This is a genomic window from Pseudomonas sp. BN102, from assembly GCF_029871245.1.
Lineage (GTDB): Bacteria > Pseudomonadota > Gammaproteobacteria > Pseudomonadales > Pseudomonadaceae > Metapseudomonas.
The window spans coordinates 1-102,648 of record NZ_SSON01000036.1 but is presented as its reverse complement, the minus strand read 5'-3'; the positions used below and the strand labels follow the sequence as shown (position 1 = coordinate 102,648).

Genomic DNA, 102,648 nt, shown 5'->3' with positions numbered 1-102,648 from the left:
CAAAGCAAGCTTCAACTGGATCGACCCGCTGCTGCTGGACCAGCAACTCACCGAAGAAGAGCGCATGGTGCGTGACAGCGCCGAGCAGTTCGCCGCCGACAAGCTGGCCCCGCGCGTCCTCGAAGCCTTCCGCCATGAACAGACCGACCCGGCAATCTTCCGCGAGATGGGCGAGACCGGCCTGCTCGGCGCCACCATCCCCGCCGAGTACGGCGGCAGCGGCCTGAACTACGTGTGCTACGGTCTGATCGCCCGTGAAGTCGAGCGGGTGGACTCCGGCTACCGCTCGATGATGAGCGTGCAGTCCTCTCTGGTGATGGTGCCGATCTACGAGTTCGGCAACGAAGCCACCAAGCAGAAGTACCTGCCCAAGCTGGCCAGCGGCGAATACATCGGCTGCTTTGGCCTGACCGAGCCGAACCACGGTTCCGACCCGGGCTCGATGATCACCCGCGCGAAGAAGGTCGACGGCGGCTACCGCCTGACCGGCAACAAGATGTGGATCACCAACAGCCCGATCGCCGATGTGTTCGTGGTCTGGGCCAAGGATGACGCCGGCGAGATCCGTGGCTTCGTCCTCGAGAAGGGCTGGCAGGGCCTCTCCGCCCCGGCGATCCACGGCAAGGTCGGCCTGCGCGCCTCCATCACCGGCGAGATCGTGATGGACAACGTCTTCGTCCCGGAAGAGAACGCCTTCCCTGAGGTGCGCGGCCTGCGTGGCCCCTTCACCTGCCTGAACTCCGCCCGCTATGGCATCTCCTGGGGCGCCCTGGGTGCCGCCGAAGCCTGCTGGCACACCGCGCGCCAGTACGTGCTGGACCGCAACCAGTTCGGTCGTCCGCTGGCCGCCAACCAGCTGATCCAGAAGAAGCTGGCCGACATGCAGACCGAGATCACCCTGGCCCTGCAAGGCTGCCTGCGCCTGGGCCGGATGAAGGACGAAGGCACTGCCGCGGTGGAGATCACCTCGATCATGAAGCGCAACTCCTGCGGCAAGGCCCTGGATATCGCGCGCATGGCCCGCGACATGCTGGGCGGCAACGGCATCTCCGACGAGTTCGGCGTGGCCCGTCACCTGGTCAACCTGGAAGTGGTCAACACCTACGAGGGGACCCACGACGTCCACGCGCTGATCCTCGGCCGCGCGCAGACCGGCATCCAGGCGTTCTTTTGAGTGTGAAAGTGGGGTGGCAGGCTCGCCGCCCCACCTTGCGGGTGTTGCTTTCGGTTACGCGTCGCACGCATCGCTTACCAGTGTGCTGCGGTGCTGCATGGAGACAGGCATGCAAGTCGGCTTTGGGGCAACGCTGGGGCAAAAACGGCACCGCCGAGAACCGCTTTAGGCCGACCATCAAGGCGGGGACGCTGATCTAAAGCGGCTTGGCGCGGCATAGGAGTCTGACTTCAAGGGTTCGAATCCCTCCCTCACCGCCACGTTCCGATTCAAGCAAACCCCTGATATTCCTAGAGAAGTCGGGGGTTTTTGCTTTCTGGGATTTCGATTTAGGACCAAATTAGGACCAAATCGACCCCTCATAATCCGCCGGTAGGACGCTCTAGGACGATTCGGGGCGGAACCCCATCATCTGGGATACGATGCCGGCCATGCTCCGGGTATCAGAGGGAATCCATCGCCCGTAGTGCTTCTTCACCATGGTGGTGTCGGTGTGCCCCAGCTGGCGCGCGACCCATTCGACCGGGACATAGCACGACAGCGCCTGGCTGGCGAACGTGCGGCGGCATTGGTTAGGCCCGCGGTGTCGGACCCGGGCGCGCTTCAGATGCCCGATGAACCAGCGCCCGACGCTGGAAGCATGCTCTGCGACTACAGGAACGGCCGTAGCGGCGGACGTCGCCGCTACGGAAAGCTCGCGATCAATTGCCATACCTTCACGCTCCACTGTCCAGGTGCGGCGATGGGCGACCTTGGTCTCGGCAGTGCCATCGGCATGCTGGTTAACCACGTTCACCGCCTGGGTGCCGTGATCCAGCAGGCGGATCCGTTCTCCAGGCTGGAACTGCTCCATCAGCTGTTTGAAGTCCTTGCCCCACATCGTCCGTTCGCCCAGCTCAGTCCGAAGATTCACGAAGTAGCTAGCCTCCTTGCTCGGGTCGTGCTGGTACGTCCCTGCCTCCAGATCCACATCATCCCCCCCAAGCCAATCAGCTCAGACACCGAAAGCCCCGCCCAGCAGTCGAACAGGATCATGGTGATGTCCTGCTGCCGGGTAGTCTCCACCTTGGCGATCAGTTCCAATTCCTCGCGGGTGAACGGATCGGCGGAATCGTCATCGTGGTCGCGCTCGACGTTCTTCACCCGGTCCAAGGGGTTGCTCTTGAGGATGCCGTCGCCATAGGCATCGGCCCAGACGCCGCGCACCACGGTGAAGATTTCGTTGACCGACTTCGGGGACAGGCCGGACTTGAGCAGCTGCACCTGGCGGGCGAGCTTGGTCATGTCGCCTAGGTTGGGCACCTCCGGCCAGCGGTGAGCGAGGACGGCGGAGGGAAACGGCTCGATCTCGGCGAACCAGGAAGCACGCCATCCCAGCGGATGCCAGGCCACATTGGCGGCCTCGATGCCGCTGCACACGGATCCTTATGTGGTCATGGCTTTCTCCAGGTCGAGCGATGCCGTGCCGCTGGTGCTGTTCCAGCGGCAGGCGGCGTGTGTGATGGTTGAGGTCTCCCGCCAGGTCAGGTCGCGACCAATGCCAAAAGCTGGCATGGCGGGTTCCGTACCTGTAGTCGATCCACTACAAGGACTTGGCCGTAATCGCTACGACAGGTTGCTGCGTACGGCGATATTTGGGCTTGCCCAGATTCAATATATTGGTCCTTCTACGACTCCCACCTCTCGCAAAGCCAAGCCTCTTGAGGGGCATGAGCCGTTCAATCGAACAAGAGGGCACTGTATGAATCTCTCGAATCAACGAATTCAATCGGTCTACCAGACCTGGGATCTCTTGATGGGGCTATCCCGTAACGCCGATCTGCCGAAAGAGGTCCGGCAAGAGGCGGATCGGATGCTGAGGAACTATCTGTACTCCCAGAAGGACCACCCAATCGTTCCCGGCAAACCTGACACGGAGAAGCGAGAGGAAGGTAAAACGTTGTGACCAGCCACGCGATGCCGTGCCGCTGGTGCGGCTGGCGGGTGGGGTGAGGCAGTGCGGTCTTACGACAAGCCGCGTAGCCGACGGTGAGCAAAAGCGCTTGCGCCAGTGTCTTAGGGATATCTGGCGCCCTCAGCTCATGCGGGGGCTCTTATCGAGGCTCGCTGTTGAGGTTGAGTGATGGGCATAAAGCCTTTCGTTGGCGCGTTTCTGATGTTCTCCTGCGTTGCTGGCTTGGCTGTCGCGGGTGATCGCGATGACAAGTGGGAAGACGAGTACCGGGACGGCCCGTGTCGCGTCAAAGAGGTCTCTGACAAGGGCGACTACAAGCTGGAGGTCAAATGCCCGGATGGACGTGGCCGGACGTGGGCCCGAGGCGAGTGGAAGGACGAGTACTGGGACGGTCCGTGCCGAGTGAAGATCGAAGCCAAACGTGACGAGTACAAGAAAGAGGTGAAATGCGAGGGTCGTGATGACGGTTGAGTGATGGCAATGCGTGACCGGGCGCTGTGACGTCACAGCCCTATGTCACAGCGTGGTGATTTCCTTCAGCGACTCATCGTCGAGGCGGTGCGCGCCATGGATCAGGCGCTGAATCACGTCCTGCGGTTCCTCGATCTCCAGGCGCTGCATGATCTCGATGAGCTTGGCGTCGGTGGCCTTGAACAGGTCCACCTTGATGCTGCGGGAGAGGAGGCGCGCCAGGCGCAGTTCTTCGGTCTGCTTGTCGCGTTCGCGCTGTTCTTGCTTTCGTTCCTTGGCGGTCTTGGCCATCACGCCACCCTCTACCCGGCCATATCCGCTACATGGAAGTCCTTGAGCGCAAGTCTCGCCGTTGGTACTACCACGCCGAACGCCAAGGCCGTGCGCTCGACAGCATCCTGATCCACCCGGACGACTACTGGAGCAACCGCGATCTGTTGCGGTTCCTGCCGGTGCGGGTGATCGGGCTTTCATTCCAGCAGGCGAAAGACTGATAGGCCCTCTTCCTCGGCGCTAAATGGGCGAGTCCGGCAGTGAAGCCAGGCCACTGGCTGCAGCTATGCTGGAGTGGTCAACTCGGTTTGGGGCTACGCGCCATGTTGGATCTTCTCCTGCTGACGGTTCTCGCCGCAGCGCTAATTGTTCCGCCGGTCATGCTTTACCGGCGGGCGGAGCAGATGAGTTGGACGACCCGATACACCCTGTCAGCACTGCCTGCCGCCTACACATGGGCTGGATGGAAACTTAGCGAGCTCGGCTACGTTCAGCTTGGTTGCCAAGGAGGGTTGAAATACCTTCATGCGTGTTTTGCAGATGGACTTGATCTCACCCCATTGGTTGGCCATGGGTTCTTAATGATGATCCCGTTTGTCTTCGTCGCTGCCCCGCTATCTGCTTGGTTTCTGCTGGACACAGCACTTAAGCAGATAGGTGATTGGAACCGCAGAGGCTGAAAGTAGGGCGGGCCTATTACCTAGAAATCACCCCACTGAATGACACCCAGCCCGGCCAAGTGCCGGTCTACTTGTTTCTGCCGCTGACCTGTCACCCTCCCCACGGGAAGGCGGCGCCCATTGCGAGTAGTCCCTATGCCAGAGAAAGACCCGAGCATCTGGGCCGCTGTCTGGCTCACCACCCACCTTCCAATGCCCCAGCTGCCGCGAGGCGCGCTTAGCTCTGGAGGTTCGGGTGGCGGCTGCGCAGCAGGCGTGGTTGCCTATTTGAGCCGTGTCTCTTTTGCCATTTCAAGGGGCTGACGTTGAACCAGCGGTTGAATGCCCGGCTGAATCCGCTGGCGTCCGAGTAGCCGAGCAGCCCTGCCATCTGCGCCATGCTGATGGACGGATCGTCGAGGTAGTGGCGAGCCATTCCCTGACGGGTTTCATCCAGCAAGCGCTGGAAGGATGTGCCTTCCTGTTCCAGCCGGCGTTGCAGCGTGCGCGGATTGACGGCCATGCAGTCGGCGACCTTCTCGAGGGTGGCGCGGCCGCTGGGCAGCAGGTTGCGCAGCAACTGCCGGACGTAGCTGGGCAGCTCGTCGGCCGACAGCCGCTCCATCCTCGCAATGTGTTCGGCGATGAGCTGGTGCAGCCGTGCATCGGCCGCGCCCAGGGGCAGTGAAAGCACCGATGCGTCGAACTCCAGTTCGGTGCAACGGGCGGCGAAGACCGGTCGCACGCCGAATGCCCGGCGATAGGTCGCCTCATCGCCCAGCGGCTGGTGCCGGAGCCGGACCGTTGCCGGCCGCCAGCCAGCACCGGCGAGGGAGCGCAGCAACTGCACGCCGACGCCGCAAGCCAGTTCTTCCGCCTGGCGTAATCCGGGAATATCGCACTCGTTGACGCGGTAGCCGAGGCGAGCGACGCCTCCTTCAAGGTCGAAACCGACCTCGGCGGCGCCGTTATACAGGGAGTAGTTCGCGCTCAACTCGGCCAGCGCATCACCGACGGTGCCGGCATTGCGAATCAGATAGAACAGCTCGCCAAAGACATCGATGCCCTGGAACAGTCCGTACTGCAGGCCGAACGAGGCATTGCCCGATTGCGCCGCGCAGAGTTCCAGCAGCTCACAGTAGCGGCGATAGGAGAGGATGCCGTCCTGCCGGCTCAGGCTGTCCTGTGGCAGCGACGCGCGCCGAAGCATGTCCGCCGGATTGAGGCCCTGGCCGCTGGCGAATGCATCGAAGCCGACAAGACTGAGGGCGCGAACGAACGGATTGAGCGCCATGTTCCGCTACTGCCCGCTCGCGCGCGGCTGACGAGGGGGAGCCGGGGCGGCGACGGACTCGGCCAGCCGCTCGGTCTGCTGATAGTGCTGTTTCCATTTCTGCGGACTGACGCCGTTCCAGCGGGTGAAGGCCCGGGAGAATGCGCTGAGGTCAGCGTAGCCCAGCAGCTCGGCAAGCTGTGTCAGTCTGATGGACGAGTCGCATATGTAGCGCGTGGCCATCGCCTGGCGCGTCTGGTCCAGCAGCTCCTGAAAGCCGGTGCCTTCGGCCTGGAGGTAGCGCTGCAGGGTGCGCGGGCTGAGCTGCATGTGCCCGGCGACCTGCTCGATGGTGACCTGGCCATTGGCGAGCCGGTCGCGTAGCAGCTTCTGCACGTACGACGGCAGCTCCTGCAAGGTAATCCGGGCCAGTTCGTCGATATGGCGCTGGGCCAACCGCTGGAATCTTTCATCGGTAGCGCTGAGGGGCGTTTCCAGCAATGCCGCATCGAAGACCCAGGCGTTAACGGGGCCATCAAAGCGCGGCGTGACGCCCAGCAGGCGTCTGTAAATGGCGGGTGCCGCTCCCGCTGGGTGTCGTACCAGCAATCCGCTCGGCTTCCAGGGGTGGCCCAGCAAGCTTTGCATGAGTTGAGCGCCTATGCCCAAGGCCAACTCCACCGTCTGTCGTACCGAGGCGGCATCTCCATCGGTCACGTCGTAAAAGAGCCGGGCGTTCCCGCCCTGTCGTTCGAGACGGAGCTCCGCCCCGCTGCTGTGGACATGGAAGTACTGTGTCAGCGCCTTCAGCGCATCGCCCACGGTACGGGCGCTCTGGATCACGTACAACAGGCTGCCCAGGGCTTGCGAGCCTTGGTGCAGGCCCAATTGCAGCCCGAATAACGGATTCTCCGAACGCTCCGCACACAGCTCCAGCAAGGCATTGAACGTCGCACCGGGAATCAGGCCTTCCAGGGCGTCGCCCGCGAGCCCGACTTCAGCCAGAAGACGGTGCGGATCGAGCCCTTGGCTGGTTGCGAACTCATCGAATCCCAGCAGGGCGATGCCACGGACGAAAGAAGTCATCGGATGCCCGAAAGAACCATGCGGCGCGGCCAGGAGTTACGGCCCTCGTGGAAGGAAAGGGGCGATGAAGGCCCAATAGCTTATTGAAAGATCCTACACCAAGGCCTGGCGCCATTGGCACCTGCACCGCCAGCGAGCGCAACGACCAGGCGCCATTGCCGCCTTGAGGTAGCGGGCTGGCGCCTGCTGCTGCATGGCAGGTATCGGGAGTCATGATTTGCATATTTTGTGGCGCGATCTGCAAAGCTTTCGCGCCTGGCGGCGACCAGACTCAGTGCCACCAATAACAAAAGGCACTGCATTCGGCCCCAGGCCGAGTGGCGGAGGTTTTCGATGCGCCGTTTCCTGTTCGCTTGCCTGGTCGTGGTCCTGGCCGCCTGTGCCATCCATTCAATCGATAGCCCCATTCTGCTCGCCATTGCCAGCCCCCGTTCGGCCTTGCCGATCGCCAGCATCGGCGACGTATTCAGGCATTTCTGAGTAGCTGGAACTCGCCAGTGCACTTCCGCTCGCCTGGTGCCGGCGCATCCCTGCGCTGAACGCCGGAGCTCAACTTCGAAGCCGACTTCCTCCAGGACAGCCTGCATGTCGCTTGCGAGTCATGGAACTGGGGTTGATCGGCCTGGAAAGCCAAGTCCGCCGGCTCGATACCGGCAATCGGCCGTGTTTCGGCCGGGTGTCGAAACCTGGCAACGCAATTCAAGGACCACCCAATGAGCGATCTGATCAACTACCGCCTCGAAGACGGTCTGGCCCTGATCGGCCTGGCCCGTCCTCCGGTCAACGCACTCAGTCAGCCGCTGCGCGCCGCCATCATCGATGCTTGCGCGCGCGCGGCCGCTGACGCCAGGGTGCAGGCCATCATCCTCTACGGCGAACATGGGCTGTTCAGCGCCGGTGCTGACATTTCGGAGTTCGGCACCGACGCGTCCTTCGCCGAGCCAGACCTGCCCAGCATGCTGGTGCGCCTGACCGGGATCCATAAACCGCTGGTCGCCGCCATCGGCAAACTGGCCCTGGGTGGTGGCCTGGAACTGGCCCTGGCCTGCGGATACCGGGTGGGTGAGCCAAGCGCGCGAGTCGGTTTGTCGGAAATCAACCTGGGCCTCTTGCCCGGCGCCGGTGGTACCCAGCGCCTGCCGCGGCTGATTGGCGCGGAATCGGCATTGAACCTGATTCTTTCGGGTGCGCAGATAGATGCCGAACGCGCTCGCATGCTGGGCATCCTCGACCGCATAGCCTCAAGCGCCGACCAGCTTCTGGATGAGGCGCGTGCGTACGCCCACGAACTCATCAGTTGTTCAGCTCCGGCACGACCGGCGGAGGCCTGGCCGGAGCCGGCCGAGGGGCTTCCGGACGATTTCCTCGTCCGTTATCGCGCCGAGCACGAGCCGCGTTGGAAAAGCCGTCTGGCGCCACGGCTGGTGCTCTCTGCGCTGGAAGCCGCCTGCCTGCTGCCGCTGGAGGAAGGCCTCGCCCGCGAACTGGCGCTGTTCAAACAGGCGGAGGCCTCCCGCCAGTCGAAGGCGCTGCGCCACGTGTTCTTCGCCGAACGCGAGGCAGGGCGAATTCCAGGCATCGAGGCGGACATTCCGCTGCGCAAGGTCGCCAAGGTTGCGGTAATCGGAGCCGGCACCATGGGCGGCGGCATCGCCATGAGCTTCGCCAATGCCGGCATCCCCGTGGCGCTGCTCGAGCTCGAGGGGGCAGCACTGGACCGCGGCCTGATGCAGATCCGCAAGCACTACGAGCTCAGCGTCAAGCGCGGAAAGATGACCGTCGAACAATTGGAGCAGCGCATGGATCTGCTGTTCGGCACCCTCGACTACGCCGACCTGTCCGACGCCGACCTGGTAATCGAGGCGGTGTTCGAGAAGCTGGAGATCAAGCAGCAGGTATTTCGCACCCTGGACGAGGTGTGCAAGCCGGGCGCCATCCTTGCCACCAACACCTCGTCGCTCGACGTCGACGTCATCGCGGCGACCGTCTCCCGCCCGCAGGACGTGATCGGCCTGCACTTCTTCAGCCCGGCCAATGTCATGCGCCTGCTGGAAGTCGTGCGGGGCAAGGCCACTGCGCCGGACGTGCTGGCCACCACCATGAAGATCGCCAGGCGTATCGGCAAGCTGCCGGTGATGTCCGGCGTCTGCTTCGGTTTCATCGGCAATCGCATGCTCGAGCCTTACGCCCGCGAAGCCCATCGCCTGGTACTGGAGGGCGCCACGCCCGCGCAGGTAGATGGCGTGCTGACCGGCCTGGACCTGAACATGGGGGTTTTCAGCATGCTGGATCTGGCCGGCATCGATGTGAACTTCCTGATCCGCGACGGGAATCGTGCTGCCATTGCCCATGACGACAGCTACTGCCGTCTCGGCGAGGAGCTGTATGCCATGGGGCGATACGGCCAGAAGACCGGGCGTGGTTTCTACCTCTACGAGGGCCGCAACCGCAAGGACGACCCTGAGGTCGTTGCCATCGCCGAGCGCCTGGCCACCGAGCTGCAGTTGCCACGACGCCCCATGGATGACCAGGAAATCCTCGACCGCTGCCTGTTCATGCTGATCAACGAGGGTATCCAGCTGCTGGATGAAGGCATCGCCCTGCGCTCCGGCGACATCGATCTGGTCTGGATCAACGGCTACGGCTTCCCCGCCCATCTCGGCGGCCCCATGCACTACGCAGAGCAGTTGGGGCTGGACAAGGTCCTGGCCGGCATCCAGCACTACCGCCAGGTTCTCGGCGAGTACGGCGAGATGTGGTTCCAGCCGGCACCGCTGCTTGAGCGCCTGGTCGCTGCTGGCAAGACTCGCATCGAAAGAATCTGATATTTCCCTCTCGCTCTGGGAGCAGGGCTAGCCATGGGGGCGACCACGCATCCTCTCATCCTGGCCCTGCTCTCGGAGGGAGAGGGAACCCAATGCGCATACAAGACGTGCTGCCACGCTGTTCGAGGTGTACTGATGAGTCACGATTTTGCCCAGAACTTCTCCCTTGCTGACCGAACCGTGCTGATCACCGGCGCCTCTAGCGGCATCGGCGCGCACTTGGCGCGGCTGGCTGCCCGCGCCGGCGCTCGCGTGGTACTGGCCGCGCGGCGTGTCGAGCGGCTCGAGCAAGTCGCCAAGGACGTCGAGTGGGAGAGTGCCCAGGCGCTGTCGGTTGCCCTTGACGTCACCGATCGGGCCAGCGTCGAGGCGGCCTTCGACGCTGCCGAGGCGTACTTCGGCGTGGTCGACGTGGTTCTCAACAATGCCGGCATCGGTAACGGCCAGCGCCCGCTGGAGATCAGCGAGGAAGATTGGCGCGCCATGTTGTCGACCAACCTCGACGGCGTCTGGCGCGTCGCCCAGGTCGCCGCGCAGCGGCTGGCCAAGGCCGGGCGTGGCGGTAGCATCATCAATGTCGCGTCGATCCTGGGCCTGCGTGTCGCCACGGGCTACAGCCATTACAGCGCCGCCAAGGCCGGTGTGGTGCAGCTGACCAGGTCGCTGGCGCTGGAGCTCGCGCGCTACAAGATCCGTGTCAACGCCATAGCCCCGGGCTACTTCAAGACGGAAATGAATGAAGCCTTTTTCGAAAGCGAAATGGGCAACAGCTACATCCGCGAGCGGGTGCCCATGCGTCGATTGGGTGAGCTCCACGAACTGGAGGGGCCGTTCCTGCTGCTCGCCAGCGATGCCGGTGCGTTCATGACCGGCAGCGTACTGGCGGTGGATGGGGGGCATCTGGTCAGCAGCATGTGAGCACGCCTGATGACGGGATAGCGACGTTTGCCGCCAACGACCCACAATCGTGCGTTGGCAGCCGCTCCGCCAGCAATGCCAATTGGCCGTCACTCAAACAGCGGCGCCATGCAGAAACATCTGCTCCAGCACACTGGCCGAGTTGGAACTGGCCACGCGCCCGCGGCGCTCGGCATCGACTATGCCGTAAATCATCGTGGTGAACAGCTCGGTGAACACCGCCGCGGTGATGTCGATGCGAAACACGCCTTGTTGCTGGCCGCGCAGAAAGAAGGCGTCCAGGGCATGGATGTAGGACTGCCAGCGCGCGCCATCTCCCTCCGCGCTGAGGAAGTCGGGACTGTACTGGAACATCAGGAATACCAGCACCTCGCGGTGTTTCAAGTGTTCACCGATCAGCCGGCGCAGCGCATCGAGCGGTTCGGCACGTTCTAGGTCAGCGGCTTCGATGATCTGGTTGAGCACCGTCTCGCCATGCCTTTCCAGCATCTCCACGAGGTTGTCGCGGGTACCGCAGAAGCGGTGCAGCGTCGCCTTGCTCACTCCCGCTGATTCCGCCAGCTCCTTGAGCGTCGCCCGTGGGCGATCGACGATGGCCACGGCCAGTGCCTTCAGGAGTCGTTCGTCATTGGCGGTCAGGGGCATCTGTGGGCCTCGGTTCGGTTTTCGGTTGCGCGCATTGTGCAGAAAAGCCCTTAGCACCAAAAGGGAGTGATGCATTCAATCACAAATGTCCAAAATGAGACACATTTGACTCATTTGATTTTAACTGGGATCATTTGGCCAGTTTTTAATCAAGCCTTGGGTGAATCATGGGCAATTTACGAGTAACGGGAATGGTCGGTGCCTTGGTGGCGTCGGTGGCACTGGTGGGTTGTGGGCCCGCGGAAGAACAGGTGGCTCCGGTCGAGGCGCCGCGTCCGGTCTCCGTGTCGACGGTGGTCACCGAGCCGCTGGTGCTGACCTCCGAACTGCCGGGCAGGATCGAGCCCGTGCGTGTCGCGGAGGTGCGGGCGCGGGTGGCCGGCATCGTCGTGCAGAAGCGGTTCGAGGAGGGGGCCGACGTCAAGGCGGGCGACCTGCTGTTCCAGATCGATCCGGCTCCCCTCAAGGCGGCCGTGTCTCGCGCCGAAGGCGAGCTGGCGCGTGCCAAGGCCGTACTGACCGAGGCTCAGGCTCGAGTGAAACGGTACGAGCGGCTGGTGAAGGTAGAGGCCGTAAGCCAGCAGGTCTTCGATAGCGCCGTTGCAGACTTGCGCAGTGCCCAGGCGGCAACCCGCACGGCCCAGGCTGATCTGGAAAGCGCGCGTCTGAACCTGGGCTACGCCTCGGTCACCGCGCCGATTTCCGGACGAATCGGGCGTGCGCTGGTGACCGAGGGGGCGCTGGTGGGGCAGGGCGACGCCACGCTGATGGCGCGCATCCAGCAGTTGGACCCCGTCTATGCGGATTTCACCCAGCCGGCGGCGGATGTGCTGCGCCTGCGTGAAGCGCTCAAGGTCGGAAACCTCGCCACCAGCGGCGGAAATGCGCTGTCGATTCGCGTCGAAGGCACCGAGTACGAGCGCGAGGGCTCCCTGCTGTTCACCGACGTGGCGGTGGACCCCGGTACCGGCCAGGTCTCCCTGCGCGGCAAGTTCGCGAACCCCGACGGGGTCCTGCTGCCGGGCATGTACGTGCGCGTGCGTGCGCCCCAGGGGATGGACGACCAGGCCATCCTGGTGCCGCAGCGTGCCGTGCAGCGCACCAGCGATGGTGGTGCCCAGGTACTGGTGGTGGGCGAGGGCGGCCGAGCCGAGCTGCGCAGTGTGAAGACCGGCGTCATGCAGGGGTCGCGCTGGCAGATCAGCGAAGGGCTGGCACAGGGCGACCAGGTCATTGTCGGTGGCCTCAGCGGCTTGCAGCCGGGTACCAGGGTCGCGCCGCATCAGGCGCAGGAGCAACAGGCAGCGCGCCAGTAAGGCCGTGTTCGCCGCGAGGATTCCCTAATGTCTCTGTTCTTCATCAAACGCCCGAACTTTGCCTGGGTGGTGGCGCTGTTCATTTCCCTGGCCGGCCTGCTGGTCATCCCGTTGCTGCCGGTGGCGCAGTATCCCAACGTGGCACCGCCGCAGATCACGATCACCGCCACCTACCCGGGCGCCTCGGCGAAGGTGCTGGTGGACTCGGTCACCAGCGTGATCGAAGAGTCGCTCAACGGTGCCAAGGACCTGCTCTACTTCGAATCGACCAACAACTCCAACGGCATCGCCGAGGTGGTGGTGACGTTCCAGCCGGGCACCGACCCGCAACTGGCCCAGGTGGATGTGCAGAACCGCCTGAAGAAAGCCGAGGCGCGCATGCCGCAGTCCGTGCTCACCCAGGGTATCCAGGTGGAGCAGACCAGCGCCGGTTTCCTGCTGATCTACGCGCTCAGCTACAAGGAAGGCGCCGAGCGCGCCGACACCACGGCGTTGGGCGACTACGCCGCGCGCCATATCAACAACGAACTGCGCCGCGTGCCCGGCGTCGGCAAGCTGCAGTTCTTTTCCTCCGAAGCCGCCATGCGTGTGTGGATCGACCCGCAGAAGCTGGTGGGCTATGGGTTGTCCATAGATGATGTGAGCGGCGCCATCGCCGGGCAGAACGTGCAGGTGCCCGCCGGCAGCTTCGGCAGCTCCCCGGGCAGCGCGCAGCAGGAGCTGACCGCGACCCTGGCGGTGAAAGGGACCCTGGACAGCCCGGAGGAGTTCGGCCGCATAGTCCTGCGTGCCAACGCCGATGGTTCCACGGTGAAACTCGCGGACGTCGCGCGCCTGGAAATCGGCAGCGAGAGCTACAACTTCGATTCGCGCCTGGATGGCAAGCCGGCCGTCGCCGGCGCCATCCAGCTGTCCCCCGGGGCCAACGCCATCCAGACCGCCGAGGCGGTGAAGCAGCGCCTGGCCGAGCTCTCGGCGAACTTCCCGAGCGATGTGGAGTACTCCGTTCCCTACGACACCTCGCGTTTCGTCGAAGTGGCCATCGAGAAGGTCATCTACACCTTGTTCGAGGCGATGGTGCTGGTGTTCCTGGTGATGTTCCTGTTCCTGCAGAACGTGCGCTATACGCTGATCCCGGCCATCGTGGTGCCGGTGTGCCTGTTGGGCACCCTGGCGGTGATGCACCTGCTGGGCTTCTCGGTGAACATGATGACCATGTTCGGCATGGTGCTGGCCATCGGCATCCTGGTGGACGACGCCATAGTCGTGGTGGAGAACGTCGAGCGGATCATGGCCGAGGAAGGGCTTTCGCCGGCGGCGGCCACGGTCAAGGCGATGGGACAGGTCTCCGGCGCCATAGTCGGTATTACCCTGGTGCTGTCGGCGGTGTTCCTGCCGCTGGCCTTCATGGCCGGCTCCGTTGGCGTCATCTACCAGCAGTTCTCCCTGTCGCTGGCGGTGTCGATCCTGTTCTCCGGCTTCCTCGCGCTGACCTTCACCCCGGCGCTGTGCGCCACGCTGCTCAAGCCGATCCCCCTGGGCCACCATGAGAAGCGCGGTTTCTTCGGTGCGTTCAACCGCGCCTTCGACCGCCTTACCGAGCGCTACACATTGCTGAACTCAGGGCTGGTGCAGCGGGCCGGACGCTTCATGCTGGTGTACCTGGGCATGGTCGCATTGCTGGGCTTCTTTTACCTTCGCCTGCCGGAGTCCTTCCTGCCGGTGGAGGACCAGGGCTACACCATCGTCGACATCCAGCTGCCGCCGGGCGCCACGCGCGCGCGTACCGATGCGGCTGTCCGGGAGCTGGAGGGCTTCCTGCAACCGCGCGAGGCAGTCGCTTCGTCCTTCCTGGTGATGGGCTTCAGCTTCTCCGGCATGGGCGAGAACGCTGCGCTGGCTTTTCCCACATTCAAGGACTGGTCCCTGCGCGGCGAAGAGCAATCGGCCGAGGCGGAAGCGGCCGCGGTGAACGAGCGCTTCGCCTCCCCCGACGACGGCGCCATCATGGCGGTGACCCCGCCGCCCATCGATGGCCTTGGCAACTCCGGCGGCTTCGCCCTGCGCCTGCAGGACCGTGGCGGCCTGGGCCGCGAAGCCCTGCTGGCCGCCCGTGACCAGTTGCTCGGCCAGGCCAACGGCAACCCGAAGATCCTCTACGCGATGATGGAGGGCCTGGCGGAAGCCCCGCAATTGCGCCTGGAGATCGATCGCGAGAAGGCGCGCGCCCTCGGTGTGAGCTTCGAGTCGATCAGCAGCGCGCTGTCCACCGCCTTCGGTTCGGCGGTGATCAACGACTTCGCCAACTCCGGCCGCCAGCAGCGCGTGGTGGTGCAGGCCGAACAGGGCGCACGGATGACACCGGAAAGCGTGTTCAGGCTCCACGTGCCCAATGCCGCTGGCCAATTGGTGCCGCTGAGCGCCTTCGTCAGCACTCACTGGGAGGAGGGGCCGGTACAGATCGTGCGCTACAACGGCTATCCGTCGATCCGCATCGCCGGAGACGCCATGTACGGCGTCAGCACCGGCGAGGCCATGGCCGAGCTGGAGCGCCTGGTAGCCCAGCTGCCGGCAGGTATCAGTTACGAATGGACGGGCCTTTCCTACCAGGAGAAGGTCGCCAGCGGTCAGGCGTCGCAACTGTTCGCCCTCGCCATCCTGGTGGTGTTCCTGGTGCTGGTGGCGCTCTACGAGAGTTGGTCGATTCCGTTGACGGTGATGCTGATCGTGCCGATCGGCGCGCTCGGCGCGGTGCTGGCGGTGATAGTCGCCGGCCTGCCTAACGATGTGTACTTCAAGGTGGGCCTGATCACCGTCATCGGTCTCGCGGCGAAGAACGCGATCCTCATCGTCGAGTTCGCCAAGGAGCTCCGGGAGCAGGGGCGCAGCCTGTGCGAAGCCGCCATCGAGGCCGCGCGCCTGCGTTTCCGCCCCATCGTGATGACTTCCCTGGCCTTCATCCTCGGCGTGGTGCCGCTGGTCCTGGCCACGGGTGCCGGCGCGGCGAGCCAGCGCGCCATCGGTACCGGCGTGATCGGCGGCATGCTCGGCGCCACCCTGCTGGGGGTGATCTTCGTGCCTGTCTGTTTTGTCTGGGTGCTGTCGCTGCTGCGCCGTAAACCCGCCCCCGTCGAACAACCGGCCCAGGCTCTGGAGTGATCGCCATGCGCAAATCCTTCTTTACCGTTTCGGCGCTGGTGTTCGCCCTGTCCCTCGGCGGCTGTTCCCTGGCACCGACCTACGAGCGCCCCGAAGCGCCGGTGGCCCAGGCCTGGAACACCGCCAGCCATCAGTTCGGCGCCGAGGTCGACGGCCTCGACTGGCAGGCCTTCATCATCGACGCCGAGCTGCGCCGCCTGGTGGGCATCGCCCTGGACAACAACCGTTCCCTGCGCCAGACGCTGCTGGACATCGAGCAGGCTCGCGCGCAGTACCGTATCCAGCGCGCCGACCGGGTGCCGGGCCTTGCCGCCGGCGCCTCGGGGAATCGCCAGCACCAGCCGGCTGATCTGTCCAGCACGGGTGCGAGGGATGTCGCCAGCAGCTACCAGGTCGGTCTGGCGTTGCCCGAGTACGAGCTGGACCTGTTCGGCCGGGTGAAGAGCCTCACCGACGCGGCGCTGGAACAGTATCTGGCGACCGAAGAGGCGGGGCGCAGTGCACGGATCGCGCTGGTGGCCGAGGTCTGCCAGGCCTACCTCACCCATGTCGGCGCGCAGCAGCGCCTGGAACTGACCCATCGCACCCTGGCCAGCCGCGAGGATTCCTTCGTACTGATCGAGCAGCGCCGTGGCGCCGGTGCCGCCACCGCGCTGGACTATCAGGAGGCGCTGGGGCTGGTGGAACAGTCCCGCGCCGAACTGGAGCGCAACCAGCGGCAGAAGCAGCAGGCCTTCAATGCCCTGGTGCTGCTGCTGGGCACACCGGATGCGGCTGCCACGATTCCGGCGGTGTCGGCGGAGAGGCTGCGGGTATTGCAGGACATCGCCTCCGGCACCGCCTCGGAACTGATAGTACGACGCCCCGACATCCTCGCCGCCGAGCACCGCCTGAAGGCACGCAATGCCGATATTGGCGCGGCGCGCGCGGCGTTCTTCCCGCGCATCACCCTGACTGGCAGCCTGGGTACTTCCAGCGCGGAAATGTCCGGGCTGTTCGAGGGCGGCTCGCGCGGCTGGAGTTTCGTGCCCAACCTGACGCTGCCGCTATTCGATGCCGGCCGCAACCGCGCCAACCTGAGCCTGGCAGAGGTACGCAAGGACTCCGCCGTGGCCGTCTACGAGGGCAGCATCCAGACCGCCTTCCGCGAGGTGGCCGATGCCCTGGCGGCCACCGATACCTTGCGCCGCGAGGAAACCGCCCGACGCTCGCTGGCGGATACCAGCAGCGAGACCCTGAAGCTCGCCAGGGCACGTTACGAGGGGGGAGTGGACAGCCACCTGCGTTACCTGGATGCCCAACGCAGCAGCTTCATCAATGAGCTGGCGTTGATCGAGACCAGTACCGAACGGCAGATCGCCCTGGTCGACCTGTTCCGCGCCCTCGGTGGCGGCTGGGACGGGGAGGCGCGTGCGGGGGGCTGATCCTGCGGTAACGGGGCCGCCGCTTGCGCGGCGGCTGGCTCAGTGCTCTTCCACCAGTAGGGCTAGTGCCCGGCAAGCTGTTTCGGTTTCCGCCCGCAAGCGCTCGAGGTCGCTGTGGGCGGTCCAGGCTACGAGCAGGCCGTCGAACAGCAGGATGAGTGTGCGGCTGGTGGCCTTGAGCGCCGCTTGGTCGAGACGGTTGCCGATGGTGCGCTCAAGGGCCAGTTCAGTTGCCTCGACACCCACCGAGTAGATCTTGCTGGCCATCTCCGGCTGGTTGCGCATGGTCCAGAAGAACAGTTCGGATTGCGCGCGGGCCAGTTCCGGATTGGTTGAGAACCAGTTGACCAATTGGCGCAGCATCTCCGCTGCCGTCTCAGACGGGGTCGTTCCGGCAGGTACCTGGTCGAGGGTCTGCTGGGGCAGGGTGAAGAGCGATTCGTAGACGGCGTAGAAGAGCTCGTCCTTGGTCCGGAATACATAGTGCAACGAGGCGAGGGGGCAACCGGCTTCAGCGGCGATTCGCCGTGTGGTGGCATTGGCCACGCCATGTTCGGCGATCACCTTGACCGTCGCCTTCACGAAATCCTGCCTGCGCAGTTCAGCGCCCACTCTGGCCATGAACGTTTCTCCGTTGCTGTCGCTATGCCGCCAATGCCCGGGTTGGGGCAGCGCCGCGGATGCTACCCCATGCCACTTCGCGGCGTCATGGAGCGATATGTATCTGTTAACGGCGCCTATGCTTTGGAAGCGCCATTCGGCGTCGAACTCGTACCCGGTGTCTCTCTTCTTCTGTTTGGAGAAATAAGGTAACAATCGTTTCGTAAATTCACATGTTGGTGCGCGCGCCTGAGGCAAGTTGGTGCATAGTTGGGTGTCCAGGTATCACATTACAATTGTTATAAAAATAATAAGTAGCTGATATATAAGGAAAATATAACCATTACGTTGGTTGGCACATGGTTTGCTGTTGGTCGAATGACTTGGTCACTTGATCAAGTCGAATGACCAGAAGTCTGGCACAGCCCGATTCTTCCTTCCAGGAAGCTCCGGTCGCCGGTTAAAGCCCCATGAGGACCTCCCAATGAAAGACGTGATTCAGCGCCCCGATGTCGGCAACTCCATCGCAGGTGGAGTCAGGCAACTGCTGGTAGCGCTGGCGGCATCGGCCGCCTTCTGTTCGGTTCAGGCTGCGGAGAGCGATGCATCCCTGCTGGGCACCACGCTAACGCCGTTGGGAGGGGAGGTTGCCGCGAGCGCCGATGGGGTGATTCCAGCCTGGACGCCGCCAGGTCAGCAGGATCTGGGGTGGAGCTACGGCCAGGTGCGCGGCCAGCACTGGAAGTTCAAGGATGACAAGCCGCTCTTCAGCATCGACTCAAATAACGTCGCGCAATACGCGAGCAAGCTTTCGCCCGGGCAATTGGAGCTGTTCAAGAAGATCCCAGGCTATCGCATGGACGTGTACCCGACCCGCCGCAGCTGTGGCGTGCCGGACTTCGTCGCCGAGAACACCAGGAAGAACGTCGGCTTCGCCAAGCTCGACGCAAGCGGTCTTGCCCTGGAAGAAGCCCACGTTCCCGGCATCCCGTTCCCGCAGCCCACTACCGGTGCGCAGGTGATGTGGAACATGAAGATGCACTACCGCGGCGTCGGCTTTCACATGACCAAGACCATCTCCGGTATTTCCCCGCGCAAGGCCGGAGGCGACTGGCTGAACACCTCACTGGACTGGACAATGTTCACGCCCTGGGGAGAGAAGGGCAGCAAGCTGTTTTCCTCGACTGACGGCATGGAGACAGCGACCTATTTCTCCTATTTCGATCCGGTTTCCCTGGCCGGTCAGGCCGGTGTGCTCACCACCAAGGCGGGTGAGCAGACCACCACCTTCTATTACTTCCCGGGTCAGCGTCGTGTGCGCCGCATGCCGGCCTATTCCTACGACGCACCGCAAATCGGCTTGGACAATCAGTACACCATTGATGAGTCCAACATCTTCTACGGCCCGATGGATCGCTTCGACTGGAAACTGGTCGGCAAGCAGGAGCTGATCGTGCCCTACAACTCCTTCGGCGCCTATGACACCTCTGCCAAGGTCGCGAGCTTCGCCAAGGACGACGCCATCGCCCCCGAGTTCCGCCGCTACGAGCAGCACCGCGTCTGGGTGGTCGAGGCCACCGTGCGCCAGGGTATGCGTCACCAGGCGCCGAAGCGCGTGTTCTACATCGACGAGGACAGCTGGAACGGCCTGATGGCGGTCGACTATGACAAGCAGGGGCAGGTCTGGAAGGTGCGCGAGGGCTTCACCATTCCGGTGTACGAGACCGGCAGCTGCGATATGGAGGCCCAGGTTCAGTACAACCTGGTCGATGGCCGTTACCTGTATGACATGACCTCGGTTGGCGTAGGCAAGGATGACCACCGCTGGATCACCGAGGGCGGCAACAACCCGCGCATGGAGCGCGACTTCTACACGTCCGACAACCTGCGTTCCATCAGCGAGCGCTAACCGCGAATTAGGGTGCCGACATGAAAAGAATAATTTCGCAAGCATCGGGCCTGGCCATTGCGTGTGCCGCACCGCTGGCCGTGGGGTTTACCTTCGAGACGGACAATATCCGTGGCTCTTTTGACTCAACTATCTCGGCGGGTATGGGGGTGCGTACCCAGTCCCCGGGGTGTGATCTGATCAATGCTGGTGCGGGTGGCCACAATCCGCCCAGCGGCTGCCTGGACCCGACCGTTTCCGGTATCGGCGATCAGGGCAACTTGAACTATGGCAAGGGCGATCTGTTCACCAACTACATCAAAGGTGTCCACGAGTTGGTGTTGAAGTTCCCCGAGGACTTCACCTTCATGGCGCGCGGTAGCTGGAAGCGTGACTTCGCCGCTACCGATACCACGGGGTCGTTGGGAGCCGAAACTCAGTTCCGGCAGGCCTTGGGTTCGGATATTGGCAGCGACGGGTTGACCGATGATGCGCGTGACGAACTGAAGTTCAAGGCGCGCCTGCTCGACCTGTGGGTAAGCAAGAGCTTCGATGTGGCCGACCATCGGGTTCGCGCGCGCCTGGGCAACCAGGTTATCAACTGGGGTGAGAGCCTGTTCGCGATTGGTGGCATCAATGCCACCAACTCCTATGACTTCCAGGCGCTCTCGAGTCCAGGCGTTCAGCTCAAGGAAGCCGTGCTGCCGGCCCCTATGCTCAGCGTCGCCACGGGGCTGGGCTACGGCGTGAACGTCGAGGCGTATTACCAGTTCGGCTGGAACAAGAGCGAATTGCCTCCAGTGGGCAGCTATTGGTCGACTTACAACGTGATCGGCGAAGGCATGGAAGCCTATGGATACGACGACAAGGATGCCCGCGACAGTGGTCAATGGGGGCTCTCCGTGCGCTGGCAGCCTGAGGATAGCGACGTTAACTACGGCTTCTACGTGATGCGCTATCACGACAAGCTGCCGCAGGTGAACTACAACCAGGCGACTTTCGCTCCCACATGGGTCTACCCGGAAGACCGCATGCTTTACGGCATCAGCGCCAACGGGCCGATCGGCGACTGGGCTGTGGGCACCGAGCTGTCCTATCGCCCCAAGGAGGCAGTACCGCTCAATCCCTTGCCCGGTCTTGCATTTGGTCCTGCTCCTTGCTCGGGACGGGGAGGGGAATGCTGGAAGGACACCAAGAAATTCCAGTGGCACCTGACGGGCATCTACAGCCTGACCAACGCCAACTCCCCGGACTTCCTCGAGTTCACCGGGGCCAGCACGGGTACCTTCCTGTCGGAACTGGTGCTGGTGAAATACCCGGGGCTGCATGACAGCTACGACGGTGAACTGGTTGCGGCGGGGGGCAACACTTGGGTGGAGGACCTGTCGCAGTTTCCGCCTAAAGCCCATGGCGACAAGAGCTCCTCGGGGCTGCATGTCGACTTCAGCCTGACCTATGACGGCACCGTCATCCCAGGCTGGACGGTGACGCCGGGAGTCTATTACCAGCGCTCCCTGGGCAATGGCCGCACGCCATCGATCTATTCGACCTATACCCGAGACGCCAGCGCGATGAATTTGTATGTGAACTTCGTGCGCAATCCGGGTAACTGGCAAGTCAGCCTGAACTACGCGAAGTTCAACGATGGCGATACCTCTTACGACCAGCTGCTGCGTGATCGGGATTACGTTGGCCTGTCGGTTTCGCACTCTCTGTGAGGCATGCTGTGAACACTCCTGTTTTAGAAATAACCGAAGTGAAGAGGCGTGGCGTGCTGCCACGCCTGGAGGATTGGCTATTCAAGCAGCGCTGGGCAGTACTGGCGCTGCTGGCCGTCTTCACCTTGGGCATGGCCTGGTTCGCCGTGCAACTGCGTATGGAGGCTGGCTTCGAAAAGCAGTTGCCGATTGGCCATGAGTACGTCGAGACCTTCCATGCCTACCGCAACGACCTGATCGGGGCGAATCGCCTGACCATAGTGGTCAAGGCGCGCGAGGGTGATATCTGGAGCGTGGCGGGGCTCAAGCGCCTGTATGACGTAACCCAGGCGGTGACCTTCCTGCCCAGCGTTTCGCGCAGTAGCGTGCAGTCGTTGTGGACGCCCAACTCCTTCGTCAACGAGATCACCGAGGAGGGCTTTCGCGCCGACCCGTTGATTCCCGGCACGGTGACGCCGGAGCGCCTCGACGAGGAGATCATCGGCAAGATTGCCAGCTCCACGGCCCAGGGAGGCTTCATTGGCACCCTGGTTTCGCGTGACCAGAGCAGTGCGATGATCACCGCCGAGCTCAACGAGGTCGATGCTTCTGGCGCCCACCTGGACTACGTGGCCTACAACCAGATCCTGGAACAGCAGATTCGCGCGCAGTTCGAGGACGCCAAGTTCGAGATCCAGATAATCGGCTTCGCCAAGCAGATCGGCGACATCGCCGATGGTGCTTCCGCGGTACTGGAGTTCTGCCTGCTGGCGCTGTTTCTGACCGCCGCTGCGGTGTACTGGTACTGCCACTCCGTGCGCTTCACCCTGCTTGCCCTGGCCTGTTCGCTGACCTCGCTGGTCTGGCAGTTCGGCAGCCTGCGTCTGCTTGGCTACGGCCTCGATCCGCTCGCCGTGCTGGTGCCGTTCCTGGTGTTCGCCATCGGTGTGTCCCATGGCGTGCAGCAGATCAATTACATAGTGCGCGAAATCGCCTGCGGCAAGAGTGCCGAGCAGGCCGCCCGCTCCAGCTTCAGCGGCCTGCTGATTCCCGGTACCCTGGCGTTGGTGACGGCCTTCGTGTCTTTTGTGACGCTGTTGCTGATCCCGATTCCGATGGTGCGCGAGCTGGCCATCACCGCCTCCCTTGGCGTCGCCTACAAGATCATCACCAACCTGGTGATGCTGCCGTTGGTGGCCTCGATGCTGAAGGTCGACGGCCGCTACGCCGCCGCGGAGGAGCTTTCCCGTGAGCGCCGCAGCCGCTGGTTGCATGGCCTGTCCCGCCTCGCCGAATGGCGCAATGCCCGGTTGGTGCTGGTTGCGGCTGGGCTGGTGTTCGCCGTGGCGGTCTGGCAGAGCCATGATCGGGTGGTTGGTACGCTGCAGGCCGGTGCACCGGAGCTGCGCGAGGATTCCCGCTTCAACCGCGATGCGGTGTCCATCGCCAGCAACTACGACATCGGTCTGGACTGGCTGAGCGTGGTCTTCGAGGTCCAGCCGGATGAGTCCGGCGAGGTCGTCGGCGCCTGCGAGAACGTGGCCTTGGGGCAATACCAGGACCGCTTCGTGTGGGCAATGCAAGGCGTTCCCGGGGTCCTGTCGGTCGCCTCGTTCTCAACCGGCATGCGCCAGTTCAACGAGGGCTACAACGAGGGGAATCCGAAGATGAGTGCGGTCCCCATTGACTCGATGAACTACTCCTCGCTGGCCACCGAGGTCGCTCGTATCTCAGGAATCATGCGCGCTGATTGCAGCATGACCGCCGTACATCTGTACCTGGCAGACCATAAGGCCACCACCATCAAGCGGGTGATCGAAGCCGCCAAGGCCTTCCGTGCCGAGTTCCCCATGCAGGGCGTTTCGGTGCGCCTGGCCTCGGGCAATGCCGGGGTGCTCGCGGCCATCAACGAGGAGGTGGAGAAGAGCGAGACGCCGATGCTGCTGTACGTCTACGCGGCCATCGCCTTGCTGGTGTTCGTGGTCTACCGCGACCTGCGTGCCGTGCTGGTGTGCTGCCTGCCGCTGACCATCGGCACTTTCATCGGCTACTGGTTCATGAAGGAGCTGCAGATCGGCCTGACCATCGCCACGCTTCCGGTGATGGTGCTGGCGGTGGGTATTGGTGTCGATTACGCCTTCTACATCTACAACCGCCTGCAACTGCACCAGGCCAACGGCCAGCCGATCACCAAGGCCGTCGAGCATGCGCTGCTCGAGGTCGGCGTGGCGACCATCTTCACCGCCATCACCCTGGCCATTGGTGTCGCCACCTGGTCGTTCTCCGAGCTCAAGTTCCAGGCCGACATGGGCAAGCTGCTGGCCTTCATGTTCATGATCAACATGGTCATGGCCATGACTGTGCTGCCGGCATTCGCCGTCTGGCTGGAGCGGGTGTTCCCGCGCAAGCGCCCCGTGCGCATGATCGGCGCGCTGGCGCATTGAGGAGAGCAACATGGGATACCTGAATACACTCCTGGGGGCCGCGCTGGCTGCCGTGCTACCGCTGGCGTCGCTGCAGGCCGCTGCGCTGGAGGCCGTGCCGGCAGCCCCGTCGAGCAACGCCGCCCAGGCCACTGTGCTGGGTGCTACGTGGGCCAACGGACGTGTGGTCGCCGTGGGCGATCACGGCATGGTGCTGCTGTCCGACGATCGCGGGAAGAGTTTCCGTCAGGCCGGCTCTGTACCGCTGTCCTCACCCCTCACCGGGGTGAGCTTCGTCGACGCCAAGCAAGGCTGGGCAGTCGGCCATTGGGGGGCGATCCTGAACAGCAGCGATGGCGGCGACTCCTGGCAGCTCCAGCGCCTGTCCAGCGAAGAAGATCGCCCGCTGTTCGCGGTGCATTTCTTCAATGCCCGGCAGGGCGTGGCCGTCGGTCTCTGGTCGCTGGTTCTGACCACCGACGATGGTGGCAAGACCTGGACCGAGCAGACGCTGCAAGCGCCGGAGGGATATAGCCGCGCCGACCTCAATCTGATGGGACTTTTCGCGGACGACCACGGCAACCTGTATGCCACTGCCGAACGTGGCCAGGTGTTGCGCTCCGATGACCAGGGGAAAAGCTGGCGCTATCTGGACACCGGCTACGAAGGCACCCTGTGGTCGGGTGCTGTGCTGGCCGATGGGAGCCTTCTGGTCGGTGGTCAGCGCGGCACGCTGCTTCATGGGTCGGCGGATGGGCAGCAATGGCAGCGAGTTTCCCTTGAAAGCAAGAGCTCCATCACCGACGTGGCGGTATCAGGCCGGCAAGTGGTGGTGGTCGGCCTGGATGGGCTGATGGTGCGCAGCAGCGACGGCGGGCTGAGCTTCAACGAGCAGCGTACGGCCGATGGGGTTTCGCTGACGGCTGCGCTGCTTGACGCCAATGACAGTCCCGTCCTGTTCTCGCGGCGCGGAGTGGTCCCCGTGCAGGCCCAGTGATGTAGAAATTGCCTGCCTTGCCAGTGGCACGTGCCGCTGCGCGAGGCGGCAGCAAGGTGTGAGCGTGACCCTTTGGGGCCCCGTCGTGACCCGGCGCTCGGCCCCTTCTTTTTTTTGCGCGCGAGCCAATGATGGAATCCACTGTTTTCGCGGAGGGTCCATGTTTTCCGGAAGAAAGCTGAAGCGTCTGGCTGAAGAGGTCAGCTCGCGAATTACGTCTTTGTTGAACGGTTCGCCCGTACCCGACTACCAGGGTGGGCTGATCGAGAAATATCCATGGTTGAGTGACAGCTTCGACGTGCTGGCGCGACGGCTCAGTCTCCAGGAACTTCCCGGCTGTGAGCAGGCGCGGGAAGAGCTTGAAAGCACCCTGGTTCATGACCTGAGGGCGTGTCTGCAAACAGCCCGGGACGAAATGCAGGAGCTGCAGCGCGAGATCGAGGCGCGCAACCTGACGCTGTCCCGCCTGAATGAACAGTTGGCTTTGTACAGGGAAAAGGAGCAGGTCTGGGAGGTGACCCGGAATGCACTGACGGAGGTCTGCTGGGAGCTGTTCATCGTCGACGGCGACCCGGAACATCCAGGAAACCAGCTGCGCTGGTCGAAGCAGTTCCGCGAGCTAGTGGGCTATTCGGAACGGGATTTCAACGACGATTGGGAGGGGTACTTCTCCATCGTGAATCAGGATGACCTGAAGCAGGTCGTGAAGGTGGTCACCGAATACCTGCGCGTGGGAGACCTATCCGTCCCCTATACGGTCGAGTACCGAATGAGGCACAAATCCAGGGGTGAGGTCTGGTACCGGGAAAGGGGGCAGGGTGTCGTGGACTGCAATGGCACGCTCTGTCGCATCATCGGGGCCGTACGGGACATCTCGGACGAGAAGTTGGCCGAAACCATCCATGCGCGGGAGGTGTCTGGCATGCAAGCCACCTACGATCAGATTTCGCAAGTCGTGGGCGTGATCAAGGGTATCGCCGACCAGACCAACATGCTTGCCCTCAATGCCGCCATCGAAGCGGCACGAGCCGGTGATGTGGGGCGTGGCTTCTCCGTGGTAGCTGACGAGGTGAAGAAGCTCGCGGCACGGACCCGGGAGGCCACCCAGAAGATCCAGGAAATGCTGACTTCAAGGTCGATCTAGCAGCTCGGCAAGGTCGTTGTTCACCGCTTTTCATACAAATGCCTTGCTCCATGACTGGAAGTCATTTCCGGATATCGGCTTGCTGATGCAGTAGCCTTGAGCTTCCTCGCAACCCCAACTCGATAGCATCTCCATGGTCGAATCCGACTCGACGCCTTCTGCGACCACTTCGATGCCCAGGCTGTGGGCAAGCTTGATGATGGTTTCCACGATGGCCGCTGACTCGCTGTCGCTGTCGAGGTCCTTCACGAATGACTGGTCGATCTTTATGTAGTCGACCGGAAGATTCCGGAGGTAGGCGAGGGAGGAGTATCCGGTTCCGAAGTCATCGATGAACAGCTTGAAGCCCGCTTCGCGTAGCTGCGTGAGGACCTGCCGGGCGATTGACAGGTCTTCCATGATGCAGCTTTCAGTCAGCTCGAATTGGATCCAGTCCGGTGTGCCGCCCCAGGTCTCCAGGGCTCTTGAGATCTGCTCGAACAGCTGCCGGTCTCGAATGTCATGGGGCGACAGATTGATTGCAATTGGCACGGCGTGGCCAGAGCCATGCCAGGCATGACTTTCGCGAACGGCAGCCGCCAGTACCCAATGTGTGAGCCGCGTGATCAGGCCTGCGCTCTCGGCGAAACCGATGAATTGTCCTGGGCCCATCAGGCCCCGCTCAGGGTGCTTCCAGCGCACCAGCGCTTCCACGCCGCTCACCCGCCGTGAATGCATCCGCAGCTTGGGTTGGAACATCAGGAGTAACTCGTCGCCGTCGATAGCTCGACGCAGGTCGGTCATCAGGGTCAGCCGCTGAGCGTTGTCACTGTCGAGCGCGCCTGCATATACGGCAACTTTTTCCGCACTGCGTCTGGCGCCATAACGGGCAACATTCGCGCGATGCAACAGCGAATCAGGGTCAATCCCATGTCCCGGAAACAGGGTGATTCCGATGCTGCAGTCAGCGGGCACCAGCAGGGCGTCCAGCCCGAATGGCGTGCTCAAGGCTTCCAGTACCTTGCGGCCGGCTTGCACCGCGTGGCTGGCATCCATCCCTGGAAGCAATACCGAGAAAGAGGATTCGGCAATACGGGCGACGACTTCGCTGGCGTCCACCGTCTCCCGCAGCCTTGTCGCAACCTCCTGCAGCAGCCGGTCACCTTCGCAGTAGCCCAACGTCTCGTTGATTTCACGGAAGTTGTCGACCTCGACATGCAGCAGGGCAACAGGGGCGTGCGAGTCGCCTGAGGTGGAGATGGCCGTACTCAGGGCATCCCTCATGGACAGGCGATTGGGCAGGCCTGTCAGCTCATCGAAATAGGCCATTCTCCGGATGCATTCTTCGGCTTGCTTCTGCTCGGTGATGTCGGTGATGAAGCCTTCCAGCGCGAGCACCGTTCCGTCCGCGGAGTAGACGCCGCAGCCTTTGTCCCAGACCCACTTGGTCTGCCCCGTTGCGGTCCTGATTCTGTAGGTGGATTGGTAGGGCGTCCTGGTCTTCAAGGCTCTGGAAACCTTGCGCCTGAGCGAGGCAATGTCGTCAGGGTGAATGATGTCCACCATCCTGACGGTCCCCTCGATGAGCTCGGCGGCGGAATAGCCGATGAGCTTCAGGCAGCCCTCGCTGACGACCTCAAGACGCCAGGAAACATCATTCAGGCTCCGATACGCCACGCCGGGGAGGTTGCTGACCAGGGTCTGCAACGTGCGTTGGCTCTCTCTCAGGCCATCGAGTGCATCAGCCTCCTTGCTGGCTGCCTCCAGTCGGATTCGCAGCGAGGCTCTATGCTGGAGCAGGTTCGAGATCTGGCCGGCCAGCAAGCGGAGGGCTTCGACCTGCAAGGTATCGAGACTGCGCTTCACGGTATCCGCTACCGAAAGCACTCCTATCACGTCTGGCTCCGCCACGGTGAGCGGGACGCCGGCGTAGAGTCTGATACAAGGTGACCCCGCTACCAGGGCGCAGTGCTGGAGAAGTCCGTTCGTGGAGGCATCCTCCACATGGACCAGTTCGTTGGACTCTGCCACTACGGCGCTCAACGAGCGCGCCCGGGGCACCTCCTCGGATGCCACCCCCAGATTCGCGCCAAACCACTCCCGCTCCTTGTCGAGGAACGTCAGCATGGCAATAGGCACCTGGCACGCGATTGCGGCCAGCCTGATGTATCCGTCGAGCTCGGGATCGGGTAACGGGTCGCGGATATCGCGAAGCTGAAGCGCTGTCATCTCCAGGATCCTCTGCCGGAAAAATCGGCGCGATGGCGAGGGCGCCAGTCGTACGGCTGCCAGGCGTCCATTCATGAGGGAGGAGAGCGGGTGGGGCTCCGCAGTAATTGTAGCTGTGCTGGGCTGCGTGGCAGCTCATCAAGGTGCAGCGCCGACAAGAGGGAAGGGCGTCGGCACACACGGGGAATGCCGAGACCTGAATCTGCAGCGGTACGTGCTGTCGGGCAGGTTTCGTTTGCGCTGCGCCATCCGCTCCACCCATGGCCTCCATGCCGCCCATCCACTGAACGGGCAGGGCGCCACTCAATTCCTTTCCTGCAGCAGACGGCGATTGTTCGCCCCGGGGCTGTCGTCCGGCTTGTAACGTAACAGGTGTTTTGCATAACAAGTGTTGCGTAAAAGTTGGCACAGGATTACAGTTCTGCAAAACAACAAGAGACCCCCCAGGAGGTCGTGTATGAAAAGCTTCAAGACAGGTTTCCGTCCTAACGACGGCTTCGCCGTCTGCTGCGGTTTTCCCGGCGGATCGATCGTTGAGTCGCCCGTTATTCAATCCAACTGCCAGGGCGCGCAGCGCCCACTGAGTCGCACACCGGCATCGGCGGAGGCGCTCTGATGATTAATCTCAAGCCCACCCTGACCCTGCCGGCCGCCGGACTGTCCGGTTTCGAAACCCCTCTCTCCGAGGAAGAAGCAGCGATCCAGGCTTCGGTGCATCGCTTCGCCAAGGAAGTGCTGCGGCCGCTGGGTCGCGAGCTGGACCGGATGACCGCCGAAGAAGTGGCTGCGCCGGGTTCTCCCTACTACTCGGTGTTCAGCGAGTTCGCCAAGCTGGGGCTGGACCCCGCGCTGTTGGCGGAGCTACCGCCGGAAATGGCGGTGCGGATCGAATCCATGATCGGCGAAGAGCTGGGGTGGGGCGACGCCGGTCTGGGCGTCTCTCTGGGTTGCGCCGGCTTCCCGCTGCAGATGGCCGTCGCGGCGGGCAATGCCGAGCTGATCGAGCTATGCCAGGGGCGGATCGGTTGCTGGATGGCCACCCAGCCGGATCGCGGCAGCGACAACCAGTTGCTCGATATCAAACGCGACTGGCCCGTGGGCACGCCGGCCAATATCGGCAACCTGACTGCGAAGGTGGTGGGCGACGAGATCATCATCAACGGCCAGAGCTCGGCCTGGGTGTCCAACGGTGCTGTGGCGCAGGTGGCATTCGGACTGATGTGCGCCGACTACGGTGACGGTTTCTACGGCGAGGATGGTTTGCCCAATGGCATTGCTGTGATCGTCCCGCTGGATATCAAGGGTGTCTCCAAGGGCAAGCCCCTGGAGAAGATCGGTCAGCGTTCCTTGCCCCAGGGTGAGATCTACTTCGATGACGTGCGCGTCCCGCGTCGCTTCGCCATCGCCGAGAAAGACGGCTACTACGGTGCGGTCAGCTCCTCCTGGTCCTATGCCGGCACCCACATGAGTCAAGTGTTCACGGGCGTCGCCCGTGCAGCCTTCGAGCTCGCACTGCAGTACTGCCATGAGCGCCGCCAGGGCGGCCGCATGCTGATCGACCACCAGATGACCCGCCTGCGCTTGGGCGAAATGCTCCGCCGTGTCGAAACCGCCCGAGCGGTTGCCCGTCGCTCACTGAGCTTCGCGCGCCTGTCGCCGCAGACCCATCCGTACGCGACGGCCTCTGCCAAGGTCACCGTGACCGAGGAAGCGCTGGCGGTGGTCGAGGAGGCCTTCCGCCTGTTCGGTGGCAACGGCACCACCCTCGAATATCCCATCGAGAAACTCCTGCGCGACACCCAGTCCTCCCTGATCGAGGACGGCGAGAACCGCATCCTGACCATGCGTCTGGGGCTGCTTGCGCAGCAGCTCTACGCCGAAGGCTGGGCCCAGAACTGATTCAACCACCCGACTCTATTCATCCAAGAACAATAGCGAGGAACCCCAAATGGCCAAATATCCTGTCGTTGTCTATGGCGCCAGTGGTTACACCGGCATGCTCACCATGGACTGGCTGATTGACCAGAAGATTCCCTTCACTGCCGTGGCCCGGAATGCCAAGCGTGCCCAGGAGATGATGGCGCAACGCGTCGTCGGCCTGGAGTCGGCCACCTACGAGATCGTCGAGTGCCCGCACGAGGTCGAGGCCCTGGCTGCCGTCTTCAAGGGCGCAAAAGTGGTCTGCAACACGGTCGGTCCGTTCGTCAATTTCGGTCTGACCACCGCCGAGGCGGCTCTGAAAGCCGGCTGCCATTACCTGGACCCGGCCGGTGAGCAGGAGCATATCCGTGCCCTGCGCGACCAGTTCGGCGAGCTGTACCGCCAGGCCGGCCTGCTGCTGTCGCCCTCGTTGGCCTACATGTACACCTTCGCCGAGATCGCCGCCGAACTGGCCCTGGAAACCCCCGGTGTCGACTCCCTGGAAACCGCCACCCTGACCCGTGGCCCGCGTACTGGTGCCGCTGGTGTTACCGTAGGTTCCACCGCCACCATCTTCGAAGGCTTCCGCCATCCGGGCGGCTACCTGTGGGAGAAGGAGCTGGTTCCGTACGCGCCCAATTCCAGCTTCAACGTCGTTTGCCCCAGCCTGCTTGAGTCGGTGTTCTGCCTGCCTTGGGGTGGCACCTCGCTGCCGATCTACTTCCAGAATGACGGGCGCGTACGCAGCTGCATGTCCTGCGTGGGCTTCTACGACAACCCGGTGATGAGGACCGTCCATGCCCTGGGCCAGAAGTGGGAAGCCGAATACAAACACCTGCCGAAGGAGCAGCAGGACGCGGTGATTCAGAACCTGGTGGACTCCACCACCCCGAGCATGCCGCCGCGCGAGCGCAGCACCCTGCAGCGCACCGTGGATTTCGCCATCGGTCGCGGTCAGTTGTCGGCGGTGCGTGCCACCGTGCATGGCATCACCCCCTACATCGCCACCGGTGCGCTGCACGCGGCTGCAGCGGTCAAGCTGTTGGACAACGACGTTGCCAAAGTCGGCTTTGCCTCGTCCTCCAAGGCCTTCGGGCACCGCTACATGCTCGGCTTCCTCGAGCAGCGCGGCCTGGCTCGCGCAACCATCACCCAGCTGTGAAGTGACCAAGATGGCAATCATTGATTTCTTTGACCGTGGCTGGCGGGTCAATCCGCAGGGGCCTGCCTATATCCAGGACGGCGTGGTCACGAGCTTTACCGCAGCGGGGGAAATGTCCTGCCGCATCGCCAACGCACTGCTGGCCAGTGGATTCGCGTCCGGGGTGAAGGGCGCGGTCTGGGCAGCCAACGATGTAACCGCCTGGCTCTGTGCCCTGGGTCTGTGGCGCGCCAACCTGTGCTGGATTCCGGTGGGCGCGCGCAACGCGCCCGAGGAGAACCGCTACGTACTGGACGCGTTCGATTGCGAGATCCTGTTCTTCCAGCGCGAATTTGCCGAGACCATTGCTACCCTGCGGCCGCAGTTGCCGAAGATCAGTCAGTGGGTCTGCATAGATGGCGAAGTGGAGGGGGCCGAATCGCTGGAGCAATTCATCGCGCAACAGCCGGCGACCGATCCACGTGTCGCCGTCGATCCGGACGATGTGATCTGGCTCGGACCTACGGGTGGCACCACGGGCTTGCCCAAGGGCGTCATGAACACCCATCGCAGCGTGCAGACCAGCTTTGCGCACTTCATGATCAACACGCCGTATCCCGCCAATATCCGGCCGGTGAACCTGGCGGCAGCGCCGATGACCCACACCGCCGGCATGCTGTCCATGCCCTGCACGGCCAGGGGCGGCGCGGTTGTGGTCATCACCAAGCCGGAACCGCAACTGCTGCTGGCGGCGATCCCACAATACCGGGTGACGGAGTTCTTCCTGCCGCCAACGGTCATCTACCGGCTGCTGGATATTCCCGAACTGAACAAGAAGGTCGACTTCTCTTCGCTTCGCTACTTCCTCTATGGCGCCGCACCGATGTCGGTGGAGAAGTTGCGCAAGGCAATCGAGGTCTTCGGCCCGGTCATGATGGAGGGCTATGGGCAGACCGAGGCGCCGGGCGCGATCGCGCACCTGACGCCGGGCGAGCACTTCGTGAATGGCGAAGTGGCCAGCGATGAGCGGCTGTCTTCTGTTGGGCGCCCCAACCCCCTGGTCCGCGTGGAGATCATGAACGACGACAACGAGATTCTCGCCCAGGGCGAAACGGGTGAGATCTGTGTACGCGGCGACCTGATCATGAAGGGCTACTACAAGGATCCGCAGAAAACGGCGGAGACTCTCATCGATGGCTGGCTGCATACCGGCGATATCGGCCACATCGATGCCGACGGCTACCTGCACATCACCGACCGCAAGAAGGACATGATCATCTCGGGCGGGTTCAACGTGTACCCGAGCGAGGTTGAGCAGGTGCTCTGGAGCCATCCTGCCGTACGTGACTGCGCGGTGATCGGCGTGCCCGACGAGACATGGGGTGAGGCGGTCAAGGCGGTTATCGAGCTTAACGAGGGACAGACTGTCGACGCCGACGCACTGATTGCGTTGTGCAAGGAAAAGCTGGGTTCGGTGAAGGCGCCGAAGTCGGTGGACGTCATTGAGGCGCTGCCACGCAGCCCGGTGGGCAAGGTGCTCAAGAAAGACCTGCGTGCCCGTTATTGGCAAGGCGCCAACCGGCAGATCTGAAGTCGAGGAGTCTTCTGATGGAACCCATTTACATTGCCGGCATTGCCATGACCGAGTTCGGTCGTCATCCGGATCGCAGCCTCCAGGACTTGGCCCTGGAGGCGCTCAACGGCGCCTTGGCGGATTCCGGCGCGCAGCGCTCCGACATTGGTGCCGTCTTCTATGCCGGTATTACCAACGGTGCGTTGCAGGGCCAGTTGTCCATCCCGGGGCAGGTGATCATGAGCAAGATCGGCATCGAAGGGGTGCCGGCCTACAACGTCGAGAACGCTTGCGCTTCGGGCAGCACCGCCGTTCACCTGGCAGTGCAGAGCCTGCGCGCAGGCGCTACCGATGTGGCGCTGGCCCTGGGCTGCGAGAAGATGGTGGTGGCCGACAAGGCGAAGTCCTTCGCCCTGTTCGAAGCAGGGTGGGACGTCGCCCGCACCGAGGAGAACTTCGCCATCCTGTCGAAGATGGGCGACGGCGTCGTGCCGCCGCCCGGCTCGGAGTCCGACCGTCCGTACAGCCGCTTCATGTCCATCTACGCCGGCTTCTGCCGTTGGCACATGAAGACCTACGGCACCACCCAGAGGCAGATCGCGGCGGTGTGCGCGAAGAACCACAACCACTCGGTGCACAACCCGTACTCCCAGTTCCGCAAGCCCTTCACCATCGAGGAAGTGCTAGCGGCGCCGCCGATCACCTACCCGATCACCCTGCCGATGTGCGCACCCATGACCGACGGCGCCGCCGCCGCGATCATCTGCACCGAGGCCGGTCTGAAGCGGATCGGCGCCGACCCCCGGCGCTGCGTGAAGATCGCCGCCAGCGTGATCCGCAGCTTTACCCTGCGGAGCATCGACGAGCCGGAGAAGCACGTCAGCCACCTAGCCGCGCTGCAGGCCTATGAGATCGCCGGCCTGGGGCCGCAGGACATGCATGTCGCCGAGGTTCACGATGCGTCCGCCATGGGCGAGATCATCCAGGCGGAGAACCTCGGGCTGGCGCCCCTGGGGCTGGGCGGGGTCTGTGCCGAGCGCGGTGACTTCACTGTGGGCGGCCGGATTCCGATCAACCCGTCCGGCGGCCTGGAGTCCAAGGGGCACCCGCTCGGCGCGACCGGCATCGGCCAACTCTACGAGCTGACCACTCAGCTGCGTGGCGAGGCGGGTTCCCGGCAGGTCGAGGGCGCGCGCCATGCAATCCAGGAGAACGGCGGTGGCCTCATCGGGGTCGAGGAAGGCGCCGTTGCAGTTCACATCCTGAGCCGATAGGAGGGCACTTCATGTCAGCAACTCGTCGAGACGCGGAAAACAAGACCAGCCGTGGAGTCGGGAACTTTCGTCGACTCGGTGGGTGGGTGGAGAGGCCGGCTGACATGCAGCCAGAGCTGGAGGGCGATGTCAGCACCGATGTGATCGTGGTCGGCGCTGGCTTTGCTGGACTGTCTACTGCATTGGAGCTGACTGCTCTCGGTGCGAAGGTCATCGTCCTCGAGCAAGAATTTGCCGGCTTCGGCGCGAGTGGGCGCAATGCGGGCTATCTCGGTGGCAGCCTGGGAATCGAGTTCGAGTTCTTCGTCAACCGCGTCGGCATTGAGCAGGCGCGGAAGATCGTCAGCTTCTATGACGAGGGGGTTACCTACGTAGAACGCAGGCTCGACGAGCTCGGCATCGACTGCGACTACAACCGATCAGGAAATATTCGCGTCGGCGTTCATCCCTCTCAGGAAAAGAAAATGCGCAAGGCCATGGAGCTTGGTCTGGAGCTCGGCTCCACGACGCAGTTCCTGGACCATGCCGACATGCGCGCGCGCGGTATCCCGCCAGCCTTCCTGTTCGGTTATGCCCAGCAGCATGGCGGCACCCTGGACCCCGGCAAGTACGTGATGGGGCTGCGGCGCGCGGCGCTCCGGGCCGGTGTGAAGCTCTACGAGAACACGCCGCTGCTGTCCTACAGCGAAGGTCCGACCATCAGGTGTGCGACCAGGCGGGGCACCGCGAGCGCGCCCTATGTTGTGTTAGCCACAAACGCCTACACCCCGCAGCTCGGCCTTCTAAGGGACAAGGTGGTACCGCTACGGGTCTCGGCGATCGAGACGGAACCCCTGTCGGCAGCGCAACTGACCTCGCTGGGCTGGTCGGGCAGGGAAGGCTTGATCACCTCGCACTGGACGATGGAGAGCCATCGTCTGACCGCTCGCAACACGCTGGTCATCACAACGAAACGGCTCGGTTATGCGTATGGCTCGCAAACCCCGAATGTGCCGGATGAAGTCGCTTATCGAGAGTTGGCGGTGGCGCTGAACGATCGCTTCCCAACCTTGCGCGGCCTCGGCATCCAGTCGAGTTGGAGCGGGTACGTCAGCATGGCTTATGACGCGCTGCCGGTTGTTGGTGAGACCGGCGCCCAGAAGAACGTCATTTATACCGCCGGGTGTTCCGGGCACGGCGTCGCCACCCAATCGTTGATGGGCTACCTGCTCGCCGAGCGAATTGGCGGTGTCGAGCATCCTCTGCTGGCCGCGTTGCGCCACAAGACGCCCTCGACCCTCCCTGAGCCCTTGCAGTGGTGCGCCGTCAAGCTGGCGCTGGGGGCGGCGAACCTGATGGACAACTGGGTGAATCGTAAGGTGCAGGGCGGCGCCGCTAACTGACCGAGAACCGGAACTGACGTCGCGGGAATATCCGCACAGTTCCGAACACAACATTTCTGCTTGCGCGGAGCGATGATGAATAACAACTCAAAAGAGGCAGTGCGCGTCACCGCCTGGACCGCGATTCTGGGCGGCATCTTTGCCTACCTGAATGTCGGCTTCATGCTGATGGTCACCCAGGGTGATATGACCGTTTCACTGGACGGTGCGGCGATGCTGGCGTTCCCGGCAGAGATTCGAGAGTTTTTCCGGCTGTCCATGCTCGCCGACATTCTCGGTTTCTATCTGCCGGTGCTGGTGATCGGCGGCTACCTCTGGAGTGTCTTTCGTGAAGAGGCGGGCACCCTTGGGGATATCGCTGTGCTCGCCATCGCCCTCTACGTGGCCCTGGGTGTCATCGGCGCAGCCCTGCAACTTTCCGTGCTGAACCCGCTGGCCGACGCTCATGCGGCGGGTGGTGAAGCCGCGAAGGCGGCGGAAGTCATCTGGACCAGCATCGCTGTCGGCAGCCAGCAAGGCCTGTGGTGGTGCGAGGGGCCCGTGGTGCTGTTCTGGGGCCTGGTGGTCGGTGGCCATCTCAAGCGCGCGGGCTGGGGCCGGTCGGTGCTGCTGCCCCTCAGCGTCGTCGGCTGGTGCTTCGGACTGTTCTTCCTGGCCGGCTTCTTCCCGCAGCTGACCGGACTCTCGGCGGCCCTTCTGGTCCTGGTCGTCCTGATCTTCCCGATGTGGATGATCCTGTTCGGCACGCAGTTGCTGCGCCGATCGACCTTCATCCTCGCCACAGGGTGAACCCCAGGGCCAGGCCCCGAGGTTCGTTGAATTCCAATAAGCACATCGATCGCCGGGACGCCCCGGTGAATCTCGCGGCATGCCATCGCCGGCCATTTTTGGCTGTTCGCTGCCGTCTTTCCCATGCCGTAACAAGAACGACGACTTCAATAAAAAATACGTGAGGCTACGAGTATGGCGAACAAGCCCAACTCAAATTCTTCTCTCGATCTCAAGCGACGGCAGTTGCTGAAGCTGGCGGGTGCCACTGCAGCGATTGGTGGGTTCGGCCTGACCACGGGGCTGGCGCATGCCAGCGAGACGTCAGGTGACGCGATGGTGTCGACCGTGCAGGACGACGTGCTGGATGTCGTCATTATCGGTGCGGGGCTGGCCGGTCTGACCGCCGCCCGTGACCTGCAACTGGCCGGCAACCAGTCCTTCCTGGTTCTGGAAGCGCGGGATCGAGTAGGGGGGCGTACCCTCAATTACGAGGTGAATGGTTACGTCTCGGAAGTTGGTGGTCAGTGGATCGGGCCTGGTCAGACCGCCGTTGAAGACCTCGCGCGTCAGCTGGAGGTTGGCACCTTCCCGACGTTCTACGATGGACGCACGGTCGTCATCGGCGGTGACGGTCGGCTGGAAGTCGATTTTCAAGGAACCTTCGGCACCGACATGACCGTGGCTGGCAAGCTGAGCGAGATGTCTCGCGAAGTCCCCTCGGGGGCCCCCTGGAAATCCCCCAGGGCTGCTGAGCTGGACAAGCTCTCGGTCGGAGACTGGTTGGCCCAGCAAAACATCAAGCCGGAGGATCGGTCTGGCTGGGATGCCAGCATGACGCTGACTGGTGGCGTCACCCCGGCCAAAATGGGGCTGCTGCATTTCCTGTCCATGATCAATTCGGCCGGTTGCGACTACGAAAAACTCGACTCGATCAAGGACAGCGCGCAAGGCACGCGTTTCGTTGGCGGCTCGCAGATCCTCAGCATCAAGATGGCCGAGCAATTGGGCGATAAGCTGCGTTTGCAGTGCCCGGTGCGGAAGATTTCCGACTGGGATCGCGAGGTCGTGACCCTGCACACGGACCAGGGGGCAATTCGCGCGCGTAAGGTCATCGTGGCCATCCATCCGGCCCTGTGCAACCAGGTGCAGTTCGAGCCGGCCCTGCCGGCGGCGCGTGCAGCACTGCAACGTGCCTGGCCCGCACATTCGCCGGCACGCAAGATGGCCATGGTGTATTCCCGGCCGTTCTGGCGCGACAAGGGCCTGAACGGACACATCATGATGCTTGACGGCTCCGTGATCTGGGCCTGGGACAACTCGCCGCCCAATGGCGAGATCGGCATCATCAATGCCTTCCTCTCCAACGCCAATCTGCCTTCGGACCCGGAAACGGCCAAGCGCACGCTGACGGAAATCTTCGCCAAGGCGTGGGGCGACGAGGCGCTGCATCCCGTGGCGTACCACGACCAGGACTGGGCGCGTGACGATCCCTGGACGCTTACCTGCGTATCGGCCATCCCGCCGGGCTTCTGGACCACCCATGGCGAGGCGCTGCGACCACCCTGCGGCAATCTGATCTGGTCCGGTACCGAGACCGCTGACATCTGGGCCGGCTACATGGATGGCGCTGTGCGTTCGGGCCACCAGAGTGCCTTGCAGGCGCTCAACGCCCTGCGTCGGGTATAGGAGAAGAAGATGAAGAAGTTGATAGCGCTGGCTGTAGTCGTGGTCCTTGCTGGGCTGCTGGCTTTCTACGGCCGTGATGCCCTCGATCTCTATCGTCTGATGGACCACATCAGCACTTCCACAGAGGCCAAGGAAGCCGACGGCGGCCCATGGCCACGACTGAGCGATGCCTGTGTAGGTTGTCATGGTGTTCAAGGCAAGTCGCAGCATCAGGGGTATCCCAGCCTGGCTGGTCAACCTGCTACCTACCTGGCCAACCAACTGCGTAACTTCGCCAGTGGCGCGCGGGCCAATCCGAACATGGGGCCGCTGGCTATGACCCTGAGCGAGGCCGACGTCCAGCAGTTGGCGGCGTACTTCGCCAAGCAGTCGGCTGCGCAAAACAGCTCCTTCAAGGCTGATCCCGTGCTGCGGGAGAAGGGGCAGAAGCTGGTGTTGAACGGAGGCTGCGCGGCGTGTCACGGTGAAGGACTGATGGGGCGCGACCAGTTCCCGCGGTTGGCCGGACAGGGGCATGACTACCTGCTGGCCCAACTGAATGCCTTTGCGGAAGGGAGGCGCAAGGATTCGACGGGCGCGATGACAGCCATCGTCTCGACCTTGTCCGCGGATGATCGTCAGGCACTTTCCCACTATCTCGCGGCGTTGGCCCCTGCAGCGAAGTGACTTTTTAAGTTCGGTATTTGATCGAGACTATTGCGATGGAAATCAAAGAGCTTCTAGGTGTTCTCTCGTGCCTGCTGTTAGTACTTTCCGGTGTGACTTTCGGCATCAAATTTCTTAAGAAGCGGAATTATCTGCTCGGTTTCGAGTGGCTGATCGTTGCCTTCTCCGGATCGAATCTTCTTATCTACCTCTTCACCGAATGGAAGGTTAACTACAGCATCTCGTTCTTTCTCGATGCTTTCTCCCGTGGTTTCGGTATTCCGATTGTCGCCACGCTTGGTCTGATGGCGGTCACTCATAATTACAAGCCATCGCCTCTCAAGGATGTCATGATATTCGCAGCGTCCTTCGCCGCCACATTCGTGCTTGTCCTGGCTGACTTCGTTCGCGAGCCGCTGCCGTACTTCTACGTGCTCATGTGGTCGTGCTACACGGTCTATCTCGCCTATTTCACCTGGCGGCTTATACGTGTCGGCGAGGGCCTGCACGCCATGGCTACGGCGGTGGGGGCCGCGGCCGCCCTGGCTGTGGCGATCGTCTATGACCTTTTCCCGATCCCGGGCGACGATGACAAGATGCTGTTCATGATCTTCGCTCTGACCACTTGGTCTTACACGATGATCCAGCTGTTTTACGCCTACGGCGCGCTGGGGCGTTCTCGGGAGCAGGGCGCGCTGCTGGCGGCGCGTTGAAGACTGTTTATTGCTTTGTCCACGGCCCCTAAGCCCGTGACCTTTGCCGCCCCTTGTGGGCGGCTTTTTTATGAGCGGGCGAAACATGCCCTGACCACGTTCTTTTGTAGGTTGGTGCGGGCGGCGTTCCGCTAGAGCGAAGCGAAACCCAACGAGCGGGGCAGCGGGAGACGGCCAGCAATGTTGGGCCCCACTGCGCTAGGCAACAACCTACGTGAGCAGCACGTGAGACGGGCGGGCGGCGTTCCGCGAGCGAAGCGAAACCATGCTGGTTTCAGCGTGGCGGAGCGTTTCAAAGGGGAGCGTGGAGGAGGGGGTGAAGGCGAGCGTCCCTGCCCGCCAGTGGTGGGGGCTTCGGGTTACCGGGTGGCCTTGGCTTGCGCCGGTGCCAATCCGGCGAGGTAATGAGCGGTGGCCTTGAGTTCGTCATCCGTGAGTGTGCTGACCATGGCGTTCATGGCCTGGGTGGGGTCCTGACGCTGGCCCTGCTTGAAGGCCTTCAACTGGTCCAGCAGGTAGCCCTCGCCCTGGCCTGCGATTCGCGGACCGAGGGGACCGCCAGAGAGGTTCTCGCCGTGGCAGGCGATGCATCCCCTGGCGGCGACAGTCGCCTGGCCGGTCTGCGTCAGGGCGTTGCCCCGCTCGGGAACCTCAGTCGTGTCCGCTGCCTGGCGGGAGAAGTAGTCCGCCAGGGCCTTGATCTGCTTATCACTCAAGTTCGCCGCCAGTGGGCCCATCTGCGCGCTGTGGCGGCGACCCTGGGCGAAGGCGTGCAGCTGGGCTTCGATATAAGGGGCTGGCTGGCCTGCAAGGGCCGCGTACTGCCCATCGCGGGGCTGCCCGTTGACACCATGGCAGAGCGCGCAGGAATCCTGGATCTGCGGCCAGGCGCCGCCGTTGGCCTCGTAGCCGGCGTAGTAGCGGTCGAGGGCATCCATGAAGCGATAGCCCGCCAACAGTTCAGGTCCGACCACCGCTGCCGCCGCTGTGAGACCCGCCGCTACGGTTGCGGCGCCGATCAGAAATGCTCGTTTCATCATGCTCCCCTCCCAGCTTTTGCCAGCGCCTGGAGTGCCTCCAGCGCGGCCCGGTGACCGGAGCGCACCGCGCCGTCCATGCTACTGGCCCAGATATCGGCCGTTTCGGTGCCGGACCAGATCAGGCGGCCCACTGGGGGGGTAAGGTATTGGCCCCATTTCGTCAGGAAGCCAGGCGGAATCGAGGCGACGCAGGTCAGGGTCCAGGGATCGACCTTGCCCCAGTCGTGGTCGTGGAACTGGGTGGGCTGTAGCGCTTCCGTACCCAGGACCTGCGCATAGATGGCGGAAAGGGTGCTTTCCGCGCGCTGGGCGTCGTGGGGTAGCTGGGCGGTCCTGACGAAGGCGCTGAGGACGCCAACGCTGCCATCGGGTGGCGAGTTGTCGTAGGAGAGGATCAGCGGCCCGTCGGCCTGGGTGATCTGCCCGTTCAAGCCCTGTTCGCGCCAGAACGGGCGCTTGTAGACATGCACGGTCTTGCGCATGGGGGCGTGGGACGGCCAGAGGCGTTGCAGCTGCGCGCGCCCATCGGGAAGCGGCGGGTCGAATACGATCTGATTGCACAGTGCCGGGTGAAGGGCTGCGATGATCTGCCGGGTACGAAGGATGCCCTGGTCGGTGTGGAGTTCGACGACATCGCGGTCCCAGCCAACGATTCGGCGCACGGGGCACGACAGCCTGAGCTTGTCGCCCAAAGCTTCTGCCATTCGCGTGCAGAGGACCTGAGAACCGCTGACGAAGCGGGTTTCCTGGGCGCCGCCCTTGAACCCTTCTAACTTCTCCATGCTGCAGTCGGCGGAATTGACGAGCGATAGGTAATGCAATAGCGCCAGGTTCGAGGGAGGCGTGCCGGTGGTCAGTCCGATGGAGGCATCGAAGCTGAGCCGCTGCTCGTTGCTGATTCCTTTTTGCGCCAGCCATTGCCCCACCGAGAGCTTGTCGATGGCAGCCGCATTCGTCGCTGTCCAGGGAGCCTTGCTGGGAACACCCCGCGCCAGTCGATTGAGCTCTTCCACGATCGGTGAACTGGCGCTCTGGCCGCTGGAGAGGTCTTCCTCGTACTTGGCGCCACCCACCAGATAAACGTTCTTACCCTGGTAATAGGTGGGGAAGGTGTCCACCTCCAGCTCGCGGGCCAGGTCGAAGATGGCGGTCTGGCCCGGGCCGATCCATTGGCCACCGGCTTCGGAGATGACGCCGTTGCCCAGGTCGTGGTTGTACGTGCGTCCACCCACCCGATCTCTTGCTTCCAGCACGGCGAAGGATTCGCAGCCCGCGCGTTGCAAGTCTCGCGCCGCCGTCAGGCCTGCCAACCCTGCGCCGATGATGACAACGTCGAGAACCGCATCCTGTCCCGCCCGCAGTACCTGGGCCGTGGCTCGTCCGCTGAGCGCTATCCCTCCGACCAGGGTCGCGCTTCCTATCGCCTGCAGGAGCAGGCGCCGTTGGCGCGCCGACAACGACAACTCATTGCTATCTGAATCCATCTTCGCCTCGGTCAATTCTGTTGTTTTAATTAAAATAACCATAGTTACGTAAAATAACTCACAACAGGTACGGTGCAAAGGGAAGAATGGCAGGACGTGTGAAGGGCAGGGGGGCCACGCCAGGCGCATGCCTTGGCGTGGTGGCTTGTGGACGAGGCTAGGGCAAGCTGAAGAGCACTTTCACCTTGTCGGTGACGGCCTTGTCGACGTATCCGATGGTATTTGCGCCCGCGGCGACTGGCGCGACCACTGCGGCGTCATCGGCGAAGTAGTGCAGCGCTTAGCTCAGAGGCGCGTTGTTCAGGGACTCCGTCTATGGGGCGCGTTTACGTGGGGTCGCGCCCATCCAGATGCGACCAGGCCGCATCGACTGCTCGCTTCTGCGAGTCGCTCAACCGTTCCAGGAAGAACAGGCGTCTTCTTTCCTCCTGGCTCGGTAGGGTGATCTCCGGCAATAGGCGCCGGTTGCGCTCCCGGGTCAGGTCGAGGCTGGGGGTGAAGTGCGTGGCCCTGGCGTTGCGTGCCGCATTTCCGGGTTGCAGCATGTAGTCGATGAAGCGGTAGGCCAGTGCCTTGCTGGGGGCATTGATTGGAATGGCGAGGCTATCGATGAACATCAGCCCGCCCTCCTGCGGAATGTGGAATCGGAGTTCGCCTTTCTGGTTGGCCATGGAGGCTATGCCATTCCAGGTGATGGCCGCGCATATCCGACCTTCGGCAAGCTGGCTCACCAGATCGGCGAAGCTGGCCGGGCCCAAGGGAATACCCAGGTCGCTGATCTCGCGAGTGGCCTTCTCGATGCCTCGTGCGCTCTGGCTGCGGAGGTTCTTCCCGCGGTAGTTGAGGTATAGAGAAAGGGTCTGCTCCGGTTCGTTGTGCAGGACAGCGCCACAGGATTTCAACCTGTTGGCGCTGGCGGGGTCGAACAGGAGGCTCCAACTGTTAGCCACCGGCGCCTGCAATGCCCGAGCGGCCGCCCGTTCATGGATGACGAGTCCGGCAATACCCCACATGTAGGGCGCGACGTAGCGATCGGCTCGGTTCTTCGAGGAGAGCTTGGCGAGCAATTCGTCGCTCACCTCGGCCCGATTCGGCAACTTCGTCCGGTCCAGTTCAAGCAGTTGATGCGCCTTGATCAATCGCTCAAGCTGGAAGTCGGTGGGGACGATGACGTCGAAGCGCTTGCCAGACACCAGGTCCGCCTCCAGTTCGGCCGCCGTTGCGAACTGGCTGTACTCCACCTTGATGCCGGTATCCCGTTCGAAATCACGGAGGACTTCCGGGTCGATGTACTCAGCCCAGTTGTGCACCCGTACGACGTCCGCCGCGCTTGCCTGTACCGCCATGAGCGTCAACCAGATACTCATCAGCAGCCTGATGCAGGCTGGCCTTCCCCAATGGCCGCAACGAGGGGGGGTTGCCCCCTTTGACAGCGATAGTTCCTTGGTTCCCAGGTCCATCCTCGCCCTCACCACATGGTTGTGTTTTATTTATTATTTCATGTGTTATGCAAAATACATGAGTTTCGATTTCGTGCAAAGAAAAAAGCTGCGGGCGCGTGCAGGCAACCGGGGGCACTCGGTCGCGAGGCGTATTGAAGAGGGGGAGGAGGGGGGGGAAATGGGAGAGGGGAGAGGCTGAGCAGACGGACCCGGCGCGGGGCCCGTCGGTGTGCGGATTACTGTGCGGCGGCCTTGGCCTTGGACGGGCGCTTGGTGGCCTTGGGAGGGGAAATCAGGGTGATCAGCGCATTGAGCAGGGCCTGGCCGCGTTCCGCGCTGAAACGCTCTGGTTCGATCGGTAGCATCATCAGCCAGCCGTCGCTGATGGCGCTGACCTGGTCGGCCAGCAGATCGGCGGGGATATCGTCGCGGATCTTGCCTTGGTTCTGTCCCTCTTCCAGCACCGAGGTGAACACTTGGCGGAAGCGTGTGTAGCGCTGCTTGATGATCCCGGCGAAAGCCGGCTCGTGACGGGCGTGGGTCAGCAGTTGCAGCCAGGCCAGCCAGTTGTCCGGCTCGTCGGAACTGATCCATTCCAGCCATTGCTCGATAAGCGACTTGATATCGAGCTGTTCGCGATTGATTTCCAGTAGCGCGTCCACCCTGTCGAACAGGTTTTGCGCCACGGCGCCCACCATTTCTTCCTTGTTAGCGAAGTAGTAGGTCACGGCGCCGGTCGTGCATCCGGCATGTTGCGCTACCCGGCGCATCGAGGCCCCGGCGTAGCCTTCCTGTGCAATCACCGCGATCGCGGCCGCCAGCAGTTCGGCCCGCTTGGCGTTGTGGTCGCCGACAGGCCGGCCCCGGCGCGCGACGGGTTCGGACTCGCTTTCACTCGTGCGTTGGGATACGGGTTGAGGGCGGGCTTTGGCGTCGGACATGGGGGCTCTGGAAGGTCGTCAGGTCAGTTTGAAGAGTCGCTGCCCGGCTGCAGCGACTGGTTGGTGCGAGGCCCAGCATAGGGAAATTATTGGAATAAAGCACTCCGGGGGCGCAGGGGTGACCGCCGATGCATCGGGTCACCCTGGCGATGGCCGCCTCAGTCGTTGGCGCGGAAGATCACCGGTGTGATGTTGGTGAACTTGGCAACATCACCGAGCACTTCCAGCGTCTTCGGCGAGGTGAGGGCTGCATCGATTGCCGCCTGGTCGACGAATCGCAGGATCACCATCCCGGCCAGGGGCTGCGCGCCTGAAGCCGGGAAAAGGACTTCTGCCGATTGCAGGCCGAACTCGCCCCAAGCGGCTTGTGCCAGAGGCAGGTGGGCTGACAGGTAGTAGTCCCGGTCGAAGGTAGAGTCGGTGGTCAGGGGGTAGCTCACGGTCAGGGTGGCCATGGAAAGTCCTTATGCGGGTTGTTAGGAACGTTTTAGGGGAATGGTCAGGCGTTTCCGCAACCTGCCACAGCCACCGCGCGGATCTCCAGGCGCAGCCCGGGCAGGGCCAGTTGCGAGATGCCTACTGCGGTCCAGGAGGGATAGCGATCGGGGAAGTACTGGTCCTTGACCTGCGCGAAAGCCTGCATATCACCCTGCAGCTCGGTATGGAAGGTCATCAGCTCGACCACATCGGCCAGTGTTGCGCCGGCCGCTTCGAGCACATTCCTCAAGCCCTGGAAGGCGAGATGCGCCTGCTCTTCGACATCCTTGCCCGGCGTCATGGTGGCGTCGATTCCGACTTGGCCGGATACCCAGATCATGTCGCCCACGCGGGTGGCCTGGGAGAAGTGGAAGTTGTCGTAGAACACCTGGGTCGGAGGCGGATTGATGGACTGTCGCTTCAGGTTCTGGGCATTCATCGGCGGCGCTCCTTTCATACGAGTTGGCGGAAGGTCGGGTGGCGGAAGGGTTCGCCGGCGCTCAGGGTCGACAGCTGCTCCGTGAACAGGACGCCTTGTCTCGGGTAGCCCGAATCGCTGTGCTCCGGTAGCGGTTGGAAGGTGGCGTCGTCGCCGAAGAAGCGGAAGACGAAGGTGTGACGATCCGGAAAATCCGCGTCGACCGGCGCGCCACCGTGGAGCGAGCCGGGGTGCAGCAGCACCACGTCCCCGGGCTCGGTGGCCCAGGAGAGAATTTCGTAGGCGTCAGGGTTCAGCCGGCGCTCGGCTTCGACATCCGGGAGTCGGGGCAGGGCGCCGCCGCCATGCAGGGGCTGGGTCGGATCGTTGGGGTCGCGGAAAGTGGTGCCGTCGTAGCGGGTGCCGCGATGGGAGCCGCGGATGATCTCCAGCGCATTCTTCCGGGGAACGGACTCGAAGCTGATCCAGGCGTTGCCCCAGTGGTTGCCGGCCCAGGGCAGGTAGGACGTGTCTTGGTGCCAGAGTGTGCGGGAGCCGTGTCCACCGGCCTTGAGGAACACCTCCTCAGCGAAGTACCAGACATTCTCCGAACCCCAGAGGTCGGCAAACAGCTGGCCGAACGGCAGGGACGAAACCAAGTCATCGAGCCGCTCCTTCGCAAGCGGATTGGCGTTGTCGACGTGGGATTGCTGCTCGGTTCCATTGAACATCCGGGTAGCGTGGGGACCGTGGTTCTCCACGGCCCAGTCGAAAGCCGCTCGGCAACGGGCCAGTTGCTCCTGGTCCAGCAGCCCCTTGATCAGGACCGCCCCGTCTTCCCGAAACGCCGTGCGCAGTGCGTCGTTCATGGTGCTGTCTCCTCTGAGGGTTTCTCTCGGATGCCGGGGAGACTAGCAGCGTGAATTAATTAACGCAACATGTGTTATGTTAAAGCTTAAGAACGAATCAGACGCCCCCTGGAGTGGCACGGATTCTGTAGTTTCCGGCTTGGGAGTTGGTGTAGCGCATGACTGATGGCGTCGGACTGATCAAGGCCAACGTGTCTCCATTGCTTACGTATTGGTGTCGCGTCACACCATCGTGACTTGCAGCATTTTCGCCGACGGGGCCCAGTCGGTTATGTCTGTGGTCCGTTTGCGTTTCATTTGAACTTGGGAAACCACGCCCTGAGGACGTGGTTTCCCAAGTTCAAATGAAGGACGAAGGCACCGCGGCGGCGGAGATCACCGCGATCATGAAGCGCAACGCCTGCGGCAAGGCCCTGGATATCGCCCGCATGGCCCGCGACATGCTGGGCGGCAACGGCATCTCCGACGAGTTCGGCGTGGCGCGCAGGATGGAATAGGGAACGCAGGATTCCTTGATCAGCTTCTCCTGGGCCATCTTGGCCCGGAAGTAGCCGCTCTCCAGCATCCGCTCGGTGCCCACCACTGAGAAGACGACGTGGTGCTTCACCCCGGCGGCCTTTTCCGCGGCGGCAAGGTGGCGTGCGATTTCTCGAAGAAGTCCAGCACGGCGGCGTCTTCGAACGACGGCGAGTTGGCCGAAGGTTCAGCTGTGCTGATCCATCGCCGAGAAGCGTTCCAGCAGCCAGTCGCAAAAGCTGCGGGTGAGCGGGTCGTCCTGGCTGTCGCGGTGCACCAGCCAGCTCCAGTTCGGCCCGCGCACTCGTTGTTCCGCCATCGGCACCAGCAGGCCCTGGCCATGGGCGCGGCCCGCCAGCAATTGGCTGACCAGGGCGATGCCCAGTCCCTGGCTGGCGGCATCCAGCAGCAGGCCGGGGTCGGAAAAATTCAGGCCTTGGCTCTGCTGGCCGACATCTATACCGCCCTGTACCTGCCAGTGGCTCCAGTCCATCTCGCGTTCGCCGTGCAGGGTGGTTCGTGCGCTGGCCTCCTGCTCGAGCACGCTCCGGTGGCAGGCGGGGTAGAGGCGATCCTCCAGCAGTACGCGAAAGCTGCATTCGGCCTGGGCGCTGAGGTCGTCGCGCACGGCGATGTCGATGGTCTGGGTCGCCATGTCCGGCGCCTCATCGGTGGTCAGCAGCCACAGATCGACCTGCGGATGCCGCCTGTGGAAGTCCGCCAGGTGCGGCACCAGCCAGTGGCGGGCGAAGGCCGGGGTGGTGTTGACCACCAGTTGGTTCGGTTTGCGGTATTGCTCCAGGCGGCGGATGCCCACGGCCAGTTGCTGCAACAGCGACTGGGTGGTGCTGAGCAGGTCGAAACCGGCGTCGGTCAGCGCCACGCTGCGGCCGTTGCGGAAGAACAGCGGCTGTTCGAGAAAGCTTTCCAGGCTGCGGATCTGCTGGCTGATGGCCGACTGGGTGAGATGCAGCTCTTCGGCCGCCTTGTGGAAGCTGCCCAGGCGGGCGGCGGCTTCGAAGCCGCGCAGGGCGTTCAGCGGTGGCCAGTGTTTCAGCATGATTGATAAGTCTGCCTAATCAGAAGTCCGCAAAATCTATCGTTTGTTGGCATGTATTTACAGGCCTAGCATGCACGTCACGACCGGGGCCTCGGTTATCAGTGATAACAAAATCTTAACTGAAGGCATTTTTATGCAGATCAATGATGCGCAGAACGGCTGGCTCATGCCCGCCGAGTGGGCCCCGCACGCCGCCACCTGGATGGCCTTTCCGCACAACCAGGCACTCTGGGAAACCGGTTGGGGCGTGACCCTGGCCGACGTGCAGGTGGACTTCGCCCGCGTGGCCAATGCCATCGCCCGCTTCGAACCGGTGAAAATTGTCGTCGACTCCTCGGCGGCGGCACGGGCCAGAGAGCTCTGCGGGCCGAACATCGAGTTGGTCGAACTGGCGATCAACGATAGCTGGTGCCGCGATTCCGGCCCGAGCTTCGTCTGCCATCCGCGCCTCGGCACAGCCGGCGTCAACTGGCGCTTCAATGCCTGGGGCGGCAAGTCCGCCTTCGACCTGGACGAGAGCCTGGCGCGGCGCATCCTCAACGGCCTTGGCCTGGAGTGCTTCGATACCGTGCTGACCAACGAGGGCGGCGCCATCCACGTGGATGGCGAAGGCACACTGATCACCACCGAATCGGTGCTGCTCAACGGCAACCGCAACCCCGGCATGAGCAAGGCCGAGATGGAGGAGATCTTCTCGCGCCTGCTGGGCGTGAAGAAGACCATCTGGCTGCCGGGCGATCCGGACCATGTCACCGGCGACATGACCGACGGCCACGTCGATGGCGTGTGCGCCTTCGCCAGGCCTGGCGCATTGCTGGTGGACGCCACCCGTGACCAGTCCTCGGTATACGCCGAAGTGGTGCGCGAGAACCGTCGTGCCCTGGAACTCTCCACCGATGCCCAGGGGCGGCGCTTCGAGATGCTGGAGCTGTTCGAGGCCAGCGAAGCGGTGGACCAGGACGCCGAGGTGTTCTGCGCGTCCTACACCAACTTCTACATTGCCAATGGCGCCATCATCATGCCGGCCTATGGCATTGCCGCCGACGCCGAGGCGGCGGCGACCCTGCGCCTGGCCTTCCCGGGACGGGAAGTGGTGCCCGTGCAGATCAACCACCTGGCCCATGGCGGCGGCGGCGTGCACTGCATCACCCAGCAACAGCCGGCCTGGCCGCTGAACGGGGTGAAGCCATGAGCCTGCTGACCGTCGCCACCACCCAGTTCGCCTGCAGCTGGGACCTGGAGAGCAACCTCGACGAGGCCGAGCGTCTGGTGCGCGAGGCCGCCGCAAAGGGCGCGCAACTGATCCTGCTGCAAGAGCTGTTCGCCACCCCGTACTTCTGCATCGAGCAGGACCATAAGCACCTGGCGCTGGCCGAGGAGTATGGCCGCAGCGCCGTGCTCAAGCGCTTCGCCGACCTCGCCCGGGAGCTGGGAGTGGTGCTGCCGCTGAGCTGGTTCGAGCGTGCCGGGAATGCGTTCTTCAACTCGCTGGCGGTGGCCGATGCCGACGGCCGCCTGCTCGGTGTGTACCGCAAGACCCACATCCCCAACGCCATCGGTTACCAGGAGAAGGAGTACTTCAGCCCTGGCGATACCGGTTTCCGAGTCTGGGATACCGCCTTCGGGCGAATCGGCGTCGGCATCTGCTGGGACCAGTGGTTCCCCGAGACGGCCCGTTGCCTGGCGCTGATGGGGGCCGAGGTGCTGCTCTATCCGACTGCCATCGGTTCCGAGCCGGGCGCCGACGGGCTGGATTCGCGCGATCACTGGCAACTGGCCCAGCGTGGCCATGCCGCCGCCAACATCCTGCCGGTGATCGCCGCCAACCGCGTCGGCGAAGAGGTGGCGACCACCGACCCCAATCTGCGGATGCGCTTCTACGGCTCGTCCTTCATCACCGACCACAAGGGCAAGCTGCTGGCTGAAGCCGACCGCGACAGCAGCGGTGTGCTGGTGCAGCGGCTCGACCTCGCCGCCATGGCCGAGGAGCGCCTGAACTGGGGCATCTACCGTGATCGCCGCCCGGAAATGTATGGCCCGCTGCTGGGCCTGGACGGTCGCCAGACCCACGAACGCTGGCAGCGCCAGGGAGCCTGAAGATGAACGCCATGAAAAAACTCTTGGTCCTTGCCCTGGGCCTTGGCCTTGGCTGCGCGCAATTGGCCGCCCAGGCCGAGGACAAGGTCCTGCGCCTGTACAACTGGGCGGACTACTTCGCCCCGGACACCCTCGACGCCTTCACCCGCGAGACCGGCATCCAGGTCATCTACGACGTGATGGACAGCAGCGAGACGCTGGAGGCGAAGATGATGTCCGGCCATAGCGGCTATGACCTGATCTTCCCCGGCGATACCGTGGCCGAACGCCTGATGCGCGCCGGCGCCCTGCAGAAGCTGGACAAGGGCAAGCTCGAACACCTGGAGGAAATCGAGCCGGGCCTGCGTACGTTGCAGGCCCGCTACCCGTACTCGCGCCACGCCACCGTGCCCTATACCTGGGGCACCATCGGCCTGACCTACAACCAGGCGCTGATCGAGCAGCGCCTGGCCGACGCGCCGGTGAACAGCCTGGACCTGATCTTCAAGCCCGAGCTGGCGGCGAAATTCGCCGACTGCGGCATCTCGATGATCGATTCGCCCGATGAAGTGCTGGCCGTGGTGCTCAATTACCTCGGCCATGACCCGCGCAGCAGCAAGCCGCAGGAACTGGCCGAGGCGGTGACGCTACTCAAGGCGATCAAGCCGTACATCCGCAAGTTCCAGTCGCAGCCGGTCACCCAGCTGGTCAACGGGGACATCTGCCTGTCCCTCGGCTACAGCGGCGACATGACCCAGGCGCAGCGCGCGGCGGACGAGGCGGGCAAGGCCACGCGCTTCCAGTACCGCATCCCGCGGGAGGGCACCACGGTGTGGATGGACACCATGGCCATCCCGGCCGATGCCCGGCACCCGGAATTTGCCTATGCGCTGATCAACTTCATCATGCGCCCGGAAAACATGGCGGCGATCAGCAACGCCACCGGCTATCCCACCTCTAGCGCCAAGGCCAGGCCAATGGTCGCTGCCGACATGCGCAACAACCCGGATATCTACGTCGACGAGGCCACCTACGCGCGGCTGATCCCCGGCAAGGACGTCCCGCAACGGGACATGCGGGCGCGAATGCGCGCGTGGACCACCTTCAAGACGGCTATCCATGACTGATACCAGGCTCCGCCTACCTACCCAGCAGAGGACGCACCATGTCTACACGTCGTGACTTCATCAAGCAGCTGATGGCGGCCAGCGGTATCGGCGCTGTCGCTTCCCTTGGCCTGGGCCTGGGCGCCGCGCGCGTACCCGCCGCCCTGGCCGGCAGCTGGTACATGCCGGACGAACACGGCCTACAGGAGCGAGTGATCCTGGCCTTCGCCGCCTCGTCGCGCGTCTGGGAGGACTGGGCGGGTGCGGTGAACGACACCATCGCGCTGCTGGCCAGGACCATCGCCAACTATCAGCCGGTCACCGTGCTGTGCCGGGCCAACCAGCTGTCCGCGGCCAGGAGCAAATGCGGCACCAGCAACGTCGAGTTCCTTGCCCTGCCGCTGGATGACGTCTGGGTACGCGACTACGGCGGCTGCTTCGTGGTCGACGGGGCGGGCGGCCTGGGCCTGGTGGACTTCAACTTCAACGGCTGGGGCAACAAGCAGACCTCGGCCAACGACACGCGAGTGGCCGGCACCCTGAGCTACGAGATGGAGTCCGACTACATCCGCAGCGCGCTGGTGGGCGAGGGCGGCGGCATCGAGGTGGACGGCCATGGCACCGCGATCATCACCGAGAGCTGCTGGGTCAACGGCAACCGCAACCCCGGCATGGGCAAGGCGCAAATCGAAGCCGAGCTGAAGGCCAACCTCGGCCTGCGCAAGATCATCTGGCTTCCCGGCATCAAGGACAAGGACATCACCGATGCCCACGTCGACTTCTACGCGCGCTTCGTCAAGCCGGGCGTGGTGATCGCCAACCTGGACAACGATCCCAAGTCCTACGACTACGCCGTGACGCGCAAGCACCTGGAAATTCTCAACGCCGCCACCGATGCCGACGGGCGCAAACTGGAAGTCCACACCCTGCCGCCGCCCCTGAAGGTACGCAGCAACCAGTACACCCGTGACAACCCGGACTTCGCCCCCGGCTACATCAATTACCTGCCGATCAACGGTGCCGTGATCGCCCCGCAGTTCGGCGACGCGGCGGCGGACAAGTACTGCAAGGACCTGCTCACCAAACTCTATCCGGGGCGAGTGGTGGTGCAGGTGAACATCGACCCGATCGCCGCCGGTGGTGGCGGCATTCATTGCGTCACCAAGAATCTTCCGCTCGTTTGAAGTTCCCGGCCTTGTCCCGGCCGCTTCTGGCCTAGCGGATCTCTTGAAGATCCGCTTCTGGCCGATTCTGTTGAAAAAGTAGCTGCCATCCCATGAGACCGCTTGCGACTGTGCGGCCTGACAGGCGCCATTGACGAAGTCCGATGTTGAACCTGTCGGGGCTTGCTTGATTTGGCGCCGATAACGCCAATGCGCTGCCGATGCCCGGCAGCGCCTCTCACCTCGCTCAGCTTCTGCCCACCGCCGTTTCGCCAAGGCTTTCCGGGCCATCGGCTGCTTTGCGCGACTCGACCTGGGTGGCTGGCCAGGCGCCCGGGTCCAGATCGAGGTCGGCGAACCGGCTGGGGTCGAACACCGGAACCGTGATACCGGCCTTGCGTTGCTCGTCGTAGTCGCGCCGCACGCGCAGGCCGACCTTGAACAGCATGGCCAGGGCCAACAGGTTGACCAGCGCCAGCAGCGTCATGGTGATGTCGGCGAAGGCGAACACGGTGCCCAGGTCCTCGATGGCGCCCTAGAAGATCAGCAGCAGGACCTTGCCGGAGAGAAAGGCGTTGAGGGTTTCGAGCATGAGAGTCTCCTCGTTCTTGTTCTGTGGAGCGTTTCCGGAACGCATGGGAAGCCGCCGCGACCGGCGGGGCGGGCGTAGGGGAATCCGTCAGCGTTGGGAGGGTTCAGCGCGCCGCGTGGCCGCCGAGTGCGTCAACCAGCAGCGCAGAAGCGATGCAGATGGGCGATGCGTTCCCACATGGCAGTGGGGTTGGAGTACATGGGGAAGTGGCCGCAGTTGCGGATTTGCGCCAGGTGCACGCCCTGGCTCTGGATGTACGCCAGGTAGCTGAGCGAGGCGTTCTGCTCGCCGTACATGAACATGCGTGGGAAGGGCAGGGCGAGGAACTTGTCCATCAGCTCGCCGTGGTCGGACAGCTCTACCATGGACTCGAAGATGCCGCGCACCGCGCCGGCCCGCACCTTGTGGCGCAGGCTGGCGGCGTAGAGCGCGCTGGCGTAGGACGGGGCATGGCGGGTGCGTTCGATGAAGTGGTCGAAGAAGCGCTCGGCGTCATCCTGCGCATGGTCGTGGATCTGCCGGCTGAGGAAGCAGTCTTCCGGGGCGATGTTGCCTTCGATGTCGACGAAACTGAGCACTCGATCCGGGTGCTGGTGGGCCAGCATCAGCGAGGTCAGTCCGCCCATGGAGTGGCCGACGAGATGAAAGCGCTCGATGTCGAAGTGCTCCAGCATGTCCAACGCGGTCCTGACCAGGAAGGGAATGGAGATGCGCGATAGGTCGGCGCAGGCCGTTTCGCCGCAGCCCGGGGCGTCGTAGGCGAGGAAGGGATGCCCGTTAAAGGCGGCATGGCGCACGATGTCGGCGTAGTCCTCCTTGGTGGAGCCGAAGCCATGGAGGAAGACGATGGGCGCCTTGTCGCCGGCGCGATGCAAGGCGGCAACTGTCAGGTCTACCCCATCGATGGTCAGCGGCACGAGGGAACGGGTGAATTCTTGTTCTGTGGACACGTTGGCGGCTCCTGGGGCAAGGCGTTGGCGCAGTTGATTGCGCTGCCCCCTCACTCTCGGGTGAGCTTATCCTTCTGTAAATTCCTAAGTTGGTAAGCCATCCATACGCTTAACCTATGGATAGTTGATGCGCACGGTTACGTAGGTTGCGGCTGAGCTATGCGAAGCCCAACGAGACCGTGCCCGGTGATCCTTCGTTGAACCTCGCGGGCTCGGGCCAGCGTGGCCCGCACCAACCGACTCCAGAGAGCTTTCAGGCATCCGCCGCCAACTGCGCCACCATTGCGTCCACCAACGGGTTGGGCCGTGCGGCATTCCACACCGCGGCGGTGGTCACCACGCCGAGCCTGGGTGTGATCGGCTTCAGCACCACGTTGTCCGGTGCCAGCTTCTTCATCGAGGCGGGCACCAGGGCGACTCCCTGGCCGCAACTGACGAAAGCGATCTGCGACGCGACCGAGCGAACCTCGTGCAGCACGCGCGGGGAGAGGCCATTGGCCTTGCACACGCCGATCAGGTAGTCGAAGTAGTTCGGGCTGACCTGGCGTGAGGACATCACCAGCGGTTCGTCCGCGAGGCTGGCGAGGGTCAGGCGCTGGCGCGCGGCGAGCGGATGGTCGCGGAGGATGGCGACCGCCAGGCGGTCCTCGGTCAGCGGCACGGAGCGGATGTCCTTGCCGAGGTTGCCCTCCAGTCGCGCGAAGGCCAGGTCGATATCGCCTGATTCCAGGGCGGGGATGGCTTCCGCGCTGTCGATCTCCCGAACGGCCACGGTGATCTGCGGGTGCTCGGCCTTGAAACGGTCGATCAGGGGCGGCAGAACATCGATCATGGCGTTGGTGATGGCGCCGATGGTCAGCACGCCGGCCTGGCCGGACACCGCTTCCAGCACCGCCAGCTCCAGGCGCTCCAGCTGGTCGGCGAACTTGCGCACGGCGGGGAGGATGGCGGCGCCCGCCGGGGTCAGCTGCGCACCCCGGCGAGAGCGCTCGAACAGCTTGATCTTCAGGGCGTGTTCAAGGATCTGGATCTGCTCGGTCAGCGGTGGCTGGGACATGCCCAGCCGCTTGGCCGCGCGGCTGAAGCTTTGTTCCTCGGCCACCGCGAGGAACAGCCAGAGGTGCCGGATCAGGCGGAAGTTGATCATGGTCATTCCATAGGTTGGGCGTATGGGAGCGTTACTTGATCAGGAATATACCTATGGATATAGCCCGCCGATACTCGGGCCTCCACACAACAAGGTCCGCTTCCCATGAACGCAACCAACGCCCTGAATCGACTGTCCGCGCTGGACACCAACACGGTGTCCGACGCCCTGGACTTCCTCGGCCTGCCCGGCGCCACCGTCGGCCTGCGGCCGCTCTGGAACTGCCCGACGATCGTCGGCCGCGCCAGTACCGTGCAACTGGCCCCCAAGCAGGACGCCAACCCCACGGTTCACCTGATCACGCCCGTAGTAGCGGGCATCGATACCGATGACCGCGTGCTGGTGATCGCCGGTGGCGTGGAGGGCATCTCCAGCTGGGGCGACATCCTCGCCAACGCGGCCCGCCAGAAGGGCATCCGTGGCTCGGTGATCGACGGCTTCAGTCGCGACATCAAGGGCAGCGCGGAGATCGGCTACCCGGTCTACGGCCGGGGCGTGACCATGATCAGCGCGCGCAACCGCCTGGTGCAGGTCGATTCTGGCTGCAAGGTTCGCATGGGCGGCGTGGAGGTAAACGAGGACGACTACGTGATCGCCGATGAGTGCGGCACCGTCTTCGTTCCGGCCGAAGTCATCGAAGCAGTGCTCGAGCTCGCCGAACGCATAGACCGCCGCCAGGCGGGCATGGTGGAGGCGGTGAGGGCAGGACGCTCGGTGGAGAGCGTGATGCACGACAGCCAGTTCGAAGCCATCAAGGCGGAGGCCGGCGCATGAACGCAGCAGACAAGGAGCTCGTCGCCCTGTTCGAGGGCCTGGATACGCCGGCCGTGTCCGATGCCATGGACAAGCTGGGGCTGCCCGGCCAGTGCCTGGATATCGCGCCCCTGGCCGATTACCAGCAGGTCACCGTGGGCCCGGCCTTCACCGTGCAGTACGTCTGCGCCAGCACCCCGCCCGGCACCGTGGGCGACTTCATCGACGACGTGGCGCCGGGTGACGTCGTGGTGATCGCCAACGGCGGCCGCACCGACTGCACCGTGTGGGGCGACATCATGACCCAGTACGCCCTGGCGCGCGGCATCGCCGGCACCGTGATCGACGGCGTCTGCCGCGACGTGATTAAGGCCCTGGGCGAAGGCTACCCGCTATTCACCAGGGGGCGCTTCATGCGCACCGGCAAGGACCGCGTCGAGGTGGTGGCGGTGAACCAGCCGGTGAGTATCGGAACCGCGCGTGCCTGCGCCCGCGACATAGTGGTCGCCGACGCCAATGGCGTGGTGCTGGTGCCCCGTGGCCGCGCCCGCGAGGTGGCCGAATGCGCCCGTCAGATCGAGAAGGTCGAAGCGCAGATCCGCGAGCAGATCGCCAGTGGCAAGACCCTGAAAGAAGCCCGGGCCGCGCTCGGCTATCACGACCTGCAGAGGAAATCCCAATGAGCGCCAACTTCGACATCGGCTCCGTAGCCCAACGCGCCAAGGCGCTCGGTAGCTCCACCCTGTACGAAGCCTCCGGGCTGCCGACCGCCGTGGACCCGGCGATCCGCCCCGTCTGGCGTGGCGCCTTCATTGCCGCCCCGGCCTATCCGCTGGAGTGTTCGCCGGGTGACAACCTGGCCCTGCACCTGGCCCTGGAGCGCGCCCCGCAAGGCAGCGTGCTGGTGGTGGGCACCGGTAACTTCCTCGCCGGTTACTGGGGCGAAGTGCTCACCGTGGCGGCCCAGGCGGCCGGTGTGGTCGGCCTGGTGATCGATGGCGGCGTGCGCGATATCCAGGCCATCGAGAAGCTGGGCTTCCCGGTGTTTTCCCGTGGCGTGTCGGTGAAGGGCACCGTCAAGGCCACCGCGCCCTCCATCGGGGCGCCCATTCCGTTCAACGGCGCTCAGGTCGCGCCGGGCGACCTGGTGGTGGCCGATGACGATGGCGTGGTGATCATTCCCCGGGCCGAGGTGGAGCGCACCCTGGCCGAGGGCGAGGCGCGCGCCGACAAGGAAGCGCGGATGATGGCGGCGCTGCGCGAAGGGCGCACCACCGTCGAGCTGATGGGCCTCGAACGCCAGGAGGTGGGCCAGTGAGCCGGGACTTTCAGGGCCTCAATCGCCGTCTTGCGGCTGCTCAGCCCTCAGCAACTTATCGAATCATTGATCGTGTCGCCGCACGCCGCGCTGAAGGCGCCACCATTATCTCGCTGTGCGCCGGAGAGCCCGACTTCGACACCCCAGCGCATATCCGCCAGGCCGCCATCGCGGCGATAGACGCCGGCCACACCCGCTATACCCAGGTCGCAGGCCTGCGTGTGCTGCGTGAGGCCGTCGCCGCCAAGTTCCGCGACGAGAATGGACTGCAGGCGGATTGGGAGAGCACGCTGGTGTGCAGCGGCGGCAAACAGGTGATCTACAACGCCCTGGCCGCCACCCTGAACGAGGGCGACGAAGTCATCATCCCGGCGCCTTACTGGGTGAGCTACCCGGAGATGGTCCAGCTCTGCGGCGGCCATTCGCGCATCGTTACCTGCGGTGCCGACAGCGGCTTCAAGCTGACGGCCCAGGCGCTGCAGAGCGCCATTGGCGCGGATACCCGCTGGCTGATTCTCAACTCGCCGTCCAACCCCACCGGCGCCGTGTACAGCCGCGAGGAACTGCGTGCCCTGGCCGACGTGCTGCTGGAGCATCCGCAGGTGCTGGTCCTCTCGGACGACATCTACGAGCACCTGATCTTCGACCGCGCCGAGTTCCATACCATCGCCCAGGTCGAGCCACGCCTGGCCGAGCGCACCCTGACCATGAACGGGGTCTCCAAGGCCTACGCCATGACTGGCTGGCGCATCGGCTTCGCCACCGGCCCGCGCTGGCTGCTGGAGGCCATGGAGAAACTGCAGGGCCAGCAGACTTCGGGGGCCTGTTCCATTTCCCAGCACGCGGCGGTTGCCGCCTTGCGCGGGCCGAAGGACTTCATTCGCGAGAGCCGTGAGGTGTTCCAGCGTCGCCGGGACTTCATGGTGGCCATGCTCAACGACACGCCCGGCATCCGCTGCGACATGCCGGCAGGGGCCTTCTACGCCTTCGCCGACTGCTCCGCGTTGATCGGCAAGGTATCGCCGGGTGGTCGCGGACTGTTCAGCGACGAGGATGCGGCCCACGCCCTGCTGGACGAGGCCAGTGTCGCGGTGGTGCCCGGCAGCGCCTTTGGCCTGGACGGGTACATCCGCATCGCGTATGCGCTGGATGATGCGTCGCTGCACGCGGCGTGCGAGGCGATCCGGAGCTTCTGCCTGAAGACAAAGTAGCCCATCCTGCTGATTCAAAGGGTGTAGACGAACTCCGGCTGGGACTGCTCGATGGCGTCCATGGCAAGCCACTCCCTGAGCAGGCTGGTGGTGAGCGCCGGCTGCTCCAACGGCGGGAGGTGGCCGCAGTCCGGCAGGATTTCCAGCCGCGAGCCGGGAATCCGCTCATGCATCAGGCGGGCCTCGGCGACGGGCGTGAGCTGGTCGTCGGCACCGACCACGATCAGCGTCGGCACGCGAATGCCGGGGAGCAGGGGCACGGCGTCGGGGCGGTCGATGATCGCCTGCTGCTGGCGGATGAAGCCTTCCTTGCCCACGGCCACCGCCATCTGCTGCACCGTGGCGGAGACGTGGGAGTCCAGCCAGCGCGGGTGGATCAGGCGTGGCATCAGTTGCGGGCTGACGCCGATGAAGCGGCCGCGATGGGCAAGCTGCAGCAGCCCCCTGCGGGTGGCGGCGCGCTCCGCCGAGTCGAGGCTGGCCATGGTGTCGAACAGGGCCAGGCGCTGCACTCGCTCCGGCGCCTGGCGCATGATTTCGAAGGCCACATAGCCACCCATGGAAAGCGCCGCCAGGGCGAAGCGGTGCGGGGCTTCGTCCAGCACGCGGCGGGCCATGGCGGGAATGCTGTCGACGCGGGTGAGGTCGGCGACGCGCACCGTCCGCTCACCGGCCAGGTCGGCGGTCTGTTGCGCCCAGAGGCGTTGGTCGTTGAGAAGGCCCGGCAGCATGACCAGGGCGTCAGGGTTCAGATCCATGGAGAACTCGACTCAATCGGGATACGTGGGGGCAGACCAGGTGCGTCAGAGCATATGGCCGGCCCAGATGTTGCGGGCTACCAGGTCGGCGGTGATCTCGACGAAGGACTCGCCGACGAACTTCGCCGCCGGGCTGACGCGACGGTCGGCCGGATAGACCAGCACCAGCTTGCGCATGGGCTCCGGGTCGATCAGTGGCGCGGCGGTCAGCGTGCCGTTCTGCACCAGGGCGTAGATGGGCGCCAGGGGCAGGAAGGTGAGGCCGAAACCGTTGCGCACCAGGTCGATCATGGCGCCGAAGGAGTCGGCCTCTACATTGCAACGCAGTTTCACCTCGGCCTGCCGCGCGCACTCCTCGACAATGCTGCGCAGGCCGTGGCGCTGGCTCGGCACCACCACCTGCTGCTCGCGGATGTCGCTGAAACGCACCGGGGTATCCAGGCGCAGGCCGGCATCGGCCGGACCCACCAGCATCAGGTTTTCCATCAGCACGGGCTGGATGCGCAGGGTGTGCAAGGGCTGCGGGTCGTAGGAGAACGCCAGGTCCAGCTCGCCGCGCTGCAGCCAGTCCAGCAGGTAGCCGCTGAAGGCGGAGGAGAAGCGCACCACCAGGTGCGGGTGGTCGTCGCGGACCTTGCGTACCAGGGGAACGGTGACGATCTCCGCAATCGTGGGCGTGGTGCCGATGGTGACGCTGCCCCGGAAGGAGGAACGCCCGCCGGTTGCCGTGGTGCGGATGGACTCCATCTCCTCGAGGATGCGCGAGGCGTGGGCGACCACCTCCCGGCCGATATCGGTGACTTCCATACCGCGTCCGTGGCGCTCGAACAGGTAGGTGCCAAGCTCCTGCTCCAGATGGCGAATCTGCCGGCTGAGAGCCGGTTGGGCGATGTGCAGGCGGTCGGCAGCCTTACTGAGGCTGCCCAGTTCGGCGACGTGGATCAGGGTCTTGAGCTGAACGATGTCCATCGATGAACCATTGACGAGGGGCAGATTAAGAGCCTGGCCCGCAGGGGCGGCTGCGCTGTGGAGTGTAATGCCATTCGGCCTGGGACGAACCCCGGCGTGCCGGACCGGGATGCACTGCTCGATCCTTCCAGGGGCGGCCGGAGCACTGCGGGCGGGCCTTTGCGGGCGAGCGATAACATTTGGGCATAGCTGATAGATACAGGGTCCGGCTTATTCGTCGGCCCCGGCTGGGGTAGCGTGGTCCCCGTGAGTACCCGCTGCCCCTGGAGGCGGCGCAAGACAAGAACAAGAGCTCCGAGGGCCTGCCCCATGATTCACAACGCCTCGCGATTCCCTGTCCCATCGGTCCGTGCCGCCCGGCTCGTTCGAAGTCCCGCCCAGCATCCTCCGGCGCTGACGCCGGCATCCGTGTGTTCGCCGACCGAGCGCTGATCCGCTCCCACGCCTGACAACCTGCAGTCGCGCATTCCGAGCGAGCCACCGTGGCCGACGCTCAGTCCCGGCTCGCCTCGAAGAAAGGACAACAACAATGACCTCATCCGCTTCCGAGCAGCTCCACTCCGCCAACGACCCCGGCCTGAAGTCGGCGCGCAGTCGCGCCCGCTCCATCCTGGGCGCCTGTTCCGGCAACCTGGTGGAGTGGTACGACTTCTTCATCTACGCCTATACCTCGATCTACTTCGCCGCCGCCTTCTTCCCCAAGGGCGACCAGACCACCCAGCTACTGGCCACCGCCGGCGTCTTCGCCGTGGGTTTCTTCATGCGCCCGCTGGGCGGCTGGCTGTTCGGCTGGATCGCCGACACCCGCGGGCGCAAGGTCTCGATGATCATCTCGGTGTTCCTGATGTGCGCGGGCTCGCTGCTGATCGCGCTGATGCCGACCTATGAAAGCATTGGCATCGCCGCGCCGATCCTGCTGCTGATCGCCAGGCTCATCCAGGGCCTGTCCGTCGGCGCCGAGTACGGCACGGGCGCAACCTACATCAGCGAAATGGCCACTCCCGGACGGCGCGGGTTCTTCGGCTCCTTCCAGTACTTCACCATCATCGCCGGGCAGATCCTCGCGCTCCTCACAGTGGTCACCCTGCAGCAGACCCTGAGCAAGGAAGAGCTGACCGAGTGGGGCTGGCGCATCCCGTTCTTCATCGGTGCCCTGAGCGCGGTAGTGGTGGTCTACCTGCGCCGTGCGATGCATGAAAGCGCTTCGAAGAAGGACATGCACAAGAAGGAGGCCGGCTCGCTCAAGGGGCTGCTCCAGCACAAGCGCGCCGTGGCCCTGGTGATCGCCTTCACCATCGGTGGATCGTTGTACTTCTATACCTTCACCACCTACATGCAGAAGTTCCTGGTGATCTCGGTCGGGCTGCCGGCGGAGACGGTAAGTTTCGTCATGACCGCCGCGCTGGTGTGCTTCATGCTCTGCCAGCCGTTCTTCGGCATGCTCGCCGATCGGCTGGGCGTGAAGACCCACATGCTGCTGTTCTCCGGGCTCGCCATGCTGATCGTGGTGCCCCTGCTGTTCGCCCTGCGTTCGGTTGGCAGTCCCTTCGTCGCCTTCCTCCTGGTGTTCACGGGCCTGGCCATCGCCTCGCTCTACACGCCGATCTCCGGCCTGGTAAAGGCCGAACTCTTCCCGGCATCGGTGCGCGCCCTCGGGGTGGGCTTCCCCTACGCCATCGGCAACGCCCTGTTCGGTGGTACGGCCGAGTACGTGGCGCTGTCGTTCCGCTCCCAAGGGGTGGAGACCTACTTCTTCTTCTACGTCGCCTGTGTGCTGGCCGTGACGTTCATCGCCTCGCTGCTGATGCCCGACCTGACCCGTTACGGCTACCTCGACGGCAGTGGTGAAATCGAACAGAAGACCGGCTTCAAGCGCGTCGGAGCCGTCTCCGGCGCCCACTCCTGAGCTATGCCGAGCGGGCATATCTCGTTGAAAAAAACGGTAGTCGTCGCTGACTGCCAAGCCCCGCAGAATCGAAAAAAACACAGGGCATCAAGCCTTTCGGAGACAAGCATGACAACACCCGAAATCGACTGGCAGGTGGACGTGTTCAACGTCCTCAAGGCTCACGACGTCAAGCACGTGGTCTACGTGCCGGACGCCGGCCACTCCGCCGCCATTCGCATGTCCATCGCCGACCCAGAGATCCATGACGTGGTGCTGACCACCGAGGAAGAGGGCATCGGCTACCTGGCCGGCGCCTGGCTTGGCGGCGAGCGCGGTGCGCTGCTGATGCAGTCCAGCGGCGTGGGCAACTGCATCAACAACCTGGCCCTGCAGGTTTGCGCACGCTTCCCGCTGCTGATGGTGGTGACCATGCGCGGCGACTGGGCCGAGTTCAACCCCTGGCAGAACCCTATGGGCCAGGCCACCGAAGCTTCGCTGAAGCTGATGGGCGTGATGACCTGGCAAGCCGACGATCCCAAGGACGTGGCGCCGCTGCTGCATGGCGCGGCCACCATGGCGTTCAACGGCGATTCCGCTACCGCGCTGCTGCTGGGGCAGCGCCTGATTGGAGAAAAGAAATGGGTCAAGTAAGCGCCAACCACATCCTCGACCGTCGCGAAGTGGTCAAGACCCTGCTGGCCGACCGCAGCGACCTGCTGGTGGTCACCGGGCTGGGTTCGGCTTCCTACGACGTGATGGCCGCCGGGGACCACGACAACAACTACTACCTCTGGGCTGCCATGGGCAGCGCTGCCATGGTCGGCCTGGGCATCGCCAAGGCGCAACCGGACAAATCCGTCGTGGTCGTGACCGGCGACGGCGAGATGCTGATGGGCTTCGGCTCCCTGGCCACCATCGCCCTGCAGAAGCCGGCCAACCTGACCATCGTGGTGCTGGACAACGGCCACTTCGGCGAAACCGGCATGCAGGTCAGCCATGCCGGCCACGGCATCGCCCTGGACCAGGTGGCGAAGACCTGTGGCTTCGGCTGGACGGACGAGGTCCGCGACATGGAAGGCGTGCACCGGCTGCGCGAGCAGATCGCCGTCCGCGATGCCGGCGTGAAGCTCGCCACCGTCAAGATCAAGGCGGAGAACCCGCCGCGCGTGCTGCCGCCGCGTGATGGCAGCTACATCAAGAACCGCTTCCGTGCGGCTCTTGGTCACCCGCCCATCTGACTGTCGAGAGGTGACTACCATGTCCAATCCCGAGCGCTTCCAGAACCTGGTCGATGGCCAGTACCGCACCAGCAGCACCGGGCGCTGGCTGGCGACGGCCAACCCCTTCACCGGCGCCGAGTGGGCCGAGGTACCGCAGTGCGGCGCCGAAGATGCCGCCCTGGCCATCGAGGCCGCGCACCGGGCCTTCAGCAGCGGCCCCTGGCCGAAACTGTCGGCCACCTCGAGGGGCAAGCTGCTGCGCCGCCTGGGCGACCTGATCGCCCGCGATGCGGAGAAGCTCGCGGCCATCGAGGTCCGCGACAACGGCAAGCTGTACGCCGAGATGCTGGGGCAATTGCGCTACCTGCCGGAGTGGTTCTATTACTTCGGCGGCCTGGCGGACAAGATCGAAGGCGGCGTGCTGCCCAGCGACAAGCCGCAGATCTTCTCCTACACCAAGCGCGAGCCCCTGGGCGTGGTGGTGGCCATCACGCCCTGGAATTCCCCGCTCATGCTGCTGACCTGGAAGCTGGCGCCGGCGCTCGCCGCCGGCAACACGGTGGTGATCAAGCCGTCCGAGTTCACCTCCTGCTCCACCCTGGCGCTCATGGCGCTGGTGAAGGAGGCGGGCTTCCCGGATGGCGTGGTCAACACCGTCACCGGCTTCGGCCATGAAGTGGGGCCGATCCTGGTCAGCCATCCGCTGGTGGCCAAGGTAGCTTTCACCGGCGGTGACGCTACCGGCGCCGCGGTCTACGCCCAGGCGGCGAAGCACATCAAGCACGTCACCCTGGAGCTGGGCGGCAAGTCGCCGAACATCGTATTCGCCGACGCCAATATCGAGCACGCGGTGAAGGGCGCCATCTCTGGCATCTTCGCCGCCTCCGGGCAGACCTGCATCGCCGGCTCGCGCCTGCTGGTGCAGCGCAGCGTCTACCAGGAAGTCAGCGAGAAGGTGGTGGACCTGGCCCGCACCGCGAAACTCGGCGACCCGATGCTGGAAAGCACCCAGGTCGGCCCGATCACCACCCAGCCACAACGGGACAAGGTGCTGCAGTACATCGATGTCGCCCGCGAGGGTGGCGCCGAATGCCTGCTGGGGGGCAAGCGCCCCGAGGCGGCGGAACTGGCCAATGGCTGGTTCGTCGAGCCGACCATCTTCGGCGACGTGAACAACCAGATGCGCATCGCCCGCGAGGAGGTCTTCGGCCCCGTGCTGTCGATCATTCCCTTCGACGACGAGGACGAAGCGATCAGCATCGCCAACGACACCCCCTATGGGCTGGCCGCAGGTATCTGGACCTCGGATATCCGCCGCGCCTTCCGCGTCACCGATCAGGTCCGTGCCGGCACCGTCTGGGTCAACACCTACCGCGCCGTGAGCTTCATGGCGCCCTTCGGCGGTTACAAGCAGAGCGGTATCGGCCGGGAGAACGGCCAGGTGGCCATCGAGGATTACCTGCAGACCAAGAGCGTCTGGGTGAACCTCGCCGAAGACGTCCCCAACCCCTTTGTCCTGCGTTGAGGAAAGAACAACAATGAGCATCCGTAACAACGAAGAACTGAATGCCATCCGCGAAGGCGTGCGCGCCCTCTGCGCCGAATTTCCCGCCGAGTACTGGCGCAAGATCGATGAAGAGAAGGGCTTTCCAGAGGCCTTCGTGACCGCTATGACCGAGGCCGGCTGGCTGTCGGCGATGATCCCGGAAGAGTACGGCGGCTCCGGCCTGGGCCTGGCCGAGGCGTCGGTGATCCTCGAAGAGGTGAATTACTGCGGCGGCAACTCCGGCACCATCCACGGGCAGATGTACAACATGTTCACCCTGCTGCGTAACGGCAGCGAGGAGCAGAGGCGCTACTACCTGCCGAAGCTGGCTAGCGGCGAATTGCGCCTGCAGTCCATGGGCGTCACCGAGCCCACGACTGGCACCGACACCACCAAGATCAAGACCACGGCGGTGCGCCAGGGCGACAAGTACGTGATCAACGGCCAGAAGGTGTGGATCTCGCGCATCCAGCATTCGGACCTGATGATCCTGCTGGCCCGCACCACGCCGCTGGCCGAGGTGAAGAAGAAGTCCGAAGGCATGTCGATCTTCCTGGTGGACCTGCGTGAGGCCATCGGCAACGGCCTGACCGTGCAGCCGATTGCCAACATGGTCAACCACGAGACCAACGAGCTGTTCTTCGACAACCTGGAAATCCCCGCCAGCAGCCTGATCGGCGAAGAGGGCAAGGGCTTCCGTTACATCCTCGACGGCCTCAATGCCGAGCGCACCCTGATCGCTGCCGAGTGCATCGGCGACGGCCGCTGGTTCACCGAGAAGTCCGCCCAGTACGCCCGCGACCGCGTGGTGTTCGGCCGGCCCATCGGGCAGAACCAGGGGGTGCAGTTCCCCATCGCCGAAGCCCATATCGAGATCGAGGCTGCCGACCTGATGCGCTGGCGCGCCTGCGAGGAGTACGACGCCGGCCTGAATGCGGGTGCCGCCGCCAACATGGCCAAGTACCTGGCGGCCAAGGCCAGCTGGGAAGCGGCCAACGCCTGCCTGCAGACCCACGGTGGTTTCGGCTTCGCCAACGAGTACGACGTGGAGCGCAAGTTCCGCGAGACCCGCCTGTACCAGGTGGCGCCCATCTCCACCAACCTGATCCTGTCCTACGTGGCCGAGCACCTGCTCGAACTGCCGCGTTCGTTCTGACCCTGTCAGCCGCGCCCCTTGGCGGGCGCGGCGTCTGCAATCGGGAGCTTATCCATGAGCCAGCCTGCAGCAATGCGCCCCCTCGACGGCATCACGGTGGTCAGTCTCGAACACGCCATCGCCGCGCCGTTCTGTACCCGTCAGCTGGCCGACCTGGGCGCGCGCGTGATCAAGGTCGAGCGCCCCGGCTCCGGTGACTTCGCCCGTGGTTATGACGAGCGCGTCAGTGGCCTGGCGTCCCATTTCGTCTGGACCAACCGCTCCAAGGAGAGCCTGACCCTGGACCTCAAGCAGGGCCCGGCGCTGGAGGTGCTGGATCGCCTTCTGGAAAAGGCCGATGTGCTGGTGCAGAACCTCGCGCCCGGCGCCGCCGCGCGCATGGGACTGTCCTTCGAGGCGTTGCACGCGCGCTTTCCACGCCTGGTGGTGTGCGACATCTCCGGCTATGGCGAGGGCGGCCCTTATGAAAAGAAAAAGGCCTATGACCTGCTGATCCAGAGCGAGGGCGGCTTCCTCTCCGTCACCGGCGGCCCGGGCGACGACGAAATGGCCAAGGCCGGCTGCTCCATCGCCGATATCGCCGCAGGCATGTACGCCTACACCGGCGTCCTCTCTGCGCTGCTGTTGCGGCAGAAGACCGGGCAGGGCAGCAGGGTGGACGTGTCCATGCTGGAAAGCCTGGTGGAGTGGATGAACTACCCGATGTACTACGCCTACGAAGGCGCTCCGCCGCCGCCTCGTGCGGGCGCCGCCCATGCCACCATCTATCCCTATGGTCCCTTCCCGGTAGGGGACGGCAACAGCGTGATGCTCGGCCTGCAGAACGAGCGCGAATGGCAGGCCTTCTGCGCGAAGGTGCTGCAGTGCCCGGAACTAAGCACGGATGAGCGCTTTTCCGCAAACTTCAAACGGGTGGCGAATCGCTCGGCCTTGCGGGCCATCATCGTCGAGACCTTCGCTCGGCTTGACTTCGATGCGGTGATCCAGCGCCTGGAGGAGGCGCAGATCGCCAATGCGCGGGTCAACGACATGCAGGGCGTGTGGGAGCACCCTCAGCTCAAGGCCCGCGACCGCTGGCGCCAGATCGGCAGCCCGTCAGGTCCCTTGCCGAGCCTGCTGCCGCCGGCCAGCAACAGCGCCTATGCGCCGCGCATGGACCCGGTGCCGGCCCTGGGCGAACACACCGAGGCATTGCTGGCTGAACTGGACGTGCCCGCCGAGCAGGCGGAGCAGATGCGCCGGGCCGGAATGATCTGAATTCATGGAGGCCGGTCGGTAGAGTCGACAAGGGCTTCCAGTCCAATCGAGGAGCAAGACGAACATGAGTGAAGTGGAGCTGTCCGCCTGGATCGGACGCACCGAGGAAACCCACGACCAGATCAGCCGCAACCTGGTCAAACGCATCGCCGCTACTCTCGGCGAACCCACCCCTGCCCACGGCGAAGCGCTGCCGCCGTTGTGGCACTGGGCCTTTTTCCAGGACCCGGTGTTCGAATCCCGCCTTGGCGGGGACGGGCATCCGGCGCGGGGCGGTTTCCTGCCGCCGGCGGACAACCGCAACCGCATGTGGGCCGGCAGCCGCCTGGAGTTCATCGAGCCGCTGAAGGTGGGCGGGGAGGTGACGCGGATTTCCACCATCCTCGACGTTCAGGAGAAGCACGGCCGCACCGGCTCGCTGCTGTTCGTCACGGTGCGCCATGATCACTTCCAGGAGGGGCGCCTGGCCCTGCGCGACGAGCAGGATATCGTCTACCGCGAGCCTACGCCGCCCAAACTGTCCAGCCCCGACCCGTTGCGCAGCGGTGCCTGGCTGGAGACCGTCGAGCCCAGCCCCACGCTGCTGTTCCGTTATTCGGCGGTCACCTTCAACGGCCACCGCATCCATTACGACTGGCCTTACGTCACCGAGACGGAGGGCTACCCGGGGCTGGTGGTCCACGGGCCGCTGATCGCCACTCTCAACCTGCGCGCCTTCTGCCGCGCCAATCCGCAGGCGCGCCTGCGCCGCTTCGCCTTTCGCGGTGTGCGCCCGCTGATCTGCCCCGAGCGCTTCGAGGTAAGTGGAACGCTGGTGGGCAGCGGCAAGGCGGAAGTCTGGGCCGGCAACCAGGCCGGCCTCGCCCAGCTGGGCGAAGTGGAATTCGACTGACAGGGCAGGGGAACACAATCATGAGCAAGACCGTCATCCGATCCGCGTTATTCGTACCGGCCACCCGTCCCGAGCGCATTCCCAAGGCCCTGGCCAGCGGCGCCAGCCGGGTGATAGTGGACCTGGAGGACGCCGTCCAGGAAAGCCTCAAGGTGGAGGCGCGGGACAACCTCGAACGCTTCCTCGTCGAGCATCCGGACGTTGAAATCCTGGTGCGGGTGAACGCGCCGGCGCATCCCCAGCACGAAGCCGACCTGGCGCTCTGCCAGCGGCACGCAGGGGTGGTCGGGGTGATGCTGCCCAAGGCCGAAAGCGCAGCAGAGGTACGTCGCGCGGCGGCCACCGGCAAGCCGGTCTGGCCCATCATCGAAAGCGCCCGTGGGCTCTGGGCGGTGGGCGAGATCGCTTCGGCAGAGGGCGTCGAGCGCCTGTCCTTCGGCAGCCTCGACCTGGGGTTGGACCTCAACCTGGCCAGCGGCAGCGAGGCCGCGGAGCAGGTAATGGGCCATGCGCGCTACGCCGTGCTCCTGCATTCCCGTCTTGCCGGCCTGGCGCCGCCCCTGGACAGCGTCTACCCGGATATCCAGAACGCCGAGGGACTGGCCCGGACGGTACGTTTCGCCCGCGACATGGGCTTCGCCGGCTTGCTGTGCATCCACCCCAGCCAGGTGGAGGTGATCCACCAGGCCTTGCGCCCCAGCGACACCGAGCTGGACTGGGCTCGCCGTGTGCTCGCCGCGGCAGCCTCGGGGGAGGGCGTATTCGTGGTGGATGGGGCGATGGTGGATGCCCCTGTGATCGGCCGCGCCCGCAGCCTGCTGGAGCGGGCGGGGGAAGATGAGTAACCGGCTCTGCCTGATGGGAGCCAACCAGATAGGGGAGCCGTGCGCACCAGCGGTTGGACGCGGCGCCGGCGCCGGCGCCGAGCCCGCAATCGCTGCGCATGGCGCACCCTACAGTCAGGCAAGCGCGGAGTCATGGGTAGGCGTCGCCCCTTTCCAGGGGGCTGTGCGCCTTTCGTCGGGCCGCGTTTTACGGAATTCCCCGCTATAGCCTCCGGGCATATCTGATAGGCCGTAACGCCCACTGATCCTCGCGCCGCCCATGGAGTAGCTTTACCTCCGCAGTATTCGCTTCGGTGTTAGGCCGAATCACAAGAATAAGAACCGAGGACTTCACTCATCATGCCCCGACTCACTGCCCAGGGCCCCTCCGGGCCACTGCGTCATAACAAGTACCAACGCTTCGATCTGCCGCCTCCTTCGTCTTCCCAACCCCGGCCTTAACAGCCAACTCCCCCGACAAGTCGCCAACTTTCGCCGGTTCATCCGACGGAAGCGGGCGGAGCTTTAACCGGATTCAAGGACTACAAGACATGGGCAAAGCCAAACTCAGCCTCGCCTGGCAAATCGTCATCGGCCTGGCGCTGGGCATCGCGGTAGGTGCCGTACTCAACCAGTACGGCGCGGAAAAGGCCTGGTGGATCACCAATGTGCTGCAGCCGACGGGCGATATCTTCATCCGCCTGATCAAGATGATCGTCGTCCCGATCGTCATCGCGTCGCTGATCGTCGGCATCGCCGGCGTGGGCGACGCCAAGAAGCTCGGCCGCATCGGCCTGAAGACCATCATCTACTTCGAGGTGGTGACCACCCTGGCGATCGTGGTCGGCCTGCTGCTGGCCAATGTCTTCCAGCCTGGTGCCGGCATCGACATGAGCACCCTGGGCACCGTGGACATCTCCAGGTTCCAGCAGACCGCCCAGGAAGTGCAGCACGACCACGCCTTCATCGCGACGCTGCTCAACCTGATCCCCTCCAACGTCTTCGCGGCCATGGCACGCGGCGAGATGCTGCCGATCATCTTCTTCTCCGTGATGTTCGGCCTGGCCCTCTCGAGCTTGCCGACGGAGACCCGTGAACCCTTGGTGAAGGTGTTCCAGCACATCGCCGATACCATGTTCAAGGTCACCCACATGATCATGGCCTACGCCCCCATCGGGGTATTCGCGATGATCGCGGTGACCGTGGCCAATTTCGGTTTCGCGTCCCTGTTGCCGCTGGCCAAGCTGGTAATCCTGCTGTATGTGGCGGTCGCTTTCTTCGCCTTCGTGGTGCTGGGGCTGGTGGCGCGGCTGTTCGGCTTCTCCATCGTCAAGCTGATGCGCATCTTCAAGGACGAACTGGTGATGGCCTATTCGACCGCCAGTTCGGAAACCGTGCTGCCGCGCATCATCGAGAAAACCGAGGCCTACGGCGCACCCAAGTCCATCAGCAGCTTCGTGGTGCCCACCGGTTACTCTTTCAACCTCGATGGCTCGACCCTCTACCAGAGCATCGCCGCCATCTTCATCGCTCAGCTCTATGGCATCGACCTCAGTCTTGGCCAGCAACTGACCCTGGTGCTGACCCTGATGGTCACCTCCAAGGGGGTAGCCGGCGTGCCGGGTCTGTCCTTCGTGGTGCTGTTGGCCACCCTGGGCAGCGTCGGCATTCCCCTGGAAGGCCTGGCCTTCATCGCCGGTGTCGACCGACTGATGGACATGGCGCGTACCGCGTTGAACGTGATCGGCAACGCCCTGGCGGCGTTGGTGATCTCCAGATGGGAAGGGCTGTATGACAAGGAGAAGGGCGAGAGCTACTGCCGTGCGGGACTGAACCCTGGCGGCAGGCGTTCGCCCGATGTGGGTATCGACGTGGCCCCCTGATCTCTTCCTGGCACCACTACAATCGACAATGAAGCAGGCGTCTGTCGGGGAGTCGGCAGCTGGGATATCAGCTGGGGAAAGCGGACATGCGAGTGTCCGCTTCTGGCCGCAGCGGACACAGGTAGGTGAGGCCAGGCATTGGCTTTCTGCCTAGCGCCCGGCCACCCACTCCTGGCTCAAGCGCCACAGCTCGGCCGCCAACGCCATGTCCTGTGCCGTGGGCGATGCTTCGGCCTCGGCGCAGTCGGCGTAGTACAGGCCACTCTGGGTGGAGAGAGCCGGGGTGGTTGCGCAGAACAGGGTCGTTGCCGCCCCTTCGGCTTCGCTGCGCATGAACTTCTTGAGCAACCAGGCCGCCGGGCCGGGGAGGGTGCGCCAGACGTCGGTGGCAACCACTCCCGGGTGAACCGCATAAGTGGTTACGCCGCTGCCCTCCAGTTGACGTGCCAGTTCCTTGGTGAACAACAGGTTGGCCAGCTTGGCGACCGCATACTCCTTGATCCCGGTTCGACTGCTCGTTGGCTGGCGAACGGCAGTCATGTCGATGGTCTGCGCGTGCCGATGCGCCTTGCTGGAAACCATGACGACACGTGCCGGCGCAGATTCCTTGAGGCGTTCGAGCAGCAACTGCACCTGCAGGAAGTGGCCGACATGGCAGGTACCGAACGCAAGTTCGAAGCCGGACCTGGTCAGGCCGCGCTGTCCAGCGAGACCCGCGTTCCCCACCAGCAGGTGCAGGGGAAGCCGAAGTTTCAGGAAGGCCTCGGCGCAACGTCGCACCGAATCCAGGTCCGCGAGGTCCAGCGGTATGTAGGCGACCTTGGCTGTCCCGGCGCTGACGCGGGAGATTTCCTCCAGCACGGGTTTCGTGCGCTCCGCCGAGCGGCAGGCGAGGAACACGCGGTAGCCCTGCAGCGCCAGTTCGCGCGCGGTGACGCGACCGATGCCGGAGCTGGCGCCGGTGACGATGGCCACCTTGCCGTTCGGAACAACGTTGGTCATGTCTTCCTCTCCATTCAGCGACTCACCTGATCCTGCTGCTTGAGGAGGTCCAGGGCGACGTCGACGATCATGTCTTCCTGGCCGCCGACCATCCGCCGCCGGCCCAGCTCGACTAGGATGTCGAGGGTCTTCAGCCCGTACTTGGTCGCCGCCACTTCGGCATGCCGCAGGAAGCTGGAGTAGACGCCGGCATAGCCGAGGCCCAGCGTTTCGCGGTCGACCCGCACCGGGCGGTCCTGCAGCGGGCGCACCAGGTCGTCGGCGGCATCCATCAGCCGATAGAGGTCGCTGCCGTGATTCCAACCCAACCGTTCAGCGTTGGCGATGAACACCTCCAGCGGCGCATTGCCGGCGCCCGCGCCCATGCCGGCGAGGCTGGCGTCGATGCGGTCGCAACCTTCCTCCACCGCGACGATCGAGTTGGCCACGCCGAGGCTGAGGTTGTGGCGGGCGTGCATGCCGGTCTGGGTCTTGGGCTTCAGCAGCGCCTTGAAGGCGCGCGCGCACGGATGTCCTGCATGTTCATGGCGCCGCCGGAGTCGGCCATGTAGATGCACTGCGCGTCATTTTTCGCTGGCCCGGCAGGCGTGGTGCTGTAGGGCGATCGGCACCTCCCGCTCTTCCAGGCCGGGTCCAACGTATGCCGCAGTCAGGGGCGAGAGCGTCAGAATTCTTCCCGCAGAAGCGCGTCAGATCCGTTGGTGAGGGCAGCTCTCCCAGTCCCTGACCACAATTGCCTTCGGTGCGGTGATACCCAGGACGGCCTTGTTGCCTGTAGCGGCCATCACTCGGACGGTGACGTTGTCGTTGATGCGGATGGATTCGCCGATGCGTCGGATGAGAATCAGCATATCGATCTCCTTTCCGCTGATGGGGGAGCTGGCTGGCGCCGAGCTATCCCCGCCCGGGTGCAACCTTGCAGTCGTGGCATTCCCTGGTTCCAGACCGCATTGCACGGCGCCAGCCTCAGTACGGTTGATCTTGGTCGTGGCGCGGTAGTTCCAGTGGCAAACGGCCATTGGTCGCAACCCCAGGTCGCTAGCGTGCTGCCGAGAGCCGATGCGGCGCCCAGGGCAGGATTGCTGGCGGATAGGGGGCTACGGCCTAGAGTTGATTTCGGGCGCGGGGAAACCGCTGCAGGTCAGGCCAAGGGAGAACCGAAGATGATCGAGACTCGGCACCGGCGCCATGTCTCCCGTCACTGCCGCCGGATATAGCTGAGCACCTTGGCAGGCGGGCCTGGTGACGTTCGGTTCTGCAAGTGTCGGGATCGCTATCCTTGTCGCTGTGCTGCTCCTGCTTTGGGGGTTCCGCCAAGGGGCAAGCGCATGACCGGGTGCCTATGCATTGCTCTGGCGATCAGGAACGACAAGCCCCGCGCGCGGGCGGGGCTTTGGTCGATCTGATGTCAGTATCCGCCGCTACCGCCCGAGGGCTCGCTTTGCTGCGAACCGCCGCCATCGCTGCTGCGGTTGTCACAAGAAGAGCCGCTGATCGCAATGATCAGGGCAAGCATGGCTAGAGGGATTAGGCGCTTGAGCATGCCGGTTCTCCTGTCCAGTGACCCCCAGATGGCATTGGGCGCTTCTGCAGCGGGAAAGTCCTTGAGCAGCAGACCAGCGGTACCGGTCCTCCGGACGTCGAATTGTGCCCGCGATGGACGGCACCTCACGGGCGCAGGATTCACCCGATTTCAGGGGAATGCTCAGGAACGTGGGTCCGTTCAAATTGTCTGAATATTCGACCGGCTGTATCGACATTGGCTCATCAGATTGCCTCAACCTTTGGTTTGCGGCCGATGGAGGAGTACTCCAATGAAAGGAATGATTGCGTTGTTGCTGGGTGCGGTAATCGTTCTGACTGGCTGTAGCTTCAGTGCTCCAGGGGTACATGCTCGGATTGGCGACGCGGATGCCGTCCGGGTCGACCTCGGTGGTGGGCATTACCATGGCGGCGGATTCTGCCCACCGGGGCATCGTATGAAGGGGGAATGCTGATGATTTCCCGCATTCTGGTCCTTGTGCTGGCCGGTCTGCTCCTCACGGGGTGCAGCCTTCGATTACCGGGCGTCGCCATTGACATCGGCGATGTCGACGATGGGCCGCATCACTGCCCGCCGGGACAAGCGAAGAAAGGTAACTGCTGATCCAATGTCGGGCGCTTCCCACTCCATGGATCCATGGCGGCCCCGCGTGGTCGGCGTTATAGTCCGCGACCTCTCCACTCCAACCCCGGCACCTTGCAATGGACGAAGATCTCGACCTCCACGAACCCGAGCATGACCACCTGCTCGACAACGACGACGATCTGGACGATGAATTCTTCGACGACGAGGAAGGCGACCTGCTGGATTCGCCCGAAGGGGCGTGCGATTACTGCGGGGAGCTCACCGACAGGACCGACAGACGGGGTCAATTCGTCTGCGGTGATTGCGCCGACCCGGACTGACCTCAGCTGAAGCTGTGCTCGTCCTGATCCAGCAGGGCAAGCGCCCATTCCTCCTGCCCCGGCTCCACCAGTTCGGCCACGCGCCAGGTCCTGACTCGGCCAACGTCGACATGGATGAAACCCTTGGACGGGTAGAAGCCCACACCGCCGGCGCCGATGGCGCGAACCAGCTTGCCCAGTCGCTCGATGCTGACTCCGGGAATGCGGATATCTGCGGCCATTCCGCGGATGTGCAGCGATTGCCTGGCCGCGCCCTCGAGGCTGGCATTGTGGCGCGGAGTGCGGTAGCCGCTATTGATGAGGATGCGGGTGGGCAGTTTGTTGATGCGCAACCAGGCCTGGATCAGGAAGAGCAGGTCCAGCAATTTGACGTTGACCTTTACCGTGGTCTTGTACTTTACGTCCCGCAGGATGCGGCAGCCCTGCCGATAGCCCTTGAGGTCCCAACCCTTGCCCTTGCGGAAGTAGCAGAAAGTGGCGATTTCCCCAGCTGCCGGGCGCTCCAGGCGCAGATGACGGTCGCGGTTGAGCAGCCGGGCATGGAGATTGCGCGGCCGCAGGGCCATGTCGATTCGGCTGGCCAGGGTATCGCCCGTGGCCAGGAGCGCCGCGAAGGCAACCAAGGCCTTGAGCACTTGGCGTCGGGAGATGCCTGGGGTGGAAGCAGCCATGGTCGACCGCTCTCGATGGGCCGGGTCCCAGAATATACACCCGGTAGCGCACCTTCTCGGAGTGGCAATGAAAAGCCCCGCTTCAGCGGGGCTTCCAAGGTTTAGCGGTGGCCTTTCCGGTGCCCGTCCCGGTGATCTCCGTCATCCCGATCATCATGATCGCGGTGGTTGTCCCAATCTCCACGGTGGCGGTCGTGGTCGTCATCGAAGTGATGGATGATGCAGCCGCTGCTGCTGGCAAGTACGGCTGCCAGCAAGGCGATCTTGACGACTTGGGCAAGCATAGGCAGTACCTCTCGAGGCAAGGGGAGTGCGGTTCCCCATGTCCTTGAGACAGCAGCGGCACGGAAAGGATCGGCCTGGCTTTCAGTCTTCCGCCCGTTCCAGGCGGCGGGCGATCTGTTGCAGCAGGAGCAGGTCCTGCTCGTCCAGTCGCCCCTCACTGGCGGCCAGGGTGAGGCTGTTCAGCACCTGTCGCGAGCGCGGGCTGAGCTTGTCCTCGGGCGTGTACTGGCCTTCTTCGGATTCGGCAATCTGCATCGCCGGATTGAGCAGGTCGTTGAGCGTCACCCCTAACACCTTGGCGATTCGCCTCAGGTCGTCGAACGAGGGCTCCCGAAAGTCCTTCTCGTAGTTGCCGATGCGGGATTGGGATTCCCATCCGCACTTGGTGGCCAGGGCCTGCTGGGAGAGTCCATTCAATTTTCTGTAGTGCGCAATGCGCGATCCAAGCGTGTTCATGCCGCGAATCTTAATTACGGAATGAAACGTCTTGGTGTCACTTATCGTGATTGATCAATGCACTAACTGTGATTATTGTGGGTCGCATTCAAGGAATTGCCAAGAGCTGAATCGGACAACGAGGAAAACCCGCATGGCCAGGACGGATCCGCCGCCAACTGGGTGCTGGAAGAGCAGGATGCGCTTCGCTGCGCCCGAACCCGCATGTCGTGATGCGAGGTGGCGGCCCTGGCGGTTGGACTGCCATTGCGGCAGCCCTTGGGCAACCGGGCCGCCACCCTGACGTGACGGTCCTGTCCAGGGTTGAGCGGACAGGGGCATGGGTGACTTCCTGTCAGGGGACGCCATCGACGCTGTTGGCTTTGGTCCATTTGTGTAGCTGCGACATTTCCCTGCTGTCCAATAAGGCGACGGAAGGCCAATTGCTGAAATGGATAGCCACTATCGAGGCAACTGATTTCTGTTCCCCGACGTGCCCTCATAGTCTTGGCGCCATGCAAAGCGATGGAGGTGGTCATGTCCCACGTTGATGTCATGTCCTTGGTTGGTACCGCGGTTCCCGAGGCGCTCCGTTCCGATGGCCATATGGCCTGCTGGTTCGTCGTGGTGGACGGTGTGATGCGCTCCGGTCCCTTCGTCTCCCGCGAGGCGGCTGGCGCCAGCAAGGCGATCTGGCTGCTGGAAATGGCCCGTCGCCAGCGCGGTCCCGACACCCTGGTGGCCTGAGGCTTCCTTCCCCGCTCTTCCTTTTCTGCTCCATGCTCCCTTGGCCCGCCTTCTTGGCGGGCATTTTGTTTCTGCGCCCGGCGTCTTCGGTAAACTGCGTTTTTTCCCCGGGAAGCCTGAATGTGAAGTGGGACATCTTCTGCAACGTCATCGATAACTTTGGCGATATAGGCGTCACCTGGCGCCTGGCTCGCCAACTGGTGGCCGAGCATGGGCAGGCGGTGTGCCTCTGGGTGGATGAGCCCGCGGTTTTCGCACCGTTGTGCCCACAGGCCGATCCCGAGGCCGAATGCCAGTGGCAACTGGGTGTGGAGATTCGCCACTGGCGTCAGGACTGGCAGCCCATGGAGGTGGCCGATGTGGTGATCGAGGCGTTCGCCTGCGAGCTGCCGGCCCAGTACCTGGAAGCCATGGCCGCCCGGGCGGACAAGCCGCATTGGCTGAACCTGGAATACCTCAGCGCCGAGGACTGGGTGGCCGGCTGCCATGGGCTGCCGTCCGTCCAGTTCAACGGCCTGCAGAAGGTGTTCTATTTTCCCGGCTTCACCGAAGGCACCGGCGGTCTGTTGCGTGAGTCCACGCTGGTGGAGCGGCGCCAGGCCTTTCAGGCAGACCCGCAGGCGCGCCGTTCTTTCCTCGAGGAGCTGGGCGTGGAGCTGGAAGAGGGTGCGCTGCTGATCTCGCTCTTCGCCTACGAGAATGCCGCCTTGGCCGCCTGGCTGGATGCCCTGGCGGCCAGTCCGCAGCCGGTGCAATTGCTGGTGCCGGTCGGTCGCGTGTTGGGAGACCTGGCCCGTTGGCTGGGTGAAGAGAAACTGACGGCCGGCTCCGGCTTTCGCCGCGGCAACCTGGCCATCCAGGTACTGCCCTTCGTCAGCCAGGAGGACTACGATCGAATTCTCTGGAGCTGCGATTTCAATGCCGTGCGCGGGGAGGATTCCTTCGTCCGCGCCCAGTGGGCCGGTCGGCCGCTGCTCTGGCACATCTACCAGCAGGAGGAGGGCGCCCACTGGGACAAGCTGGAGGCGTTCCTCGCCCTCTATTGCGGTGAGCTGTCGCCTGCCGCAGCTGCCGCGCTGGCCGAAAGCTGGCGTGCCTGGAACCGTGGCGAAGGCATGGCCGAGGCCTGGTCCGCGCTGCTGGCGCAGTGGCCGGAGATACGGCACCACGCCGAGCGCTGGTGCCAGTTGCAGGCTGCACGCATCGACCTTGCGACGGGTCTGGTGCAGATTTGTACAAATTCGCTATGATATGCGGCCTGTTTTTTGTCACTCATCCACATCGGATATTCGTATGAAAACCGCTCAAGAGTTCCGCGCCGGCCAAGTCGCCAACATCAATGGCGCTCCCTGGGTCATCCAAAAGGCCGAGTTCAACAAGTCCGGCCGTAACAGCGCAGTCGTCAAGATGAAGCTGAAGAACCTGCTGACCGGCGCCGGCACCGAGACCGTGTTCAAGGCCGACGACAAGCTGGAGCCGATCATCCTCGAACGTAAGGAAGTGACCTACTCCTACTTCGCCGATCCGCTGTACGTGTTCATGGACACCGAGTTCAACCAGTACGAGATCGAGAAAGCCGACCTGGAAGGCGTCATGACCTTCATCGAAGACGGCATGACCGACGTTTGCGAAGCCGTGTTCTACAACGATCGCGTGATCTCCGTCGAACTGCCGACCACCATCGTTCGCCAGATCGCCTACACCGAGCCGTCCGTCCGTGGCGACACCTCCGGCAAGGTGATGAAGACCGCTCGCCTGAACAACGGTGCCGAGCTTCAGGTTTCCGCCTTCTGCGAAATCGGTGACTCCATCGAGATCGACACCCGTACCGGTGAGTACAAGTCCCGCGTCAAGGCCTGAGCCTTCTAGCGAGACAAGAAAAAGCCCGGCTGATACCGGGCTTTTTCGTTTCCGCAGCCCTTACTTCAGGTGCTCCTTCAGCGCTTCGCCGGCCTGTTGCACCGCGGCGCGAGTGCCCGGCACCTTGGCCAGCACGTTGAGCAGGCCGAAGTCGTGGATCATCCCGTTGTAACGCACTGAGGTGACTTCGACGCCGGCGGCATCCAGCTTGCGGGCGTAGGCTTCGCCTTCGTCACGCAGCACGTCGAACTCAGCGGTCTGCACCAGGGCCGGCGGCAGTCCTTTCAATTGCTCCACCGAAGCCTGCAGCGGCGAGGCGTAAATCTCGGCGCGCTGGCGCGGGTCGGTGGTGTAGTTGTTCCAGAACCATTGCATCAGGCTCTTGCTGAGGAAATGGCCATCGGCGAACTGGTTGTACGACGCGTTGTTGAAGTTGGCGTCGGTCACCGGCCAGAGCAGGGCCTGGAAGCGGATCTTCGGCGTGCCCTTGTCCTTGGACATCAGGCTGACCACCGCGGCCATGTTGCCGCCAACGCTGTTGCCGGCCACCGCCAGGCGGCTGCCATCCACGCCAATCTCCTTGCCATGCTCGGCCACCCACTTGGTGGCGGCATAGGCCTGGTTGATGGCGGTCGGATACTTGGCCTCGGGGGAGGGCGTGTAGTTCACGTAGACCGCCACGGCGCCGGAGCCGGCCACCAGGTCGCGGATCAGGCGCTCGTGGGTCGGATAGTCGCCCAGCACCCAGCCGCCACCGTGGAAGAACATGAAGACCGGCAGCGTGCCCTTGACCCCAGCGGGACGGACGATGGTCAGGTCGATCTGCTGGCCGCTGGCCTCGATTGTCTTCTGGCTCACGTCGGCGTTCGGCAGTTCCAGCTTAACTCCGGCCTGGGCACCGGCCAGCACGGCACGGGCATCCTTGGGCGTCAGGGTTTCCAGAGGCTTGCCGCCGCCCGCGGCCAGAGCTTCGAGAAAGGCCTGAGTGGTGTGCTCCACGCCCGGGCTGCCCGCGGCAAAGGCGTGGCTGACGGACAGGGCGAGCAGGCTGCCAGCGACGAAAGTGCTGATCGGTTTCATGGCGTCTTCCTCTATCTGGATTGATTTGATGTCTAAAATTTAGCGCGCTAAGTAAGTGCGTGGGGCAGAAATTAAACCCGATTTATTTAGTGCGCAAGATATTTATTGAAAGACTTTGGAATAACGCCTGTTTGACTCGGGCATAAGGCCGTCAGACGGCCTTGCCCAGGTTGCCGCGCAGCGAAACCAGCTCGTCCTTGAGACTGTCCAGCTGCTCGATGGAGCGCCCGGTGGCGGCGAGGATGCAGGCGGGCACGGCCTTGGCCTTCTCGTGCAGGGCACGGCCCTGTTCGGTGAGCCGCAGCTCCACCACGCGCTCGTCCTTGTTGCTGCGGGTGCGAGTGATAAATCCCTCGGCTTCGAGGCGCTTGAGCAGCGGCGTGAGGGAGCCGGGGTCGGTGAGCAGGCGGTTGCTGATTTCGCCCACGGTGATGCCGTCGCTTTCCCAGAGCACCATCATGGCGAGGTATTGCGGGTAGGTCAGGCCCAGCTCCTGGAGCAGGGGCTTGTAGACCTTGGTCATCAGCAGGGACGTGGAATAGAGGGCGAAGCAGAACTGGTTATCGAGCAGCAGCTCGTTGCAGGGGGTGATGGACATGATTGGCCTCCTGGGCAGTGATGGAGGCTAATTTAGCGCGCAAGCCTTTCGTGGGCAAAATGCATTTTGTCCATCAGCTCGCTGGACGCCTTGCGTTGCCTTGTCCACGGGCCACAATTGCCCAGTCAATCACTGCAAGGAGTGCAACATGGACAACCTGGATAATCCCTATCAGGCCCCCCAGGCGGAACTCATGCTCAACAGTGCCGCCGAACCGCTGCTCGCCTCCCGTGGGACCCGTCTCGGCGCGGCGCTGATCGACGGCCTGATCATGAGCCTGGCGACCGTGCCGGTGGCCTACTTCACCGGTGCCTTCGCGGCGGCCCAGCAGGGCATCGAGCCGAGCCTGGGCCAGCAGCTGCTGAGCCTGGTGGTGGGAGTGGCGGCCTTCCTCCTGGTCAACGGCCACTTCCTCAAGACCTACGGGCAGACCCTCGGCAAGCGGCTACTGAAGATCGCCATCGTCGACCTGAATGGCAAGGTGCCCGAACTGGGCAATCTGCTGCTCAAGCGTTACCTGGTCTGGTGGCTGCTGGCCTATATCCCGGTGGTGGGGATGCTGGTGGTGCTGGTGGACTACCTGTTCATCTTCCGCGCCGACCGTCGTTGCCTGCACGACCAACTGGCTGGCACCCGCGTCGTGCAGTTGCCGAGCTGATCACGCGCGGCCCAGGCCGCCCAGGGCAAGGTCCCAGGGCGGCACCGGGCCGAAGCGGTTCTTCAGGAACTCCAGCAGCAGCCGGCTGCGCGAGCTGGCTTCTCCTTCCAGGCGCAGGGCATAGATGCCGCTGGGCTCGGGCGGTGGCAGGCCGTCCTCGCAGAATAGCGGCACCAGTTCCCCGCGCACCAGGTACTCGCTGATCAGCCAGGTGGGCAGGTGGGCGATGCCGAGCCCCGCCATGGCGCTGAACAGCAGGGTCTCGGCATTGTTCGCAGTCATCCGCATGCGTCCCGGGCGAATCAGCTGCAACTTGCCGTCCACCTCGAAGCGCCAGGCATAGGGTGGCGCCAGGGCGTCCCAGTCCAGGCCGTCATGTTCGGGCAACTCGCGTACGTCGCGGGGAATGCCGCGGCGACGCAAGTATTCGGGGCTGGCGCAGAGAACCCGCACCAGTGACGACAGCGGGGTGGCCACCAGGCGGGTATCGGCCAGCGGGCCGATGCGCAGCACCAGATCGACCTGGCCCAGGTTTTCGCCCTGCATGTCAACGAAGCTGTCGATCAGCCTCAGCTGCACGTCGAGGCCGGGGTAGGTCACCAGGAACTCGGCGATCGCCGGCGCCAGATGACGGCGGCCGAAAGGCGCGGGGGCGTCGATGCGGATCAGGCCTTCCGGGGCGCTACTCAGGGACACCGCCTCGGCGCGGGCCAGGCGCAGTTCCGCCAGCACCCGTTTTGCCCGCTCGGCAAAGGCGAGGCCGGCGGGGGTCGCCTTCACCGCGTGGGTGCTGCGCACGAACAGGCTGCTGCCCAGGGCGCGCTCCAGGGCGTCGATGCGCCGGGCCACGGCCGAAGGCGTGAGCGGATGGCGGCGGGCGGCGGCGGAGAAGCTGCCGGCATCCAGGACGTCGAGGAAAAGGGCGAGCTGTTCGGTGAGGGCGTCGGGGTTCATCTGCATTGCCTATGCGTACTTGGCAAAGCCATTGTGCGCCGCTGTGCGTTTCCGCGCCAACCACGCCGGCGTAGCATCCGCTCCATCTGATTGGAGGCGTTATGGACTTGCTGGCTCTGCTATTGAATCTGCTGCTCGGCGCGCTGCTCGGCACCCTGGGCGGACTCTTCGGTATCGGTGGCGGCCTGATTGCCATCCCGGCGCTGGGGGTGCTCTTCGGTCTCGACCAGCAAATGGCCCAGGGCACGGCCCTGGTGATGGTGGTGCCCAATGTGCTGCTGGCGCTCTGGCGCTACCACCAGCGCAATCGCATCGATCCGCGCTATGCAACGCTTCTCGCGGCCACCAGTTTCGGCTTCGCCTGGCTGGCCTCGCTCTACGCGGTAAAGGTTGACGCGGCGAGCATGCGCCTGGCCTTCATCGGCTTCCTCCTGGCGCTGGCCGCCTACAACTTTGCGCGGATGTTCATGGCCAAGGTCGAGGCCAGCAGCGAGCTGCGCCAGCCCTGGCCCTGGCTGGGGGCGCTCGGCGGCGTGGCGGGGGCGGCGGGCGGCCTGTTCGGCGTAGGCGGGGCGGTGATTGCCACGCCAGTGTTGACCAGCGTATTCGGCACCACCCAGGTGATGGCCCAGGGCTTGTCCTTGGCGCTGGCCGCTCCGAGCACGGCGGTGACCCTGGCCACCTACGGCCTGCATGATCATGTGAGCTGGGCCATGGGCCTGCCCCTGGCGGCGGGCGGACTGCTCAGCATCAGCTGGGGCGTGCGCCTGGCCCACGCGCTGCCCGAGCGGGTGCTGCGCTCGCTGTTCTGCGCCTTCCTGCTGCTCTGCGCGGCGTTGCTGGGGATCAAGTAACCAAGGGTGCATCAAGCGGCTGGAAGTGAGCGTCGACATCCAGCAGGCATGCCTGCTTGGTGGAAATCCGCCACGCGGATTTTCACCCTGGTTGGCTCTCCCGGCCGAATAGGGCGGGTCACGCGTCAGGTGCGGAAGCCCTCGACTATCTGCTCGGCCAGGGTCGCGGTCACCGGCGACTGATTGTGCTCGTTGCGCAGCAGCATGATGTTGCACAGCGGCAGCTGCGGCAGGCCCTCGGCTTCTCCGACTATGCGCATGTCGGGCGGGATCAGGCTCTGCAACTGGGCCGTCACCGCCAGGCCCGCGCTGACCACCGCCATGAGCGCCGACAGGCTCGGGCTGGTGTAGGCCACCCGGTACTCGCGGCCCATGGCGTCCAGGGCGTTGCAGGCCCAGGCACGGCAGAAGCATTCACCGTTGAACATGGCCAGCGGCACGGGCGTTTGCTCATGGGGGCTGAAGCCGATGGCCTCGGCCCAGACCAAGCGTTCCTGGAGCAGGAGTTCGCCGATGTCGTCGCCCGGCTTGCGGGTGACGATGGTCAGGTCGAGGTCTTGGCGCTGCAGCAGCTGGGCGGAAGAGTCGCAGTGCACTTCGACCTGCACCAGCGGGTAGGCCTGGGCGAAGCGCGAGAGGATGCCGGGCAGGAAGCGCATCACATAGTCGTCCGGCGTGCCGATGCGCACCGAGCCCACCATGTGCGGCTGTCGCAGGGTGTTCATCACTTCGCCGTGCAGTTTGAGGATGCGTCGGGCATAGCCCAGGAGGATCTGGCCTTCGGCGGTGAGCCTGACCTGGCGGCCGTCGCGCTCGAACACCGTGCGCTGCAGCACATCCTCCTCCAGCCGCTTCATCTGCATGCTCACGGCCGACTGGGTGCGGTTGACCACTTCCGCTGCGCGGGTGAAGCCGCCATTATCGGCGATGGCGACGAAGGTGCGCAGCAGTTCGGTATCGATGGCTGGGTAGCTCATTCATCAAATCCTGAGATGCAGTGCATCAGAAACATTCGTTGGATTGATCTTAGTCCTGGTCGGAAACTGGCGCCATCCCCACACGGAGGGCGATGCGATGAAAGGTCAACGTGGTTTTATCGGCACTTTGCACCAGGCTCATTTTCCTTCGCTGCCTCATCAGGAAAACTGGTTCGGCAGCCTGCTGCATCAGCTGAAGCGCTGGTATCAACTGGCCCATGAGCGCGAACAGTTGGCCAGCATGAGCGATGAGCTGCTGAAGGATATAGGCCTGTCCCGTGCCGACGTCATGCAAGAAAGCGAGCGTCACTTCTGGGAAGACCCGCTAAAAAAATGAAGCAGCAGTGCGGCCCGCCACCGGTGAAGCGAAGGGCGGGCCGCAACCTTTGATGGATGGACCCACAGGAAACGATCCATGTCGAACACCCATGAACTGGCTCAACTGAACATCGCCTCGATGAAGGCGCCCCTGGATTCCCCGGGCATGGCCGACTTCGTTGCCAACCTGGCACCGGTCAACGCCCTGGCCGACAGTGCGTCGGGCTTCGTCTGGCGCCTGCAGGACGAGGAGGGCGACGCCACCGCCATCCGCCCCTTCGGCCCCGAGGTACTGGTCAACCTCTCGGTCTGGCGCGACGTGGCCAGCCTCAACGATTTCGTCTACCGCTCCGCCCATGTCGAGATGCTGCGTCGGCGCAAGGAGTGGTTCGAGCGCATTTCCGGCGTGCACCAGGTGCTCTGGTGGGTCCCCAAGGGACATCGGCCGGACGTCCAGGAAGCCGCGGCGCGCCTGGCCCGCTTGCGCGAAGCGGGACCCACGCCGGAAGCCTTCACCTTCCGCCAGACTTTCCTGGCGCCGGACCAGTCCGTGCCTTTCGCCCCCTTCGAGCGGGAGCGCGAAAGCCAGGCGGGCTGATGCTACTGTGAAGCGTCATCCCCTTTGCTGGCATGGAGCCCATGACGCAGTCCCTTTCCCTAACCGAAGCCCGCCGCCTGGCCCTGGCTGCCCAGGGCTTCGCCCGCGCGCCGCGGGGCACCATTCGCCATCGGCAGTTGCTGGCACAGCTGGAGGCGCTCGGTGTGGTGCAGATCGACTCGGTGAACGCCCTTGTGCGCTCCCACTACCTGCCGGCCTTCTCCCGCCTCGGCCACTACGACCGCGAATTGCTGGACGACCTGGCCTGGGGCAAGCCCCGGCGCCGCGCGCTGTTCGAGTACTGGGGCCACGAGGCTTCGCTGCTGCCGCTGGAGCTCTATCCGCTGCTGCGCTGGCGCATGCGCCGGGCCGCCAATGGTCAGGGGATCTACCAGCAACTGGCGCGTTTCGGCTTCGAGCAGCGCGAGGTGATCCAGCGGGTGCTGCAGTCGGTGCGCGAGCAGGGTGCCCTCGGCGCGGGAGCCTTGAGCACCCGTGCCGAGCGGGCAGGGCCCTGGTGGGACTGGAGCGCGGAAAAGCACGCGCTGGAGTGGCTGTTCGCCGCCGGTGAGGTGACGGTGGCCGGGCGCCGGGGCTTCGAGCGTCTCTATGACTTGCCGGAGCGAGTCATCCCCGCCGACCTGCTGAACCAGCCCGAACTGCCCGAGGCCGATGCCCAGCGCCAATTGCTGTTGCGTGCCGCAGTCGCGCTGGGCGTCGCCACCGAGCGCGACCTGCGTGACTACTACCGGCTGGAAACCACCGACAGCCAGGCGCGCCTGGCCGAACTGGTGGAGGCGGGCGCCCTGCAGCAAGTGCAGGTGGACGGCTGGAGGCAGCCCGCCTACTGCCTGGGCGATCCCAGCGTGCCGCGCAAGATCAAGGCGAGCGCCTTGCTCTCGCCTTTCGATTCGCTGATCTGGGAGCGGGCGCGCACCGAGCGCCTGTTCGACTTCCGCTACCGGCTGGAAATCTATACGCCCCAGCACAAGCGCCAGTATGGCTACTACGTGCTGCCGTTCCTCCACGACGAGCGCCTGGCGGCAAGGGTCGACCTGCGCGCAGAACGGGCCCAGGATCGCCTGGCGGTGCATGCCCTGCACGAGGAAGAGCACGGCCTCGGCGAAGCCGGCATGCAGGCGCTGGCGGACAGCCTGCGCAGCATGGCGGGCTGGCTGGGCCTTGGGGAGGTGGTGGTGACCTGCCGCCGGCCGGGGACCGTGCGCTTGCAGGCTTGTCTGACCTGAGATGCGTCGTAGGTTGTGGCTGAGCTAAGCGAAGCCCAACAATTGTCTCCGAGCTGGGAGCCAATCCATTGCAGGACTGCGTCCTGCTCAGCGAATGAATTCGCCCCCACAGGAGTATGCCGAGGGTGGGCCGGGCGTCGTAGGTTAGGCCGAGTTCCACGAGGCCCAACGTGCGATGCCGATGCATGGCTTCGTTGGGCTTCGCAGGCTCAGCGCCAACCTACGGCAGGACTGCGTCCTGCAATCTCGAATGAATTCGCTCCTGCAGGGTATTCGCCGAGGGCAGATCAGCGACGGATCTGCTTCAAGGTTTCGGCAATCAGGAACGCCAGTTCCAGGGACTGGTCGGCATTCAGGCGCGGGTCGCAGTGGGTGTGGTAGCGGTCGGAGAGCGCGTCTTCAGTGATGGGGCGGGCGCCGCCGATGCATTCGGTGACGTTCTGCCCGGTCATCTCGATATGGATGCCGCCGGCATGGCTGCCTTCGGCCTGGTGCACGTCGAAGAACTGTTTCACCTCGCCGAGGATGCTGGCGAAGTCGCGGGTCTTGTAGCCGCTGGAGGCCTTGATGGTGTTGCCGTGCATGGGGTCGGAGCTCCACAACACCTTGCGGCCTTCGCCCTGCACGGTGCGGATCAGGCGCGGCAGATGCTCGCCGACCTTCTCGGCGCCCATGCGCACGATCAGGTTGAGGCGGCCGGGGTCGTTGTCCGGGTTGAGGATGTCGATCAGGCGGATCAGCTCCTCGCTATCCATGCTCGGCCCCACCTTGACGCCGATGGGGTTGCCGACGCCGCGCAGGAACTCCACATGGGCGCCGTCCAGCTGCCGCGTGCGGTCGCCGATCCAGAGCATGTGCGCCGAGCAGTCGTACCAGCCGCCGGTGAGGCTGTCGCGGCGCACGAAGGCTTCTTCATAGTTCAGCAGCAGGGCTTCATGGGCGGTGAAGAAGCTGGCCTCGCGCAGTTGCGGCGCGCTGTCCAGGCCGCAGGCGCGCATGAAGGCGAGGGCTTCGTCGATGCGTCCGGCGAGCTGGCTGTACTTCTCGGTCAGGGCCGAGTTGGCGATGAAGTCGAGGTTCCACTGATGCACCTGGTGCACATCGGCGAAACCGCCCTGGGCGAAGGCGCGCAGCAGGTTGAGGGTGGCGGTGGCCTGGTGGTAGGCCTGCAGCAGGCGCTCCGGGTCGGGCACGCGGCTGGCGGCGTCGAAGCCGATGCCGTTGACGATGTCGCCGCGGTAGGCGGGCAGGGTGACGTCGCCCTGGGTCTCGCTGCCGGAGGAGCGCGGCTTGGCGAACTGGCCTGCCATGCGGCCGACCTTCACCACCGGGCAGCCGGCGGCGAAGGTCATGACGATGGCCATCTGCAGCAGCACCTTGAAGGTGTCGCGGATCTTCGCGGCGGAGAATTCGACGAAGCTTTCCGCGCAATCGCCGCCCTGGAGCAGGAAGGCGCGGCCCTCGGTGACCTCGGCGAACTGGCGACGCAGCTCGCGTGCTTCGCCGGCAAACACCAGCGGCGGATAGCTCGCCAGGGTCTGCTCGACATGCGCCAGCTTGGTGGCGTCCGGGTACTCGGGCTGTTGCTGGATGGGTTTGTCCCTCCAGCTTTCTGGGCTCCATTCTGGGCTGCTCATCAGGGTCTCGATACGGCTGCTTGCGGTAGATGAGCCATGGTAACCGAAAGGCCCGGAGGCGGCGCTAGGCGGCGAAGGTGCGACCGTCGACACGGGCGTCGATGATGGTGTACCTGCCGGGATCGGCCCCCTCGCTGTTATCCTTGTGCGGTTTTCGCCCGGGGGCGAAGTCTTGAGATCATGGCGGGAGCACGGGCTCCGGCTTCAATGGCAATGGGCGCCACTGTGGCGTCGGACTGATGCGCACCATTACGCATCGGCATCGAAAGGGTGGAGACGTGATGTCCGAGGAGCGCCTGCTCGCGGAAGTGCATGATGATTTCGGCGTGATCCGGGTCTACGAGGTCGGCCCTTACCGCATCCTCGAGTTCGGCGAGGCGGTGGAGCAAAGCTGCGTGTTCAGCGCCGACCCCGCCTGGCTGGAGTACGACTACACCCGCGCCATGCTGCTGGGCGCGCTCTGCCACGAGGCGCCGGAGAACGCGCTGTTCCTCGGCCTGGGCGCCGGCACCCTGACCCAGGCCTGCCTGAAGTTCCTGCCGCTGGAAGATGTCGAGGTGATCGAGCTGCGCCCGGACGTGCCGCGCCTGGCCATGGAATACCTTGGCCTCAGCGACGACCCGCGCCTCTACGTGCGCATCGGGGATGCCGTGGAGCTGCTGGACAGTGCCGAGCCGGCGGACCTGATTTTCGTCGACCTCTATACCGACCACGGGCCGGGCGTCGGCCACCTGGCCTGGAATTTCCTCGGCGCCTGCCAGAAGCGCCTCAGCCCTGGCGGCTGGCTGGTGATCAACCAGTGGGCGACGGACGACGGAAAACCGCTGGGCGCTGCGCTATTGCGCGGGCTCTTCCACCGGCACTACTGGGAATGCCCGGTGAAGGAAGGCAACGTCATCCTCTTCGTGCCCGCCGACCTCGACCAGCAACTGGATCGGGAGGCGCTGAAGGCCAAGGCCGATGCCCTGGCGCCAAGCCTGGGCTATTCACTGCAGTCGCTGCTGGATGTGGTGCGGGAGGCGAGTTAGGCCGCCGGCACGGAGGTGGGAGGAACATGCCTTGTGGGGGCGAATTCATTCGCTGAGGGCTGCAGGGCAGCCCCTTCGACCTTGAGGAGCAGACCTGCGGTCTGCATAGCGAATGAATTCGCCCCCACAGGAGAAGAGCGGTTATCTGCCCTTGAAATGCCCCTCCCGCCGTTCCTGCATCGCCCGCAACCCTTCCGCAGCGTCCTCCGTGTTCAGTAGTCGTTGGGCCACCGGTTGCAGTGCCGCCGCGGCAACCCTTTCCCCTTGATCCAGCGTCTGGCGGGCCGACGCCAGGGTGGCCTTCACGCCCAGCGGCGCCTGGGCCGCCACTCGTTCGGCCAGCCAGATGGCGCGTGGCATCAGGTCTTCGCTGGCCAGCACTTCCTGGACCAACCCCAGTCGGTAGGCCTCATGGGCGTCGAACTCATCCCCGGTGAGCAGCCAGCGCATGGCGTTGCCCCAGCCCGCTACCTGGTGCAGCCGCAGCGTGGCCCCGGCGAAGGGGAAGATCCCGCGTTGTATTTCCATCTGGGCGAAGCGGGTATTGCTGGCGCAGAGGTTGATGTCCGCCGCCAGCATCAGCTCGATGCCAATGGTGTAGCAGTAGCCCTGCACTGCGACTATCAGCGGCTTGGTCAGGCGGTTGCCGCCGAAAGTGCCCCAGGGGTCGATGGCGCCTGATGGCAACTTCCAGCCTTGCTTGAAGGTGTCGCCAACGCTGGCCAGGTCCAGCCCCGCGGTGAAATGCTCGCCATGGGCGAAGACCAGCGCGCAGCGAACGTTGTCGTCCCGTTCGCACTCACCGAGGGCCAGCACCAGGTCGTCCAGCATGGCCTGGTCGAAAGCGTTGCGCTTGGGTGTACGGTCAAGGCCGATCAGCATGATATGGCCGCGTTTTTCGCGGCTGACGCAGCCTGTGGAGCTGAGGGACATAGGGGCTTTCCTCGTGGGAATGGCGAGTGGGCAGGTGGGATATAGACCCGCGCCGGGGCCTTGTCCATTACCGGACACCGTCCGGCAGAGTCGAACTGTGGCCACGGAAAAACCTGCACGCTGGGAAGAATTTTCCTGTATTATGCGCGCCGGCCAATCTTCGGCTCCGTTCAAGTACTGCGTTTATCCCGAGGCACTTTGCCTTCGGCTGCAAGTCCGCCGTGCGGACTACCCTTGACGATTCATCCATTCCAAAAAAGCGTTCTCGCAAATTCTCTACCAGGCTGCCAGGGTGACCCACAAGGTCCTTCACGGCATGTGCAGCCATGGAACAAGGGTCTTTGCGGATGCACATTGAGGCAGACCCATGACCCAGGAACTCGGCACCTTCGCCGCGCTCGGCCTTCATCCCAATGTTCTGGCCGCCATTACGGCGGTCGGCTATGAAGAGCCGTCCCCCATCCAGGCCCAGTCGATTCCGGTGATCCTCGCCGGCCACGACATGATTGGCCAGGCCCAGACCGGCACCGGCAAGACTGCAGCCTTCGCGCTGCCGATCCTGTCGCGCATCGATCCGGCCAAACGAGAGCCGCAGGCGCTGATCCTGGCACCGACCCGCGAGCTCGCACTGCAAGTCGCCACCGCCTTCGAAACCTACGCCAAGCAGATGCCCGGCCTGAACGTGGTCGCCGTCTACGGCGGCGCGCCCATGGGCCCGCAGCTCAAGGCCCTGCGCCAGGGCGCCCAGGTCATCGTGGCCACCCCCGGCCGTCTCTGCGACCACCTGCGTCGTGACGACAAGGTCCTCGCCACCGTGCAGCAACTGGTGCTGGACGAGGCGGACGAGATGCTCAAGCTCGGCTTCATGGACGACCTCGAAGTGATCTTCGAAGCCCTCCCGGAAAGCCGTCAGAGCGTGCTGTTCTCCGCTACCCTGCCGCCGTCGATCCGTTCGATCGCCGAGCGCCACCTGCGGAACCCGCAGCACGTCAAGATCGCTGCCAAGACCCAGACCGTGGCGCGCATCGAGCAGGCCCACCTGATGGTCCACGCCGACCAGAAGACCGGTGCCGTGCTGCGCCTGCTGGAAGTCGAGGAATTCGACGCGCTGATCGCCTTCGTGCGCACCAAGCAGGCCACCCTGGACCTGGCCAGCGCCCTGGAAGCCAAGGGGTACAAGGCCGCTGCGCTGAACGGTGACATCGCCCAGAACCAGCGCGAGCGAGTGATCGAGTCGCTGAAGGACGGCCGCCTGGACATCGTGGTCGCCACCGACGTCGCCGCTCGTGGTATTGACGTACCGCGCATCACCCACGTGTTCAACGTGGATATGCCCTACGACCCGGAATCCTACGTACACCGCATCGGCCGTACCGGCCGAGCCGGCCGCGACGGCCGCGCCCTGCTGCTGGTGACTCCGCGCGAGCGCCGCATGCTGCAGGTGATCGAGCGCGTTACTGGCCAGAAAGTGGCCGAGGTGCGTCTGCCCAATGCCCAGCAGGTGCTGGACGCGCGCATCAAGAAGCTCACCGCCAGCCTCACCCCGCTGGTGGCCGACGCTGAAGCCAGCCACGGCGAACTGCTTGACCGCCTGATCGCCGATATCGGTTGCAGCCCGCGTGCCCTGGCCGCAGCGCTGCTGCGCAAGGCCACCAATGCCCAGGCACTGAACCTTGCTGATGTCGAACGCGAGCAGCCCCTGGTGCCAAGCGCCCAGCCCCGCGAGCGCCGCGAGCGTGAAGGTGGCGAGCGTGGTGAGTACCGTGAGCGTCGTGCACCGATGCCGCTGGCCGAAGGCCGCGTGCGTTGCCGTACTGCCCTGGGGACCCGCGACGGCATCGCCGCAAAGAACCTGCTGGGCGCCATCCTCAATGAGGGCGGTATCGCTCGTGAGGCCATCGGGCGTATCCAGATCCGCGAAACCTTCAGCCTGGTCGAGCTGCCGGAAGAAGGCCTCGACCGCCTGCTGGGCAAGCTTAAGGACACTCGCGTCGCCGGCAAGCAGCTGAAGCTGCGCCGTTACCGCGAGGACTGATCCTCCGGCTGGAAACGAAGAAGCCCCGCATTGCGGGGCTTTTTCATGGGCGTCTGTAAAGGGCTGCTGAGATGCACTGTAGGGGCGAACTCATTCGCCAAGCAGGCCGCAGGTCTGCCTTGCAATGCCCAATGGGGCTGCTGCGCAGCCCTTGGCGAATGAATTCGCCCCTACAACGGGAATGCCCGGTATCTAGTCGAACCGGTAGATATCCATCCCCAGCGCGCCCAGGGTGAAGCCGCTGTGTACCAGGCCGAAGCGGATACCGGCGCCGCGGGCGAAGTAGAGCGGCAATAGGTGCTCGTCCCGCGGGTGGTTGCGAGCCGCGTGGGGCGCCTGGCGCCGATAGTCGTGCAGGGCGGCTTCGTCGTCCGCCTCCAGGTGTGCCGCCATCCAGTCGCGGAACTCCTTGGCCCAGGGCGTGATCACGTCCGGGCCGGCACGCCAGTCCAGTTCGCCCAGGTTATGGGTGATGCTGCCGGAACCGATCAGCAGGATGCCGCGCTGGCGCAGGCCGGCCAGGGCACGGCCGACGCGAGTCTGGAAAGCCGGGCCGAGGCGGGTGGGCAGCGACAGCTGGACCACCGGGATATCGGCATCCGGGTACATCAGCGACAGCGGGACCCAAGTGCCATGGTCGAAGGGGCGCTCCGCATCGACTCCGGCGGGAAGGCCGGCTTCGGTCAGGAGGTCGGCGATTTCCCTGGCCAGTTCCGGCGCGCCGGGGGCTGGGTACTGCACGGTGTAGAGCGCTGGTGGGAAACCGTAGAAATCATGCCAGGTCTCCGGATGGGCGCCGCCGCTGAGCAGCAGGCGGTCGCTTTCCCAGTGGGCGGAGACCACCAGGATCGCCTTGGGCCGCGGCAGTGCATCGGCCAGGGCCTTGAGCGCCGGGCCGCTAGCCCCGGGTTCCAGGGCGAGCATGGGGGAGCCGTGGGAGATAAAGAGGCTGGGTAGCATTTCGGAATTCCTCCGGTAGGATGCGGGCATCATCCGGGCTGGATATATCGATTTCCAGTATAAATATTTGAGCTATTTGATCGAATTGATGGAGGAATCATGGACGAGCAATTCTGGCAGGCGCGCTGGGCGGAGAATCAGATCGGTTTCCATCAGCGCGAGACCAACCCCTACCTCGAACGTTACTGGCCGCAGCTGCAACTGCCCGCCGGTTGCCAGGTGCTGGTACCCCTGTGTGGCAAGACCCTGGACATGCTCTGGCTGGCCGGGCAGGGCCATCGGGTGCTGGGCGTGGAGCTGGCGGAGCGCGCGGTGGAGGACTTCTTCGCCGAGCAGGGGTCTGGGTACGAGGTGTCGCAGCACGGGAGTCTGCGTCGCTACAGGGCGGGTACCATCGAGATTCTCCAGGGGGATTTCTTCGCGGTGACCGCTGCCGATGTCGCCGATTGCCGGGCGCTCTACGACAGGGCGGCGCTGATCGCCCTGCCGCCGGGTATGCGTGACAACTATGTGGCGCATCTGGAACGCATTCTCCCGTCACCCTGCGATGGACTGTTGGTCACCCTGGATTACGAGCAGGCCCGTCTGGACGGGCCGCCGTTCTCAGTACCGGAAGCCGAAGTGCGCCGACACCTGGAGGCGGGTTGGGAGGTGGAGATGCTGGAGCGTCGCGACGTGCTGGAGAAGAACTGGAAGTTCGCCTCCCGCGGGCTCGATAGCCTGCATGAGCCGGTGTTCAGGCTGCGTCGGCGGTAGAAAAGGCAGGCCTGCGGCCTGCTTGGCGAATGAATTCGCCCCCACAGGGCCTTTGCGCGGGCAAAAAAAGGGCGGCCCATGGGCCGCCCAAGTCCAGTGTGAATCGTTTCAGCCGCGGTGGCGCAGGGCCTCGATGCGGTCTTCCAGCGGCGGGTGGCTCATCAGCAGGCCGGCGAGGCCGTGCTTCAGGCCGCCGTTGATGCCGAAGGCGGTCAGGCTGTCAGGCATCTGCACCGGCACACCCTGTTCGGCGCGCAGGCGCTGCAGGGCGCCGATCATGGCGTTGGTGCCGGCCAGGCTGGCGCCGGCTTCGTCCGCCTTGAACTCGCGGCGGCGCGAGAACCACATGACGATGATGCTGGCCAGGATGCCCAGCACCAGTTCGGCGAAGATGGTCGCGATGAAGTAGCCGATGCCCGGGCCTTCTTCGTTCTTCAGGATCACCTTGTCGACGAAGTTGCCGAAGATACGCGCGAAGAACATCACGAAGGTGTTCACCACGCCCTGGATCAGCGCCAGGGTGACCATGTCGCCATTGGCCACGTGGCCGATCTCGTGGGCCAGCACGGCCTTCACTTCATCGGGCGAGAAGCGCTCCAGCAGGCCCTGGCTCACCGCCACCAGCGCGTCGTTCTTGTTCCAGCCGGTGGCGAAGGCGTTGGCCTCGTAGGCGGGGAAGATACCGACCTCGGGCATCTTGATGCCGGCTTCGCGGGACAACTGCTCGACGGTCTGCAGCAGCCATTGTTCGTGGCGGGTACGCGGCTGGGTGATGATTTCGGTGCCGGTGCCCATCTTCGCCATCCACTTGGAGATGAACAGCGAGACCAGCGAGCCGGCGAAGCCGAACACGGCGCAGAAAACCAGCAGGCTGCCGTAGTTCTGGCCCGTGAAACGGTCCACCCCCAGCAGTTTCAGGGTGATGCTGGCAATCACCAGTACTGCAAGGTTCGTGGCCAGGAACAACAGAATGCGCATCATGATTGGAACAATCTCCTCACGGCGGAAAGCGTTTTGGTATGCGGGGTATATAAGGGGCCGCCCTGGCGTATTCAACCAGGGACTATTTCAAACTATGTCGCCTGCCGCGACTGCTTCACTTTCGAAGACTAGACGAGTCAGGTACGCGAGGCGTTCGCTGTCGGCGCTGCGCAGGGCCTCGCGCAGCTGCTGCGCAAGGCTGGCGCGGACCCGCAGGATGCTGGCGGGCAGGGCTTCAGGGGTGGTTAGTGCGGCGGATATCGAACGGGACAGCCGGAGAAAGCCCTTTTCGGTCAGGACCGCCTGGTCCAGGGCCTCGAAACGGATGCTGCTGTCGAAGCGCAGGTAGCCCTCGTCGGCGAGCCAGAGCAGGGCGCCCAGGCAGCTCTCGTGGCGCTTGCTGGGCAGGCCGAACTCGTCCGGCTCGGACGGGCCGATCAGGTCTTCCACGTAGAGGGCTATGCGCCGCGGGAAGGCCTGATACAGCTGCAGCAAGCCGGCGGCGCAGTCCTTGTAGAAGTCGTCGATCTGCAGGTCCATTGGCCGTTACTGGCGATACGACTTGAGGAAGTTGCCGATGCGGCCGATGGCCTGCTCCAGGTCGTCGACGCGGGGCAGGGTGACCACGCGGAAGTGGTCCGGCCAGGGCCAGTTGAAGGCCGTGCCCTGGACGATCAGCAGCTTCTCGGAGAGCAGCAGGTCGAGCACGAACTTCTCGTCGTTGTGGATTGGGCAGACCTTGGGATCGATCTTCGGGAAGGCGTAGAGCGCGCCCATGGGCTTGACGCAGCTGACCCCGGGGATGTCGTTGAGCAGTTCCCAGGCGCGGTTGCGCTGTTCCAGCAGGCGGCCGTTGGGCAGCACCAGGTCATTGATGCTCTGGTAGCCGCCGAGGGCGGTCTGGATCGCATGCTGGCTCGGCACGTTGGCGCACAGGCGCATGTTGGCCAGGATGTCGATGCCTTCGATATAGCTCTGGGCCTTCTGCTTGGGCCCGGAGATGGCCACCCAGCCGGAGCGGAAGCCGGCCACGCGGTAGGACTTGGACAGGCCGTTGAAGGTCAGGCAGAGCACGTCCGGCGCCAGCGAGGCGGTGGAGATGTGCACGGCGCCGTCGTAGAGGATCTTGTCGTAGATCTCGTCGGAGAAGAGCACCAGGTTGTGCTGGCGCGCCAGTTCCACCATGCCTTCCAGCACTTCCTTGGAATATACGGCGCCGGTGGGGTTGTTCGGGTTGATGATCACCATGGCCCTGGTGTTCGGGGTGATCTTGGCCTTGATGTCTTCCAGGTCCGGCCACCAGTTGGCCTGCTCGTCGCACAGGTAGTGCACCGGCTTGCCGCCAGCGAGGCTCACCGAGGCGGTCCAGAGCGGATAGTCCGGCGCCGGGATCAGCACCTCGTCACCGTTGTTGAGCAGCGCCTGCATGCACATCACGATCAGCTCTGACACACCGTTGCCGAGGTAGATGTCCTCGATGCCGATGCCTTCCACCTGCTTCTGCTGGTAGTACTGCATCACGGCCTTGCGCGCGCTGAACAGGCCCTTGGAGTCGCTGTAGCCCTGGGCGGTGGGCAGGTTGCGAATGACGTCCTGGAGAATTTCCTCAGGCGCCTCGAAACCGAACGGCGCCGGGTTGCCGATGTTCAGCTTGAGGATGCGATGGCCTTCCTCTTCCAGGCGTTTGGCGTGCTTGAGCACCGGTCCGCGGATGTCATAGCAGACGTTGGCGAGCTTGTTCGATTTGCTGACCTGCATGATGCGTAACTGTCCCGAGATGAAAAGGGTCGCGCCGGGCGACGGGGATCGATGCGCCTTGGCAGCCTGTAACGCCGCTGCCAGACTGGCGTCTGATGAATCGCGCATGATACGTGCGGCCCGATGGCCCGAAAAGGTCGGGACCGGGCTTTTTTAACACTGCCGAGGACTGTCATGGACAAGCTAGAGAAACCCCTGGAAACCTGGCGCGAGGAGCTTTCCGACACCCAGTTCCACGTCTGCCGCCTGGGCGGTACCGAGCGAGCCTTCACCGGCGAGTACTACGCCACCAAGACCCCGGGCATCTACCACTGCGCCTGCTGCGGCGAGGCGCTGTTCGATTCCGACGCGAAGTACGATTCCGGTAGTGGTTGGCCGAGTTACTTCCAGCCGGTGGGCAAGGATGTCATCGCGGAACGCGAGGACTCCAGCCACGGCATGCAGCGCATCGAAGTGCGCTGCGCCCGCTGCGATGCGCACCTGGGCCATGTCTTCCCCGACGGCCCGCGGCCCACCGGCCTGCGTTACTGCATCAATTCGGTGTCGCTGAAGCTCGAACCGCGCTGAATGCCTTTCCTGTAGGAGCGAGCAAGCTCGCGAAGGCTCGCAAGGCTGTTCGCGAGCAAGCTCGCTCCTACCTGTGCCTGGCGTGGAAGTCCCGAAATTTAAATTGCACGCAATTTAATTGATGACTATCTTTTGTCTGTCATCCTTTCCCAGAACAGGTCCAGGCCATGAGCGACAAGCTTCTCGATATCCCCGTTACCACCATCAAAGGCGAGCAGAAGACTCTCGCGGACTTCGGCGGCAAGGCCTTGCTGGTGGTCAATACGGCCAGCAAGTGCGGCTTCACCCCGCAGTACAAGGGGCTGGAAAGCCTCTGGCAGCAGTACAAGGACAAGGGCCTGGTAGTGTTGGGCTTTCCTTGCAACCAGTTCGGCAAGCAGGAGCCGGGCGACGAGGGCGCCATCAGTGAGTTCTGTGAACTGAACTTCGGCGTCAGCTTCCCGCTGTTCAAGAAGATCGACGTCAACGGCACCGATGCCCACCCGCTCTACGTGCAGCTGAAGAAGCGCGCCCCGGGTCTGCTGGGTAGCCAAGGCATCAAGTGGAACTTCACCAAGTTCCTGATCAGTCAGGACGGCCAGCGGATCAAGCGTTTCGCGCCGACCACCAAGCCGGAAGAGATCACTGCCGAGATCGAAGCCCTGCTGAAATGAGCAAGCTGTCCATCGAGCCCGAGCTGCTGCTGGACAACCAGCTCTGCTTCAAGCTGTACGCCGCCTCCCGCGCGGTGATCCGTGGCTATCGGCCGTTGCTGGAGCCCCTTGGCCTGACCTACCCGCAGTACCTGGTCATGTTGGTGCTCTGGGAGTGGCACGGCCGGCCGCCGGAGCAGCCTACGGTCAAGGCCCTGGGCGAGCGCTTGCTGCTGGATTCCGGCACCCTCACGCCGCTGCTCAAGCGCTTGGAGCAGCTCGGCCTGGTACGGCGTCAGCGCGCCGCCCACGACGAGCGCGAGGTGCACCTGGCGCTGACGGAGGAGGGCGCGGGCCTGCGGGACAAGGTCATGCCGCTGCGCAACGAACTGATCTGCTCGAGCGGCCTGGACCTCAACGAGATGGCGGAACTGCGCGAGCGCCTCGGCGAGCTGCTGGGTCAGCTCATGGGGTTGCCTGAGTAGCGGGCAGCCAGCTGTCGAGCAGGGCCACCAGTTCTTCCCGACGGAAGGGTTTGGCCAGGTAGTCGTCCATGCCGGCGGCGCGGCAGCGTTCGCGTTCGTCCGGCAGGGCGTTGGCGGTCAGGGCGATGATCGGCAGGTCCGGCCAGCGCCCGCTCTGGCGGATGCGGCGGGTGGCTTCGTAGCCATCCATTACCGGCATGTTGCAGTCCATCAGCACCAGGTCGACCGGGTTTTGCTCCAGGCGGCTAAGGGCCTCGGCGCCGTGGCCGGCCAGCAGCACTTCGCAACCCAGCTTGGCCAGCATGCCCTTGGCCACGAGCTGGTTCACCGCGTTGTCCTCCACCAGCAGCACGCGCGCGTTTCGGTGCTGTGGCTCGGGCGCTGGCGGAGGCGCTGTGGGCGCCTCTTCCGGCAGTTGCAGCAGTACCCGCCGCAGGGCCTGATAAAGCGCCGCGCGTGATAGCGGTCGGGCCAGCTGGTGCAGGGGCGTCAGGGTTGCCGCGCGTGGCGCCGGCAGGAAGCTGCCGTAACCGGTCACCAGCAGGACGGGTGCCTGGACGGTGCGACGCATGCTTTCCAGGCCGTCCGGATCGTCACTGATCAGCAGGTCGGCCTGCGCGCCGGCCAGGTTGGCATCGCTGTCGCGCCGCTCGAAGTCGAGATGCCACCGCGGCAGCCAGGTGCCGAGCAGCTCGGCCAGGCCGCTTTTCGCGCTGCACAGGGCGACCACCTTGCCCTGCAGGGGTGAGCGCGGCTCCGGCGGGCTGTGCTCCACCAGCGGCAGCTCGGCGCTGAACAGGCTGCCAAGGCCTTCCTGGGACTTGACGTCCAATTGGCCCTGCATGGCTTCGCAGAGGTGGCGGGTCAGGGCCAGGCCGAGGCCGGTGCCGCCGAATTGCCGGGTGATCCCCGCGCTGCCCTGGGAAAAGGGCTGGAACAGCTTTGGCAGGGATTCGGCGGAGATGCCGATGCCGGTGTCGCGGACGCTGATCAGCACGCCGCCAGGGCTGGGGGCGACGCGCAGGTCGACACGGCCGATGCGGGTGAATTTGAGGGCGTTGGACAGCAGGTTGCTGACCACCTGGCGCACCCGGGTCGGGTCGCCGATCACCAGCCCCGGCAGCTGCGGGTCGATCAGGCAGGTCAGTTCCACGCCGGGCGAGGTGTTCTGCGACAGCAGGTTGGCGGTGTCTTCGGCCAGGGTGCCCAGGTCAAAGGGAATCTGCTCCAGTTCCAGTTGGCCGGCCTCGAATTTGGACAGGTCGAGGATGTCGTTGAGCAGTTCCACCAGCACGCTGCCCGAGTCGTGGGCGATCTGTAGCTGGCGGCGCTGCTCGTTGCTCAGCGGGCCGTCCAGGGCCAGGTCGAGCATCCCCAGCAGGCCGTTGAGTGGCGTACGGATCTCGTGGCTCATGTTGGCGAGGAAGGCGGCGCGCGCCTTGGCCATCTCCAGTGCCGTGCTGCGAGCCACTTCCAGCTCCTGGTTGTAGCGGCTGAGGCGGCTGTTGGCGGCCTTCAATTCGGCGGTGCGTGCCGAGACGATGTTCTCCAGCTCGGCGAGGTACTGGGTCAGGCGCTGGTCGGCTTCCCGGCGCTGATGCATCTCGGCGGAAAGGCTGGCCAGCTGCCGGTTGATCACTTCCACCAGCACGCCGATCTCGTCTTGTTCGTGGCCGGGCGGGCAGGGCAGTTTGGCGTCAGGCGCGGCGCGCGGGTCGCGCTCGCTGAGGGCGCGGATCAGCCCCACCAGAGGCTTGGTCAGCATGCTGTAGAAGAGCACCAGGAGGATCAGCGACAGCAGCAGGCTGCGCACGAAACCGCTGAGGAGGGTGAGCATGGCGCGGCGCAGGAAGTGGTTGCCGAAGGCGAAGGTGTCCACTTCCAGGCGCAATACGCCGAGGGTCTCGTTGGGCGCGTGGATGATGTACAGCGGGTCCTCGAACTCGCGGCGCTCGTCGAACAGATAGTCGCTGAATATGCGGAAGTCGCTCTCGGCGCGGGGTCGGCTGACGCTGGCCAGCACCGCGCCGTTGTTGTCGATGATCTCGGCGCGTATCACCGCCGGCGAGCGCAGGAGGCCGAGCACCAGTTCCTGGGCGAGTTCGGCATCGATGTTGTAGGCGATCCGGGCGGCGGGACTGTGGGCGATCTCGAGGAGAGCCTTGATCTCCCGATCGATCGAGGCGTTCTCGTTGAGGTAGTCGCTGGCCACCTGGATGATGCTCAGGACGGTCCCGAGAATGAACGCCACCAGAACCGTCAGGCTGGCCTGTTTGAACGACAGCCGTTGAGTCAGCGGAATATCCATTGGAGGTGGGATTGGCCTTGTTCCGAGGGCCTGCCAAGCATAGCCTATCCGGTCTGCCAGCAGTGCCTGGTGACTGCGGCTGAGCCAAGGAGTTGACCGTGGATTCCCGTTTGAATGCATTTCTCGAGCGTGCCGATGCCGTGCTGGCTCGCCTCGAACCCCTGTTGCCGGCGACCCGTCCTGCCATCGACTGGCAACACTGCCTCGCCGCGCGTTGGCACCGTGAGGGCCGCAGCGGCTACCTGCAGCCGCTGGCGGTGAGCCTGGACCTGTCCCTGGTCGACCTGATCGGCGTCGACACCCAGCGCGAGCAGCTAGCACGCAACACCCGCCAGTTCGTCGACGGCCTGCCGGCCAACCATGCCTTGCTCTGGGGCGCCCGCGGTACCGGCAAATCCTCCCTGGTGCGGGCCTTGCTGGCCGAGCATGCGGGCGCCGGGCTGCGCCTGATCGAGATCGAGCGCGACCACCTGGCCGACCTGCCGCGCGTGGTGGAGCAACTGGCCAGTCAGTCGCAACGCTACGTGCTGTTCTGCGACGACCTGTCCTTCGAGGCGGGCGAGGGCGACTACCGCGTGCTCAAAAGCGTGCTGGACGGTTCCCTGGAGCGCGCGCCAGACAACGTGCTGCTCTATGCCACCTCCAACCGCCGCCACCTGGTGCCGGAGAAGCAGAGCGACAACGAGCATTGGGAGATGGTCGACGGCGAGTTGCATCCCAACGAGGCGGTGGAGGACAAGATCGCCCTGTCCGACCGTTTCGGCCTCTGGCTGTCCTTCTATCCCTTCACCCAGGACCATTTCCTCGCCGTGGTGCGCCACTGGGTCGGCGTGCTGGCCAAGCCCGCCGCGCTGGACTGGGAGTGGACCGAGGAGCTGGAAAAACTGGCGATTCGCTGGGCCCTGGGGCGCGGCAACCGCAACGGACGTTGTGCCTATCAATTCGCCCGCCATTGGGTCGGGCTGGCTTTGCTGGAGTCTTCCAAATGATCGACCTACAACAGGCTGGCGCCGGCCTTTCCGGCTATGCGCTGCTGGCCGCCCAGCTGGAGTCCCTGCTGGCCGACGAGCGCGACTTCATCGCCAACAGCGCGCAGTTCTCCGCCTTCCTCTTCAACGAGCTGGCGGACCTGAACTGGGCAGGCTTCTACCTCAACCGCAACGAGGAGCTGGTGCTCGGCCCCTTCCAGGGCAAGGTGGCCTGCGTGCGGATTCCCTTCAGCCGTGGCGTCTGCGGCGCCGCGGCGCGTACCCGGGAGACCCAGCGCGTGGAAGACGTGCATGCCTTCCCCGGGCATATCGCCTGCGACAGCGCGTCCAACAGCGAGCTGGTGGTGCCCCTGATCAAGGAGGATCGCCTGATTGGAGTGCTCGACCTGGACAGCCCCAAGACGTCGCGCTTCACCGCAGAGGACCAGGCCGGCATCGAACGACTGGCGGCCATCTTCCTGCGCCTGACCGACTGCTGACAGCGCATTTCGTAGGGCGGACATCGCCTTTCATGTCCGCCAGCGGAGTTCGGAGTGGCCTCGTTAGTGGATGTAAGAAGCGACATCCACCCTACAGGTCCCGCGCGATCGAGGTCCGTCTGTAGGGCTGCGCTGCAAAGAAAAAGCCCGGACTGGTCCGGGCTTCTTCATAGAGACAGTGAGGGCCTTCAGGCGCGGCCGCTCAGCTTGGCCAGTATCTTCTGCTCCCCCGGCACCACGGCCTGCACCGAGTCCCGCGCGGTGATGCGCTCGTAGTGCGCAGCCAGTCGTGGCCAGCGTTCGGCGTCCAGGCGCTCGCCGCCGTGCTCCATATTGATCAACTGCGTGGTAAAGGCGAGATCCGCCATGGTCAGTCGCTCGCCGACGAAGTACTCGGCACTGCCAAGGGCTTTTTCCAGGTAGTCGAAGTGGGGTGGCAGCTTGTCGGTGAGTGCGGCCTGCACCGCGGCTTCATCGCAGGGTTGGCCCATGGTGGGTTTCAGCGCGCGGTTGCGGAACACACCGAAGGTGGCGAGCGGCGCCACTTCATAGTCCGAATATTTCTCCAGCCAGCGCACCCGTGCGCGCTCCTCGGCATCACGGCCGTACAGCGGGGCGAGCTGAGGATGCTTCTCCTCCAGGTACTGGCAGATGACGCTGGAGTCAGCGAGGGTCACGTCACCGTCGCGCATCGCCGGAATCCGCCCCAGCGGGCTCAGCTCGCGGAACCAGGCGGGTTGGCCGAAGGGGGTGACGATTTCGAGTTGGTAGTCCAGGCCCTTCTCCAGCAGGTAGAGGCGTACCTTGCGCACGAAGGGGGACAGCGGGGCACCGTAGAGGGTTGGGCTCATCGGGAGGTCCTCGTCTGAGCGGATCAGTCGTAGATGTTCTTCTTCTTCCAGTCGTTGTCATCATCCAATGACTTCAGACCTTCGGTCAGCGTGCTGGGTTCGTCGGCCTCGGGCTGGGCGGACTCCAGCACCAGGGCATTGGCCCGAGCGAGCTGTGCCTTGAGTTGTTGCTGCTGGTTCCGGTAACGCGCCGGGTCGGGTTGCTTCTGCAGGTACTGGACGCCGCGTTCGAAGGCCAGGCGGGCCTGGCGCGGCTGGTTTTCCTGCAGAGCCTGCAGGCCGAGGTTGGTGAAGAACTCGACGTGCAGCTGCACCAGCATGTCGCGGATTTCCTTGCCCCAGTTCTTCGCTTCCGGGGCGGGCAGGTGGCCGTCCTGGGCGGCGCGGGTGATCTGGCCGTGAAGGGTTTCCAGCTGGAAGCGGACTTCCTTGGCCTTGGCTTCGCTCTGAATCTTCTGCGGCGCATTCGCCACCGGGATGGATTCGCCCTGGCCCGCCAGTGCGCGCAGTTGCTCCAGATGCACCTTGAGGGCGGCGTCGCGTTTGTCCACTTGCAGCAGGCGCTCGCCCAGCTGCAGTTGCAGGCGGGTGAGCAGCAGCTTGAGGGCAGGGGAGACCATTTGTCCCGGCAGGGTTTCGGATAGGTCGGCACAACGACGGATGCGGTCGCTGAGGTCGGCCTTCTGGCGGGCTTTCTCCAGCTTGCTGTTTTCCACCAGGTGGTTGATGTAGCCAATGACGATGAGAATGACGATACCGACAACGATCAACAGGGTGATCACGAGTGGCGACATCTGCAGGGGCTCCGATGTTCTTGTCAGATTCGCCCGAGTGTAGTGACTTGCCTCGAAAGCTAATAGAGGTGGATCAAATTTTGAGCAGAAGTCTTTGATTTTAAAAAGTTTTTGATAGAGGGTTGACGGGTGTCGAAAGCCTCCCTAGAATGCGCGCCACTTCGACGCGATGCCTAAGGCAAAGCGGAGAAGCCGGAAGAAAGCGTCAAAGCTGTTGTAAGTTCCGGGCCGCGTCCCCTTCGTCTAGTGGCCTAGGACACCGCCCTTTCACGGCGGTAACAGGGGTTCGAGTCCCCTAGGGGACGCCATTGCGGGAATAGCTCAGTTGGTAGAGCACGACCTTGCCAAGGTCGGGGTCGCGAGTTCGAGTCTCGTTTCCCGCTCCAAATTCTACGGTCCGGTTGCGACGGGATCGTTAAAGAAAGGCGTCGACATCCGGCCAAGGCTGGATGAGCAACAAGTTGTAAAGCGGGAATAGCTCAGTTGGTAGAGCACGACCTTGCCAAGGTCGGGGTCGCGAGTTCGAGT

General features: G+C 64.2%; 96 protein-coding genes, 2 tRNA genes and 9 pseudogenes. 64 read left to right on the top strand and 43 right to left on the bottom strand.

Annotation, left to right across the window (positions count from 1 at the left end; genetic code table 11):
* The coding region (locus E8F12_RS06175; RefSeq protein ID WP_280324397.1) for an acyl-CoA dehydrogenase at window positions 1-1,174 on the top strand (1,174 nt) is incomplete at its 5' end.
* A gap of 382 nt (window positions 1,175-1,556) precedes the next feature.
* Here the strand turns inward: E8F12_RS06175 and E8F12_RS06170 are convergent.
* A pseudogene (locus E8F12_RS06170) lies at window positions 1,557-1,808 on the bottom strand (site-specific integrase); the annotation flags it as partial.
* Between the two features lie 626 nt (window positions 1,809-2,434).
* Window positions 2,435-2,593, bottom strand: a pseudogene (locus tag E8F12_RS06165) (DNA cytosine methyltransferase); the annotation flags it as partial.
* Here E8F12_RS06165 and E8F12_RS06160 point away from each other — a divergent pair.
* Window positions 2,580-3,119, top strand: coding sequence for a hypothetical protein (locus E8F12_RS06160; protein ID WP_280324396.1), 540 nt, complete (start codon window positions 2,580-2,582; stop codon window positions 3,117-3,119). The pseudogene E8F12_RS06165 and the gene E8F12_RS06160 sit on opposite strands and share 14 nt — an antisense overlap.
* 177 nt (window positions 3,120-3,296) lie before the next feature.
* The gene (locus E8F12_RS06155) at window positions 3,297-3,599 is read left to right on the top strand and encodes a hypothetical protein (RefSeq protein WP_280324395.1); all 303 of its coding nucleotides are present in this window, start codon (window positions 3,297-3,299) and stop codon (window positions 3,597-3,599) included.
* 45 nt (window positions 3,600-3,644) lie between these two features.
* On the opposite strand, the gene E8F12_RS06150 is transcribed toward E8F12_RS06155, so the two are convergent.
* Entirely contained in the window at window positions 3,645-3,890 is a 246-nt protein-coding gene (locus E8F12_RS06150; RefSeq protein ID WP_280324394.1) for a hypothetical protein, read from the bottom strand.
* A gap of 32 nt (window positions 3,891-3,922) precedes the next feature.
* Here E8F12_RS06150 and E8F12_RS06145 point away from each other — a divergent pair, with 32 nt between their 5' ends.
* On the top strand, window positions 3,923-4,093 hold the full coding sequence (locus E8F12_RS06145; protein ID WP_280324393.1) for a hypothetical protein: 171 nt from the start codon (window positions 3,923-3,925) through the stop codon (window positions 4,091-4,093).
* 102 nt (window positions 4,094-4,195) lie between these two features.
* Window positions 4,196-4,552 (top strand): hypothetical protein, encoded by a 357-nt coding sequence (locus E8F12_RS06140; RefSeq protein ID WP_280324392.1) that lies wholly within the window; start codon window positions 4,196-4,198, stop codon window positions 4,550-4,552.
* 217 nt (window positions 4,553-4,769) lie between these two features.
* Here the strand turns inward: E8F12_RS06140 and E8F12_RS06135 are convergent, their stop codons facing one another.
* Both E8F12_RS06135 and E8F12_RS06130 read right to left on the bottom strand, forming a co-directional pair.
* Complete coding sequence (locus tag E8F12_RS06135) at window positions 4,770-5,825, bottom strand: AraC family transcriptional regulator (protein ID WP_280324391.1); 1,056 nt, start codon at window positions 5,823-5,825, stop codon at window positions 4,770-4,772.
* A 6-nt stretch (window positions 5,826-5,831) separates the two neighbouring features.
* A complete protein-coding gene (locus E8F12_RS06130) occupies window positions 5,832-6,890 on the bottom strand; it encodes an AraC family transcriptional regulator (protein WP_280324390.1) in 1,059 nt (352 codons plus the stop codon).
* Window positions 6,891-7,223: 333 nt separating this feature from the next.
* Between E8F12_RS06130 and E8F12_RS06125 the strand changes: the two genes are divergently transcribed.
* The 3 genes from E8F12_RS06125 (at window position 7,224) to E8F12_RS06115 (ending at window position 10,633) form a co-directional block, all read left to right on the top strand.
* Window positions 7,224-7,370, top strand: a complete 147-nt coding sequence (locus E8F12_RS06125; RefSeq protein ID WP_280324389.1) for a hypothetical protein — start codon at window positions 7,224-7,226, stop codon at window positions 7,368-7,370.
* Window positions 7,371-7,603: 233 nt separating this feature from the next.
* Window positions 7,604-9,715: a 3-hydroxyacyl-CoA dehydrogenase NAD-binding domain-containing protein gene (locus E8F12_RS06120; RefSeq protein ID WP_280324388.1), complete on the top strand. Its 2,112-nt coding sequence runs from the start codon at window positions 7,604-7,606 to the stop codon at window positions 9,713-9,715.
* A 135-nt stretch (window positions 9,716-9,850) separates the two neighbouring features.
* On the top strand, window positions 9,851-10,633 hold the full coding sequence (locus E8F12_RS06115; protein ID WP_280324387.1) for a glucose 1-dehydrogenase: 783 nt from the start codon (window positions 9,851-9,853) through the stop codon (window positions 10,631-10,633).
* 93 nt (window positions 10,634-10,726) lie between these two features.
* On the opposite strand, the gene E8F12_RS06110 is transcribed toward E8F12_RS06115, so the two are convergent.
* Window positions 10,727-11,278 carry a transcriptional regulator gene (locus tag E8F12_RS06110; protein WP_280324386.1) on the bottom strand — a complete coding sequence of 184 codons (552 nt, stop codon included), beginning with the start codon at window positions 11,276-11,278 and terminating at the stop codon, window positions 10,727-10,729.
* Between the two features lie 167 nt (window positions 11,279-11,445).
* Here E8F12_RS06110 and E8F12_RS06105 point away from each other — a divergent pair, with 167 nt between their 5' ends.
* From E8F12_RS06105 to E8F12_RS06095, 3 genes are read left to right on the top strand one after another with little or no spacing between them, the layout of a single operon-like run.
* Complete coding sequence (locus E8F12_RS06105; RefSeq protein ID WP_280324385.1) at window positions 11,446-12,594, top strand: MexC family multidrug efflux RND transporter periplasmic adaptor subunit; 1,149 nt, start codon at window positions 11,446-11,448, stop codon at window positions 12,592-12,594.
* 27 nt (window positions 12,595-12,621) lie between these two features.
* Complete coding sequence (locus E8F12_RS06100; protein ID WP_280324384.1) at window positions 12,622-15,753, top strand: efflux RND transporter permease subunit; 3,132 nt, start codon at window positions 12,622-12,624, stop codon at window positions 15,751-15,753.
* 5 nt (window positions 15,754-15,758) lie between these two features.
* Window positions 15,759-17,177 carry an efflux transporter outer membrane subunit gene (locus tag E8F12_RS06095; RefSeq protein WP_280324383.1) on the top strand — a complete coding sequence of 473 codons (1,419 nt, stop codon included), beginning with the start codon at window positions 15,759-15,761 and terminating at the stop codon, window positions 17,175-17,177.
* Between the two features lie 39 nt (window positions 17,178-17,216).
* Here E8F12_RS06095 and E8F12_RS06090 read toward each other — a convergent pair whose 3' ends face one another.
* The gene (locus tag E8F12_RS06090; protein WP_280289359.1) at window positions 17,217-17,798 is read right to left on the bottom strand and encodes a TetR/AcrR family transcriptional regulator; all 582 of its coding nucleotides are present in this window, start codon (window positions 17,796-17,798) and stop codon (window positions 17,217-17,219) included.
* A gap of 463 nt (window positions 17,799-18,261) precedes the next feature.
* On the opposite strand from E8F12_RS06090, the gene E8F12_RS06085 reads away from it, so the two are divergent.
* The 5 genes from E8F12_RS06085 to E8F12_RS06065 all read left to right on the top strand — a co-directional run bounded on the left by E8F12_RS06085 (window position 18,262) and on the right by E8F12_RS06065 (window position 25,926).
* Window positions 18,262-19,686 (top strand): DUF1329 domain-containing protein, encoded by a 1,425-nt coding sequence (locus E8F12_RS06085; protein ID WP_280324382.1) that lies wholly within the window; start codon window positions 18,262-18,264, stop codon window positions 19,684-19,686.
* A gap of 20 nt (window positions 19,687-19,706) precedes the next feature.
* Window positions 19,707-21,383, top strand: a complete 1,677-nt coding sequence (locus E8F12_RS06080; RefSeq protein WP_280324381.1) for a DUF1302 domain-containing protein — start codon at window positions 19,707-19,709, stop codon at window positions 21,381-21,383.
* 8 nt (window positions 21,384-21,391) lie between these two features.
* The gene (locus tag E8F12_RS06075) at window positions 21,392-23,806 is read left to right on the top strand and encodes an efflux RND transporter permease subunit (RefSeq protein WP_280324380.1); all 2,415 of its coding nucleotides are present in this window, start codon (window positions 21,392-21,394) and stop codon (window positions 23,804-23,806) included.
* Between the two features lie 10 nt (window positions 23,807-23,816).
* Window positions 23,817-24,782, top strand: coding sequence for a YCF48-related protein (locus E8F12_RS06070; RefSeq protein ID WP_280324378.1), 966 nt, complete (start codon window positions 23,817-23,819; stop codon window positions 24,780-24,782).
* A gap of 160 nt (window positions 24,783-24,942) precedes the next feature.
* Complete coding sequence (locus E8F12_RS06065; RefSeq protein WP_280324377.1) at window positions 24,943-25,926, top strand: PAS domain-containing methyl-accepting chemotaxis protein; 984 nt, start codon at window positions 24,943-24,945, stop codon at window positions 25,924-25,926.
* Between the two features lie 30 nt (window positions 25,927-25,956).
* Here E8F12_RS06065 and E8F12_RS06060 read toward each other — a convergent pair whose 3' ends face one another.
* The gene (locus E8F12_RS06060) at window positions 25,957-28,134 is read right to left on the bottom strand and encodes an EAL domain-containing protein (protein ID WP_280324376.1); all 2,178 of its coding nucleotides are present in this window, start codon (window positions 28,132-28,134) and stop codon (window positions 25,957-25,959) included.
* Window positions 28,135-28,591: 457 nt separating this feature from the next.
* Here E8F12_RS06060 and E8F12_RS06055 point away from each other — a divergent pair, with 457 nt between their 5' ends.
* The 10 genes from E8F12_RS06055 to E8F12_RS06010 all read left to right on the top strand — a co-directional run bounded on the left by E8F12_RS06055 (window position 28,592) and on the right by E8F12_RS06010 (window position 39,239).
* A complete protein-coding gene (locus tag E8F12_RS06055; protein ID WP_280324375.1) occupies window positions 28,592-28,750 on the top strand; it encodes a hypothetical protein in 159 nt (52 codons plus the stop codon).
* Window positions 28,750-30,033, top strand: a complete 1,284-nt coding sequence (locus tag E8F12_RS06050) for an acyl-CoA dehydrogenase family protein (RefSeq protein ID WP_280324374.1) — start codon at window positions 28,750-28,752, stop codon at window positions 30,031-30,033. Before E8F12_RS06055 ends, E8F12_RS06050 begins: the two co-directional genes overlap by 1 nt.
* 49 nt (window positions 30,034-30,082) lie before the next feature.
* On the top strand, window positions 30,083-31,216 hold the full coding sequence (locus E8F12_RS06045) for a DUF5938 domain-containing protein (protein WP_280324373.1): 1,134 nt from the start codon (window positions 30,083-30,085) through the stop codon (window positions 31,214-31,216).
* Window positions 31,217-31,226: 10 nt separating this feature from the next.
* Window positions 31,227-32,786, top strand: a complete 1,560-nt coding sequence (locus tag E8F12_RS06040; protein ID WP_280324372.1) for an AMP-binding protein — start codon at window positions 31,227-31,229, stop codon at window positions 32,784-32,786.
* 17 nt (window positions 32,787-32,803) lie between these two features.
* Window positions 32,804-34,042, top strand: coding sequence for a thiolase family protein (locus E8F12_RS06035; protein ID WP_280324371.1), 1,239 nt, complete (start codon window positions 32,804-32,806; stop codon window positions 34,040-34,042).
* Window positions 34,043-34,053: 11 nt separating this feature from the next.
* Window positions 34,054-35,424 (top strand): FAD-dependent oxidoreductase, encoded by a 1,371-nt coding sequence (locus E8F12_RS06030; RefSeq protein ID WP_280324370.1) that lies wholly within the window; start codon window positions 34,054-34,056, stop codon window positions 35,422-35,424.
* Window positions 35,425-35,496: 72 nt separating this feature from the next.
* Window positions 35,497-36,213, top strand: coding sequence for a hypothetical protein (locus tag E8F12_RS06025; RefSeq protein WP_280324369.1), 717 nt, complete (start codon window positions 35,497-35,499; stop codon window positions 36,211-36,213).
* A 174-nt stretch (window positions 36,214-36,387) separates the two neighbouring features.
* The gene (locus E8F12_RS06020) at window positions 36,388-37,881 is read left to right on the top strand and encodes an FAD-dependent oxidoreductase (protein ID WP_280324368.1); all 1,494 of its coding nucleotides are present in this window, start codon (window positions 36,388-36,390) and stop codon (window positions 37,879-37,881) included.
* A 9-nt stretch (window positions 37,882-37,890) separates the two neighbouring features.
* Window positions 37,891-38,547, top strand: coding sequence for a c-type cytochrome (locus E8F12_RS06015; RefSeq protein WP_280324367.1), 657 nt, complete (start codon window positions 37,891-37,893; stop codon window positions 38,545-38,547).
* 35 nt (window positions 38,548-38,582) lie between these two features.
* Window positions 38,583-39,239, top strand: coding sequence for a hypothetical protein (locus E8F12_RS06010; protein ID WP_280324366.1), 657 nt, complete (start codon window positions 38,583-38,585; stop codon window positions 39,237-39,239).
* 359 nt (window positions 39,240-39,598) lie between these two features.
* Here E8F12_RS06010 and E8F12_RS06005 read toward each other — a convergent pair whose 3' ends face one another.
* The 8 genes and pseudogenes from E8F12_RS06005 to E8F12_RS05975 all read right to left on the bottom strand — a co-directional run bounded on the left by E8F12_RS06005 (window position 39,599) and on the right by E8F12_RS05975 (window position 45,910).
* On the bottom strand, window positions 39,599-40,276 hold the full coding sequence (locus tag E8F12_RS06005; protein ID WP_280324365.1) for a c-type cytochrome: 678 nt from the start codon (window positions 40,274-40,276) through the stop codon (window positions 39,599-39,601).
* A complete protein-coding gene (locus tag E8F12_RS06000; RefSeq protein WP_280324399.1) occupies window positions 40,276-41,763 on the bottom strand; it encodes an FAD-dependent oxidoreductase in 1,488 nt (495 codons plus the stop codon). The genes E8F12_RS06005 and E8F12_RS06000 overlap by 1 nt, the downstream gene beginning before the upstream one ends.
* Before the next feature lie 157 nt (window positions 41,764-41,920).
* Window positions 41,921-42,028: pseudogene (locus E8F12_RS29925) on the bottom strand (phosphate ABC transporter substrate-binding protein); the annotation flags it as partial.
* A 61-nt stretch (window positions 42,029-42,089) separates the two neighbouring features.
* Window positions 42,090-43,223 carry an extracellular solute-binding protein gene (locus E8F12_RS05995; protein WP_280324364.1) on the bottom strand — a complete coding sequence of 378 codons (1,134 nt, stop codon included), beginning with the start codon at window positions 43,221-43,223 and terminating at the stop codon, window positions 42,090-42,092.
* A gap of 218 nt (window positions 43,224-43,441) precedes the next feature.
* On the bottom strand, window positions 43,442-44,146 hold the full coding sequence (locus tag E8F12_RS05990; RefSeq protein ID WP_280324363.1) for a TetR/AcrR family transcriptional regulator: 705 nt from the start codon (window positions 44,144-44,146) through the stop codon (window positions 43,442-43,444).
* 158 nt (window positions 44,147-44,304) lie between these two features.
* Window positions 44,305-44,601, bottom strand: coding sequence for an EthD family reductase (locus E8F12_RS05985; protein ID WP_280324362.1), 297 nt, complete (start codon window positions 44,599-44,601; stop codon window positions 44,305-44,307).
* Window positions 44,602-44,645: 44 nt separating this feature from the next.
* Window positions 44,646-45,062 carry a RidA family protein gene (locus tag E8F12_RS05980; RefSeq protein WP_280324361.1) on the bottom strand — a complete coding sequence of 139 codons (417 nt, stop codon included), beginning with the start codon at window positions 45,060-45,062 and terminating at the stop codon, window positions 44,646-44,648.
* Between the two features lie 14 nt (window positions 45,063-45,076).
* On the bottom strand, window positions 45,077-45,910 hold the full coding sequence (locus tag E8F12_RS05975) for a phytanoyl-CoA dioxygenase family protein (RefSeq protein WP_280324360.1): 834 nt from the start codon (window positions 45,908-45,910) through the stop codon (window positions 45,077-45,079).
* Window positions 45,911-46,251: 341 nt separating this feature from the next.
* Between E8F12_RS05975 and E8F12_RS05970 the strand changes: the two are divergent.
* Window positions 46,252-46,395 (top strand): annotated as a pseudogene (locus E8F12_RS05970) (acyl-CoA dehydrogenase); the annotation flags it as partial.
* On the opposite strand, the pseudogene E8F12_RS05965 reads toward E8F12_RS05970, so the two are convergent.
* Both E8F12_RS05965 and E8F12_RS05960 read right to left on the bottom strand, forming a co-directional pair.
* Window positions 46,386-46,606 (bottom strand): annotated as a pseudogene (locus tag E8F12_RS05965) (NmrA family transcriptional regulator); the annotation flags it as partial. The pseudogenes E8F12_RS05970 and E8F12_RS05965 overlap by 10 nt on opposite strands.
* 7 nt (window positions 46,607-46,613) lie before the next feature.
* The gene (locus tag E8F12_RS05960) at window positions 46,614-47,486 is read right to left on the bottom strand and encodes a LysR substrate-binding domain-containing protein (RefSeq protein ID WP_280324359.1); all 873 of its coding nucleotides are present in this window, start codon (window positions 47,484-47,486) and stop codon (window positions 46,614-46,616) included.
* Between the two features lie 133 nt (window positions 47,487-47,619).
* Here E8F12_RS05960 and E8F12_RS05955 point away from each other — a divergent pair, with 133 nt between their 5' ends.
* Genes E8F12_RS05955 through E8F12_RS05940 form a run of 4 tightly spaced genes read left to right on the top strand, consistent with a single transcriptional unit; the run spans window position 47,620 to window position 51,852 of the window.
* Window positions 47,620-48,678 (top strand): agmatine deiminase family protein, encoded by a 1,059-nt coding sequence (locus E8F12_RS05955; protein ID WP_280324358.1) that lies wholly within the window; start codon window positions 47,620-47,622, stop codon window positions 48,676-48,678.
* Entirely contained in the window at window positions 48,675-49,583 is a 909-nt protein-coding gene (gene aguB / locus E8F12_RS05950) for an N-carbamoylputrescine amidase (RefSeq protein WP_280324357.1), read from the top strand. Before E8F12_RS05955 ends, aguB begins: the two co-directional genes overlap by 4 nt.
* 2 nt (window positions 49,584-49,585) lie before the next feature.
* On the top strand, window positions 49,586-50,689 hold the full coding sequence (locus E8F12_RS05945) for an extracellular solute-binding protein (protein WP_280324356.1): 1,104 nt from the start codon (window positions 49,586-49,588) through the stop codon (window positions 50,687-50,689).
* Window positions 50,690-50,727: 38 nt separating this feature from the next.
* On the top strand, window positions 50,728-51,852 hold the full coding sequence (locus tag E8F12_RS05940) for an agmatine deiminase family protein (RefSeq protein ID WP_280324355.1): 1,125 nt from the start codon (window positions 50,728-50,730) through the stop codon (window positions 51,850-51,852).
* A gap of 226 nt (window positions 51,853-52,078) precedes the next feature.
* On the opposite strand, the pseudogene E8F12_RS05935 reads toward E8F12_RS05940, so the two are convergent.
* The 3 genes and pseudogenes from E8F12_RS05935 to E8F12_RS05925 all read right to left on the bottom strand — a co-directional run.
* A pseudogene (locus E8F12_RS05935) lies at window positions 52,079-52,393 on the bottom strand (alanine:cation symporter family protein); the annotation flags it as partial.
* Window positions 52,394-52,554: 161 nt separating this feature from the next.
* Window positions 52,555-53,373 carry an alpha/beta hydrolase gene (locus E8F12_RS05930; protein ID WP_280324354.1) on the bottom strand — a complete coding sequence of 273 codons (819 nt, stop codon included), beginning with the start codon at window positions 53,371-53,373 and terminating at the stop codon, window positions 52,555-52,557.
* Between the two features lie 253 nt (window positions 53,374-53,626).
* Complete coding sequence (locus E8F12_RS05925) at window positions 53,627-54,520, bottom strand: LysR family transcriptional regulator (RefSeq protein ID WP_280324353.1); 894 nt, start codon at window positions 54,518-54,520, stop codon at window positions 53,627-53,629.
* 105 nt (window positions 54,521-54,625) lie between these two features.
* On the opposite strand from E8F12_RS05925, the gene E8F12_RS05920 reads away from it, so the two are divergent.
* Genes E8F12_RS05920 through E8F12_RS05905 form a run of 4 tightly spaced genes read left to right on the top strand, consistent with a single transcriptional unit; the run spans window position 54,626 to window position 57,802 of the window.
* The gene (locus tag E8F12_RS05920; RefSeq protein WP_280324352.1) at window positions 54,626-55,294 is read left to right on the top strand and encodes an RraA family protein; all 669 of its coding nucleotides are present in this window, start codon (window positions 54,626-54,628) and stop codon (window positions 55,292-55,294) included.
* Window positions 55,291-55,956: an RraA family protein gene (locus E8F12_RS05915; RefSeq protein ID WP_280324351.1), complete on the top strand. Its 666-nt coding sequence runs from the start codon at window positions 55,291-55,293 to the stop codon at window positions 55,954-55,956. The genes E8F12_RS05920 and E8F12_RS05915 overlap by 4 nt, the downstream gene beginning before the upstream one ends.
* Window positions 55,953-56,591 carry a dimethylmenaquinone methyltransferase gene (locus tag E8F12_RS05910; protein ID WP_280324350.1) on the top strand — a complete coding sequence of 213 codons (639 nt, stop codon included), beginning with the start codon at window positions 55,953-55,955 and terminating at the stop codon, window positions 56,589-56,591. The genes E8F12_RS05915 and E8F12_RS05910 overlap by 4 nt, the downstream gene beginning before the upstream one ends.
* Window positions 56,588-57,802, top strand: coding sequence for a pyridoxal phosphate-dependent aminotransferase (locus E8F12_RS05905; protein ID WP_280324349.1), 1,215 nt, complete (start codon window positions 56,588-56,590; stop codon window positions 57,800-57,802). The genes E8F12_RS05910 and E8F12_RS05905 overlap by 4 nt, the downstream gene beginning before the upstream one ends.
* Window positions 57,803-57,816: 14 nt before the next feature.
* On the opposite strand, the gene E8F12_RS05900 is transcribed toward E8F12_RS05905, so the two are convergent.
* Both E8F12_RS05900 and E8F12_RS05895 read right to left on the bottom strand, forming a co-directional pair.
* Entirely contained in the window at window positions 57,817-58,560 is a 744-nt protein-coding gene (locus E8F12_RS05900) for an alpha/beta fold hydrolase (RefSeq protein WP_280324348.1), read from the bottom strand.
* 45 nt (window positions 58,561-58,605) lie between these two features.
* Window positions 58,606-59,529, bottom strand: a complete 924-nt coding sequence (locus tag E8F12_RS05895; protein ID WP_280324347.1) for a LysR substrate-binding domain-containing protein — start codon at window positions 59,527-59,529, stop codon at window positions 58,606-58,608.
* Between the two features lie 529 nt (window positions 59,530-60,058).
* Between E8F12_RS05895 and E8F12_RS05890 the strand changes: the two genes are divergently transcribed.
* From E8F12_RS05890 to gltP, 9 genes and pseudogenes are all read left to right on the top strand, one after another.
* The gene (locus E8F12_RS05890; protein ID WP_280324346.1) at window positions 60,059-61,435 is read left to right on the top strand and encodes an MFS family transporter; all 1,377 of its coding nucleotides are present in this window, start codon (window positions 60,059-60,061) and stop codon (window positions 61,433-61,435) included.
* A gap of 108 nt (window positions 61,436-61,543) precedes the next feature.
* Window positions 61,544-62,068: a thiamine pyrophosphate-binding protein gene (locus E8F12_RS05885; protein WP_280324345.1), complete on the top strand. Its 525-nt coding sequence runs from the start codon at window positions 61,544-61,546 to the stop codon at window positions 62,066-62,068.
* The gene (locus tag E8F12_RS05880) at window positions 62,056-62,655 is read left to right on the top strand and encodes a thiamine pyrophosphate-dependent enzyme (RefSeq protein WP_280324344.1); all 600 of its coding nucleotides are present in this window, start codon (window positions 62,056-62,058) and stop codon (window positions 62,653-62,655) included. Before E8F12_RS05885 ends, E8F12_RS05880 begins: the two co-directional genes overlap by 13 nt.
* A gap of 19 nt (window positions 62,656-62,674) precedes the next feature.
* Window positions 62,675-64,162 (top strand): aldehyde dehydrogenase, encoded by a 1,488-nt coding sequence (locus E8F12_RS05875; protein WP_280324343.1) that lies wholly within the window; start codon window positions 62,675-62,677, stop codon window positions 64,160-64,162.
* A gap of 13 nt (window positions 64,163-64,175) precedes the next feature.
* Window positions 64,176-65,339: an acyl-CoA dehydrogenase family protein gene (locus tag E8F12_RS05870; RefSeq protein WP_280324342.1), complete on the top strand. Its 1,164-nt coding sequence runs from the start codon at window positions 64,176-64,178 to the stop codon at window positions 65,337-65,339.
* A gap of 54 nt (window positions 65,340-65,393) precedes the next feature.
* Window positions 65,394-66,596: a CaiB/BaiF CoA-transferase family protein gene (locus tag E8F12_RS05865; protein WP_280324341.1), complete on the top strand. Its 1,203-nt coding sequence runs from the start codon at window positions 65,394-65,396 to the stop codon at window positions 66,594-66,596.
* Window positions 66,597-66,660: 64 nt separating this feature from the next.
* Window positions 66,661-67,488, top strand: a complete 828-nt coding sequence (locus E8F12_RS05860; RefSeq protein WP_280324340.1) for a MaoC family dehydratase N-terminal domain-containing protein — start codon at window positions 66,661-66,663, stop codon at window positions 67,486-67,488.
* A gap of 20 nt (window positions 67,489-67,508) precedes the next feature.
* Window positions 67,509-68,333 (top strand): CoA ester lyase, encoded by an 825-nt coding sequence (locus tag E8F12_RS05855; protein WP_280324339.1) that lies wholly within the window; start codon window positions 67,509-67,511, stop codon window positions 68,331-68,333.
* A gap of 530 nt (window positions 68,334-68,863) precedes the next feature.
* A pseudogene (gene gltP, locus E8F12_RS05850) lies at window positions 68,864-70,123 on the top strand (glutamate/aspartate:proton symporter GltP); the annotation flags it as partial.
* A gap of 222 nt (window positions 70,124-70,345) precedes the next feature.
* Here gltP and E8F12_RS05845 read toward each other — a convergent pair.
* From E8F12_RS05845 to E8F12_RS05830, 4 genes and pseudogenes are all read right to left on the bottom strand, one after another.
* On the bottom strand, window positions 70,346-71,197 hold the full coding sequence (locus E8F12_RS05845; RefSeq protein ID WP_280324338.1) for an SDR family oxidoreductase: 852 nt from the start codon (window positions 71,195-71,197) through the stop codon (window positions 70,346-70,348).
* Between the two features lie 14 nt (window positions 71,198-71,211).
* Window positions 71,212-71,753 (bottom strand): annotated as a pseudogene (dmpG, locus tag E8F12_RS05840) (4-hydroxy-2-oxovalerate aldolase); the annotation flags it as partial.
* A gap of 133 nt (window positions 71,754-71,886) precedes the next feature.
* Window positions 71,887-72,048, bottom strand: a complete 162-nt coding sequence (locus E8F12_RS05835; RefSeq protein WP_280324337.1) for a carbon storage regulator — start codon at window positions 72,046-72,048, stop codon at window positions 71,887-71,889.
* A 557-nt stretch (window positions 72,049-72,605) separates the two neighbouring features.
* Window positions 72,606-72,740, bottom strand: a complete 135-nt coding sequence (locus E8F12_RS05830; RefSeq protein WP_280324336.1) for a hypothetical protein — start codon at window positions 72,738-72,740, stop codon at window positions 72,606-72,608.
* A 453-nt stretch (window positions 72,741-73,193) separates the two neighbouring features.
* Here E8F12_RS05830 and E8F12_RS05825 point away from each other — a divergent pair, with 453 nt between their 5' ends.
* Together E8F12_RS05825 and E8F12_RS05820 are read left to right on the top strand one after the other, a co-directional pair.
* Window positions 73,194-73,343 carry a hypothetical protein gene (locus E8F12_RS05825; RefSeq protein ID WP_280287663.1) on the top strand — a complete coding sequence of 50 codons (150 nt, stop codon included), beginning with the start codon at window positions 73,194-73,196 and terminating at the stop codon, window positions 73,341-73,343.
* Window positions 73,344-73,441: 98 nt separating this feature from the next.
* Entirely contained in the window at window positions 73,442-73,645 is a 204-nt protein-coding gene (locus tag E8F12_RS05820) for a hypothetical protein (RefSeq protein ID WP_280324335.1), read from the top strand.
* Between the two features lie 2 nt (window positions 73,646-73,647).
* On the opposite strand, the gene E8F12_RS05815 is transcribed toward E8F12_RS05820, so the two are convergent.
* From E8F12_RS05815 to E8F12_RS05805, 3 genes are all read right to left on the bottom strand, one after another.
* Complete coding sequence (locus E8F12_RS05815; RefSeq protein ID WP_280324334.1) at window positions 73,648-74,316, bottom strand: DUF882 domain-containing protein; 669 nt, start codon at window positions 74,314-74,316, stop codon at window positions 73,648-73,650.
* Window positions 74,317-74,417: 101 nt separating this feature from the next.
* Window positions 74,418-74,600, bottom strand: a complete 183-nt coding sequence (locus tag E8F12_RS05810) for a hypothetical protein (protein ID WP_280324333.1) — start codon at window positions 74,598-74,600, stop codon at window positions 74,418-74,420.
* Between the two features lie 82 nt (window positions 74,601-74,682).
* On the bottom strand, window positions 74,683-75,057 hold the full coding sequence (locus tag E8F12_RS05805) for a helix-turn-helix transcriptional regulator (protein WP_280324332.1): 375 nt from the start codon (window positions 75,055-75,057) through the stop codon (window positions 74,683-74,685).
* 516 nt (window positions 75,058-75,573) lie between these two features.
* On the opposite strand from E8F12_RS05805, the gene E8F12_RS05800 reads away from it, so the two are divergent.
* The 3 genes from E8F12_RS05800 (at window position 75,574) to efp (ending at window position 77,643) form a co-directional block, all read left to right on the top strand.
* A complete protein-coding gene (locus E8F12_RS05800; protein WP_280287648.1) occupies window positions 75,574-75,783 on the top strand; it encodes a hypothetical protein in 210 nt (69 codons plus the stop codon).
* A gap of 116 nt (window positions 75,784-75,899) precedes the next feature.
* Complete coding sequence (gene earP, locus E8F12_RS05795) at window positions 75,900-77,033, top strand: elongation factor P maturation arginine rhamnosyltransferase EarP (RefSeq protein WP_280324398.1); 1,134 nt, start codon at window positions 75,900-75,902, stop codon at window positions 77,031-77,033.
* Between the two features lie 43 nt (window positions 77,034-77,076).
* Window positions 77,077-77,643, top strand: coding sequence for an elongation factor P (efp, locus tag E8F12_RS05790; protein ID WP_280324331.1), 567 nt, complete (start codon window positions 77,077-77,079; stop codon window positions 77,641-77,643).
* A 60-nt stretch (window positions 77,644-77,703) separates the two neighbouring features.
* Here the strand turns inward: efp and E8F12_RS05785 are convergent, their stop codons facing one another.
* Window positions 77,704-78,723: an alpha/beta hydrolase gene (locus tag E8F12_RS05785; RefSeq protein ID WP_280324330.1), complete on the bottom strand. Its 1,020-nt coding sequence runs from the start codon at window positions 78,721-78,723 to the stop codon at window positions 77,704-77,706.
* Window positions 78,724-78,874: 151 nt separating this feature from the next.
* Window positions 78,875-79,321 (bottom strand): MarR family transcriptional regulator, encoded by a 447-nt coding sequence (locus E8F12_RS05780; RefSeq protein WP_280324329.1) that lies wholly within the window; start codon window positions 79,319-79,321, stop codon window positions 78,875-78,877.
* Window positions 79,322-79,469: 148 nt separating this feature from the next.
* On the opposite strand from E8F12_RS05780, the gene E8F12_RS05775 reads away from it, so the two are divergent.
* Window positions 79,470-79,979: an RDD family protein gene (locus tag E8F12_RS05775; protein ID WP_280324328.1), complete on the top strand. Its 510-nt coding sequence runs from the start codon at window positions 79,470-79,472 to the stop codon at window positions 79,977-79,979.
* Here the strand turns inward: E8F12_RS05775 and E8F12_RS05770 are convergent, their stop codons facing one another.
* Window positions 79,980-80,933, bottom strand: coding sequence for a LysR family transcriptional regulator (locus E8F12_RS05770; protein WP_280287653.1), 954 nt, complete (start codon window positions 80,931-80,933; stop codon window positions 79,980-79,982). It abuts the gene before it with no gap.
* Between the two features lie 101 nt (window positions 80,934-81,034).
* On the opposite strand from E8F12_RS05770, the gene E8F12_RS05765 reads away from it, so the two are divergent.
* The gene (locus tag E8F12_RS05765) at window positions 81,035-81,787 is read left to right on the top strand and encodes a sulfite exporter TauE/SafE family protein (protein WP_280324327.1); all 753 of its coding nucleotides are present in this window, start codon (window positions 81,035-81,037) and stop codon (window positions 81,785-81,787) included.
* Between the two features lie 125 nt (window positions 81,788-81,912).
* Here the strand turns inward: E8F12_RS05765 and E8F12_RS05760 are convergent, their stop codons facing one another.
* Window positions 81,913-82,764: a LysR substrate-binding domain-containing protein gene (locus E8F12_RS05760; protein ID WP_280324326.1), complete on the bottom strand. Its 852-nt coding sequence runs from the start codon at window positions 82,762-82,764 to the stop codon at window positions 81,913-81,915.
* A gap of 97 nt (window positions 82,765-82,861) precedes the next feature.
* On the opposite strand from E8F12_RS05760, the gene E8F12_RS05755 reads away from it, so the two are divergent.
* From E8F12_RS05755 to E8F12_RS05745, 3 genes are all read left to right on the top strand, one after another.
* Window positions 82,862-83,101, top strand: a complete 240-nt coding sequence (locus E8F12_RS05755) for a DUF1127 domain-containing protein (RefSeq protein WP_280324325.1) — start codon at window positions 82,862-82,864, stop codon at window positions 83,099-83,101.
* 78 nt (window positions 83,102-83,179) lie between these two features.
* The gene (locus E8F12_RS05750) at window positions 83,180-83,680 is read left to right on the top strand and encodes a DUF3291 domain-containing protein (protein ID WP_280324324.1); all 501 of its coding nucleotides are present in this window, start codon (window positions 83,180-83,182) and stop codon (window positions 83,678-83,680) included.
* 41 nt (window positions 83,681-83,721) lie between these two features.
* On the top strand, window positions 83,722-84,927 hold the full coding sequence (locus E8F12_RS05745; protein ID WP_280324323.1) for a winged helix-turn-helix domain-containing protein: 1,206 nt from the start codon (window positions 83,722-83,724) through the stop codon (window positions 84,925-84,927).
* 287 nt (window positions 84,928-85,214) lie between these two features.
* Here the strand turns inward: E8F12_RS05745 and E8F12_RS05740 are convergent, their stop codons facing one another.
* Window positions 85,215-86,564, bottom strand: a complete 1,350-nt coding sequence (locus E8F12_RS05740) for a 3-deoxy-7-phosphoheptulonate synthase class II (RefSeq protein WP_280324322.1) — start codon at window positions 86,562-86,564, stop codon at window positions 85,215-85,217.
* Between the two features lie 281 nt (window positions 86,565-86,845).
* On the opposite strand from E8F12_RS05740, the gene E8F12_RS05735 reads away from it, so the two are divergent.
* The gene (locus E8F12_RS05735) at window positions 86,846-87,592 is read left to right on the top strand and encodes a spermidine synthase (protein WP_280324321.1); all 747 of its coding nucleotides are present in this window, start codon (window positions 86,846-86,848) and stop codon (window positions 87,590-87,592) included.
* Between the two features lie 141 nt (window positions 87,593-87,733).
* On the opposite strand, the gene E8F12_RS05730 is transcribed toward E8F12_RS05735, so the two are convergent.
* Complete coding sequence (locus tag E8F12_RS05730; protein WP_280324320.1) at window positions 87,734-88,525, bottom strand: crotonase/enoyl-CoA hydratase family protein; 792 nt, start codon at window positions 88,523-88,525, stop codon at window positions 87,734-87,736.
* A gap of 318 nt (window positions 88,526-88,843) precedes the next feature.
* On the opposite strand from E8F12_RS05730, the pseudogene E8F12_RS05725 reads away from it, so the two are divergent.
* A pseudogene (locus E8F12_RS05725) lies at window positions 88,844-90,560 on the top strand (DEAD/DEAH box helicase).
* 192 nt (window positions 90,561-90,752) lie between these two features.
* On the opposite strand, the gene E8F12_RS05720 reads toward E8F12_RS05725, so the two are convergent.
* Window positions 90,753-91,520 carry a class III extradiol ring-cleavage dioxygenase gene (locus E8F12_RS05720; protein WP_280324319.1) on the bottom strand — a complete coding sequence of 256 codons (768 nt, stop codon included), beginning with the start codon at window positions 91,518-91,520 and terminating at the stop codon, window positions 90,753-90,755.
* A gap of 99 nt (window positions 91,521-91,619) precedes the next feature.
* Here E8F12_RS05720 and E8F12_RS05715 point away from each other — a divergent pair, with 99 nt between their 5' ends.
* Window positions 91,620-92,276: a thiopurine S-methyltransferase gene (locus tag E8F12_RS05715; protein WP_280324318.1), complete on the top strand. Its 657-nt coding sequence runs from the start codon at window positions 91,620-91,622 to the stop codon at window positions 92,274-92,276.
* 108 nt (window positions 92,277-92,384) lie between these two features.
* Here E8F12_RS05715 and htpX read toward each other — a convergent pair whose 3' ends face one another.
* From htpX to E8F12_RS05700, 3 genes are all read right to left on the bottom strand, one after another.
* Window positions 92,385-93,257 (bottom strand): protease HtpX, encoded by an 873-nt coding sequence (gene htpX / locus E8F12_RS05710; protein WP_280324317.1) that lies wholly within the window; start codon window positions 93,255-93,257, stop codon window positions 92,385-92,387.
* Window positions 93,258-93,344: 87 nt separating this feature from the next.
* On the bottom strand, window positions 93,345-93,797 hold the full coding sequence (locus E8F12_RS05705) for a hypothetical protein (protein WP_280324316.1): 453 nt from the start codon (window positions 93,795-93,797) through the stop codon (window positions 93,345-93,347).
* Window positions 93,798-93,803: 6 nt separating this feature from the next.
* Window positions 93,804-95,015: a pyridoxal phosphate-dependent aminotransferase gene (locus E8F12_RS05700; protein WP_280324315.1), complete on the bottom strand. Its 1,212-nt coding sequence runs from the start codon at window positions 95,013-95,015 to the stop codon at window positions 93,804-93,806.
* Window positions 95,016-95,189: 174 nt separating this feature from the next.
* On the opposite strand from E8F12_RS05700, the gene msrB reads away from it, so the two are divergent.
* From msrB to E8F12_RS05685, 3 genes are all read left to right on the top strand, one after another.
* Entirely contained in the window at window positions 95,190-95,582 is a 393-nt protein-coding gene (gene msrB / locus E8F12_RS05695) for a peptide-methionine (R)-S-oxide reductase MsrB (RefSeq protein ID WP_280291825.1), read from the top strand.
* Between the two features lie 167 nt (window positions 95,583-95,749).
* Complete coding sequence (locus tag E8F12_RS05690) at window positions 95,750-96,235, top strand: glutathione peroxidase (protein WP_280324314.1); 486 nt, start codon at window positions 95,750-95,752, stop codon at window positions 96,233-96,235.
* Complete coding sequence (locus E8F12_RS05685) at window positions 96,232-96,699, top strand: MarR family transcriptional regulator (RefSeq protein WP_280324313.1); 468 nt, start codon at window positions 96,232-96,234, stop codon at window positions 96,697-96,699. Before E8F12_RS05690 ends, E8F12_RS05685 begins: the two co-directional genes overlap by 4 nt.
* Here the strand turns inward: E8F12_RS05685 and E8F12_RS05680 are convergent.
* Window positions 96,680-99,007 carry a response regulator gene (locus tag E8F12_RS05680; RefSeq protein ID WP_280324312.1) on the bottom strand — a complete coding sequence of 776 codons (2,328 nt, stop codon included), beginning with the start codon at window positions 99,005-99,007 and terminating at the stop codon, window positions 96,680-96,682. The two genes, E8F12_RS05685 and E8F12_RS05680, sit on opposite strands and share 20 nt — an antisense overlap.
* Before the next feature lie 98 nt (window positions 99,008-99,105).
* Here E8F12_RS05680 and E8F12_RS05675 point away from each other — a divergent pair, with 98 nt between their 5' ends.
* Together E8F12_RS05675 and E8F12_RS05670 are read left to right on the top strand one after the other, a co-directional pair.
* Entirely contained in the window at window positions 99,106-99,996 is an 891-nt protein-coding gene (locus E8F12_RS05675) for an ATP-binding protein (RefSeq protein ID WP_280324311.1), read from the top strand.
* Window positions 99,993-100,475 (top strand): GAF domain-containing protein, encoded by a 483-nt coding sequence (locus E8F12_RS05670; protein ID WP_280324310.1) that lies wholly within the window; start codon window positions 99,993-99,995, stop codon window positions 100,473-100,475. Before E8F12_RS05675 ends, E8F12_RS05670 begins: the two co-directional genes overlap by 4 nt.
* A 188-nt stretch (window positions 100,476-100,663) precedes the next feature.
* On the opposite strand, the gene E8F12_RS05665 is transcribed toward E8F12_RS05670, so the two are convergent.
* Both E8F12_RS05665 and E8F12_RS05660 read right to left on the bottom strand, forming a co-directional pair.
* Window positions 100,664-101,326 (bottom strand): glutathione S-transferase family protein, encoded by a 663-nt coding sequence (locus E8F12_RS05665; RefSeq protein ID WP_280324309.1) that lies wholly within the window; start codon window positions 101,324-101,326, stop codon window positions 100,664-100,666.
* A 23-nt stretch (window positions 101,327-101,349) separates the two neighbouring features.
* Window positions 101,350-102,120: a hypothetical protein gene (locus tag E8F12_RS05660; protein WP_280324308.1), complete on the bottom strand. Its 771-nt coding sequence runs from the start codon at window positions 102,118-102,120 to the stop codon at window positions 101,350-101,352.
* Between the two features lie 232 nt (window positions 102,121-102,352).
* Here E8F12_RS05660 and E8F12_RS05655 point away from each other — a divergent pair.
* Window positions 102,353-102,428 (top strand) — tRNA-Glu (locus E8F12_RS05655).
* A gap of 2 nt (window positions 102,429-102,430) precedes the next feature.
* A tRNA-Gly gene (locus tag E8F12_RS05650) sits at window positions 102,431-102,506 on the top strand.
* Window positions 102,507-102,648 lie beyond the last annotated feature (142 nt).

Excerpts from the sequence above, each read along its gene's own strand:
- E8F12_RS06160 (WP_280324396.1), top strand. The coding sequence starts at position 2,580 with ATGCCGCTGCACACGGATCCTTATGTGGTCATGGCTTTCTCCAGGTCG.
- E8F12_RS06155 (WP_280324395.1), top strand. The coding sequence starts at position 3,297 with ATGGGCATAAAGCCTTTCGTTGGCGCGTTTCTGATGTTCTCCTGCGTT.
- E8F12_RS06150 (WP_280324394.1), bottom strand. The coding sequence starts at position 3,890 with ATGGCCAAGACCGCCAAGGAACGAAAGCAAGAACAGCGCGAACGCGAC.
- E8F12_RS06145 (WP_280324393.1), top strand. The coding sequence starts at position 3,923 with ATGGAAGTCCTTGAGCGCAAGTCTCGCCGTTGGTACTACCACGCCGAA.
- E8F12_RS06140 (WP_280324392.1), top strand. The coding sequence starts at position 4,196 with ATGTTGGATCTTCTCCTGCTGACGGTTCTCGCCGCAGCGCTAATTGTT.
- E8F12_RS06135 (WP_280324391.1), bottom strand. The coding sequence starts at position 5,825 with ATGGCGCTCAATCCGTTCGTTCGCGCCCTCAGTCTTGTCGGCTTCGAT.
- E8F12_RS06130 (WP_280324390.1), bottom strand. The coding sequence starts at position 6,890 with ATGACTTCTTTCGTCCGTGGCATCGCCCTGCTGGGATTCGATGAGTTC.
- E8F12_RS06125 (WP_280324389.1), top strand. The coding sequence starts at position 7,224 with ATGCGCCGTTTCCTGTTCGCTTGCCTGGTCGTGGTCCTGGCCGCCTGT.
- E8F12_RS06120 (WP_280324388.1), top strand. The coding sequence starts at position 7,604 with ATGAGCGATCTGATCAACTACCGCCTCGAAGACGGTCTGGCCCTGATC.
- E8F12_RS06115 (WP_280324387.1), top strand. The coding sequence starts at position 9,851 with ATGAGTCACGATTTTGCCCAGAACTTCTCCCTTGCTGACCGAACCGTG.
- E8F12_RS06110 (WP_280324386.1), bottom strand. The coding sequence starts at position 11,278 with ATGCCCCTGACCGCCAATGACGAACGACTCCTGAAGGCACTGGCCGTG.
- E8F12_RS06105 (WP_280324385.1), top strand. The coding sequence starts at position 11,446 with ATGGGCAATTTACGAGTAACGGGAATGGTCGGTGCCTTGGTGGCGTCG.
- E8F12_RS06100 (WP_280324384.1), top strand. The coding sequence starts at position 12,622 with ATGTCTCTGTTCTTCATCAAACGCCCGAACTTTGCCTGGGTGGTGGCG.
- E8F12_RS06095 (WP_280324383.1), top strand. The coding sequence starts at position 15,759 with ATGCGCAAATCCTTCTTTACCGTTTCGGCGCTGGTGTTCGCCCTGTCC.
- E8F12_RS06090 (WP_280289359.1), bottom strand. The coding sequence starts at position 17,798 with ATGGCCAGAGTGGGCGCTGAACTGCGCAGGCAGGATTTCGTGAAGGCG.
- E8F12_RS06085 (WP_280324382.1), top strand. The coding sequence starts at position 18,262 with ATGAAAGACGTGATTCAGCGCCCCGATGTCGGCAACTCCATCGCAGGT.
- E8F12_RS06080 (WP_280324381.1), top strand. The coding sequence starts at position 19,707 with ATGAAAAGAATAATTTCGCAAGCATCGGGCCTGGCCATTGCGTGTGCC.
- E8F12_RS06070 (WP_280324378.1), top strand. The coding sequence starts at position 23,817 with ATGGGATACCTGAATACACTCCTGGGGGCCGCGCTGGCTGCCGTGCTA.
- E8F12_RS06065 (WP_280324377.1), top strand. The coding sequence starts at position 24,943 with ATGTTTTCCGGAAGAAAGCTGAAGCGTCTGGCTGAAGAGGTCAGCTCG.
- E8F12_RS06060 (WP_280324376.1), bottom strand. The coding sequence starts at position 28,134 with ATGACAGCGCTTCAGCTTCGCGATATCCGCGACCCGTTACCCGATCCC.
- E8F12_RS06055 (WP_280324375.1), top strand. The coding sequence starts at position 28,592 with ATGAAAAGCTTCAAGACAGGTTTCCGTCCTAACGACGGCTTCGCCGTC.
- E8F12_RS06050 (WP_280324374.1), top strand. The coding sequence starts at position 28,750 with ATGATTAATCTCAAGCCCACCCTGACCCTGCCGGCCGCCGGACTGTCC.
- E8F12_RS06045 (WP_280324373.1), top strand. The coding sequence starts at position 30,083 with ATGGCCAAATATCCTGTCGTTGTCTATGGCGCCAGTGGTTACACCGGC.
- E8F12_RS06040 (WP_280324372.1), top strand. The coding sequence starts at position 31,227 with ATGGCAATCATTGATTTCTTTGACCGTGGCTGGCGGGTCAATCCGCAG.
- E8F12_RS06035 (WP_280324371.1), top strand. The coding sequence starts at position 32,804 with ATGGAACCCATTTACATTGCCGGCATTGCCATGACCGAGTTCGGTCGT.
- E8F12_RS06030 (WP_280324370.1), top strand. The coding sequence starts at position 34,054 with ATGTCAGCAACTCGTCGAGACGCGGAAAACAAGACCAGCCGTGGAGTC.
- E8F12_RS06025 (WP_280324369.1), top strand. The coding sequence starts at position 35,497 with ATGATGAATAACAACTCAAAAGAGGCAGTGCGCGTCACCGCCTGGACC.
- E8F12_RS06020 (WP_280324368.1), top strand. The coding sequence starts at position 36,388 with ATGGCGAACAAGCCCAACTCAAATTCTTCTCTCGATCTCAAGCGACGG.
- E8F12_RS06015 (WP_280324367.1), top strand. The coding sequence starts at position 37,891 with ATGAAGAAGTTGATAGCGCTGGCTGTAGTCGTGGTCCTTGCTGGGCTG.
- E8F12_RS06010 (WP_280324366.1), top strand. The coding sequence starts at position 38,583 with ATGGAAATCAAAGAGCTTCTAGGTGTTCTCTCGTGCCTGCTGTTAGTA.
- E8F12_RS06005 (WP_280324365.1), bottom strand. The coding sequence starts at position 40,276 with ATGAAACGAGCATTTCTGATCGGCGCCGCAACCGTAGCGGCGGGTCTC.
- E8F12_RS06000 (WP_280324399.1), bottom strand. The coding sequence starts at position 41,763 with ATGGATTCAGATAGCAATGAGTTGTCGTTGTCGGCGCGCCAACGGCGC.
- E8F12_RS05995 (WP_280324364.1), bottom strand. The coding sequence starts at position 43,223 with ATGGACCTGGGAACCAAGGAACTATCGCTGTCAAAGGGGGCAACCCCC.
- E8F12_RS05990 (WP_280324363.1), bottom strand. The coding sequence starts at position 44,146 with ATGTCCGACGCCAAAGCCCGCCCTCAACCCGTATCCCAACGCACGAGT.
- E8F12_RS05985 (WP_280324362.1), bottom strand. The coding sequence starts at position 44,601 with ATGGCCACCCTGACCGTGAGCTACCCCCTGACCACCGACTCTACCTTC.
- E8F12_RS05980 (WP_280324361.1), bottom strand. The coding sequence starts at position 45,062 with ATGAATGCCCAGAACCTGAAGCGACAGTCCATCAATCCGCCTCCGACC.
- E8F12_RS05975 (WP_280324360.1), bottom strand. The coding sequence starts at position 45,910 with ATGAACGACGCACTGCGCACGGCGTTTCGGGAAGACGGGGCGGTCCTG.
- E8F12_RS05960 (WP_280324359.1), bottom strand. The coding sequence starts at position 47,486 with ATGCTGAAACACTGGCCACCGCTGAACGCCCTGCGCGGCTTCGAAGCC.
- E8F12_RS05955 (WP_280324358.1), top strand. The coding sequence starts at position 47,620 with ATGCAGATCAATGATGCGCAGAACGGCTGGCTCATGCCCGCCGAGTGG.
- aguB (WP_280324357.1), top strand. The coding sequence starts at position 48,675 with ATGAGCCTGCTGACCGTCGCCACCACCCAGTTCGCCTGCAGCTGGGAC.
- E8F12_RS05945 (WP_280324356.1), top strand. The coding sequence starts at position 49,586 with ATGAACGCCATGAAAAAACTCTTGGTCCTTGCCCTGGGCCTTGGCCTT.
- E8F12_RS05940 (WP_280324355.1), top strand. The coding sequence starts at position 50,728 with ATGTCTACACGTCGTGACTTCATCAAGCAGCTGATGGCGGCCAGCGGT.
- E8F12_RS05925 (WP_280324353.1), bottom strand. The coding sequence starts at position 54,520 with ATGATCAACTTCCGCCTGATCCGGCACCTCTGGCTGTTCCTCGCGGTG.
- E8F12_RS05920 (WP_280324352.1), top strand. The coding sequence starts at position 54,626 with ATGAACGCAACCAACGCCCTGAATCGACTGTCCGCGCTGGACACCAAC.
- E8F12_RS05915 (WP_280324351.1), top strand. The coding sequence starts at position 55,291 with ATGAACGCAGCAGACAAGGAGCTCGTCGCCCTGTTCGAGGGCCTGGAT.
- E8F12_RS05910 (WP_280324350.1), top strand. The coding sequence starts at position 55,953 with ATGAGCGCCAACTTCGACATCGGCTCCGTAGCCCAACGCGCCAAGGCG.
- E8F12_RS05900 (WP_280324348.1), bottom strand. The coding sequence starts at position 58,560 with ATGGATCTGAACCCTGACGCCCTGGTCATGCTGCCGGGCCTTCTCAAC.
- E8F12_RS05895 (WP_280324347.1), bottom strand. The coding sequence starts at position 59,529 with ATGGACATCGTTCAGCTCAAGACCCTGATCCACGTCGCCGAACTGGGC.
- E8F12_RS05890 (WP_280324346.1), top strand. The coding sequence starts at position 60,059 with ATGACCTCATCCGCTTCCGAGCAGCTCCACTCCGCCAACGACCCCGGC.
- E8F12_RS05885 (WP_280324345.1), top strand. The coding sequence starts at position 61,544 with ATGACAACACCCGAAATCGACTGGCAGGTGGACGTGTTCAACGTCCTC.
- E8F12_RS05880 (WP_280324344.1), top strand. The coding sequence starts at position 62,056 with ATGGGTCAAGTAAGCGCCAACCACATCCTCGACCGTCGCGAAGTGGTC.
- E8F12_RS05875 (WP_280324343.1), top strand. The coding sequence starts at position 62,675 with ATGTCCAATCCCGAGCGCTTCCAGAACCTGGTCGATGGCCAGTACCGC.
- E8F12_RS05870 (WP_280324342.1), top strand. The coding sequence starts at position 64,176 with ATGAGCATCCGTAACAACGAAGAACTGAATGCCATCCGCGAAGGCGTG.
- E8F12_RS05865 (WP_280324341.1), top strand. The coding sequence starts at position 65,394 with ATGAGCCAGCCTGCAGCAATGCGCCCCCTCGACGGCATCACGGTGGTC.
- E8F12_RS05860 (WP_280324340.1), top strand. The coding sequence starts at position 66,661 with ATGAGTGAAGTGGAGCTGTCCGCCTGGATCGGACGCACCGAGGAAACC.
- E8F12_RS05855 (WP_280324339.1), top strand. The coding sequence starts at position 67,509 with ATGAGCAAGACCGTCATCCGATCCGCGTTATTCGTACCGGCCACCCGT.
- E8F12_RS05845 (WP_280324338.1), bottom strand. The coding sequence starts at position 71,197 with ATGACCAACGTTGTTCCGAACGGCAAGGTGGCCATCGTCACCGGCGCC.
- E8F12_RS05835 (WP_280324337.1), bottom strand. The coding sequence starts at position 72,048 with ATGCTGATTCTCATCCGACGCATCGGCGAATCCATCCGCATCAACGAC.
- E8F12_RS05830 (WP_280324336.1), bottom strand. The coding sequence starts at position 72,740 with ATGCTCAAGCGCCTAATCCCTCTAGCCATGCTTGCCCTGATCATTGCG.
- E8F12_RS05825 (WP_280287663.1), top strand. The coding sequence starts at position 73,194 with ATGATTTCCCGCATTCTGGTCCTTGTGCTGGCCGGTCTGCTCCTCACG.
- E8F12_RS05820 (WP_280324335.1), top strand. The coding sequence starts at position 73,442 with ATGGACGAAGATCTCGACCTCCACGAACCCGAGCATGACCACCTGCTC.
- E8F12_RS05815 (WP_280324334.1), bottom strand. The coding sequence starts at position 74,316 with ATGGCTGCTTCCACCCCAGGCATCTCCCGACGCCAAGTGCTCAAGGCC.
- E8F12_RS05810 (WP_280324333.1), bottom strand. The coding sequence starts at position 74,600 with ATGCTTGCCCAAGTCGTCAAGATCGCCTTGCTGGCAGCCGTACTTGCC.
- E8F12_RS05805 (WP_280324332.1), bottom strand. The coding sequence starts at position 75,057 with ATGAACACGCTTGGATCGCGCATTGCGCACTACAGAAAATTGAATGGA.
- E8F12_RS05800 (WP_280287648.1), top strand. The coding sequence starts at position 75,574 with ATGTCCCACGTTGATGTCATGTCCTTGGTTGGTACCGCGGTTCCCGAG.
- efp (WP_280324331.1), top strand. The coding sequence starts at position 77,077 with ATGAAAACCGCTCAAGAGTTCCGCGCCGGCCAAGTCGCCAACATCAAT.
- E8F12_RS05785 (WP_280324330.1), bottom strand. The coding sequence starts at position 78,723 with ATGAAACCGATCAGCACTTTCGTCGCTGGCAGCCTGCTCGCCCTGTCC.
- E8F12_RS05780 (WP_280324329.1), bottom strand. The coding sequence starts at position 79,321 with ATGTCCATCACCCCCTGCAACGAGCTGCTGCTCGATAACCAGTTCTGC.
- E8F12_RS05775 (WP_280324328.1), top strand. The coding sequence starts at position 79,470 with ATGGACAACCTGGATAATCCCTATCAGGCCCCCCAGGCGGAACTCATG.
- E8F12_RS05770 (WP_280287653.1), bottom strand. The coding sequence starts at position 80,933 with ATGAACCCCGACGCCCTCACCGAACAGCTCGCCCTTTTCCTCGACGTC.
- E8F12_RS05765 (WP_280324327.1), top strand. The coding sequence starts at position 81,035 with ATGGACTTGCTGGCTCTGCTATTGAATCTGCTGCTCGGCGCGCTGCTC.
- E8F12_RS05760 (WP_280324326.1), bottom strand. The coding sequence starts at position 82,764 with ATGAGCTACCCAGCCATCGATACCGAACTGCTGCGCACCTTCGTCGCC.
- E8F12_RS05755 (WP_280324325.1), top strand. The coding sequence starts at position 82,862 with ATGAAAGGTCAACGTGGTTTTATCGGCACTTTGCACCAGGCTCATTTT.
- E8F12_RS05750 (WP_280324324.1), top strand. The coding sequence starts at position 83,180 with ATGTCGAACACCCATGAACTGGCTCAACTGAACATCGCCTCGATGAAG.
- E8F12_RS05745 (WP_280324323.1), top strand. The coding sequence starts at position 83,722 with ATGACGCAGTCCCTTTCCCTAACCGAAGCCCGCCGCCTGGCCCTGGCT.
- E8F12_RS05740 (WP_280324322.1), bottom strand. The coding sequence starts at position 86,564 with ATGAGCAGCCCAGAATGGAGCCCAGAAAGCTGGAGGGACAAACCCATC.
- E8F12_RS05735 (WP_280324321.1), top strand. The coding sequence starts at position 86,846 with ATGTCCGAGGAGCGCCTGCTCGCGGAAGTGCATGATGATTTCGGCGTG.
- E8F12_RS05730 (WP_280324320.1), bottom strand. The coding sequence starts at position 88,525 with ATGTCCCTCAGCTCCACAGGCTGCGTCAGCCGCGAAAAACGCGGCCAT.
- E8F12_RS05720 (WP_280324319.1), bottom strand. The coding sequence starts at position 91,520 with ATGCTACCCAGCCTCTTTATCTCCCACGGCTCCCCCATGCTCGCCCTG.
- E8F12_RS05715 (WP_280324318.1), top strand. The coding sequence starts at position 91,620 with ATGGACGAGCAATTCTGGCAGGCGCGCTGGGCGGAGAATCAGATCGGT.
- htpX (WP_280324317.1), bottom strand. The coding sequence starts at position 93,257 with ATGATGCGCATTCTGTTGTTCCTGGCCACGAACCTTGCAGTACTGGTG.
- E8F12_RS05705 (WP_280324316.1), bottom strand. The coding sequence starts at position 93,797 with ATGGACCTGCAGATCGACGACTTCTACAAGGACTGCGCCGCCGGCTTG.
- E8F12_RS05700 (WP_280324315.1), bottom strand. The coding sequence starts at position 95,015 with ATGCAGGTCAGCAAATCGAACAAGCTCGCCAACGTCTGCTATGACATC.
- msrB (WP_280291825.1), top strand. The coding sequence starts at position 95,190 with ATGGACAAGCTAGAGAAACCCCTGGAAACCTGGCGCGAGGAGCTTTCC.
- E8F12_RS05690 (WP_280324314.1), top strand. The coding sequence starts at position 95,750 with ATGAGCGACAAGCTTCTCGATATCCCCGTTACCACCATCAAAGGCGAG.
- E8F12_RS05685 (WP_280324313.1), top strand. The coding sequence starts at position 96,232 with ATGAGCAAGCTGTCCATCGAGCCCGAGCTGCTGCTGGACAACCAGCTC.
- E8F12_RS05680 (WP_280324312.1), bottom strand. The coding sequence starts at position 99,007 with ATGGATATTCCGCTGACTCAACGGCTGTCGTTCAAACAGGCCAGCCTG.
- E8F12_RS05670 (WP_280324310.1), top strand. The coding sequence starts at position 99,993 with ATGATCGACCTACAACAGGCTGGCGCCGGCCTTTCCGGCTATGCGCTG.
- E8F12_RS05665 (WP_280324309.1), bottom strand. The coding sequence starts at position 101,326 with ATGAGCCCAACCCTCTACGGTGCCCCGCTGTCCCCCTTCGTGCGCAAG.
- E8F12_RS05660 (WP_280324308.1), bottom strand. The coding sequence starts at position 102,120 with ATGTCGCCACTCGTGATCACCCTGTTGATCGTTGTCGGTATCGTCATT.